At 66.2% G+C, this 114,060-nt stretch carries 97 protein-coding genes, 2 tRNA genes, 1 other RNA gene and 1 riboswitch (1 of these 101 only partly in view); of the genes, 50 read left to right on the top strand and 50 right to left on the bottom strand.

Going from position 1 to position 114,060, the window contains the following annotated elements; all coding sequences use genetic code 11:
* Positions 1-3,061, top strand: partial view of an efflux RND transporter permease subunit gene (locus NX774_RS10835; RefSeq protein WP_258822182.1) — the 3' portion only. The gene continues 143 nt to the left of window position 1, outside the view; only the last 3,061 of its 3,204 coding nucleotides appear in the window; the start codon falls outside the window, past its left edge; its stop codon occupies positions 3,059-3,061.
* A gap of 296 nt (positions 3,062-3,357) precedes the next feature.
* Here NX774_RS10835 and NX774_RS10830 read toward each other — a convergent pair whose 3' ends face one another.
* From NX774_RS10830 to NX774_RS10820, 3 genes are all read right to left on the bottom strand, one after another.
* A complete protein-coding gene (locus tag NX774_RS10830; protein ID WP_258822181.1) occupies positions 3,358-3,756 on the bottom strand; it encodes a hypothetical protein in 399 nt (132 codons plus the stop codon).
* Positions 3,757-4,034: 278 nt separating this feature from the next.
* Positions 4,035-4,997 carry an NAD(P)H-hydrate dehydratase gene (locus tag NX774_RS10825; RefSeq protein ID WP_258822180.1) on the bottom strand — a complete coding sequence of 321 codons (963 nt, stop codon included), beginning with the start codon at positions 4,995-4,997 and terminating at the stop codon, positions 4,035-4,037.
* 4 nt (positions 4,998-5,001) lie between these two features.
* Positions 5,002-5,733 (bottom strand): histidine phosphatase family protein, encoded by a 732-nt coding sequence (locus NX774_RS10820; protein ID WP_370660421.1) that lies wholly within the window; start codon positions 5,731-5,733, stop codon positions 5,002-5,004.
* Between the two features lie 317 nt (positions 5,734-6,050).
* Here NX774_RS10820 and NX774_RS10815 point away from each other — a divergent pair, with 317 nt between their 5' ends.
* Positions 6,051-7,199: a DUF3466 family protein gene (locus tag NX774_RS10815; RefSeq protein ID WP_258822178.1), complete on the top strand. Its 1,149-nt coding sequence runs from the start codon at positions 6,051-6,053 to the stop codon at positions 7,197-7,199.
* On the opposite strand, the gene NX774_RS10810 is transcribed toward NX774_RS10815, so the two are convergent.
* Entirely contained in the window at positions 7,168-8,568 is a 1,401-nt protein-coding gene (locus NX774_RS10810) for an L-cystine transporter (RefSeq protein WP_258822177.1), read from the bottom strand. The genes NX774_RS10815 and NX774_RS10810 overlap by 32 nt on opposite strands.
* Positions 8,569-8,797: 229 nt before the next feature.
* Here NX774_RS10810 and NX774_RS10805 point away from each other — a divergent pair, with 229 nt between their 5' ends.
* From NX774_RS10805 to fabG, 4 genes are all read left to right on the top strand, one after another.
* The gene (locus tag NX774_RS10805) at positions 8,798-10,417 is read left to right on the top strand and encodes a methyl-accepting chemotaxis protein (RefSeq protein WP_258822176.1); all 1,620 of its coding nucleotides are present in this window, start codon (positions 8,798-8,800) and stop codon (positions 10,415-10,417) included.
* Positions 10,418-10,616: 199 nt separating this feature from the next.
* Positions 10,617-12,341, top strand: a complete 1,725-nt coding sequence (locus tag NX774_RS10800; protein ID WP_258822175.1) for a methyl-accepting chemotaxis protein — start codon at positions 10,617-10,619, stop codon at positions 12,339-12,341.
* A 96-nt stretch (positions 12,342-12,437) separates the two neighbouring features.
* A complete protein-coding gene (locus NX774_RS10795) occupies positions 12,438-12,935 on the top strand; it encodes a hypothetical protein (protein WP_258822174.1) in 498 nt (165 codons plus the stop codon).
* Between the two features lie 186 nt (positions 12,936-13,121).
* Complete coding sequence (gene fabG, locus NX774_RS10790) at positions 13,122-13,865, top strand: 3-oxoacyl-ACP reductase FabG (RefSeq protein WP_258822173.1); 744 nt, start codon at positions 13,122-13,124, stop codon at positions 13,863-13,865.
* Positions 13,866-13,996: 131 nt separating this feature from the next.
* On the opposite strand, the gene NX774_RS10785 is transcribed toward fabG, so the two are convergent.
* The 21 genes from NX774_RS10785 to NX774_RS10685 all read right to left on the bottom strand — a co-directional run bounded on the left by NX774_RS10785 (position 13,997) and on the right by NX774_RS10685 (position 39,751).
* A complete protein-coding gene (locus NX774_RS10785) occupies positions 13,997-14,866 on the bottom strand; it encodes an alpha/beta fold hydrolase (RefSeq protein ID WP_258822172.1) in 870 nt (289 codons plus the stop codon).
* 46 nt (positions 14,867-14,912) lie between these two features.
* Complete coding sequence (gene dmpG, locus NX774_RS10780; protein ID WP_258822171.1) at positions 14,913-15,947, bottom strand: 4-hydroxy-2-oxovalerate aldolase; 1,035 nt, start codon at positions 15,945-15,947, stop codon at positions 14,913-14,915.
* A 10-nt stretch (positions 15,948-15,957) separates the two neighbouring features.
* Entirely contained in the window at positions 15,958-16,893 is a 936-nt protein-coding gene (locus tag NX774_RS10775) for an acetaldehyde dehydrogenase (acetylating) (protein WP_258822170.1), read from the bottom strand.
* A gap of 10 nt (positions 16,894-16,903) precedes the next feature.
* Positions 16,904-17,689, bottom strand: coding sequence for a 2-keto-4-pentenoate hydratase (gene mhpD / locus NX774_RS10770; protein WP_258822169.1), 786 nt, complete (start codon positions 17,687-17,689; stop codon positions 16,904-16,906).
* 21 nt (positions 17,690-17,710) lie between these two features.
* On the bottom strand, positions 17,711-18,655 hold the full coding sequence (locus tag NX774_RS10765) for a 3-carboxyethylcatechol 2,3-dioxygenase (protein ID WP_258822168.1): 945 nt from the start codon (positions 18,653-18,655) through the stop codon (positions 17,711-17,713).
* Positions 18,656-18,760: 105 nt separating this feature from the next.
* On the bottom strand, positions 18,761-20,011 hold the full coding sequence (locus NX774_RS10760) for a DUF1329 domain-containing protein (protein WP_258822167.1): 1,251 nt from the start codon (positions 20,009-20,011) through the stop codon (positions 18,761-18,763).
* Positions 20,012-20,033: 22 nt separating this feature from the next.
* Positions 20,034-21,617: a DUF1302 family protein gene (locus NX774_RS10755; protein ID WP_258822166.1), complete on the bottom strand. Its 1,584-nt coding sequence runs from the start codon at positions 21,615-21,617 to the stop codon at positions 20,034-20,036.
* Positions 21,618-21,679: 62 nt separating this feature from the next.
* Positions 21,680-24,055: an efflux RND transporter permease subunit gene (locus tag NX774_RS10750; RefSeq protein WP_258822165.1), complete on the bottom strand. Its 2,376-nt coding sequence runs from the start codon at positions 24,053-24,055 to the stop codon at positions 21,680-21,682.
* A 30-nt stretch (positions 24,056-24,085) separates the two neighbouring features.
* On the bottom strand, positions 24,086-25,135 hold the full coding sequence (locus NX774_RS10745; protein WP_258822164.1) for a WD40/YVTN/BNR-like repeat-containing protein: 1,050 nt from the start codon (positions 25,133-25,135) through the stop codon (positions 24,086-24,088).
* 238 nt (positions 25,136-25,373) lie between these two features.
* Positions 25,374-26,705 carry a M20 family metallopeptidase gene (locus NX774_RS10740; RefSeq protein ID WP_258822163.1) on the bottom strand — a complete coding sequence of 444 codons (1,332 nt, stop codon included), beginning with the start codon at positions 26,703-26,705 and terminating at the stop codon, positions 25,374-25,376.
* Positions 26,706-26,725: 20 nt separating this feature from the next.
* A complete protein-coding gene (locus NX774_RS10735; protein WP_258822162.1) occupies positions 26,726-27,739 on the bottom strand; it encodes an FAD-binding oxidoreductase in 1,014 nt (337 codons plus the stop codon).
* A 23-nt stretch (positions 27,740-27,762) separates the two neighbouring features.
* The gene (locus NX774_RS10730) at positions 27,763-29,160 is read right to left on the bottom strand and encodes an amidase (protein WP_258822161.1); all 1,398 of its coding nucleotides are present in this window, start codon (positions 29,158-29,160) and stop codon (positions 27,763-27,765) included.
* 95 nt (positions 29,161-29,255) lie between these two features.
* Positions 29,256-30,596 (bottom strand): Rieske 2Fe-2S domain-containing protein, encoded by a 1,341-nt coding sequence (locus tag NX774_RS10725; protein ID WP_258822160.1) that lies wholly within the window; start codon positions 30,594-30,596, stop codon positions 29,256-29,258.
* A 256-nt stretch (positions 30,597-30,852) separates the two neighbouring features.
* Positions 30,853-31,596: an SDR family NAD(P)-dependent oxidoreductase gene (locus NX774_RS10720; protein ID WP_258822159.1), complete on the bottom strand. Its 744-nt coding sequence runs from the start codon at positions 31,594-31,596 to the stop codon at positions 30,853-30,855.
* Between the two features lie 32 nt (positions 31,597-31,628).
* Complete coding sequence (locus NX774_RS10715) at positions 31,629-32,141, bottom strand: bacteriohemerythrin (RefSeq protein ID WP_258822158.1); 513 nt, start codon at positions 32,139-32,141, stop codon at positions 31,629-31,631.
* Positions 32,142-32,172: 31 nt separating this feature from the next.
* Positions 32,173-32,703 (bottom strand): cupin domain-containing protein, encoded by a 531-nt coding sequence (locus tag NX774_RS10710; RefSeq protein ID WP_258822157.1) that lies wholly within the window; start codon positions 32,701-32,703, stop codon positions 32,173-32,175.
* Between the two features lie 29 nt (positions 32,704-32,732).
* Complete coding sequence (locus NX774_RS10705; protein ID WP_258822156.1) at positions 32,733-33,848, bottom strand: alcohol dehydrogenase catalytic domain-containing protein; 1,116 nt, start codon at positions 33,846-33,848, stop codon at positions 32,733-32,735.
* A 279-nt stretch (positions 33,849-34,127) separates the two neighbouring features.
* Positions 34,128-35,123, bottom strand: a complete 996-nt coding sequence (locus NX774_RS10700; RefSeq protein ID WP_258822155.1) for an AraC family transcriptional regulator — start codon at positions 35,121-35,123, stop codon at positions 34,128-34,130.
* A 288-nt stretch (positions 35,124-35,411) separates the two neighbouring features.
* On the bottom strand, positions 35,412-36,572 hold the full coding sequence (locus NX774_RS10695; RefSeq protein ID WP_258822154.1) for a PepSY-associated TM helix domain-containing protein: 1,161 nt from the start codon (positions 36,570-36,572) through the stop codon (positions 35,412-35,414).
* A 10-nt stretch (positions 36,573-36,582) separates the two neighbouring features.
* Positions 36,583-38,646, bottom strand: coding sequence for a TonB-dependent receptor (locus NX774_RS10690; RefSeq protein WP_258822153.1), 2,064 nt, complete (start codon positions 38,644-38,646; stop codon positions 36,583-36,585).
* 118 nt (positions 38,647-38,764) lie between these two features.
* Entirely contained in the window at positions 38,765-39,751 is a 987-nt protein-coding gene (locus tag NX774_RS10685) for a DUF535 family protein (protein WP_258822152.1), read from the bottom strand.
* Positions 39,752-39,933: 182 nt separating this feature from the next.
* On the opposite strand from NX774_RS10685, the gene NX774_RS10680 reads away from it, so the two are divergent.
* The 6 genes from NX774_RS10680 (at position 39,934) to NX774_RS10655 (ending at position 48,132) form a co-directional block, all read left to right on the top strand.
* Entirely contained in the window at positions 39,934-40,638 is a 705-nt protein-coding gene (locus NX774_RS10680; RefSeq protein ID WP_258822151.1) for a response regulator transcription factor, read from the top strand.
* Positions 40,639-40,706: 68 nt separating this feature from the next.
* Positions 40,707-42,086, top strand: coding sequence for a sensor histidine kinase (locus tag NX774_RS10675; protein ID WP_258822150.1), 1,380 nt, complete (start codon positions 40,707-40,709; stop codon positions 42,084-42,086).
* A gap of 121 nt (positions 42,087-42,207) precedes the next feature.
* Entirely contained in the window at positions 42,208-42,573 is a 366-nt protein-coding gene (locus NX774_RS10670; RefSeq protein ID WP_258822149.1) for a hypothetical protein, read from the top strand.
* A gap of 15 nt (positions 42,574-42,588) precedes the next feature.
* Complete coding sequence (locus NX774_RS10665; RefSeq protein WP_258822148.1) at positions 42,589-43,857, top strand: TolC family protein; 1,269 nt, start codon at positions 42,589-42,591, stop codon at positions 43,855-43,857.
* A complete protein-coding gene (locus tag NX774_RS10660) occupies positions 43,854-45,005 on the top strand; it encodes an efflux RND transporter periplasmic adaptor subunit (RefSeq protein WP_258822147.1) in 1,152 nt (383 codons plus the stop codon). The genes NX774_RS10665 and NX774_RS10660 overlap by 4 nt, the downstream gene beginning before the upstream one ends.
* Positions 44,995-48,132, top strand: a complete 3,138-nt coding sequence (locus NX774_RS10655; protein WP_258822146.1) for an efflux RND transporter permease subunit — start codon at positions 44,995-44,997, stop codon at positions 48,130-48,132. Before NX774_RS10660 ends, NX774_RS10655 begins: the two co-directional genes overlap by 11 nt.
* Positions 48,133-48,358: 226 nt before the next feature.
* Here NX774_RS10655 and NX774_RS10650 read toward each other — a convergent pair.
* The 9 genes from NX774_RS10650 to NX774_RS10610 form a co-directional block, all read right to left on the bottom strand.
* A tRNA-Lys gene (locus NX774_RS10650) sits at positions 48,359-48,434 on the bottom strand.
* A 57-nt stretch (positions 48,435-48,491) separates the two neighbouring features.
* Positions 48,492-49,277 (bottom strand): tol-pal system protein YbgF, encoded by a 786-nt coding sequence (ybgF, locus tag NX774_RS10645; RefSeq protein ID WP_258822145.1) that lies wholly within the window; start codon positions 49,275-49,277, stop codon positions 48,492-48,494.
* Positions 49,278-49,375: 98 nt separating this feature from the next.
* Positions 49,376-49,900, bottom strand: a complete 525-nt coding sequence (gene pal, locus NX774_RS10640; RefSeq protein ID WP_258822144.1) for a peptidoglycan-associated lipoprotein Pal — start codon at positions 49,898-49,900, stop codon at positions 49,376-49,378.
* Between the two features lie 48 nt (positions 49,901-49,948).
* The gene (tolB, locus tag NX774_RS10635) at positions 49,949-51,223 is read right to left on the bottom strand and encodes a Tol-Pal system beta propeller repeat protein TolB (protein ID WP_258822143.1); all 1,275 of its coding nucleotides are present in this window, start codon (positions 51,221-51,223) and stop codon (positions 49,949-49,951) included.
* Between the two features lie 32 nt (positions 51,224-51,255).
* Positions 51,256-52,209 (bottom strand): cell envelope integrity protein TolA, encoded by a 954-nt coding sequence (gene tolA, locus NX774_RS10630; protein ID WP_307731185.1) that lies wholly within the window; start codon positions 52,207-52,209, stop codon positions 51,256-51,258.
* 10 nt (positions 52,210-52,219) lie between these two features.
* Positions 52,220-52,651 carry an ExbD/TolR family protein gene (locus NX774_RS10625; protein ID WP_258822142.1) on the bottom strand — a complete coding sequence of 144 codons (432 nt, stop codon included), beginning with the start codon at positions 52,649-52,651 and terminating at the stop codon, positions 52,220-52,222.
* Positions 52,652-52,669: 18 nt separating this feature from the next.
* A complete protein-coding gene (tolQ, locus tag NX774_RS10620) occupies positions 52,670-53,353 on the bottom strand; it encodes a protein TolQ (RefSeq protein WP_258822141.1) in 684 nt (227 codons plus the stop codon).
* Between the two features lie 27 nt (positions 53,354-53,380).
* Positions 53,381-53,797: a tol-pal system-associated acyl-CoA thioesterase gene (gene ybgC / locus NX774_RS10615; RefSeq protein WP_258822140.1), complete on the bottom strand. Its 417-nt coding sequence runs from the start codon at positions 53,795-53,797 to the stop codon at positions 53,381-53,383.
* 280 nt (positions 53,798-54,077) lie between these two features.
* Positions 54,078-54,827: an SDR family oxidoreductase gene (locus NX774_RS10610; protein ID WP_258822139.1), complete on the bottom strand. Its 750-nt coding sequence runs from the start codon at positions 54,825-54,827 to the stop codon at positions 54,078-54,080.
* A gap of 122 nt (positions 54,828-54,949) precedes the next feature.
* A riboswitch (ZMP/ZTP riboswitch) is annotated at positions 54,950-55,061 on the top strand.
* A 103-nt stretch (positions 55,062-55,164) separates the two neighbouring features.
* Between NX774_RS10610 and glyA the strand changes: the two genes are divergently transcribed.
* The 10 genes from glyA (at position 55,165) to NX774_RS10560 (ending at position 64,196) form a co-directional block, all read left to right on the top strand.
* A complete protein-coding gene (glyA, locus tag NX774_RS10605; RefSeq protein WP_258822138.1) occupies positions 55,165-56,412 on the top strand; it encodes a serine hydroxymethyltransferase in 1,248 nt (415 codons plus the stop codon).
* Between the two features lie 49 nt (positions 56,413-56,461).
* Positions 56,462-56,920, top strand: coding sequence for a transcriptional regulator NrdR (nrdR, locus tag NX774_RS10600; protein WP_258822137.1), 459 nt, complete (start codon positions 56,462-56,464; stop codon positions 56,918-56,920).
* 149 nt (positions 56,921-57,069) lie between these two features.
* Positions 57,070-57,609 carry a type IV pilus modification protein PilV gene (gene pilV, locus NX774_RS10595; protein WP_258822136.1) on the top strand — a complete coding sequence of 180 codons (540 nt, stop codon included), beginning with the start codon at positions 57,070-57,072 and terminating at the stop codon, positions 57,607-57,609.
* A complete protein-coding gene (locus NX774_RS10590) occupies positions 57,609-58,556 on the top strand; it encodes a PilW family protein (RefSeq protein WP_258822135.1) in 948 nt (315 codons plus the stop codon). The genes pilV and NX774_RS10590 overlap by 1 nt, the downstream gene beginning before the upstream one ends.
* Positions 58,553-59,284: a pilus assembly protein gene (locus tag NX774_RS10585; protein WP_258822134.1), complete on the top strand. Its 732-nt coding sequence runs from the start codon at positions 58,553-58,555 to the stop codon at positions 59,282-59,284. The genes NX774_RS10590 and NX774_RS10585 overlap by 4 nt, the downstream gene beginning before the upstream one ends.
* A gap of 18 nt (positions 59,285-59,302) precedes the next feature.
* Positions 59,303-59,737 (top strand): type IV pilin protein, encoded by a 435-nt coding sequence (locus NX774_RS10580; protein WP_258822133.1) that lies wholly within the window; start codon positions 59,303-59,305, stop codon positions 59,735-59,737.
* Complete coding sequence (locus NX774_RS10575; protein WP_258822132.1) at positions 59,734-60,309, top strand: GspH/FimT family pseudopilin; 576 nt, start codon at positions 59,734-59,736, stop codon at positions 60,307-60,309. The genes NX774_RS10580 and NX774_RS10575 overlap by 4 nt, the downstream gene beginning before the upstream one ends.
* A gap of 54 nt (positions 60,310-60,363) precedes the next feature.
* Complete coding sequence (gene ribD, locus NX774_RS10570) at positions 60,364-61,440, top strand: bifunctional diaminohydroxyphosphoribosylaminopyrimidine deaminase/5-amino-6-(5-phosphoribosylamino)uracil reductase RibD (RefSeq protein ID WP_307731244.1); 1,077 nt, start codon at positions 60,364-60,366, stop codon at positions 61,438-61,440.
* Positions 61,441-61,446: 6 nt separating this feature from the next.
* Positions 61,447-62,076 (top strand): riboflavin synthase, encoded by a 630-nt coding sequence (locus tag NX774_RS10565; RefSeq protein WP_258822130.1) that lies wholly within the window; start codon positions 61,447-61,449, stop codon positions 62,074-62,076.
* Positions 62,077-62,231: 155 nt separating this feature from the next.
* Positions 62,232-64,196 (top strand): S9 family peptidase, encoded by a 1,965-nt coding sequence (locus NX774_RS10560; protein WP_258822129.1) that lies wholly within the window; start codon positions 62,232-62,234, stop codon positions 64,194-64,196.
* A 255-nt stretch (positions 64,197-64,451) separates the two neighbouring features.
* On the opposite strand, the gene NX774_RS10555 is transcribed toward NX774_RS10560, so the two are convergent.
* Both NX774_RS10555 and NX774_RS10550 read right to left on the bottom strand, forming a co-directional pair.
* Positions 64,452-67,313, bottom strand: a complete 2,862-nt coding sequence (locus NX774_RS10555) for a M16 family metallopeptidase (RefSeq protein ID WP_258822128.1) — start codon at positions 67,311-67,313, stop codon at positions 64,452-64,454.
* Between the two features lie 53 nt (positions 67,314-67,366).
* Positions 67,367-70,048, bottom strand: a complete 2,682-nt coding sequence (locus NX774_RS10550) for a two-component system response regulator (RefSeq protein WP_258822127.1) — start codon at positions 70,046-70,048, stop codon at positions 67,367-67,369.
* Between the two features lie 342 nt (positions 70,049-70,390).
* Between NX774_RS10550 and ribBA the strand changes: the two genes are divergently transcribed.
* Genes ribBA through nusB form a run of 3 tightly spaced genes read left to right on the top strand, consistent with a single transcriptional unit; the run spans position 70,391 to position 72,521 of the window.
* Positions 70,391-71,506, top strand: coding sequence for a bifunctional 3,4-dihydroxy-2-butanone-4-phosphate synthase/GTP cyclohydrolase II (gene ribBA / locus NX774_RS10545; RefSeq protein ID WP_258822126.1), 1,116 nt, complete (start codon positions 70,391-70,393; stop codon positions 71,504-71,506).
* 46 nt (positions 71,507-71,552) lie between these two features.
* Positions 71,553-72,032 (top strand): 6,7-dimethyl-8-ribityllumazine synthase, encoded by a 480-nt coding sequence (gene ribH, locus NX774_RS10540; RefSeq protein WP_258822125.1) that lies wholly within the window; start codon positions 71,553-71,555, stop codon positions 72,030-72,032.
* Between the two features lie 18 nt (positions 72,033-72,050).
* Complete coding sequence (nusB, locus tag NX774_RS10535; RefSeq protein WP_258822124.1) at positions 72,051-72,521, top strand: transcription antitermination factor NusB; 471 nt, start codon at positions 72,051-72,053, stop codon at positions 72,519-72,521.
* A 79-nt stretch (positions 72,522-72,600) separates the two neighbouring features.
* Here nusB and NX774_RS10530 read toward each other — a convergent pair whose 3' ends face one another.
* The 4 genes from NX774_RS10530 to NX774_RS10515 form a co-directional block, all read right to left on the bottom strand.
* Positions 72,601-72,795: a hypothetical protein gene (locus tag NX774_RS10530; RefSeq protein WP_258822123.1), complete on the bottom strand. Its 195-nt coding sequence runs from the start codon at positions 72,793-72,795 to the stop codon at positions 72,601-72,603.
* A gap of 43 nt (positions 72,796-72,838) precedes the next feature.
* On the bottom strand, positions 72,839-73,243 hold the full coding sequence (locus tag NX774_RS10525; protein ID WP_258822122.1) for a VOC family protein: 405 nt from the start codon (positions 73,241-73,243) through the stop codon (positions 72,839-72,841).
* The gene (locus NX774_RS10520; RefSeq protein WP_258822121.1) at positions 73,243-73,746 is read right to left on the bottom strand and encodes a helix-turn-helix transcriptional regulator; all 504 of its coding nucleotides are present in this window, start codon (positions 73,744-73,746) and stop codon (positions 73,243-73,245) included. Before NX774_RS10520 ends, NX774_RS10525 begins: the two co-directional genes overlap by 1 nt.
* 102 nt (positions 73,747-73,848) lie before the next feature.
* Positions 73,849-74,733 (bottom strand): transglycosylase SLT domain-containing protein, encoded by an 885-nt coding sequence (locus NX774_RS10515; RefSeq protein ID WP_258822120.1) that lies wholly within the window; start codon positions 74,731-74,733, stop codon positions 73,849-73,851.
* 472 nt (positions 74,734-75,205) lie between these two features.
* Here NX774_RS10515 and ubiD point away from each other — a divergent pair, with 472 nt between their 5' ends.
* The 11 genes from ubiD (at position 75,206) to NX774_RS10460 (ending at position 84,967) form a co-directional block, all read left to right on the top strand.
* The gene (gene ubiD / locus NX774_RS10510; RefSeq protein ID WP_258822119.1) at positions 75,206-76,690 is read left to right on the top strand and encodes a 4-hydroxy-3-polyprenylbenzoate decarboxylase; all 1,485 of its coding nucleotides are present in this window, start codon (positions 75,206-75,208) and stop codon (positions 76,688-76,690) included.
* A 200-nt stretch (positions 76,691-76,890) separates the two neighbouring features.
* An RNA gene (gene ffs, locus NX774_RS10505) (signal recognition particle sRNA small type) lies at positions 76,891-76,989 on the top strand.
* Positions 76,990-77,103: 114 nt separating this feature from the next.
* A complete protein-coding gene (locus NX774_RS10500; protein ID WP_258822118.1) occupies positions 77,104-78,072 on the top strand; it encodes a sulfurtransferase in 969 nt (322 codons plus the stop codon).
* 9 nt (positions 78,073-78,081) lie between these two features.
* Entirely contained in the window at positions 78,082-79,200 is a 1,119-nt protein-coding gene (locus NX774_RS10495) for a YeeE/YedE family protein (RefSeq protein WP_258822117.1), read from the top strand.
* Complete coding sequence (locus tag NX774_RS10490; protein ID WP_258822116.1) at positions 79,197-79,361, top strand: hypothetical protein; 165 nt, start codon at positions 79,197-79,199, stop codon at positions 79,359-79,361. Before NX774_RS10495 ends, NX774_RS10490 begins: the two co-directional genes overlap by 4 nt.
* Positions 79,362-79,474: 113 nt before the next feature.
* Positions 79,475-81,655, top strand: a complete 2,181-nt coding sequence (locus NX774_RS10485) for a DNA polymerase III subunit gamma/tau (RefSeq protein ID WP_258822115.1) — start codon at positions 79,475-79,477, stop codon at positions 81,653-81,655.
* Between the two features lie 56 nt (positions 81,656-81,711).
* A complete protein-coding gene (locus tag NX774_RS10480) occupies positions 81,712-82,038 on the top strand; it encodes a YbaB/EbfC family nucleoid-associated protein (RefSeq protein ID WP_258822114.1) in 327 nt (108 codons plus the stop codon).
* A complete protein-coding gene (locus NX774_RS10475) occupies positions 82,038-82,331 on the top strand; it encodes a YciI family protein (protein ID WP_370660419.1) in 294 nt (97 codons plus the stop codon). The genes NX774_RS10480 and NX774_RS10475 overlap by 1 nt, the downstream gene beginning before the upstream one ends.
* A 4-nt stretch (positions 82,332-82,335) precedes the next feature.
* Positions 82,336-82,929, top strand: coding sequence for a recombination mediator RecR (gene recR, locus NX774_RS10470; RefSeq protein WP_258822113.1), 594 nt, complete (start codon positions 82,336-82,338; stop codon positions 82,927-82,929).
* A 108-nt stretch (positions 82,930-83,037) separates the two neighbouring features.
* Positions 83,038-84,180 (top strand): glycosyltransferase family 4 protein, encoded by a 1,143-nt coding sequence (locus NX774_RS10465; RefSeq protein WP_258822112.1) that lies wholly within the window; start codon positions 83,038-83,040, stop codon positions 84,178-84,180.
* Positions 84,167-84,967: a DUF2334 domain-containing protein gene (locus NX774_RS10460; protein ID WP_258822111.1), complete on the top strand. Its 801-nt coding sequence runs from the start codon at positions 84,167-84,169 to the stop codon at positions 84,965-84,967. Before NX774_RS10465 ends, NX774_RS10460 begins: the two co-directional genes overlap by 14 nt.
* Here NX774_RS10460 and NX774_RS10455 read toward each other — a convergent pair.
* Positions 84,906-85,175: a hypothetical protein gene (locus tag NX774_RS10455; RefSeq protein ID WP_258822110.1), complete on the bottom strand. Its 270-nt coding sequence runs from the start codon at positions 85,173-85,175 to the stop codon at positions 84,906-84,908. The two genes, NX774_RS10460 and NX774_RS10455, sit on opposite strands and share 62 nt — an antisense overlap.
* Before the next feature lie 201 nt (positions 85,176-85,376).
* Between NX774_RS10455 and NX774_RS10450 the strand changes: the two genes are divergently transcribed.
* On the top strand, positions 85,377-87,764 hold the full coding sequence (locus NX774_RS10450) for a penicillin acylase family protein (RefSeq protein ID WP_258822109.1): 2,388 nt from the start codon (positions 85,377-85,379) through the stop codon (positions 87,762-87,764).
* Positions 87,765-87,959: 195 nt separating this feature from the next.
* Here NX774_RS10450 and NX774_RS10445 read toward each other — a convergent pair whose 3' ends face one another.
* The 4 genes from NX774_RS10445 to NX774_RS10430 form a co-directional block, all read right to left on the bottom strand.
* Positions 87,960-90,053 (bottom strand): putative bifunctional diguanylate cyclase/phosphodiesterase, encoded by a 2,094-nt coding sequence (locus NX774_RS10445; RefSeq protein WP_258822108.1) that lies wholly within the window; start codon positions 90,051-90,053, stop codon positions 87,960-87,962.
* 1 nt (position 90,054) lies between these two features.
* The gene (locus tag NX774_RS10440) at positions 90,055-92,877 is read right to left on the bottom strand and encodes a hybrid sensor histidine kinase/response regulator (RefSeq protein ID WP_258822107.1); all 2,823 of its coding nucleotides are present in this window, start codon (positions 92,875-92,877) and stop codon (positions 90,055-90,057) included.
* Positions 92,878-93,201: 324 nt separating this feature from the next.
* Entirely contained in the window at positions 93,202-93,399 is a 198-nt protein-coding gene (locus NX774_RS10435; protein WP_258822106.1) for a YbdD/YjiX family protein, read from the bottom strand.
* Entirely contained in the window at positions 93,399-95,468 is a 2,070-nt protein-coding gene (locus tag NX774_RS10430; RefSeq protein ID WP_258822105.1) for a carbon starvation CstA family protein, read from the bottom strand. The genes NX774_RS10435 and NX774_RS10430 overlap by 1 nt, the downstream gene beginning before the upstream one ends.
* A 206-nt stretch (positions 95,469-95,674) precedes the next feature.
* Here NX774_RS10430 and NX774_RS10425 point away from each other — a divergent pair, with 206 nt between their 5' ends.
* The 7 genes from NX774_RS10425 to NX774_RS10395 all read left to right on the top strand — a co-directional run bounded on the left by NX774_RS10425 (position 95,675) and on the right by NX774_RS10395 (position 102,968).
* Complete coding sequence (locus NX774_RS10425) at positions 95,675-97,033, top strand: cache domain-containing protein (RefSeq protein WP_258822104.1); 1,359 nt, start codon at positions 95,675-95,677, stop codon at positions 97,031-97,033.
* Between the two features lie 3 nt (positions 97,034-97,036).
* A complete protein-coding gene (locus tag NX774_RS10420; RefSeq protein ID WP_258822103.1) occupies positions 97,037-97,660 on the top strand; it encodes a response regulator in 624 nt (207 codons plus the stop codon).
* A gap of 107 nt (positions 97,661-97,767) precedes the next feature.
* The gene (locus tag NX774_RS10415) at positions 97,768-98,925 is read left to right on the top strand and encodes an HDOD domain-containing protein (protein ID WP_258822102.1); all 1,158 of its coding nucleotides are present in this window, start codon (positions 97,768-97,770) and stop codon (positions 98,923-98,925) included.
* Positions 98,918-100,960, top strand: coding sequence for a putative bifunctional diguanylate cyclase/phosphodiesterase (locus tag NX774_RS10410; RefSeq protein ID WP_258822101.1), 2,043 nt, complete (start codon positions 98,918-98,920; stop codon positions 100,958-100,960). The genes NX774_RS10415 and NX774_RS10410 overlap by 8 nt, the downstream gene beginning before the upstream one ends.
* 130 nt (positions 100,961-101,090) lie before the next feature.
* Positions 101,091-101,178: transfer RNA gene (locus tag NX774_RS10405), tRNA-Ser, on the top strand.
* Positions 101,179-101,448: 270 nt separating this feature from the next.
* Complete coding sequence (locus NX774_RS10400) at positions 101,449-102,216, top strand: hypothetical protein (protein WP_258822100.1); 768 nt, start codon at positions 101,449-101,451, stop codon at positions 102,214-102,216.
* A 365-nt stretch (positions 102,217-102,581) separates the two neighbouring features.
* Positions 102,582-102,968, top strand: a complete 387-nt coding sequence (locus NX774_RS10395; RefSeq protein WP_258822099.1) for a zinc ribbon domain-containing protein — start codon at positions 102,582-102,584, stop codon at positions 102,966-102,968.
* Between the two features lie 146 nt (positions 102,969-103,114).
* Here NX774_RS10395 and sigJ read toward each other — a convergent pair whose 3' ends face one another.
* From sigJ to pdxR, 3 genes are all read right to left on the bottom strand, one after another.
* Positions 103,115-103,999, bottom strand: a complete 885-nt coding sequence (gene sigJ, locus NX774_RS10390) for an RNA polymerase sigma factor SigJ (RefSeq protein WP_258822098.1) — start codon at positions 103,997-103,999, stop codon at positions 103,115-103,117.
* 12 nt (positions 104,000-104,011) lie between these two features.
* The gene (locus NX774_RS10385) at positions 104,012-104,476 is read right to left on the bottom strand and encodes a carboxymuconolactone decarboxylase family protein (RefSeq protein WP_258822097.1); all 465 of its coding nucleotides are present in this window, start codon (positions 104,474-104,476) and stop codon (positions 104,012-104,014) included.
* A gap of 90 nt (positions 104,477-104,566) precedes the next feature.
* Positions 104,567-105,925 (bottom strand): MocR-like pyridoxine biosynthesis transcription factor PdxR, encoded by a 1,359-nt coding sequence (pdxR, locus tag NX774_RS10380; RefSeq protein ID WP_370660418.1) that lies wholly within the window; start codon positions 105,923-105,925, stop codon positions 104,567-104,569.
* Positions 105,926-106,104: 179 nt separating this feature from the next.
* On the opposite strand from pdxR, the gene NX774_RS10375 reads away from it, so the two are divergent.
* The 4 genes from NX774_RS10375 (at position 106,105) to NX774_RS10360 (ending at position 110,862) form a co-directional block, all read left to right on the top strand.
* Positions 106,105-107,178, top strand: coding sequence for a TlpA family protein disulfide reductase (locus NX774_RS10375; protein WP_258822095.1), 1,074 nt, complete (start codon positions 106,105-106,107; stop codon positions 107,176-107,178).
* Between the two features lie 37 nt (positions 107,179-107,215).
* A complete protein-coding gene (gene dsbD / locus NX774_RS10370; RefSeq protein WP_258822094.1) occupies positions 107,216-109,015 on the top strand; it encodes a protein-disulfide reductase DsbD in 1,800 nt (599 codons plus the stop codon).
* Between the two features lie 18 nt (positions 109,016-109,033).
* Complete coding sequence (locus NX774_RS10365) at positions 109,034-109,978, top strand: DMT family transporter (protein WP_258822093.1); 945 nt, start codon at positions 109,034-109,036, stop codon at positions 109,976-109,978.
* Positions 109,979-110,043: 65 nt separating this feature from the next.
* The gene (locus NX774_RS10360; RefSeq protein ID WP_258822092.1) at positions 110,044-110,862 is read left to right on the top strand and encodes a class I SAM-dependent methyltransferase; all 819 of its coding nucleotides are present in this window, start codon (positions 110,044-110,046) and stop codon (positions 110,860-110,862) included.
* 7 nt (positions 110,863-110,869) lie between these two features.
* On the opposite strand, the gene NX774_RS10355 is transcribed toward NX774_RS10360, so the two are convergent.
* On the bottom strand, positions 110,870-111,355 hold the full coding sequence (locus tag NX774_RS10355; RefSeq protein ID WP_258822740.1) for an oxidoreductase: 486 nt from the start codon (positions 111,353-111,355) through the stop codon (positions 110,870-110,872).
* A gap of 9 nt (positions 111,356-111,364) precedes the next feature.
* Complete coding sequence (locus NX774_RS10350; protein WP_258822091.1) at positions 111,365-111,697, bottom strand: CHC2 zinc finger domain-containing protein; 333 nt, start codon at positions 111,695-111,697, stop codon at positions 111,365-111,367.
* 14 nt (positions 111,698-111,711) lie between these two features.
* Here NX774_RS10350 and NX774_RS23475 point away from each other — a divergent pair, with 14 nt between their 5' ends.
* Together NX774_RS23475 and NX774_RS10345 are read left to right on the top strand one after the other, a co-directional pair.
* On the top strand, positions 111,712-111,972 hold the full coding sequence (locus tag NX774_RS23475) for a hypothetical protein (protein ID WP_370660417.1): 261 nt from the start codon (positions 111,712-111,714) through the stop codon (positions 111,970-111,972).
* A 950-nt stretch (positions 111,973-112,922) separates the two neighbouring features.
* Positions 112,923-113,474 (top strand): SEL1-like repeat protein, encoded by a 552-nt coding sequence (locus NX774_RS10345; RefSeq protein ID WP_258822090.1) that lies wholly within the window; start codon positions 112,923-112,925, stop codon positions 113,472-113,474.
* Positions 113,475-114,060: the final 586 nt, after the last annotated feature.

Raw genomic sequence — 114,060 nt, 5'->3', positions numbered from 1 at the left:
GATCCCGTACCCCGGCGCCTCGCCCGATACGGTCGAGCGCGAGGTGGTCAACCGCCTGGAAAAGTCGATGCAAAGCATCCAGGGCGTGACCGATATCAGCGTGGACGTGAACGAGAGCCAGGCCCAGTTCTGGCTTGAATTCGACTTCAAGCGCAACCTGATCGAAGCCTCGGACGACATCCGCAACGCCATTGCCTCGGTGCGCTACAAGCTGCCGGTGGACATGCGCGAGCCGATCCTGTCGCGTTTTGACATGTCGGCCATGCCGGTGATGTCGATGGCGCTGTCGTCCTCGACCCTGTCGCACGCGGAGATCTCGCGCCTGGCCGAGGACGTGCTGGCCGACAAGTTCCGCGGCATCGATGGCGTATCCACGGTGCAGGTGACCGGTTCGCTCAAGCGCGAGCTGTCGGTGCTGCTGCACGCCCAGCGCCTGCGCGAATACAACGTGTCGGTGGGCGAAGTGGTCAACGCGCTGCGCAGCCAGAACACCAACGCCCCGGTGGGCAAGGTGCGCGGCACGCTGGACGAGAAGAGCATCCGCCTGGTCGGCCGCATCGAGCGCCCGGAGGATTTCTCGCAGGTGGTGGTCAAGCGCAACGGCGACACCATCGTGCGCCTGAACCAGGTGGCCGACATCAAGGATGGCTACGCCGACATCAACAGCATGTCGATCCGTAGCGGCAAGTCGAACGTCGGCATCCACGTGTCGCGTTCGCGCGACGCCTCTACCGTGGCGATCGCGACCAAGGTGCGCGCCATGGTCGATGAGATCAAGAAAGACCTGCCGCCCGGTACCAACCTGGAAGTGGTGCGCGACGGCGGCAAGGACGCCCAGCGCAGCCTGAACAACGTGATCGAGTCGCTGGTGTTCGGCGCCGTGCTGACCGTGTTCGTGGTGTACGCCTTCCTCAACTCGTGGCGTTCGACCCTGATCACCGCGCTGTCGCTGCCAACCTCCGTGATGGCCGCGTTCATCGCCGTGTGGCTGTGCGGCTTCACGCTCAACTTCATGACCCTGCTCGGCCTGTCGCTGGCGATCGGCGTGCTGATCGACGACGCGATCGTGGTGCGCGAGAACATCGTGCGGCACATGGAAAGCGGCAAGGACCGCCGCACTGCCGCCCTCGACGGCACCGCCGAGATCGGCATGGCAGTGGCCTCGACCACGTTCTCGATCATGGCCGTGTTCATCCCGGTGGCGTTCATGCCGGGCGTGGCCGGCGAGTGGTTCCGTCCGTTCGCGCTGACCGTGGCGTGCTCGGTGGCGGTGTCGCTGTTCATCTCGTTCACGCTCGACCCGCTGCTGTCGGCCTTCTGGGGCGACCCGCCGGGCTACCACCATGCGCCCAAGACCGGCATTTCCAAGGTGCTGCAGCGCTTTAACGAGTGGTTCGACCGCCAGGCCGACCGCTACGGCAACGTGATTGCCTGGGCGCTGCACCACCGCCGCTGGATGAGCGCGATTGCCGTGGCCAGCTTCATCGGCGCGATCGCGCTGCACGCCAAGTTCGGCGGCTCGGCCTTCCTGCCGAAGATGGACGGCAGCAACCTGGCGATCGACGTGCGCACCCCGGCCTCGTCCTCGCTGGAATACGCCAAGCTGAAGATGGAAGAAGCGGCCGCGCTGGCACGCACGATTCCGGAAGTGAAGGAAACCAACAGCAATATCGCCCCCTCCGGTGGACGCATCTACGTGGACATCGGCATGCGCCAGACCCGCAAGCGTACCGGCTCGGAGATCGCGATCGAGCTGCGCCAGAAGGTCAGCCGCCTGGTGGGCGCCGAATACGTGGTGCAGGACGACCTGAACAACGGCGGCGGCAAGCCGGTCCAGATCGAGTTCACCGGCCCGGATTCGCGCAAGCTGACCGAACTGACCGGCAAATACATGGAGAAGCTGCGCCAGGTGCCGGGCGCGGTGGACGTGAGCCTGTCGCAGCAGGATCCGAAGGACGAGCTGCAGATCGAGCTGGACCGGGGCCTGGCCAACTCGATGGGGGTGTCGGTCAACGACGCGGCGCAAGCGCTGCGCGTGGCCTTCGCCGGCATCGAGGTGGGCGACTGGGTTGACCCGGGCGGCGAGACGCGCGACGTGGCGGTGCGCCTGGACCCGCTTGATCGCGTGACCACCGAGAACATCGAGCGCCTGCCGATCGCGGTGCCGGGTTCGAGCCTGATGGTGCCGCTCGACCAGATCGCGAAGATCACGATGGGCAAGGGCCCGTCCGCGATCGAGCACAAGAACGGCAAGCGCGTGATCACGGTGTCGGCCAATGTGCAAGGCCGCTCCAACGGCGAGGTGACGGCCGACGCGATGAAGCTGGCCAAGCAGATGGACTTCCCGCCGGGCTACGGCCTGTCGCTGGGCGGCGCCGGCCGCGACCAGCAGGAACTGTTCACCCAGATGGTGATCGCGCTGGTGTCGGGCATCGGCCTGATGTACCTGATCCTGGTGATGCAGTTCGGCTCGTTCACGGCGCCGCTGGCGGTGATGATGTCGCTGCCGCTGTCGCTGATCGGCGTGGTGCTGGCGCTGCTGCTGACCCACGGTACCATTAACCTGATGAGCCTGATCGGCATCATCATGCTGATGGGCCTGGTGGCGAAGAACGCGATCCTGCTGCTGGACGCGACCCGCTCACGCGAGGCCGCCGGCATCGACCGCGAGGAAGCGCTGATGGCTGCCGGCCGCTCGCGCCTGCGCCCGATCCTGATGACGACCTTCGCGCTGATTGCCGGCATGCTGCCGGTGGCGATGGCCTACGGCGAGTCCGGCCAGTTCTACCAGCCGCTCGCGATCGCGATCATCGGTGGCACGATCACCTCGACCATGCTGACGCTGCTGGTGGTGCCCACCTTCTACGACAGCATCGAGATCGCGCGCGACCGGATGTTCGCCAAGTTCCAGCGCCGTGCCGTGCGCTGGCATGTGCTGCCGGCGTTCGTGGCGACCTTCGTCGAAGCGATCCTGACGCTGACCTTCGTCCGCCTGGTGTTCCGCCTGGTGGTGCGGGGCGGGCGCAAGCTCACCGGGCGCACGGCGCCGCAGGCGGCGTAAGCCGGTGTGGCATGGCCAGCCCTGCGGGGCTGGCATGCGGTGTGCGGGGTAGGTTCCCAGGCAAGAGGAACCGATAGCGGGTTTGCGCGCCATGCGCGCTGCGGGAATACCGGTGGCGCGTTTGCCCGACGTGATCCGGCTGCGCAAACGGCAAAGCCGAGCAGCCAGCCGAGGCTGGTGCCCCAAGGCGTCGGCACAGCGGCGCTGCGTCGCGTCCGCTGCCCAACAACAAGTCCGTGCCGGCCTGCGCCGGCTCCAGAGCCCGCCCCGCGGGCTCTGGCCTTTTGCGCGGGGCCTTAGCGGCCGCCGCCAGACGAACCCGACGTGCCACCGGCCGGCGGCGTGGTCGTGGTGGTGGTGGTGGTGCTGCTGCTGGTGCCGGTTTCGCCAGTGGTGCCCGACGTGCCGCCCGTGGTGCCGCCGCTGGTGCCACCCGTGGTGCCGGTAGCGCCGGTGCCGGTGGTGCCGCCAGCAGTGCCGGTTGCGGTGCCGGTGTCGCCGGTGGTGCCGGTGCCGCCGGTGGTGCCGCCCGTGGTGCCGCTGGTGCCGGAGGTGGTGCTCGGCGTGGTCGCGGTGGTGTCGGTGGTGGTGGTGGTGCTGGTCGGCTCATTCTTCTTGCAAGCGCCCAGCACGCCCAGGCTTGCCATCAGGGCTGCGGTTACCAGGAATTTAGGTGCGTTGGTTAATGCTTTCATTGTTTATACTCCTCGTTCACGTCTATCTTGTGCCGCTGCGCCCAGGTGAGGCGCTGGACCACAGCGGCGCCAGTTCAGCCCCGCCCCAGGCCTGACCCGGCCGGGTGGTGGGACCCTCAGGGAACCGACGCAATACGCGGCCCCGTCGCAGTGCACGAATCCGACTGTCAACATTAGACTGGCGACGCTGCTGCCAGTTCGTCAAATTGCGCACTTCCTGCTTGAATCCGCCATACAGCCAGCGGAACTTGATGAAGGTCAGGAGCTGATCCTGGCCTTCATCCCCCCGGCGCGTGCCGGATGGCCGTTGCGCCGCCGGCCCTGCGGCCGGCAGCAATGTCCAGCAGCGCGGGAATCTCGTTGCACAGTTCCCGCGCCAGATAGCCGAGCGTGCCGCAGCGCGCCGCCAGCCGTTCGCCGGCGCGCGCATGCATCGCCACGCCCCAGCAGGTGGCCTGCGCCAGCGGCGCCCCGCGCGCCGCGCAGCCGCCGATGATTCCAGCCAGCACGTCGCCGGAGCCGGAGCTGGCCAGCCCGACGTTGCCGCCTTCGTGGCGCCAGCATTGCCCGCCCGGCTCGGCGATCCAGGTCACCGCGCCCTTGAGCGCGACCACCGCGTTCCAGCGCGCGGCCGCCTGCTGCGCATAGCGTGCCGGTGCGGCGCACACCTCGTCCTTGGAGGCGCCGGTCAGGTGCGCCATTTCGCCGGCGTGCGGGGTGAGCACCACCGGCTGGGCGAAGCGAAACGGCGCCGCGCCCGGTGGCGCATGCAGCAGCGTGCCCATGGCGCAGGCGTCCAGCACCAGCGCGGTGGCGCTGTCGTCCAGCCGCGGCAGCAGGGCGTGCACCAACGTGGCCGTGGCTGCCTCGTCCTGCATGCCGGGGCCGATCAGCACCGCGCTGACCCGGTCGGCCAGCGGATCGAGCCGCGCCACCGCGTCCAGCGCAAAGCCGCCGGCCTCGTTTTCGGCCAGGCCCAGCACGCGCGCCTCGGGGATCGCCAGCGCGACCAGCTGCGCCACGCTCTTGCCGGTGGCGATGGTGAGCTTGCCGGCGCCGGCGCGCAGCGCGGCGGTGGCGGCCAGGATCACCGCGCCCGGCATCTCGCGCGAGCCGCCCAGCACCAGCACGTGCCCGCGCGCTTCCTTGTCGGCGTCGCTGCCCGGCATGGGCAGCGGCCACGCGCGCAGCGCGCGGTCGTCGAGTTGGTGCACCAGCGGTGCGGCGGCCAGGTGGCTCATCGGTTCAGGCCTTGGCCGCGGTGGGCACGTCCTTGCCAACGGTGACCGGGGCGCCGGCTTGCTCGAGCGGGGCGACGAAGTTCAGCAGCTGCAGCGCCAGCTTGCCGCGCTTGCCCAGCGCCGGGTCGAAGCGGTACGCGGTGACCGAGCAGTTGGGCACGTCGCCGGCGCGGTCGGCCTCGAGGATCGCCGCTTCGTCGAGCCGCTCGATCAGGTAGCGGAAGCAGTTGACGATGACCTGGTGCGCGACGATCAGCACCCGCTCGCGGCAGTATTCGCGGGTGAGCGTGTCGAGCACGCTGCGCAGGCGCAGGATCACGTCGCACCAGCTCTCGCCGCCGGGCGGCCGGAAATAGAACTTGCCCACGTGCTGGCGTTGCTCGTACAGCTCCGGGTACTTGTGCTTGATGCCGTGCGTGGTCAGGCGGTCGAGGATGCCGAATTCCTTTTCGCGCAAGCGCTCGTCCACCTGCACCGCCAGCAGCTCGCTGCGGTCGAGCCGCTCCAGCACCGCCAGTGCCGTCTGGCGCGCACGCACGTAGGGCGAGTGCAGCACCACGTTCGGCTGGCGCGCCGCGGGCAGGGCGGCAAACCACATGGCCAGCGCCTCGGACTGGCGCACGCCCAGCGCCGACAGCGGCACGTCCACGTCGCGTTCGGCAATCTGGATGTGCAGCCCGGCCGCGGCCTCGGCCGCGTCGCGCGCGACGTTGCCTGCACTTTGTCCGTGCCGCACCAGCCAGATTTCCTGAGGCCACTTTTGCTCCATCACCCGCCCGCGACAAATATTGACACGGCGTCATCATAGACGGATTCGTCAGCCCGTTCGCGCACGATTCCTGTGGTTACGGAACAGCGTTGCTGCTGTGTTTTTTTCTTTGTTGGGGGCAAGTGCAATGTCGCAAAAACGCGGCAAAACGTGCGTCCGCGCACGGAAAGCGCGGGCCTGTGCAGAACGCCTGATCCGGCTCAGCCTGGCGCGCCGCTGCTGGCTTAGTCTGGCACTCGTGGAGCGTGCGAGGAGCGCGGGCCAACCCATCCGGAGGCAAGATCATGCGAACCAGAAAATCATTTACCATCGCCGCGTTCGTGGCGCTCACCGTGCCACTGCTGGCGCTGGCCGACCCGCGCTACACGGTCACGCCGATCGCCCCGGCGGGCAGCTGGGCCAGCGATATCAACGCCTATGGCCAGGTGGCCGGCACCATGCTCGTCCCAGGCGGCTCGCACGCGTTCCTGTTTTCGGACGGCACGCTCACCGACATCGGCACGCTCGGCGGCAGCATGAGCGAGGCGGCGCGCATGAACGACCTTGGCCAGGTGGTCGGCCGTTCCGCCACCGCCGACGCCTCGTTGGCGCCGTTCATCTACAGCGGCGGCACGATCGCGCAGGTGCAGGGACCCAACCTGCGCGATGTGGTGGGCATTAACAACGCGGGCGCGGTGACCGGCACGGCCTGGATACCCGACGCCGGCGATGGCGGCGAGTGGCACGCCTACATACTGGCGGGCGGCACGTTCACCGACCTGGGCACCGTCCCCAGCGTCGGCATCAGGTACAGCTATGGAACGGACATCAACGACGCGGGCCACGTCGTCGGTTATGGTTCCCCCGCGGACGGGGGCGGACCGCCGAACTGGCCGTCCAACCCCATCCTGTACCGCAACGGCGTCATGACCGACCTGGGCAATGACGGCTTCGCCGAAGGGGAGACCAGTTACGCCACGGCCATCAACGCCACCGACCAGGTGGTCGGCACGGTCGTCAACTTCCACCTGAGCGAGCCGTACTTCTATTATGGACAGGCGTTCCTGTACCAGGACGGCAAGCTGGCGCGGCTGGGCAGCTTCGGCCCGGACTTGTGGAGCTGGGCCGGCGACGTCAACAACCTGGGGCAGGTGGTCGGGCGCGGCGAACTGGGCGCCGGCACGCACGGCTTCCTGTACGAGCATGGCCTGTTCACCGACCTGAACACGCTGATCGACCCGGCCACCGGCTGGGTCGTCGAGGACGCGACCGGCATCAACGACCTCGGCCAGGTCGCGGGCCGCGCCTGCAAGGACGGGCAATGCTACGCGGTGCGGCTGGACCTGGTGTCGGCCGTGCCGGCGCCGCAGCAGGCGGCAACGCTGGCCGCCGGTTGTGGCCTGCTGGCGCTGGCGTCCCTGCTCAGGCGACCTGCTCGTCGCCGTCGAGGTTGACCTCGGCGTCGCTGTTAAACACCTGCAGGTCGGTCTCGCCCAGCACGCGGCTGGCAAAGGTGCCGGCCGCGATCGAGCCGCTGACGTTGATCGCGGTGCGGCCCATGTCGATCAGCGGCTCGATCGAGATCAACAGGCCCGCCAGCGCCACCGGCAGGTTCATGGCCGACAGAACGATCAGCGCGGCAAAGGTGGCGCCGCCGCCCACGCCGGCCACGCCCACCGAGCCGAAGGTCACCACCGCCAGGAGTTGCAGCAAAAAGGCCGGCGTCATCGGGTCGATGCCGACGGTGGGCGCGATCATCACCGCCAGCATCGCCGGGTAGATCCCGGCGCAGCCGTTCTGGCCCATCATCGAGCCGAACGAGGCGGCGAAGTTGGCGATGCCTTCGGGCGTGCCCAGGCGCGCGGTCTGGGTCTGCACGCTCATTGGGATCGCGCCGGCCGAGGTGCGCGAGGTGAAGGCGAAGGCCAGCACCGGGAAGATCTTGCGGAAGTAGCGGCGCGGGTTCAGGCCGACGCCGGTGACGATCAGCAGGTGCACGCACAGCATCAGCGCCAGCGCGCTGTACGAGGCCAGCACGAAGCTGATCAGGTTCAGGATGTCCTGCACGCTCGAGTTCGACACCATCTTGGCCATCAGCGCGAACACCCCGAACGGCGTCAGCCGCAGCACCAGGGTCACCATGCGCATCACGATCACGTGCGCGACGTGCACGAACTGGCTGAACGACTCGAACACTTCCGGCTTCTTGCCCGCAATGCCGGTGGCCGAGACGCCGATGAACACCGCGAACAGCACCACCGCAATGGTCGAGGTCTGGCGCGCGCCGGTCAGGTCGAGGAAGGGGTTGGCCGGAATGAACGACAGGATCATGCTCGGCAGCGAGATCTGCTGGGCGGTGGCAAGCTTGCCCTCGAGGTAATGGCCGCGCGCCACCTCGGCCGCCGACGAAGCCAGCCCGGCCGCGGTCAGGCCGAAGGTGCGCGCCATCAGGATGCCGATGGCGGCCGCGATCGCCGTGGTGACCATCAGCGCGCCGATCGTGAGCACGCTGATCTTCCCCAGCGAGCCGGCGTCGCGCAGCTTGAGGATGGCCTGGATGATCGAGACCATGATGAGCGGCATGATGATCATCTGCAGCAGGCGCACATAGCCTTCGCCGGCGATGTCCAGGTAGGCGCCCGTGTCGGCCAGCACCGCTGCGCCCGCCCCGTACACGGCCTGCATCCCGGCGCCCAGCAGCACGCCCAGGCCAAGCCCGGTAAAGACGCGCCTGGTGAAGGACACGTGGCTGGCCTGCAGCCAGTACAGCAGCACGCAGGCGGCGAGCGCGACGGCCACGTTGACGATCAGCGGAAGATTCATGGGTTCCTCGGTGGTTGGCTTGCGCTCAAGAAATTCAGTCGCAGCATTTTATAGGCAAAGCGGCAGCGTTGCAGCGCCGCGGTTACCAGGCTAAGGAATTCCTTACGGCAAGTCGCGCATTTTCCTTACATCGCTTTCCAGCTTGCCTGATTGCTTTGCTTAAACGGGGCTGACAAGATCGGCCGCGCCAATGCTGGGCAGCTCCCATGTTTACATTTCCACCTATCCCATGCTGAAAAACTTCTCGATTCGATCGCGGCTGGTCTTCCTGATCGCCTTCCTCGCCGCCGAACTGATCGTTGGTGCGGTCATCGGTATTTACAACCTGGGCTCGGCCAACGGCTCGATGACCTCCATGTATGCCAACCGGCTGGTCCCGCTGGGCCAGCTCGACCGCATCGTGCGCATGCTGACCATCAACCAGCTGAACGTGGCCAAGGCGATCTCGTCGGACGGGGTGGACGTGGACGCGCTGATGAACGAGGTGGACAGCAACATCGTCGAAATCGGGAAGGTCTGGGCCCAGTTCGCCGCCACCGAGATGACGCCCGAGGAAAAGGCGCTGGCCGACAAATTCATCGCGGCGCGCACCGCGTTCGTCAAGGAAGGGCTCAAGCCGGCGGTGGACGCCGTGCGCGCCCGCAACATCGCCGAGGCGGCCGAGCTGGTGCACAAGCGCATGCCGGCCCTGTTCGCGCCGGTGCGCCAGGACATCAACGACCTGATCCAGCTGCAGCTGGACGTGGCCAGCGCCAACCGCGCCCACTCGCAGTCCACCTACCAGCTGGTGCGCGTGGTGTGCATCAGCGGCCTGCTGCTGGGACTGGTCATGGCCGCCGTCATCGGGGTGATCCTGATCCGGGGCATCGTCAATCCGCTGAACGAAGCCGTACGCATTGCCGACAGCGTGGCGGCCGGCGACCTGACCGAGCGCATCGAGGTCACGTCGAAGGACGAAACCGGGCGCCTGATGCAGGCCCTGAAGGACATGAACGAAGGCCTGGCGACGATCGTCGGCCAGGTGCGCTCCGGCACCGACACCATCGCCACCGCCGCCGGGCAGATTGCGGCCGGCAACGTGGACCTGTCGGCGCGCACCGAACACCAGGCCAGCTCGCTGGAGGAAACCGCGTCCTCGATGGAGGAGCTGACCTCGACCGTGAAGCAGAACGCCGAAAACGCGCGCCAGGCCAACGTGCTGGCCGTGTCGGCCTCGGAGGTCGCCGGCAAGGGCGGGGCGGTGGTCGCCGAGGTGGTGCAGACGATGGGCGCGATCAACGAATCGGCGCGGCAGATCGTGGACATCATCGCCGTCATCGACGGTATTGCCTTCCAGACCAATATCCTGGCGCTGAACGCCGCCGTCGAGGCCGCCCGCGCCGGCGAGCAGGGGCGCGGCTTTGCCGTCGTCGCCGGCGAGGTGCGCAGCCTGGCCCAGCGCAGCGCCGCCGCGGCCAAGGAAATCAAGGCGCTGATCGACGATTCGGTGGACAAGATCCGCGCCGGCTCGACCCTGGTGGACCAGGCCGGCTCCACCATGGCCGACATCGTCCAGGGCGTCAGCCGCGTAACCGACATCATGGCCGAGATCAGCGCCGCCAGCCAGGAGCAGACTGCCGGCATCGAGCAGGTGAACAAGGCGATCTCGCAGATGGACCAGGCCACCCAGCAGAATGCCGCGCTGGTCGAGCAGGCCACGGCGGCGGCCCAGGCCTTGCGCGACGAGTCGGACCGGCTGGCGCGGGCGGTGGACACCTTCCGCCTGCAGGCCGCGGGCGGGCAGGGGCGCGCGCCGCTGGCCGTCGGTGCGCGCACCCCCGCCCGGGCACTGCCCGCCGCGAGCTACTGAGTTGCCTGGGTGCACAGCGTTTCCTTGCTGCGCATCAAGTTTGGCGATAAAACCGTCGCGGTGTGTGCACAGCACAACGAATTCGTGAAATTCTGTGGCCAAGTCTTCACTTTGTTTCCACGGGTCATCCGTTATTCCTATAATCGTTCGGATTGCATTGCGGTAACGGAAATTCAACCCAACAGGAAAAGAGCAGCAGATGTTCAAGAACCTCACGATCAAGACCCGGCTCATCTTCGTCATTGTTCTGCTCGGACTCGAGCTGATCGTGGGCGCCGTGGTCGGCCTGGTCAGCCTCGGCCATGCCAATGGCGACATGACCTCGATGTACAACGATCGCCTGGTGTGCCTGGGTCAGCTCGACCGCATCATCCGTGCCTTCAACCTGAACCAGCTGGCGGTGGCCAAGTCCGTCACCGCCGACGCCAAGGACGTGCCGAACCTGCTGGCTGAGATCGAGCACAACCGCGCCGTCATCGACGAGCAGTGGAAGGCCTACATGGCGACCAAGCTGACGCCGGAAGAGGCGCAGATCGCCGACCGCTTTGCCAAGGCGCGCGCGCAGTTCCTCGAGACCGCCCTGAACCCGGCCGTGGCCGCAGTGCGTGCCGGCGACATGCAGGCCGCCACCGCCCTGATCCAGGGCAAGGTGGACCAGCAGTTCCAGGCCATCCGCAAGGAAATCAATGCGCTGATCAAGTTGCAGATGGACGAGGCCGAGAAGCTCAACGAAAACTCGCGCTCGATGTATGAACTGGTGCGCGTGGTGTGCCTGACCGGCATGGCCTTTGGCCTGGTGCTGGCCGGCGTGGTCGGCGCCATGCTGATCCGCGGCATCGTCAACCCGCTGGAAGAAGCCGTGCGCATCGCCCACGCGGTGGCGGCCGGCGACCTGACCCAGGACATCGACGTCCGCTCCAAGGACGAGACCGGCCGCCTGATGCAGGCGCTCAAGGACATGAACGAAGGGCTGGTCAAGATCGTCGGCCACGTGCGCGGCGGCACCGATACCATTGCCACCGCCGCCGGCCAGATCGCCGCCGGCAACCTGGACCTGTCCTCGCGCACCGAGCAGCAGGCCAGCTCGCTGGAAGAGACCGCCTCGTCGATGGAAGAACTGACCTCGACCGTGAAGCAGAACGCCGAGAACGCGCGCCAGGCCAACGTGCTGGCGGTGTCGGCCTCGGAAGTGGCGGGCAAGGGCGGGGCCGTGGTGTCGGAGGTGGTCGAGACCATGGGCGCGATCAACGAGTCGGCCAAGAAGATCGTGGACATCATCGCCGTCATCGACGGCATCGCCTTCCAGACCAACATCCTGGCACTGAACGCGGCGGTCGAGGCGGCCCGTGCGGGCGAGCAGGGCCGCGGCTTCGCGGTGGTCGCTGGCGAGGTGCGCAACCTGGCCCAGCGCAGCGCCGCCGCGGCCAAGGAAATCAAGATGCTGATCGACGACTCGGTGGACAAGGTGCGCACCGGCTCGATGCTGGTGGACCAGGCCGGCGCCACCATGGCCGAGATCGTGCAGAGCGTCAGCCGCGTGACCGACATCATGGCCGAGATCACGGCCGCCAGCCAGGAACAGACCTCGGGCATCGAGCAGGTGAACCAGGCGATCGTCCAGATGGACCAGGCGACCTCGCAGAACGCCGCGCTGGTCGAGGAAGCGTCGGCCGCCGCCCAGTCGCTGCAGGAAGAGGCGGACCGCCTCGCGCGCGCCGTGGGCACCTTCCAGCTGCACGCGTCGCTGGCGCAGGCGCCGGCGGCAAGCAGCCGCCCGGCAGCGACCAGCACGGCGCTGGTGCCGGTGGCGCGCGCCGCCAAGCCGGCCGCAAAACCTGCCGCACAAGCTGCACAGGCCGCCCGCCCGGCGGCACGCAAGCCGGCCTCGGTCCCGGCCGGCGAGGATGACTGGGAAGAGTTCTGATCCCCGGTTTGTTTCGCGCCCGCGCTTGATCGAGCGCAGTGTCCCGCACCGTGCGGGAGCGAGCATGTAGCTTGTTCCTGCGGTCGGGGGGCACCCATGAAGGACTCTGCCACGCCCCGTGCGCATCGCCGCCCGGCCTTGCTCCGGCTGGCGTGTGCCGCACAGCTGTTCACCATCCTGCTGGCGCCTGCCTGGGCCCAGCATTCCCCGGGCCACGGGGGTAACCCCGGTGCGCACGGTGGCGCGCCCGGCTGGCATGGTGGCGGCCACGGCCCGGGTCCGGCGTGGCACGGCGACATCCGCCACTTCAACGATCATGACCGCCATGTGTGGAGCGGCGGGCACTGGTACCACGGCCCGCACTCCGGCCACGACGGCTGGTGGTGGGTGGTCGGCGGCACCTGGTACCCCTATGGCGTGCCGGTCTATCCCTATCCCAATCCCTACATTCCCCCGCTGCTGGTGCCAAGCCCGCCTCCGGGCGTGGCGGCCGTGCCCCAGTTCTGGTATTTCTGCCCGGGCACCGGCGCCTACTACCCCTACATCGCATCCTGCCCCGGCGGCTGGGTGCAGGTTCCGGCACAGGTTCGTTGAGCGCCACAGCCCGCGAACTCGGGCGCCGCATCCGGGGTCTGATGATGCAGAACGGCCGGGTTGGCGCATGCCTGCCCGGCCGGCAAATGCCGGGCGCCAGGCGTTTCCGCTGCCTTGTTCAGGGTGACAGTTGAGTGTAAGATCTCTGGATTAAATTCATCAAACGATGAAAAAGTGGAGGTTCGAATGGATTTGTCTGGAAAGGTAATCGTCGTCACTGGTGGCGCGCAAGGCATTGGCCTGGCCATCGCCCAGCGCTGCGCGGCAAGCGGCGCGCATGTGGCGATCTGGGACTTGCGCGAGGATGCGGTCACGGCCGCCATCGACACCGTGCGCAGCGATGCGCCGCAGGCGAAGGTGGCCGGGTTCACGGTCAACGTGGCCGACATGGATGCCGTGCGCGAAGCGGCCGCGGGTACCCTGGGCGCGTTCGGCCGCATCGACGGCCTGGTCAACAACGCCGGCATCGTGGCCGACGCCCAGCTCACCAAGATGAGCGAAGAGCAGTGGGACCGGGTGATCGACGTGAACCTGAAAGGCGTGTTCAACTGCACCCGCACGACGGTGGATGCGCTCATTGCGAGCGCCGGCGCGATCGTCAACATCTCGTCGATCGTGGGCCTGTCGGGCAATTTCGGGCAAACCAACTACGCTGCGGCCAAGGCCGGCGTGCTGGGCATGACCAGAACCTGGTCGCGTGAGCTGGGCCGCAAGGGCGTGCGCTGCAACGCCGTGTGCCCGGGTTTCATCAGCACCGCCATCATCAAGGACGTGCCGCAGCACGTCATGGACGAGATGGTGCAGAAGGTCCCGCAAAAACGCCTGGGCAAGCCGGGCGAAATCGCGTCGGCGGTGGTGTTCCTGCTGTCCGACGAAGCCAGCTACGTCAACGGCGCCACGCTGGAAGTGACGGGCGGCCTGACGATCTGAGGCTGGCGGTAATCGGTTTGGTAGGGTGGGCAGATTCTGCCCACGCGTTCAACCAGCTTGAGCCGATCGCGGCGTCAGTCAAAGCCGCCTGAACGCGTGGGCAGACAAGCTGCCCACCCTACGATCCTGCGTCAGTGCGCCAGGAAGTCCAGCACCATGCGGTTGAATGCGTCCGCGTGCTCCCATTGGGCCCAGTGCCCGCAGCGGCTGAAGATATGCAGCTGCGCGTTCGGGATGCCGGCGATCAGGCGCAGCCCGGTATCCATCGGCACGAAACGGTCATCGCGCCCCCAGATCACCAGCGTCTGTGCGCTGATTTCGCCCAGGCGCGCGCTGTAGTCGGTGAACTGCTTCGGATTGGCCGCAAGGCTTTTCACGAAGTTCTCCAGGTGGTCGCGGCGCGCCAGGATATTGTCCAGGCGCTGCTGCATCAGGTCGTCCGTGATCGCGCTGGCGTCGTGCACGAACACATTCATCAGCCGTTTCAGGTTCTCGATGGTCGGTTCGCGATACACGCCATTGAGCTGCTTGATGCCTTCGGTGGGCATCGGCGCGTACAGGCTGGCGCCGCTGGTGCCGCCACCCATCAGCACCAGCTTGCCGATCCGGTCCGGATGCGCGAGCGCGAACGCGACCGCGCTGTGGGCGCCCATCGAGTTACCGAGGATGTGCACGCGCCCAAGGTCCAGCGCATCGACCAGGCCCTTGAGGATGCTCGCATTCAGCTCCGAACGCGAGCCGGTGTTGACGATCGAGTCGCTCTTGCCCCAGCCCGGGCAATCCATCAGGATGACCCGGTAGCCGGCGCCGACCAGCGGCTCGATATTGCGGTGGAAGTTGGCCCAGCCGGTCGCGCCCGGGCCGGAGCCGTGCAGCATCACGACCGTCTCGGCGCCGCTGCCGACATCGTTGTAGTGGATGTTCAACTCCACGTCGCCGTGCTTGATGCGCGCGAGCTTGCTGGTCGATGCCTCGCTCAACGTGATTGCGTTTGCCGCCATCTTGGTGTTCCTTTCTGCGTTAATGCCGGCACTGGGCCGACGTGATTCATGCGCCCTGCGATGCGCGCTGCTTGAGCATGTCCAGGGCCACGTCCACGATCATGTCTTCCTGCCCGCCGACCATGCGCCGCTTGCCCAGCTCGACCAGGATGTCGAAGGCGGGCAGGCCGTACTTGGCGGCCGCCGTTTCGGAGTGGCGCAGGAAGCTCGAATACACGCCCGCGTAGCCCAACGCCAGCGTTTCGCGGTCCACGCGCACCGGGCGCTCCTGGATCGGGCGCACGATGTCTTCAGCGGCGTCGATCAGCTTCTTCACGTCGCAGCCGTGGTTCAGGCCCATGCGGTCGACCGCGGCGATGAACACCTCCAGCGGCGCATTGCCGGCGCCGGCGCCCATGCCGGTCAGGCTGGCGTCGATGCGGTCGCAGCCGTTTTCGATCGCGACGATCGAGTTGGCCACGCCCAGCGACAGGTTGTGGTGCGCGTGCATGCCGGTGTGGGTTTCGGGCTTGAGCACGTCCTTGAACGCCTTGAAGCGGTCGGCGATGTCATACATGTTCATCGCCCCGCCCGAGTCGACCACGTAGACCGTGGTGGCGCCGTAGCTTTCCATCTTCTTGGCTTCCTGCGCCAGGTTCTGCGGCGTGGTCATGTGGCTCATCATCAGGAAGCCCACCGTGTCCATGCCCAGTTCGCGCGCATATTCGATGTGCTGCCTGGAGATGTCGGCCTCGGTGCAGTGGGTGGCCACGCGCACCACGCGCGCGCCGGCGTCGTAGGCGTTCTTCAGGTCGTGGATGGTGCCGATGCCCGGCAACAGCAGGGTGGCGACCTTGGCGTGCTTGAGCACCCCGGCCACCGCTTCGATCCACTCCAGGTCGGTGTGGGCGCCAAAGCCGTAGTTGAAGCTCGAGCCCTGCAGCCCGTCGCCGTGCGCGACCTCGATGCTGTCCACCCGGGCTTCATCGAGCGCCCTGGCGATTTGCACCGCCTGCTCCAGCGAATACTGGTGGCGGATCGCGTGCATCCCGTCACGCAGGGTGACGTCGGAAATGTAGATCTTCTTGGACTTGTCAAACATGTGCTTCTCCTTACGCGACGAGGTGCCGCTCGGCCATGCGCTCGGCGGTCTTGAGGGCGGCGCTGGTCATGATGTCGAGGTTGCCGGCGTACGCAGGCAGGTAGTGGGCCGCGCCTTCCACTTCCAGGAAGACCGAGACCTTCAGGCCCGCCTGGCGGCCGACGCCCGGCAGGTTGGGGGCAAGCTCGATGCGGTCGAACTGCACTTCCTGCTTCAGGCGGTAGCCGGGAACGTATTCCTGCACGGCGGCGGCCATGTCCTGCACCGACTTGCGGATCGCGTCCTGGTCGGCATCGAGCTCGGTCATGCAGTACACGGTGTCGCGCATGATCAGCGGCGGCTCGGCGGGGTTCAGGATGATGATGGCCTTGCCCTTTTGCGCGCCGCCCACCTGCTCGATGGCCTTGGAGGTGGTCTCGGTGAATTCGTCGATGTTGGCGCGGGTGCCCGGACCGGCGCTCTTGCTGGAGATCGAAGCGATGATTTCGCCGTAATACACCTTGGCCACGCGCGAGACCGCGGCCACCATCGGGATCGTGGCCTGGCCGCCGCAGGTGACCATGTTCACGTTGCCCGCGTCCAGGTGCGCCTCGCCGTTCACCACCGGCACGCAGTACGGGCCGATCGCGGCCGGGGTCAGGTCGACCATGCGGATGCCTGGCTTGAGTGCGCGCAGCACGGCGTCGTTCTTCACCTGGGCCGAGGCCGAGGTGGCATCGAACACGATGTCGATGTCGGCAAATTGCGGCAGCCGCGTCAGGCCGTCCACGCCCTCGTGGGTCACCGCCACGCCCATGCGCGCGGCGCGCGCCAGGCCGTCGGATTTGGGGTCGATGCCCACCATCGCCCCCATCTCGATATGCCTGCCGTGACGCAGGATCTTGATCATCAGGTCGGTGCCGATGTTACCGCTGCCGATGATGGCAGCCTTGAGTTTCTTGCTCATGTATGACTCCTTATTCTGAAAACACGGCGCGCACGCTGCCCAGTCCGGCGATGTGGGCGGTGAAGGTGCCCGGCGCGGTCACGGCCACCATCGGGCCGAGCGCACCGGTCATCAAGACGTCGCCGGCGCGCAGGGGCGTGCCCATCTTGACCATCATGTCGGCCAGCCACACGGCGGCATTGAGCGGGTTGCCCAGGCAGGCCGCACCGCTGCCTTGCGAGACCAGCTCGCCGTCGTGCGACAGGGTCATGGCGGCGCCCGGCAGGTCCAGCCCGGCCAGCGGCACCGGCCGGCTGCCGAGCACGAACATGGCGCTCGAGGCGTTGTCGGCGACCGTATCGACGAAGCGGATGTCCCAGTCCTGGATGCGGCTGTCCACCACCTCGATCGCCGCCAGTGCGTAGTCGGTCGCGCCGATGATGTCGGCAAAGGTGTGCTGCGCTTGCGTCAGGTCGTGCTTGAGTACGAGCGCGATCTCGGCCTCCACCTTCGGCTGGATCAGGCGCGACAGCGGCATCGGCTGGCCGTCGCCATAGGCCATGTTGGCAAACAGCGCGCCAAAATCGGGCTGGTCGACGCCGAGCTGCTTTTGCACCGCGAGCGAGGTCAGGCCGATCTTGCGGCCGACGATGCGCTCGCCCTGCGCGCGGCGCGCCTCGACGTTCGCCTGCTGCACGGCATAGGCCAGCGCCATGTCGTCCTGCGCGATGTCGCCGCGCACCGGCGGCACCGGCTGGCGCGTGCATTCGGCGTTGCGCAGCCTGCTCGCCAGGCTGGGTATGAGTTGTCCGGACATGAGTTTCCTTCCTTGATGTGATTACGCCGCCGCGACGGGCGCGGCGTGCATGGCGCCGAAGCCCGCGATCCATTCGGGAATCGGGCGATAAAAGTCGTTGGTCGCGCGGTAGGGGCCATAGGCGGACAGGGCGCCGAACGCGGCCACCCAAGCGCGGATCTCATGCGCCGACCTTCCGCCGTCGCGCGTGATCGCGTCGTTGGTCATGCCATCGACGGCCAGCAGTTCCGAGGCCATTTTGTCCATGAACGCCAGGTCCCACTCGGGGTTCAGCGGATGCAGTCCGCTGTCGCCAGCCGTGAAGGACTTGGCCGCGGCGAGCGTGCGCGCCTGGCGCGCGGCGCGGCCTTCGGGTGTCGGGTTGCGCCCGGCGATCAGGCGCTGGGCCACTTCGTCGCTGGCGCCGGCCAAAAGCGGCACCGGCGGCTCGTGCGAAATGCCGCCCGATCCGATCACCAGCACGCGCTTGCCGGTACGCTCCAAAAAGCGGCCGATGGCTTCGCCCAGCAGGCGGGCGCGGCGCAGCGTCGCCATCGGCGGCGCCACGGAATTGATGAATACGGGGATCACCGGGAAGCGGTCGAGCCCGCCGGTGAGTACTTCGAGCGCCTGCGCGCAGCCATGGTCGACCTGCATGCGGTAGGACAGGGCGACGTCGATGTCGGCTGCCAGCACGCTTTCGGCCATGTCCCTGGCCAGCGCGCCCGGCACCGGCAGCGGCCCGGCCAGGCTCTTGTAATCGCCAATCGAATCGGCTGCCGCGCCGATGCAAAACGGCGGCATCAGGTCGTAGAAGAAGCCGTTGTAATGGTCGGGCGCAAACACCACCACCAGCTCGGGGTCGTAGGCGAGCACGCGTTCGCGCGCGGCGGCCTGCACGCGCTCGACCTCGTTCAGTACGTCCGGCGCGGGATCGAAATAGCCCTGCAGCGGGGTGTGGGACAGGCATTCAAGACGAATTGGCATATCGGTACTCGGTGAATTCTTGGTGCGTGCCGCCGCGCCGGGAACAGACCCGGCGCGCGGCAGATACAGGGCCGCCCGAACCAATCGGGCAGCCCGGGGCCGTCATCAGCGGCCGGCCGACTCCAGGCGGGTCAGCGACACGTCGCTCGGCTTGGCGTCGAAGTTGGTGCGCCAGGTCGCCACGTCGATCAGCGAGATCGTGGCGTGGTTGCGCTGGAAGTCGATCACGTCGGCCGAGACGGTGCGGATGTCGCCGGCCTTGGTGTTGACGTAGGAGTGGATGTCCATGAACTTCCAGAACTCGCCCTTGCGGTTGTACGCCTCGACGTAGTGCACGCGCGGGTACTCGGTCTCGACGTACAGCACCTTCTTGCTGTACGGGTGCTGCGCCGGGGTCGCGACCTCGAGCACGTACACTTCACGCGGCTCGTACGAGTCGTTCAGGTTCCAGTACGGCGCCGAATGATCCAGCGTCGGGTACTTCTGCGCGGGCGACGAGGCCTTCTGGTTCCACACATCGAGCTTGCTGTTGGCCGCGGCCAGCACCCAGCGCTTGGACAGCAGCTTGTAGCCCGGATACCAGCACGGGCGCGCGTTGAAGCCGTCCAGGTCGTCCTGCAGCTGGTCGGACGAGCCCACCGGGTCCATCCAGGCGCCGCCGGACAAGCGGCGGGTGCGGCGCACGGCGGGCACGTAGGCCCACACGTCCGGCACCTTGGCCGCGTCGTACATCACGGTGAAGGTGCCGATGCCCTTGACCTCGGATGGCGCCTTGAAGAACAGCAGCTGGCGCGCGCTCTCGTCGTCGCTGCCCAGGGTGGAGGCGCCTCCGGTCAGGCGTCCTTTCATGTTCATGCGGGTGAATTCGGCCACCAGTTCGGCGTGGATGCCGCTCTTGCCGTCGATGAGCACCTGGGTGAAGTTCGGCACCGAGGACACGTCGCCCAGCAGCGAGCCGATGCCCAGGTTCCAGGCGATCTTCTTGCCTGCTTCCGGGTCTTTCATGTCGATGGTGGGGAAGGGCGCGCCGGCCTTCCAGCCATCGACCTTGCACGATGCGTCGTTGATCTTGGTCTTGCCTTCGTTGGCCTTGCTGGCCTTGACCCAGTTCTGGTCGAGCGGCACCTTCTTCGAGTGCGCCAGGGTGAGCTTCCAGCCGCTGTTGCGGATGCGCCATTCCATCTTTTCGGTCAGCATGCTGCCGATGGTGTGGCCTTCGAAGGTGGCGTTCTTCACCTGGTCGAGGTTGGCGGCGGAGATCACCGTGCCTTCGGCGAGGTCGGCGGCGATGGCCGGCAGGCAGGATGCGCCGAACAGCGCGGCCACCATGCAGGAGTAGAGTGTCGTAGCTTTCATGATTGGTCCCGGGGTGCGATGGTTAGAAGAGATAGTTCAGGCTGGTGTAGACCTGGTCGCGGTTGTGCAGGTAGCCGAACAGCGTGGTGCGGTCGCTCAGGGGCACGGGGCCCTTGGCGTAGCGGCTGTCCCAGAAGCCGTCGTACTCGAGCTTCCAGCGCAGGTTCTTGTTCAGCTGGAAGGTGACGGACGGGATGTAGAAGCCGCCGCCATTGGTCACGTCCGAGCCGAGCACGAGCTGCGGGTGGATGCGGCCGTTGTCGTAGGAGAGGTCGAAGATGGTGGTGACCAGCGTGTTGTGGCGCTTGGCACGGCCGCCCCAGCCCACGCTGTAGAGCAGGTTCTCGTTGCGGTCGAAGTCCTGGATCCACTTGTCGAACACCTGCACCGAGAAGAACATCGGCTTCTCCGTGCCCAGCAGGTTCTGGGTGAACGCGAAGTTCTTGTCCATGCGCACCATCGAGGCGATCACGTTGCGCGTCTTCCAACCATCGAAGCCCGGCGCAATGTACTGGCTCATCAGCGAGGGCGTGGCGGCGGCGTAGTTGAACGGCGCGTCCTTGATGTAAGCCACTTCGGCGCTGAACACGGCGTCCGTCATGTCGGAGTAGCGGCTGGCGGTGGCGCCGAACACATTGACCATCGGATAGATGATCTCGCCGGCCGGGCCCAAGGTGGTCTTGCTGCCGATCGGCGCCGCGCCCGAGGGCATCACGCCGTCCATGAAGGTCGGCGACGCGTTCATGATCGGCATGTTGTAGAAGGTCCGCATGACCGACACCGAGTAGTTGGTGTCGCCCGCCATGCCGCTCCAGCGCACGCCGCCACTCTTGCTGTGGATGTTGGCCTTCGAGTTGTTCCAGCTGTACGGGTCGATATTGCGGAAGTCCACGCCGGCATAGGGCTGGCTCGACCAGCGGCCGCCATAGACGTCGATCTCGGTGCCGATGTCGCGCTTGCGGTCCCAGCCCGGGCGGAAGAAGGCCTCGATGCCGCCGTTCGCTTCCGGCACGTCGATGTTCGCCTTGATCGCGATGTTGCCCTTGCGCAGGTCTTCGTTGGCCGGCTCCAGGAAGCTGCGCCACACGTTGTCATAGCCTTGCGCCAGGTCGTTGGCAACGAAGAAGTCGGTCTCGCCCCAGACGATCTGCTGCTTGCCCACGCGCAGCTTGACGCGGTCGCTGGCGACGATGTCGGCGTACCACTCGCGCACGTCGACGTCGTTGTACAGGTCGGTCAGCCCCTTCTTGCGGTAGCTGTTCGCACCCATGCCCTCCAGGTGCTTCAGGAACGGCGAATTCCATTCGCGCGCGGCGCGCGCCTTGGCCACGAAGGTGAGGCCGTCGGCCGCCTTGAACTCCATGTTCAGGCGCAAGCTCGTGCGCGCCATGGACACCTTGCCCTTGTCGTTGTAGTCGGGCGTGTCCTGCCAGTTCTTGGCATTGATGGACACTTCCTCGCGCAGGTAACCGTCGAAATGGAAACGGTCGTCCCCGTTGTTGTCGCCGGCCAGCGCCAGCGGGCTGGCGGCGGCCATCACGGCGGTAGGAACGAGCGCGCGGAGCAGGCGGCCTCGGCGTGCCGGTTTGGTCTTGCGGTGCTTCATGTTGTCTCCCTTGAGGGCGTGGAAAAGAATCGGAAATCCCTGTTTTTTGTTTTGCCTGGAACTCAAGCAAGCTGTGGCTGCGCCGCCTTCGCTTCGGCTGGCTTGGCCGGGTCGCCGAAGATGAACTTCGGCCGCGTTACGTAGATCAGCGAAGGCATCACGAACAGTGCCGACATGGCCGACACCGACAGCCAGATGGCCATCAACAGTCCCATCTCTGCCTGGAAGCGCAGCGACGAGACCCACCACAGGAGCGTGCTCAGGATCAGTACGCTGGCGGTCACGATCACGCCCATGCCGGCCGAATGCAGGGCCTGGCTGATGGCGCGCTCGGGCGTACTGCCGATGGCGATTTCTTCCTTGACGCGGTCGGCGATGTAGAACGCGTAATCCACGCCCAGGCCGATGCCCAGCGCGGCCACCGGCACGGTATTGATGTTCATGCCGATGCCCTTCCACACCATGAAGGCGAAGGTCAGCATGTTGGAAATGATGACCGGCACCATGAACAGCATCCCGGCGATCGTCGAGCGGTACACGATGGTGCACAGCACCGCCAGCACCAGCAGCGCCAGCGCGATCGCTTCGATCTGGCTGGACAGGATGATCTCGTTGATGGCCGCCATGACGCCCACGGCGCCGCCGGCCAGCTGCCAGTGGCCTTCCTTGAGCGGGTTGGCCGCGATGAACTCCTTGATGCGCGCCACCGCGGTGCGGATCGTCTCGCCCTGGCGGTCGCGGAACATCAGGGTAACGGCGCCGTTGGCCGATGCCTTGTCCACGAAGCGGTCCATGTCGCCCGGCTCGGACACCGATTCGAGCATCGCCATCAGGCTGCCGTTGACGGCCGCGTTGTCCGACATTTCGAGGTAGTGCGGATTGCCCTCATGCAGGCTGGCATTGATCTGCGGGATCACGTCGGCGATCGACACCGAACCGCCGATCTCGGGCTGCACTTCCATGAAGCGCTGAAAGCGGTCCATCGACTGCAGCACTTCGTTGCTCTTGACCACGCCCGCCTTGCCGTCCTCGCCAATGACCACGAACATCCGGTCCACGCCCTCGAAGCGCGAGTTGATGGCCTTGGAATCCTGGTTGTACTTCGCGTGCGGCCACAGGATCGGCGAACCGGGATTGGCGTCGCCGATCTTCAGGTTCAGCGCGTAGATGCCGGCGCCGACCACGACCAGCAGGCTCACGCCCAGCACCGCATAGCGGGCGCGCGACAGGGTGATGCCCACCGCGAAGTCCAGCACCTTGCGCAGGACCGGCTGCAGGTTCAGCGGGTGCGCAAAGCCGCGCGGCTTGCGGATCCACGACAGCAGCACCGGGGTCAGGATCACGGCGCTCACCGTCAGGGTCGAGACCCACACCACCGACAGCACCGTGAGCTTTTGCAGCATCGGGATCGGGCTGAGCGCGACCACGGCCATGCAGGCGGCGTCCGCAATCACGCCCAGCATGCCGGGGCGGAACAGGTCGGCCAGTGCAACCCGCGCCGCAATGCGCGACAGCTCCGGTCCATCGACCTTGGCCTGCGTTTCCAGCTCGTCGTCGAAGCGGTTGACGATCTGCACCGAGTGCGACACGGCGCGCGAGGTGATGAGCATCGCCACCACGATCACCAGCGGCTCGAAATTGATGCCCAGGATCTGGCAGATGCCCAGCGCCCAGATCGCGCTCACCAGGCCGGCCAGCAAGGGCAGCAGCACGCCGCGCCAGGTGCGCAGCAGCACGAACAGCATGGCCAGCGTTACGCCCAGGGCGTAGAACACCAGGTGCAAGGTCTCGGGCAGGTAGTGGTTCACCCAGCCGAACAGGATCGGGTCACCCACCACGCGGATCTTCACCGAGCCGTCATCGACCTTGGCGATGAGCGCATTGATCTCCTTGAAGACGGTGGCGTAGTCCACTTTCTGGTCGATGAAGTCGACCGTGATCAGGGTTGCCTGCAGGTCCTTGGAAACGTAGGGGCCATACACCAGCGGGTTGCGCAGCACGGCCGCTTTCAGCTCGGCCATCTTGTCGGCCGTCTGCGGCACGTCCGGCCACATCACCGGCACGCTTTCGATGCCGCTGGTCGATGCGTGCACTTCCTTGAGCTTCTTCGATGCCAGCGAGGTGATCTGGAACTGGTTGACGGCCGAGACTTCGCGCAGGCCCAGGGTCAGGTCGCGTACCTTGCCCAGCACCGACTGCTGGAAGATGTCGCCCTTGTCCACCTCGAGCATGATGGTGACGATGTTCGAGCCGCCGAAGGTGTCCTTGAATTTCTCGTGGGTCTTCACGTACTCGTGCTTGGAGGGCAGCATGTCCTCGAACACGGTGCGGACCTGGATATGCAGGGCGAACCAGCTCAGGACCAGGGTACAGGCCAGCAGCAGGCCGACGACCAGCTTGCGTCTCTCGACGCAGAAATGCGCGATGCGTTCAATCATGGGAACAATCTCGAAAAATGGTGCGGGGATTCAGTTCGATGCCAGCGGGGTCCACTGGCGGCCGTCCCAGGTGCCCAGGTCGGCGCCGGCCAGCCAATAGCTGCGGCCGGCAGCCAGTACGCGGGTGTGCCAGGACAGCGCGTGCTCGCCCAGGACGCCTGCCTGCCATTGCAGGCCGTCGGCGCCGCTCGTGCCGCTGACCCAGCGGCCCATGGCGCCGGTGGCGAACCATTCGCTGCGCTCGGCGTTCCAAGTCACGTCGAGCAGGTGTTCGTGTGCCGGCACTTTGACGGTTGCCCAGCTGCGGCCGCCGTCGCCCGTGGTCAGCACGACGCCCTCGAGTCCAACCGCCACGCCGTTGCTTGCATCGCGAAAAGCCACCGCCATCAGCGAGCTTTGCACCGGCGGCTGTTCCTTTTCCCAGCTCTTGCCGTTGTCGCTGCTGCGCAGGATCTTGCCGAATTCGCCCACCACCACCAGCACGCCGCCGTCGAGGATGGCCACGTCGTTCCAGGCCACGTCTTCTTCTTCGCGCAGGCGCTGCCAGGTCTTGCCGTAATCCTGGGAGGACAGCAGCGCGCCCATCTCGCCCACCGCCACCGCCACGCCGTTGGCGCCGGCGCGCACCCGGTTGAGCTTGTTGGCGACCTGCGAGCGCGGGACGTTGTCCACGCGGCTCCAGTGCTTGCCGCCGTCTTCGGTGACCAGGATGACGTTGTCGTTGCCCACCGCCACAGCGTGCGCGGCGTCGAACGCGGCAATGTCCTGCAGCGACAGGCTGGCCGGGGTGGCCGGGCGGGCGATCTTGCGGTCCGGGCCGATGGCCAGGATCTTGCCGTTGGAGGCGGCGGCCAGCAGCGCGCCGTCCGCTCCGTGCGCAATGCCGTACACGCGGTCGCGCCGTTCCAGCGCCGGCGGCGTGACGCTGCTGCCCACGGCCTTGGGTTTGATGAACAGGCCGGCATAGAGCAGGCCGGCGATGATCATCCACGGCAGCGCCGACACAACGAGATTGGCCAGGCGTGCTGTTGCGCCCGTCCGGGCCGGGTTCTCCACGCGAAGACTGGAGGACTTGTTCATAAGGCGATCCACAAAGTTGACGTGCAAAAAAGGACTTCCAGAAAATCCATTGTCTCGACCCCGCTCCTGCGCGACTATCCAACCACTGCGTGCTTATCCTTTGCCTGCAACATTCATGGCCGCCGGCGTGCACGATCCGGATAAGGCGCTGCGCAAAAAAAGACGACGTGTCCGGGTCGTGCCCGCAGACGTCGTCAAACCCAGGAAAAATCTTCAGGGCGGGAGCAGGGCGCCGGCGTTACAAGCCCAGCTCGCTGCGCGGCCGTGTCAGCGTATCCACCAGCGCGTACATGATTTTTTTCGCGCAGGGAATCAGCTCGGGAATGTAGGTGGCGCCCATGCCGCCCAGGCCTTCGGCCACCGGCAGCGGCGCCCCTTGCGCCGGCCACGGCCAGCCCACGCGCGCCGTCGGCACACCCCAGCGGCGCAAGGCAGCGCCGTCGGTCTGGCCGCCCAGCCAGTCGGGCGTGCCGTGCGGCCGGCCCTCGATGTGTTCCCAGCCGCGCTTGCAGGACTGGATGATCCAGTTCTGCGGGTCGGTGGTGCCGCCGGGGACCGAGCCGTACATCTCCCAGTCCATGTCCAGCTCGGGACGGCGCGCCTTGAGCTCGGCCACGAAGGCCGCGAACTGCGCCTTCACCTCGGCCGGCGAGGTACGCGGGTTGACGCGCACGTCGAAGAACAATTCGGTCAGGAAGGACGGGAAGGCAGGGCGCTCGGGGTCGCCGCCGCGCACGCCGGCAATCCAGCCATGCGGCTTGACCACGCCCGAGGTGTTCTTCTCGGCATAGTCGATGATCCACTTTTCCAGTTCCGGGATGACGGTGGCGGTGGCGCCGACCGAGCTGCGGAAACCCGGCGTGTCGTGCGGCACGCCCGCGTAGCCCAGGGTGCCGTACACGCGCAGCTTGAACCAGGCCATGCCCGGCTCTTCGTGGTACACCCAGTTCCACGGCTTCATGATGATGGCAAAGTCGGGGTACATGCCGCGGTTGAGCAGGTGCAGCACGCCGCCGGACATGCCGGCGTGCTGGCGTGCGCCGATGTCCACCGGCATGCCGCCATCGGCCAGGCCCATCAGCAGGTCGCCGCGCAGCGGCACCTGCGCTTCGATCAGCGCGGTGGCCACTTCGGTCAGCGTGGCGATCATGCCCTTGGGGTTGCTCGCGCCCAGGCCGAACACCCAGTCCTCGACCTGCGCCGCGCGCGGCTGCATGTCGGCCTCGGTGGCCGGGCCGGTAAGCAGTTCGCGCTCCTCGGGCGTGCAATCCAGGTGCGTGTCGATCGGCGCATACAGCATTACCGAGGCGCCGCCGCCGCTGCCGCGGTACTGGGCCTTGACGTTGCCGCTGATGTCGGTCAGCGGCTGGTAGCTGGCGTCGAAGCCGACCTTGCCCAGGTGCGCGGTCATGAACTCGCTGGCCGCACGCGTGGCGCCGGTCGGGCTGTGGATGTTGGTCAGCTCGAACAGCAGCTGCTGCAGGCGCTTGGGGTCGATCCGCGCGCAGGCCGCTGCATACCATTGCTGCTGCTGGGCGGAGAGCGGGGCGGGGGTGGTAGCGGGAAGCATGGGTGGTTCCTTGTGTGCTCTTAATTGCTCGGCGTGAATTGTTCGCTGAAGATGTTGCCCGGATTGGCGCCCAGCTCGATCAGGCGACGGGTCGCGGCGTCGATCATCACTTGCGGGCCGCACAGGTAGGCCACGGTGTCGGGGTGCACGTCGCCTTCGCGCAGGGCACTGACTGGATTGCCGTGATGCATGCCTTCCTGCGGATCGCGGTCCACGCAGATGCGCGTGTCGAGCGTCGGCAGCCATTGCTTGCGCAGCGCGATCTCTTCCAGGCTGAACAGGGCGTCGGGCGTGGCGCAGCCGAAGCTGAGCAACATGGAAGGCTTGCGCCCGCCGTACTGGCGCAGGGTGTCGATCATCGACAGGATCGGCGCCAGGCCGGTGCCGCCTGCCACGAAAATGTGCGGCGCGCGCTTGTGTTCTTCGCGCAGGAAGAATGAGCCGTAGGGCCCGCGCAGCTTGAGCACCTGGTCCGGCTCGGCCACCTTGGACAGGAAGTTGGACATCGCGCCATCGGGCAGGATGCGGATCAGGAACTCCATCTTCGGCAGGTCGGTCGCCACGCTCGACGGCGAATAGCTGCGCAGCACGCCCAGGCCCGGCACTTCGATCTGCATGAACTGGCCGGGACGGAAGTCCATCCATTCGCCCTCGGCCAGCTCCACCGTCAGGCGCACCACATTGCTGGCGATCTGCTCGACCGAATCGATGAAGGCGTGGACATCGTGGGCGACGATGGCGCCGGCTTCGCTGCTGTAGGCCAGGTCGAAGCTGCAATCGGAGCCGGCTTCGCACACGCACAACAGGCGCGTGCCGGCCGCCACTTCGCTGGCCAGCAGGGTCGAGCTGGCGCCGGCGCGGGTGTGGGCGTCGCCGCAGGCCAGCGTGGCGGTGCAGGTCGAGCAGCTGCCGGACTGGCACTGGTACAGGACGGGAATCTCGGCGGCGATGGCGGCGTCAAGGATGAGCTCGCCGGACGCGACCTCAAAACTGCGGCTGACGCCATCGGCGTAGTTGAGGGTGATTTGGTGCATGTTCTTGCTCATGATGGTGATATTCAGATGCCGGGCGGATGCTGCTTGTGCCAGTCGCTGACACGCTGCACGGCCATGCCGGCGCGGCACAGGAGCGCTTCCGAGCCCTTTTTGCCGATGAATTGCGCGCCCAGGGGCAGGCCCGCCTGCGTGAAGCCGCAAGGCAGGCTCAGGCAGGGGTGGCCACTGACGTTGAACGGCGAGGTGAACTGGATCAGGCGGCGGTTCGCTTCCGGGTCCAGCGCCAGGCCGGCCAGCTGCCCGTAGGTGGGCGCCGCATACGGCTGCACCGGCGCGAGCACCAGGTCGACCTGGTCGAGCAGGGCGTCCACTTCGCCGGTGAAGCGCTGCGCGGCCAGCAAAATGCGCTGGTACTCCAGGCCGCCCAGCGCCAGGCCGCCGTCGATCAGGCGGCTCAGTGCCGGGCCGTATTCGGCGGCGCGGCTCGGGTAGGTGGCCGCGTGCGCCACGGCGGTCTGCACGCCGCAGTGCTGTTCCCAGTTGGTGCTCACCGCGCGGGTATCGGGCATGCGCACGCTGTGCAGCACGCCGCCGCCTTGTTCGATGAAGGCCATGATCTGCTGCAGGCCACGCTGGATGGCCGGATCGACGCCGTCGCTGAGCCAGCTTTCGTCCACGCCCACGCGCAGGCCGGCGAAGCTTTCTTCGATGCCCGAGAACGTGGGAGCGGGGCCCGGCAGCGAGGTCGGGTCCAGCGGATCGTGGCCGGCGATCACGGAAAGGAGCGCAAACGCGTCCCTGGCGCTGCGCGCCATCGCGCCCACATGGTCAAGGCTGGCGGCCAGCTCGAACGCGCCGTGGCGGCTGACCCGGCCCCAGGTCGGCTTGATGCCGGTCAGGTTGTTGGCCGCGCTCGGAAAACGGATCGAGCCGCCGGTGTCGGTGCCCAGCGCGCCGTAGCACAGCCCGGCCGCGGCGGCCACGCCGCTGCCGCTGGACGAAGCGCCGGCCCAGTGATCGGCGCCCCACGGATTGCTGGGGGCCGGCAGGTCGGGGTGGTGGATGGCAAACGCGCCTTCGGTCATGCGCAGCTTGCCGAGGATGACCGCGCCGGCGTCCTTCAGGCGCTGAACCACGGTCGCGTCTTCGGGCGCGAGGTAGTCGCGGTAGATGGTGGTCCCGGCCGTGGTCGGCATGTCGCGGGTCCAGAACAGGTCCTTGACGCCGATCGGCACGCCGTGCAGCGGGCCGCGCCATTGGCCGCGTGCCAGTTCCGCTTCGGCCTGGCGCGCTTGCTCGATTGCCTGCTCGGCCGCGACCCAGGCATAGCTGTTGAGCGAACCGTCGAGCGCTGCGATGCGCGCCAGTTGCGCCTGCGCGACTTCAACGGGCGAGAGTTCGCCGCTGCGCATGCGTTGCGACAGCTCGGACATCTCCAGGTAGTGCAATTGGTTTTCCATGTTCACTCCATGCCGCGCAAGAAGCCGGCCAGGGACCGGCAGCGTTGCAGGGCAGCGAAAAAGGCCGCGCGCGGCGGCGCGGCCTTGTTTGTTGCTTACTCTTCGTCCGGGATCTTCGGGACTTTGTAGCCAGGACGCAGGCCGTCGGCCGTGTCCTTGAAGCGCAGGCTGGTGGTCTTGAGCGCACCGGCCACGCCACGGCCCGGCTTGGCAATGCCGCGGTTCCAGCGCGATGCGACCTTGCGCCAGGTGATCGGCGACACGTCGGTGGCCACCAGTTGCTCGTCATCCCAGCCGGTGCCGTCGGCGTAGAAGTTCTGCATCGCTTCGCGGGCGTACAGGTCGCAGTCGTTAAAGCCGTGCAGCGCCAGCGGCTTGTACACGCGGTCGAAGCGGTACTGGAACTTCTTGCGGTCGGCGTCGCTCGGGCAGACGCGCACCAGCACTTCCCAGTACTCGTGGGTGTCGTCGGTGATCGGCACGTACCACTCGTACTGCACCACATGCTCTTCCGGCCAGTTCTCGACCATCAGCACGCCTGGCAGCACGACCGAGGTGCGGTACGGGCGGCCCTTGGTGTTCTCGATCTTCAGGCCCAGCTGCTTGTTCTCCATGACCGGCGCCCACTTCTCGGTGAACAGCCACTGCACCAGGCCCTTCGGACCCTTTTCGTCCTCGACGGTGGCGATGCAATCGTCGGCGGTCGGCAGAATGCCCAGCGGCAGCACCCAGTCCATCGCGTGGATGATGGTGTTGTCCTTGTGCACCAGGATGTGCGCGTTGTCGAAACCGTTCTCGCAAGCGATGCGCCAGTTGCCGAAGCCGGTGCGGTGCATGCCCAGGGCCACGGCGTTTTCGTCCAGCACGCTCGGCGCGGCCGGCCACAGCGGGTGCGGGAAGCGCTCGCTGTTTTCCGGGAAGCGCACCGGCAGGTCTTCCGACAGCGGCGGCACGTCGGCGTCAGGGAAATCGTCTTCGCGCACGAACACGAAGATCATGCCCGCCACTTCCTGCACCGGGTAGGTGGTGATGCCGGTGGTGCCGACCAGCTTGTCGTTCGGGTTGGCGACGATGGTCGACAGCAGGCCCGATTCCAGGTTGAAGGTGAAGCCGTGGTACCAGCAGGAGATGGTTTCCTTGTCGAAGCACATCGGCTTTTCCGACAGGCGCACGCCGCGGTGCAGGCACTGGTCCTTCAGCGCGTAGATCTTGCCGTCCACGCGGCGCAGCACGATGGGAATGCCGCAGATCTGGATGCCCTCGACGTGGTCTTCCGGCAGCTCGTTGCTGAACAGCGCCGGATACCAGTGATTGATGAAGCCCCAGGCCGCATCCTTGTACGGCTGGTATTGGCTTTGGACTTTGCTGTTGTTGGTACGCTCTTCACTGATGCCGGTCTTGACGACGCGGCGACGCACTACGGGTTGATCTGCCATGATTGCCTCCAATCTCCTACGTATGGGAAAGATGCTTCGCACGATGCAAAGCAAGCGATCTGATGGTACGTAGCGGCAATGCCGCTGGCGCTCCCGTTGGTGAACCTTCTATCCCATCAATGCACAAAAACGGTGGCGCAGTTTTTCACGCGTTCGCGCGCGGCGATCAATGACAAAAGGGCTGGCCTGTTTGCACAGGGCCAGCCCTTCGAGGAGCCTGGATACGCGGGCAGGCAACGCGGCCCGCGGCGCCACTTCAAGCGGTCATGCCGCCATCCACCGACAAGGTCGTGCCGGTCACGTAGGCCGACCTGGGCGAGAGCAGGTACACCACCGCCTCGGCCACTTCCTGCGGCTGGCCGATGCGGCGCATGGGGATCATGTCGTCGAGCAGGTGCACGTCGCCGCCGGTCGAACGCATGTAGTTCGGTGTTTCGGTCGCGCCAGGGCACACCGCGTTGATGCGGATGTTCTGGCCCGCATATTCCTTGGCCACCGCTTTTGTCAGGCCGACCACCGCATGCTTGGCCGCCACGTAATGGGCGATGCCGTTCATGCCGCGCAAGCCGAAGATCGACGCATTGTTCACGATCGCGCCGCCGCCGGCGCGCAGCATTGCCTCGACCTGGTACTTGACGCCGTAATAGACACCTTTGAAGTTGAGATCGATGACCCATTCCGATTCCTCCACCGGCGTCTGGTCGATCGGCTTGAAGTCGGCGTGGCCGCCCGCGTTGTTGAAGGCGAAGTCGAGCCGGCCGAAACGCGATTCGATATACGCGACCAGCGCTTCATTGTCTTCGCGGCGCGCGGCGTCCATTACCCGGATGTCGGCCTTGCCGCCCGCGGCGGCGATCTCGTCGCGCACCACGGCCAGCTTGTCTTCGGTGCGGCCGGCGAGCACCACGGTGGCGCCTTGCGCGGCCAGGGCAATGGCAGCCGCGCGGCCCATGCCCGAGCCGCCGCCCGTGACCAGGCCGACCTTATCTTTCATCATCATGCTGCACTCCTTTGGAATGTGGCTGTCCGCGTTCAGGCCGGGCTCGTTTCCGGCTCTGCGAACTGCGCGATATGGCGCCTGAGGATGACGGGCGCGCCGCCATGGCGCTGCTTGCTGACCCAGGTCGACAAAGCCGAATCGAGATAGGTCGCGTGCTTGGGAAACCAGTCCGCGAGCGCGGCGGCAAGGCGCCGCACGTCGCGCAGGCCAACCTGGCCGGCCTTGGCCAGCTGGTTCACCTGCAGCACCGTGTCGAGCACCTTCTGGTGTTCGTCGAGGTGGCAATCCATCGACGGATACCCGGTCCGCTCCATCAACTCGCGCTCGGTGTTGAAGTGCGCAAGCAGGTGATCCTCGACCGCTTGCAGGCAGCCGAGGGCCGTGACGGCATTGCACCCGGCCAGCGCTTTCACGACCTGCACGAATTCCTCGTGCGCGTCGTCCATCGGTCCAAGGCCGAGCAGCAGTGCGTCGCTCCACTCGAGCTTGTCGGCGGCGTTCTCGTCGAAGCCTTCCTGGCGGCCGTGGGCGTGGTGGTGGGACATGGGCGGACTCCGGGTCGAAAAGGTGAACGGGCTAGCGTGCGGCGATGAGCACGGACAGCATCACCGCCGGCGTTTCGGTCCGGTTGCGCCACGCATGGCGCGTGCCGTTCTGGATCACGATGTCGCCGGCCTTCAGGTGACGCAGCTCGCCATCGTCCAGCTCGAGCCACAGCTCGCCGGACAGGATCACGTCGTAATCGACCGTCGGGGTGCGGTGGAAGCCGGAACCGTCGGGGTCGAAGGTTTCGGCAAGGCCCGGCAGGTACTGGGCATATTCCGCGCCGGCGGCAGCGCCGTCAAAGCCGGGCGTGGCCATCACGCTGTCGGGCGGGAACTGGACCACGATCACGCGTGTGCCGTGCGGCGCCGGCATCACCGATTCGATGCCCACCACCGGGTCGCGGCCGTCGAAGGGCAGGGTGGGCTCGGCATCGGTCGTAGCCCAGGCCAGCGTGGTTTGAAAGCCCGGGACTGCGGCATAGTCGTGGGTATTGGCCACCGGGCCGTCGGACACCACCACCGATTTGCCGTTGCGCTCGCCCGTTACGATACGTCTTACCATGTTCAGACTCCTTGTTGTTGGATGCGCGCTTACTGCACGATCACGACGTTGACAAACCCGCCCTTGCGCTGCTCGGCGTCGGCCAGCGCTTCGTTGGCTTGCTCGAGCGTGTAGCGGTGATGGTCGAACACGTTCAGGTCCAGCGTGCCGGCGGCGGCCATGTAGGCCAGGTCCTGGCCTTCGCCCACCGAGAACCAGAGCGAACCCAAGACACTGATCTGCGAGCACATCAGCTCGTGCAGGTTCAGCGGCAGCGGGTCGTTCATTGCGCCCACTTCGACCAGGCGGCCGCCACGGCGCAGCGCGCCGATGCAGTCGAGCGTGACCTGGTGCGGTGCGCCAGGGCCGATCGCGTCGAGCACTGCGTCCACGCCCACGCCGCCGGTCTCGCTGCGTACCCATTCGCCCAGGTCGCCGGAGCCGTGCGAGAAGACGCGGATACGCTCAGGATCGAGCGCGCGCACGCGTTCGAGCAGGTCGGCATTGCGCGCCACGCAGAAGATCTTGACCGCGCCCATTGCCCGCGCAATCTGCACCGCGCCCAGGCCCAGGGTACCGCTGGCGCCGCTGATCAACACGGTCTTGCCGGCCGCCACACCCGCCTTGCGCAAGCCGGAATACGCGGTGCCCAGGTAGCCGAAACGGGCTGCCTGCTCGAAGGTGACCGCGGGCGGCAGCTTGACCAGGCCGTCGGCCGGGGCGGTGGCGTACTGGCCAAAGCCGCCGTACGGGTACTGCTTGTAGATATCCTTGGAGCGCGGCCCGAAGCCGAAGTAGCCCTGGAAGGTGTAAGCGACGCAGTTGGTCGGCTCGCCCATGCGGCAGGCGTGGCACGAGCCGCAGGAGCGGCCCGGGTTGATGTACACGCGGTCGCCCGGCGCGATGCCGGTGACGGCGGCGCCCACTTCGGTCACCACGCCGGCGGTATCCAGGCCGTAGATCGCTGGCAGGTCCGGCACCGTGAGGTAGGAACGCTCGCCGTAGTTGCTCATCACATTGCGCAGGTTCGGCACCACGCCGGATGCCTTGACCTGGACCAGGACGTCGGTCGGGCGCAGCAGCGTGGGCAGCGGCAGCGTATCCATCTGGAAGCGGCCGCCAGGCTCGTGGATGCGCATTGCCTTCATCGTGTTCGGGGCATTCATGTCTGTCTCCTTGGTGTGATCGTCGGTTCGCGGTCCACGGCGTGGCCGGCGAACGGCTGTGTTGAACGTCGATCCTAGGGCACAGGGAACCCGGCTCACACTCCCGTGCGCGAAGCGCTTATCCCGGCAATGCAGGAAACGCCGCGCTGGTGGGCACGATGGGGATAACGCCGGGCGCACCGCGGGGGGCGGTGCGCTTCAAGGGCGGGACAGGGAAAGGAAGTGCTGCGCGGGCGCCGGCAAATGCCCGCTGGCGGTGCGCCAGCGGGAGGCGGCGGGTCAGGAACGCTGCAGCGTCTCGGACGGGGTTTCGCCGAAACGGCGTTTGTAGTCGGTCGTGAAGTGGCCGAGATGGCTGAAGCCCCAGCGGAATGCGACGGTGGTGACCGCGCCGCTGGAAGGGGGCGTACGCAGGAGTTCTTCGTGCACCCGGCGCAGGCGCACCTCCTTCAGGAAGTGCATGGGCGAGGTATTGCGAAAGCGCCGAAAGCCGGCAAACAGCGAGCGCGTGCTGACACCGGCGTATTCCGCCAGGTCGCCCACCGAGATCGGCTCGTGGGCATGCTCCTCGATGTACTGCTCGATGCGCTTGACGAAGGATGGCGCGATTGACTGGCCCTTGTCCTCGCACAGTTCGGCACTGTAGTTGTTCGGCTGGCAACTGAGCAGCATGCCGACGAAGGTGGTCTCGAACTGGGTGCTGAGCAGGGGCGAGAGCTTGTCCGAAGTGGACAGCACGTCGCACATCCATGCCAGCATCTTGACCATGTTGCGGCCGTCCGGCGTATCCAGGTCCATGACGGCGTTGAATTCGACATCCTTTTGCAAGGTGCGGCCCAGGTGCTGCTGGCACTGGCGCCGGACCACCTCGTTATCGACCCGGATGATGATCTTGTCGCCGCCAAAGTGGTGTATGCGCGTGCGGGCATGCGAGTTGAGCACCACGCCCTGGGTGGACTCGAACAAGGCGCGCTTGCCGTCGGACTCGATGAACTCGCGCCCGCTGATGGGCACCTGGACCAGCGAAAACGACTCCATCACGTCCGGGTCGATGACGGTCTCGCCGCCATAGGTCATGCGGCCCACGCCCAGGCTGTTGACGCGCCGGTAATTGACGCGCGTGTTGAACTTTGGGTCCTTGGAGTAGATCTTGTTACTGCAGAAAATGCGCTCGCCCACCGAGCGCGCCTCCTCGATGTCGGAGGTCTGACACAGGCCGTAGTCGGACAGAACGTTGTCCGCCGGCATGAGGGAGGGGAAAACACTGTGCGCCATAGTTGTCTCTTGGGTGATCAGGCATGGATCTCAGTTTCGGGCGCGCTGAAATACCAGGTTGACCACCCTGTGGGACAGGTGCAGGCAACTTACCGGTTCCTCCGCCCGATGGCGCGCTTGATGTGAGCAGTGGACGAACCTGCTTCTTTTTGATGGTATGTCGCGCCAACGTGTGGAAAATAGTATGCCATATTCTTGATCCAGATCCGTTCTTTTTTTGCTTTGATTGTGGTAAGCCTGGCAAAAATTCGGTTTCTGTCCAATGAGCACGGGCGGCGGCCCGAGGCGTTACATCGCCGACCGGGGCGCGCGCGCTGCGCTGGTGAGGGGGCGGGCCGTACGCGCGGCCTGTGCACGCGCGCGCACCTTGTGCCGCCAGCGGATGACGCCGGTGACGAACAGGAGCAGGGGAACGAAGCCCGACAGGAACACCGCTGCGCGGCCGACAATCCCGAACGCTTCGCCGTTGTGCAGCGGATGGAACCAGTAGGACATGCGCGCACCCGTGTTGGCCGCGAGCGGGTCATGCGCGGCCAGGATCGCGCCGCTGCCCGCGTCGAGCCAGACCCGGGTTTGCGGAAAGCGGCGGCTCGGCTCGGACGGCTGGCGCATGCGCAGCGATATAGGCGTGTGCCCGGCGCCGCTGGTCTCGACCCAGCGGACTTCGGCGTCAGGAAAGCGCGCCTTGGCGGTGGCGATGGCCTGGTCCAGCGAGACGGTATCGCGTTGGTGCGCGCTCGTTATCGGCGCCGCCGGTGCCGGGCTCGCACGAAGGAGCAGCCGCGTCTGGTCGGGAAACGCCAGCGCGCTGCCGGTGAGCGCGAGCACGGCCAGCAAGGGCAGCCAGTACACGCCGCTGGAACAGTGCATGTCGTACGCCCGCCGCACGGCGCCGGGGCGCGGCACGATGCGCAGGGCGGTCCAGAACCTGGCCTTCGACGGCCACCACAACTGGATGCCCGTCACCATGACAGCGAAACAGAGGATGCCGGCCAGGCCCACCAGCACCAGGCCAGGTTTGCCCAACAACAGCGTGTAGTGCAAGTCGAACAGCCAGGTCACCACGGTGTCGCCCCAGAACCGCTTGCTGGTCACTTGCAGCGTCGCCGGGTCCAGGGTCACCAGCATTGGGGCGAAGTAGCTGCCGGCGCGCTCGGCCGGGTGGTAGTAGCGGGCCATCACCGGCGTGTCCTGGTCGAGCGGCAGCTCGATGCGCCATGGGCCGTCACGCTCCGGATAGGCCTGGCGCAGCGCCTGGTGGATCGACTCCACCGGCGGCAAGGCGGCAACCGCGTGTTCGACCCGGGTGTGCGGGTTGAGCGCGCGGTCGATGTCGAGGTAGAACACCAGGGCGCTGCCGGTCAGGCCGAGCAGGACGAACCAGAGCCCCACCACCAGGCCACTCCAGAAGTGAAGCGCAAGGACGACGCGCCGGACCGGGCTTGCCATGTGCGCCGCCTCAGAAGTGCGCGGTGACCATCAGGTTGATGCTGCGCGGGCTGCCGGGCGCATGCAGCGATTGCGTGCCGTCGTGCCACACGTACTCGTAGTAGCGGTTGGCGACGTTGCGCACCTGTACTTCCACGTCGAAATTGTCCTTCACGCACCAGGTAGCCGACAGGTTCAACAGCGCATAGCCGCCGAACTTGCCGGTCTTGTTGGTGCGCTCGAGGTAGTAGGAACTTTGCCCGTTCATCGATGCCGAGAAGCGCAGGCGGTCGCTGGCTTTGTAGTCGGCGCCGAGGTTGTAGAGCAGGTGCGGCACGTGGTCGATTTCATTGCCGAGCGTGGCGATGGAGGCGGCATCGGTGCGCACGATCTTCGAGCGCTGGAAGGCCGCGCCTACCCACGCGCCGAGTTGTTCGGTGGGCTGCGCGTTGAGTTGGATGTCCAGGCCGCGGCGGCGGGTGGCGCCGATGTTTTCGGCGTCGTTGGCCGGGTCGTTGAGCTTGCGGCGCGCCTCGTTCGACGCGGTCTGTTCCCACAGCGCCACGCGGCCTTCGATCCAGTCCAGCGGGCGGAACTTCAGCCCGGTCTCCCAGCCCTCGTTGATCGAGGGCGCCAGGTCGGCCGACTGGTTGACCTTGTACGCGGCGGTGCCCACGCCGATCTGGAAGCTGCGGCCCCAGTTGCCATAGACCGAGTACGAGGGCGCCAGTTTGTACACCGCGCTGATCTTCGGCTGGCTGATCAGGCCATAGTCGTTGACGCCATACGTCTGCCCGCCGAGCAGGTTGGTGTAGGTGCCCGCAATCTTGTCGCCGCGCCAGGCCGGGGTCACGGTCAGGGCGCTGCTGGGCTTGTACACCACCTGCACGAAGCCGCCGGTGGTGTCCAGGTCGAACTGCTGGTTGCGCGTCTGGGCCGTGCGTACCTGTTCCACCGTGTTGTAGCGCTGGCTGCTGTTGTCCTGGTGTTCGGTGTCGAGCCCGCCGACGACGGTGAACGAACCGAGCGCCGTGGCCGCAGGGCGCCAGGTGAGGGTGCCGGACGCGCCGCGGTGGCGCTCGACCACGATGCGTTCCTGCTGCGAGACGGTGGCAGAGAAGGTCACGTAGCGGCGGTCGTCCAGGTCGTTCTGGTAGGCCTGCGCGGTCCAGAACAGGTTGCCGGACCACTGGTTTTCGGCCTGGATGGCGACCTGGTTGGTGGAGCGGTGGTCGCGGTCGGTGCGGTTGTGGGCCGGCGACAGGTCCGGGTCCTGGCGCGACTGGGCATAGGTCAGGTAACCGGCCTCGTCGGCCGAAGCCTGGTGGTGGCGCACGATCAGGCCGTAGCGCGCGGTGCCTTTGTCCGGCGACCAGAACCACTTGCCCGAAAAGCCGCCTTTCTCAGCCGACGAATGGTTGCGGTAGCCGTCGGTGCTCTGGTAGTCGAAGCCGTAGTTTTGCGAAAAGCCGTTGGCGTCGAAGCCCAGTGCGCCCTGCAGGTCACGGGTGTCAAAGCTGCCGTAGCCCAGGCGCGCCGTCTTGTAGTTGTCGCCGATCTTGGTGACGATGTTGGCATTGCCGGCGATGTTGTGCATGCCGTAGCGCGGGTCGTTGGTCCCGCGCACGACCTCGACCGCGTGGATGTCCAGCAGCGGCGCCAGGTCGATGTAGGGCATGTTGCCGTCGTTGCTGTTGCTCGGGATGCCGTCGATCAGCAGCTTGACGGCATTGATCTCGCCTTCGCCGTTAAAGCCGCGCATCGAAAACTTGCCCGAGGTTGTGCCCTGGCCGAACTGGGTCAGCATCACGCCCGGAATCTGGCCAAACAATTGCCAGTTGTGCGTGACGGCCTGGTCGGCGATCTGGTCGTCGCGCAACGTGTCCACCGAGGTCAGCACGTTGCGGGTGGCCAGCGGGCCGGTTGCATGCCCGACCACGATCACGCGGCCCAGTGTCAGGGCGGGTGTGTCAATCGTCGTGGCTTCCTGCGCCGACGCCGGCAGGGCAAACGCGAGCGCCAGCGCGAGGGCGAGCGGGGTGCGCACGCAGCCGCGTGCGGGAAGGGTATGTCGTTTCTCTTGGTTCGTTCCCATGGCAATCCACCTGGTGTGTTTGTGGCATCACCTGACGTTGTGAGACGAAACAAGTGATCATGGCCAAATCATAGATTTATAATGCATCTTAAAAACATGATCCAGATCAAAAAACTGTTCAATGACTTGTGGCACTCGCGGCTGGCAATTGCTCGGCGTTCCCGACGAGCTTGCGGGGCGCCATTGCCGCTTCCCCCATCTTCCGTGGCACATGAAACGGCGCTGCCTGGGAGCGAGACAGGCGCAGCGAGGCAGCGACCTGCTGCTGGACCTGCGACATCAGGGCATGGCGCTTGCGGGCCTCGGAGCGTTTGTGCGACGGGACCGAACTGATGTCGCCGCTCGCCGGATTGATGCACGGGATCTCGAAGTTGCCGTCCTCGCGTTGCAGCGCATGCATTTCCCGCCAGGTCGTGTCGTAGTCGGCCGAGATGCGGTCACTGCGCCGCCAGTTGACGACGATGCGGTTCCGGTTACTCACCAGGATCAGCTTGCTGCAGCCCAGGCAAGTGCCCAGGTGGCGCAGGATCTCGACGATGAAGGTCTTCGGCCGGCAGCCGTGCAGTTCCCGGGTCAGCTGCCTGACCACCGCCGCGCCGTCGCTGGCGCGCAGCCCCTGCAAGCCGCCCAGCGCCAGGTGGCGTTCGTCCGGATGGACGATCAGCGTGAAGCTGGCGGTGTACACCGTGCGCCCCTGGCAGGACAAGTGCAGCGCCAGCTCGCCTTCCCGATGGGCGTTCCTGATCGCGGACAGGCTCACCTCGAGCATGGCGCCTGACTTGCCGTCGAACCGGGCCAGCGTGACCGGCGCCGCCGCGGCGCGGCGGACCAGGGGCCCGAGACCGGCCTCGCTGATTGCCGTGTAATGGTTCATCAGCACCCGGACCCGGCGTGCGCAGCTGAGATGATTCGACAGGTAGGGGCGGTAGATCTTGTGGATGATGCGTGGCAGTCCATCGGCCAGGTCGCGCAGGACCGGGTGGTCCTGGACATAGCCTTTCCAGCGCCTGGTCTGGCCGGGGAAGAGTGCAGCGCCCAGCAGCAGCTTCACCCTGTCCTTCAACGTGGCGCGCTCGCGCGCGCTGGGATGCAAGTAGGAATACATAAACAAGTGCAGTGCTCGCTTTTTGGGCGACGGGCAAGCGAAGCGGCGAAGTATAGCGGAGCAAGCCTGCTGTAAAGATTACCGTTCCGTAACCTTGGAAAGGGCCGGCCGGACGGGTATGCGCATGGTATAGTCGTGACTGCCTCAAGTCCGTTTCCCCCTGCCAGGCGCAGCTCCCTGCCATGTTCCAGTGCCTCCTCATTGAAGACGACGCCCAGACGCTCAGTTACCTGTCCAAAGGCCTCGAGCGCAACGGCTATGCCGTGACCACGTGCGAGGACGGCATCAGCGCCCAGCAGCTGCTGGAGCGCGGCGGCTGGGACGTGGTCGTCCTCGACCGCATGTTGCCCGGCGTGGTCGATGGCCTGGCCTTGCTGCGTTCGCTGCGCAGCCGCTCGGACGACACCCCGGTGCTGGTCCTGAGCGCCTTGAACAGCGTGGACGAGCGCGTGCGCGGGCTGCATGCGGGCGGCGACGACTACCTGGCCAAACCGTTCGAGCTGGCCGAGCTTGTCGCCCGGGTCGAGAACCTGGTGCGCAGGGCGGCGAGCGCGCGCCTGGCCACCCAGCTGCAGGTCGCGGACCTGCTGCTGGACCTGCGTGCCATGCGCGCCACCCGCGCGGGCCAGCCGATCCCGCTGCAGCCGCGCGAATTCCGCCTGCTCGAATACCTGATGCGCCACGAAGGCCAGATCGTGACGCGCCGCATGTTGCTGGAAGACGTATGGGACTACCATTTCGACCCGCAAACGAACGTGATCGACGTGCAGGTCAGCCGGCTGCGCGGCAAGGTTGACAAAGGGTTCGATGTGCCGCTGATCCATACCGTGCGCGGCACGGGCTATACGTTAAGGGTGCCCGCCTCCGGCGAGGCGTTCGACCTGTAGGCGCGAACGATGCCGCATATTTTTACCGGACCCAGGTCAGCCTGGCTTTCTCGCCAGTGCAGGCGCCGATGATCGGACCGCGCGTGAGCTTGCGCGGTTCGATCGCCGCGCGCCTGGCCCTCGGCTACGCCTTGCTGGTCGCGTTATCGGTCGCCACGCTCGCTGCGGTGTTGTATTTCGGGACCGTCGGCGTGCTCGAACACTCGGTGGATGCGCGAATCCGCGCGGTCGCACAGCATCTGCAATCCCGTTACCGCGACGGTGGCGAGGCCGCCCTGCAGCGCGAAATCGCTGCCCAGCTGTCCGACCGCATCGACACCGATACCGAAATCCTGCTGCTGTTGTCCCCGCAGGGGCAGCCCGTGGCCGGCAACCTGGGCGCGTGGCAGGGACCGCCGCTCAAGACAGGGGAACTGGCCTATCGTACCTTGACGCGCGACGGCGCGCGCTTTTCGGCGCGGCTGGTGACGCTTGCGCTCGATGGCGGAGCGCTGCTGGTGGTGGGGCGCGACCTGCGCGAGCTGGACGCGGTGCGCACCGTGATCGGGCGCGCGCTGCTGCTTGGCGTGGTGGTGTCGCTGCTGCTCGCGCTCGCGGGGGCATTGGTGTTCCGGCGCCAGCTCGAGCGCCGCATCGGGCAGATCCGGCGGGCCGCACGACAGGTCGGGGCGGGCGACCTGACGCGGCGCATTGCGGTGCAGGGCTCGGACGAATTTGCGCGCCTGAGCGCGGACATCAACCAGATGCTCGACCGCATCGGCGAGTTGATGGAAGGCGTGCGCCATGTGTCGAACTCGATCGCGCACGACTTGCGCACCCCGCTCGGGCGCGTGCGCGCGCGCCTGGAGACCGCGCTGCAGGAATCGCGCAGCTGCGACGAACTGTCCGCCGTTGCGCGTGCGGCGATCGAGGAGATCGACGAGGTGACCGGGGTGTTCGACAAGCTGCTGCAGATTGCGGCGGTCGAATCGGGTGTGGCGGGCGTGTCGTTCGCCACCCTGGACCTGCAATCGATCGCCGCCGATATCGTCGAACTGTACGAGCCTGCCGCCGAGGCACAAGGGGCCTGGCTCGGCATCACCCCCGGCGGGCCGTGCCAGGTCCAGGGCGACCGCCAGCTGATCGCCAGTGCGCTTTCCAGCCTGATCGACAATGCGCTCAAGTATGGCGGCACGGGCGTGCGTATCGTCGTCAGCGTGCTGTGCGAGCCCGACGCCGCGGCGCTGGTCGTGCGTGACGACGGGCCCGGCGTGCCTGCTGCCGACCTTGGGCACGTGTGCGAGCGCTTCTATCGCGTCGATCGCAGCCGTCACCTGCCGGGCAACGGCCTGGGGCTGTCGATCGTCAACGCCATCGCGCAGCAGCACGGTGGCAAGCTGGTCCTGCAGAACACCAGTCCCGGCCTGGAGGTGCGGCTGGTGCTGCCGCGTTTCTCGCCTTCCGCCTGAGACACAAATTACGATCCCGTAATCATTACTGAGCTGTAATTTTCAGCGCTGCCTGGCACCGTATCATGTCGCCCAATCGCAGGCTGCATGGATGTGCCTGCCTTGATGTTTAGGGAATGATATGCGCTTCACTCATGGCCCAGGAATCGTCCTGGCGCTTTGCCTTGCCGCTTGCGCCCAGCCCGAGGGGCCGCAGGCCGACTGGGCGCATGGGGCCAGGCGCGCACGGGTCATCGGCGCCGCCGACGCCACGCTGGTCAAGTCCGAACTGCCCGCCTGCCTGGGCGCCCTGGGGCCGGACCTGGTGGCGGGCCGGCGCTTTGTCCGGGTGCGTTTCTGGAACGGGCACCGTTCGGTCACCGATGTGGCAGAGGTGCCGGCCGGGCTGACGCTGCATGAGCGCGACGAGGTCGAGCTCTGGCCCGAGGCGTGCGCCGACGGCCGTCCCGCACGTATTTCCCGCATGCTCGCGGCGCACCGCGATTAGGATCTGGAGTTTCCCATGGTACCGATGTTTCGCGCGATGCGATTCGCGCTGCTGGCGCTTGCCGCTTGCGCCACCCAGGCGCACGCCGCCATGCCGCTGACGCTGGCCCAGGCCATGCGGCTGGCGCTCAACCGTAATCACGATGCGCGCCTGGCGGCCATTGCCGTCGATAGCGCCGAGGCCGCCCAGACCCAGGCGCGTGCCGCGCCCAATCCGAGCCTGACGCTGCAGACGACCAACATCAATCCGGCGGCAGGCGTGGGCGCCGGCGGCTTGCGCAGCAAGACCGTCGATAGCACCGTGCGGGTGGACCAGCTGGTGGAGCGCGGCGGCAAGCGCGAACTGCGCGGCGCTGCCGCGGCCCAGCTGGTGGCAGCGGCGCGCGCGGACGCCGACGACGTGAGGCGGCAGCTGCGGCGCGACGTCGGCCAGGCGTATTACGACCTGCTGGCGGCGCAGGAGCGTGTACAGGTGCTCGTCCAGCTTGCCGATTTGTCCGAGCACGCCTTGCGCGCGGCGCAGCAGCGCGAACGCGCCGGTGACCTGGCGCCGAGCGACACGCTGCGCCTGCGTATGGATGCGCTGCGCGCGCGCAATGACGCGGACAGCGCCACCGCCAGTCTTGGGCAGGCCCAGCGCGCGCTGGCGCTGCTGCTCGGGGCCGAGCCAGGCGAACTGCCCAGCGCCGTCGATGGCTGGCCGGCCCCCGTGGTGACCGACCGCGCCGGCGCCGCAATCGAGCGGCGTGCCGACGTGCGCGCTGCCCAGGCGCGGCTCGATGCGGCGCGCGCGGCCCACAAGCTGGCGCTGGCCGGGCGCACGCGCGACATCACGGTTGGCGTGCAGTTCGAGCACTATCCGGCCAGCGCAGCCAATCCCCAGGGCAGCGGCAACAGCGTTGGCATCGCCGTCCAGGTGCCGCTCTTCGTGCGCTACGGGATGGAAGGCGAGGTGCGATCGGCGCAGGCAAGCGTGGACGCGGCGGAAGAGGCGTTGCTGCGCACCCGCCAGCTGGCGCGGGCCGAGCTGGACAAGGCTGCGGCCGAGCTGCGCACCAGTGCAGCCCTGGTTGCGCGGTTCGAGCACGACATCCTGCCGGCCGCCCGCAAGGCATCGGAGGCTGGCGAATTCGCATTCAGCCACGGCGCCGCCAGTGTCATGGACGTGCTCGACGTGCGCCGGAGCTACCGGGCGGCCGAGCTGGACGCCATCGCGGCGCGCGCCGATTTCGCCAAATCGGCCGCCGCCTTCGATGCCGCAATTTCCGAGGAAAGCAAAGAATGAACATCCGATTCCGATTCATCGCCGCCGCGCTGGCGTGCGGTGCCGCCGCGCTCGCTGCCGCGGAGCTGCTCCAGGGCGCTGCGCCCGCTGCTGCCCCGGCTGTCCCGGCGCCCAAGCCTGCGTCCGACGACATCCGTATTCCCGCAGGCGATCCACGCAGCGCATCCTTGAAAATCGCACAAGTGCAGGCGCAGCCGATGCCGCTGGCCGATGCGGTGGCCGCGAAGATCGCGTACGACGAGACGCACACCAGCCGCATTGCCTCGCCGGTGCTGGGGCGCGTTGTGGCGGCCCCCGTCGAAGTGGGCGACAGCGTGCGTGCCGGCCAGGCGCTGGCGCAGCTCGACTCGCCGGACCTGGCGACGGCGCAGGCGGACCTGCGCAAGGCGCTGGCAGACCAGGAGCGCAAGGGCCTGGCGCTGGAACGCGCGCGGCAGTTGTCCGGCGCCGGCGTGCTGGCGCGGCGCGACCTCGAGAACGCCGACGCCGACTTTCGCCAGGCCGATGCCGAGACGCGGCGCGCGCGCCAGCGGGTGCGCAACCTGAACGCGGAAGGCGCGGCGGACGGCAGGTTTGCGCTGCGCGCCCCGATCGCGGGGACGGTCGCCGACAAGCAGATGAATCCCGGCCAGGAGGTGCGGCCGGACCAGGCCGCGCCGCTCGTCGTGGTGAGCGACCTGCGCCACGTGTGGGCGGTGGCCGACGTGCCGGAACGCCTTGCGGTCGGCCTGCGCCGGGGGCAGGGCGTCATGGTGGAGGCGGACGCGTGGCCAGGCCGCGTATTCCAGGCGCGGATCGAGCGCATCGGGGTCGCGGTCGATCCGGTGACGCGGCGGGTGCAGGTGCGCTGCGAGCTCGATAACGCCGACGGCGCCCTCAAGCCGGACATGTTCGTGCGCGTGGCCTTCGTGGGAGACGCGCAGGGCAAGCAAGGCGTGCGGCTGCCCAACACTGCGCTGTTCACCGAAGGGCAGTACAGCTACGTGTTTGTGGAGACCGCGCCGGGCGCGTTCCGCAAACGGCGCGTGGCCGTTGCAGTCGGGGGCGCCGAGAACAGCTATGTGGCCGACGGCCTGGCCAGCGGCGAGCGCGTGGTGGTCGAGGGCGCGCTGCTGTTGAACGCGGAGGCGGCAAGCCATGCTCGCTAAGCTGGTCGATTTTGTCCTGGCCCAGCGCGTCTTCGTGCTGTTCCTGACCGGCTGCCTGGCCGCTGCCGGCTGGCGCGCGCTCGACGAGCTGCCGATCGAGGCCTTTCCCGACGTGCAGGACGTGCAGGTCCAGGTGGTCACGCAATTGCCCGGGCAGGCGCCGGAAGAAGTGGAGCGGTCCGTCACGCTGCCGATCGAACGCGAGCTGAGCGGCGTGCCGCGCCAGACCCAGATGCGCTCGGTCAGCATCGGCGGCCTGTCGGTGATCACGCTGACGTTTGCCGACGGCACCGACGACTATTTCGCGCGCCAGCGCGTGCTCGAGCAGCTGCAGAACGTGACCCTGCCGGCGGGCGTGCAGCCGACCCTGGCGCCCTTGACCACGGCCGTGGGCGAGGTGTTCCGCTATGTGCTGGAGACGCCGCCAGGAATGGACGAGAACGCCGTGCGCGCCTTGCAGGACTGGGTGGTGCGCCCGGGGCTGCGCGTGGTGCCGGGCGTGGCCGATGTGGTCAGCTTCGGCGGAACGGTGAAGGAGTACCAGGTCAGGATCGATCCGCTGGCGCTGAACCGCTACGGCGTGACGCTTGAACAGGTACGCCAGGCCGTTGCCGGCAACAGCGCCAACGTGGGCGGCGGGCTGGTCCGGCGCGGCGACGAGGCGCTGGTGGTGCGCGGTATCGGCATGTTCGAGCGGATCGCGGACATCGGCCGGGTCATCGTGAGCGCGCACGACGGGCGCACCGTCCTGGTATCGGACGTGGCGCGCGTGGAAGTCGGTTATCGGCCGCGCTCGGGCAGCGTTGCCTTCAATGGCCAGGACCGTGTGGTCGAGGGCATCGTGCAGATGACCAAGGGCGCCAATGCCGCGCAGGTGGTGGACGGGGTGAAGCAAGCGGTGGCCGCCTTGAACGCCAAGCTGCCGGCCGGCGTGCGCATCCGCACCATCTACGACCGCAGCGAGCTCATCGGCCACACGGTGCGCACGGTGGGCGAGAACCTGCTGGTCGGCGCCGCGCTTGTGATTGCCATCCTGGTCGTGTTCCTGGGTAATTGGCGCGCCGCGCTGATCGTCGCTACCGTGATTCCGCTGTCGCTGCTGGCGGCATTCATCGTGCTGGATGCGCGCGGGATCCCGGCCAACCTGATCTCGCTGGGCGCGGTGGACTTCGGCATCATCATTGACAGCGCCGTGGTGCTGGTGGAGGCACTGCTGGTGCGCCTGCATCTGCAGACCGTCGTCGAGCCAGGCGAGGCTACACGGCGTGGCAACCAGGCGGTCAGGCAGACGGTGGTGCGGCTGGGCAAACCGATCTTGTTCGCCAAGGCGATCATCGTGGTCGCTTTCATCCCGATCTATACCTTCCAGCGTGTGGAGGGCAAGATCTTTGCGCCGGTGGCGTTCACCCTGACCTTCGCCATGCTGGGCGCGATCCTGCTGACGATGACCCTGGTCCCGACGCTGCTGGCCTGGGCCAACGCGCACCGCCCTTTGCGGGAACGGCCGAACATGTGGCTGCCGCGGCTGCAGGAACGGTATCGGCGCCTGCTGCTGTGGGCGCAGGCGAACCGTCATGTGGTGTTCGGCGCATCGGCTTGCGCGCTGGTGGTGGCGCTGGTCGCGGCCCCCATGCTCGGCAGCGAATTCCTGCCCAAGCTCGACGAGGGCAACCTGTGGCTGACGATCGAGTTGCCGGCCTCCAGTTCGCTCGAAAAGACGCAGCAGGTGGAAAAGCAGGTGCGCACGATCCTGCGCAGCTATCCGGAGATCGGCAACGTCGTCTCGCATGTGGGACGACCGGATGACGGGACCGACCCGAAAGGGCCGAACAACATGGAAATCCTGGCCGACCTGGCGCCGCGTGGCCAGTGGCGTTTCGCCAGCAAGGACGCCTTGACCGCGGATATTTCGGCGCGCATCCACGCGATACCGGGTATTCCGACCAACTTCTCGCAGGTCATCGAAGATAACGTCGAGGAGGCGCTCTCGGGCGTCAAGGGCGAGATCGCAGTCAAGGTGTTCGGCCCGGATCTTGCCGTGCTCGAGCAAAAGAGCCAGCAGATCGCGGCGATCCTGGCGGCCATTCCCGGCGCGGCCGACGTGGAGGCGGTGCGGATCGGCGGTCAGAGCGAGCTCGACATTGTTGTGGACCGTGAGCGCATCGCGCGCCTGGGCGTCAACATTGCTGACGTCAACGCCGCGATCCAGGCTGCGCTTGGCGGGATCGCCGCCAACCAGTTCTACGAGGACGACCGGCGCTTTGACGTCACCTTGCGGCTGGACGAGAAGGACCGCGACTCGCTGGCTGGCATCGGCGCGGTGCAGGTCAGCCTGCCGGGCGGGACGGCCACCGTGCCGCTGTCCGACATCGCACGCATCGCGGTACGGCAAGGCGCCGCCCGCATCAGCCGCCAGGCCGGCGTGCGCATTGCGTCGGTGAAGGCGAACCTGGTCGGGCGCGACCAGGGGAGCTTCGTGGCCGAGGCCCAGCGGCTGGTGGCGCAGCAGGTGCACCTGCCGCCTGGTTACCAGCTTACCTGGGGTGGGCAGTTCGAGAACCAGCAGCGTGCGGTCAAGCGCTTGCGCGTGATTGTCCCGGTCACGGCATTGCTGATCTTTAGCCTGCTGTTCGCGGCGTTCCGTTCGGTGCGCCATGCGCTGCTGGTGCTGACCATCGTGCCGTTTGCGCTCATCGGGGGTGTGGCTGGGCTTGCGCTGGCCGGACTGCATTTCTCCATTTCCGCGGCGGTCGGTTTCATCGCCGTGGCCGGCATCGCGGTCCAGAACGGTGTGATCATGGTGGAGGAGTTTGCCAGGGAAGGGCGCAGCAAGGCCCCGCTTGCCGAGGTCGCGGTGGCCGCCGCGGTGTCGCGCCTGCGCCCGATCCTGATGACGGCGCTGATGGCCGGCCTGGGCTTGCTTCCAGCGGCGCTATCGCACGGGATCGGGTCGGAGACCCAGCGGCCGTTCGCGGTGGTGATCGTGGGCGGTATTGTGTCGGCGACCTTCTTCACGCTCCTGCTGCTGCCACTGGCCTTTCCCTACTTCGTACGCAGGGCAAAGGAGGACGAGGCATGCGGCGACGGGCGTGGCGAGCAGGCGCTGCCTGCGGCCCGTCCCGAATGATGTCTGGTTTGCTGTTCCCGGTTCGCTGGCCCAACATTAACCAAGTGTAATCCTTGGATCTGCGGCAATGGCTTACGATGGGGGTGTTCTCCCTAGTGAGCCATGGCCGTTCGGGGGAATCCTCTGGGTGGTCTTTGCCGATGTGCGATACATCGGCATTTTTTTTGTGGGCACAAAAAAAGGCGTCACGATCACTCGTAACGCCTTTTTCTGATACTGCAAATTCTGGTAGGCCGTGCTGGGCTCGAACCAGCGACCAACGGATTAAAAGTCCGCTGCTCTACCAACTGAGCTAACGACCCGAAAGAAGCAAGATTATATGGGCTGAGCGCAAACGTGTCAAACGTTCACGCATCCCATCATTTCTTCTTGGCGGTCTTGGTCACGGCCGGTTTGAGCGAGGCAAGGCGGTCCTTGGCGGTCTGCGCGGCCGAGGTGTCCGGGTATTGCTTGACCAGCTGGGTCAGCGCCTTGCGCGCCGCCTTGTCGTCGCCCAGCTCGGTGTAGTTGCTGGCGATATTGAGCATCGCGTCGGCGGCCTTCGGGCTGGTGCTGTAGTTGTTCACCACGGCTTCCTGCGCGGCGATCGCGTTCTTGTAGTCGCGCTGCGCGTAGTAGGCGTTGCCCAGCCAGTACTGCGCGTTGGCGGCGTACGCCGATTGCGGGTAGCGCTTGACGAAGTCGGTGAGGGCAGCGGTGGCGCCCTTGTAGTCGCCCGACTTGAACAGCTCCATCGCCGTGTCGTACGACTGCTTTTCGGTCGGCAGGACTTCGGCGGTGCGGCCATCGATGGTGGCCTGCTGCGGCTCGAGCTTCTTGATGCGCGCGTCGAGGTCGACGTAGTAATCTTTTTGGCTCTTCTGCACGTTGGCCAGCTGGTTGCCCAGCGTTTCGACCTGGTCGCGCAGGCGCGCGATTTCCTGCATGGTTTGCTCGTGCTGGTTGAGCATGTCCAGGGCGGTCGATTTGTCCGACTTGGTGTCGATGCGCGCGTTCAGGTCGCGGGCCATGGCATCGATCTTGGCGCGCAGGTCGAGGATCGCCTTGCGTGCTTCATCATCTTCGAGCAGGCCGGCAGAGGCGTGCAGCGGCAGCCAGGCAGCCAGCATCAGGACTGCAAGGCGGGACTTGGACAACTTGATCATGATTGACTCTTTCTAATCCTGTGACATGCAAATAATGACGGGGCGGTCGCAGTCTGCACTGCGCGCCGCCCCGTGTCAATCAGCCGAGTCCGACAGGATTATTGATACACGATGTCGGCGCGACGGTTTTCTGCCCAGGCAGCCTCGTCGTGGCCTTGTGCCTTCGGCTTCTCTTTGCCCAGCGACACGGCTTCCATCTGGCCGTCGGACACGCCCAGCGCGCCCATGGCTTTGCGCACGGCTTCGGCACGCTTCTGGCCCAGGGCCAGGTTGTACTCGGTGCCGCCGCGCTCGTCGGTGTTACCTTGGATCAGGACCTTGCGCTGCTTGTTCTTGGTCAGGTAGGCCGAGTGGTTCTCGACGACCGGCTTGCCGTCGTCACGCACGACGAACTTGTCGAAGTCGAAGTACACGCTGCGGTTCGCGAGCACGCCTTTCGGATCGTTCAGCGGGTCCACCACGTCCGGGGTGACCGGCTTGACTTCGCGGTTGTCCTGCTGGGCCACCGGCTGCTGTGCCGGGCTCTTGTCGACCACCGGGGTTTCGTTCAGTTTGGTCGAGCTGCAGGCGGACAGCAGGGCGGCCGCGCTCACGATGAAGGCTACACTCTTGATGTTGCGCATGTTTTTTCTCCTGGTTGTAAAAAAGGACTTCAAATCATTACTGCATCATTACTGCATGAAAGGACCCCAGGTGGGCTCCTTGATGTTTCCCGCTTGGGTGGTCAAACTCTGCTTCACCCGTCCATCGACCGAGACCACGGCAAGCGAGCGCTGCCCGCCGCTATGGGTCGCATACATGATGTACTTGCCGTTAGGCGAAAAACTCGGTTCCGAGGCGTCGTCCGCCAGACGCAGTTCCTGGCCCGAGGCCAGGTCCATTGCGTAGAGCGAGAAGGCGCCGTTGCGCTGCGAGATGAACGCCAGGGTTTTCCCGTCTGGCGAAATACGCGGGCTGATGTTGTAAGGACCGTTGAAGGTGACGCGCGAGGCATTGCCGCCGGATGCGCTCATCTTGTAGATCTGCGGGCCGCCGCTGCGGTCGCTCATGAAGTAGATGGTCTGGCCATCGGCCGAGAAGCGGGCTTCGCTGTCGATCGCCGGGTTGTCGGTCACGCGGTGCAGCCCGCTGCCATCGGCATTGACCGTGTAGATTTCGGTGTTGCCGTCCTTGGACAGCGAGATCGCCAGCTTGCTGCCGTCCGGCGACCAGGCCGGCGACGAGTTGTTGCCCTTCTGGTTCGAGATCAGGCGGCGCTGCCCGGTGATCAGGTCTTGCATGTAGATGATCGGCTTCTTCTTCTCGTACGAGACGTAGGCGACCTTGGTGCCGTCCGGCGACCACGACGGCGAGATGATCGGTTCCGGCGACATGAAGGCCACCTGCACGCCGGCGCCGTCCGAGTCGGCCACTTCCAGGCGGTAGCGGAATTTGTCGCGCGGGTTCTCTCCCACGTACGAGATGCGGGTGGCAAAGATGCCGCGCACGCCGGTCAGCTTTTCATACACGTCGTCGGCGATGCGGTGCGCCTGCAGGCGGGTGCTGCGCGGCTGCACGGCGTCCGACAGCGACGAGATCTGGCCGGCCTTGATGGTGTCGAGCAGCTTGTAGCGCACCGCCAGGCGGCCGTCCGCCAGCTTTTGCACGCTGCCCACCACCACCGCGTCGGCGCCGCTGGCTTTCCAGGCGGAGTAGTCGATGCTGGCGGTTTCAGAGATGGCCTGGCGCGCGTCGATGACCTTGAACACGCCGCTGCGCTCCAGGTCCGCGCGGATCACGGCCGACACCTGTTCCGGCGCCACCGATTCGTCGGCGAACGCGGCCACCGCGACCGGGATCTGGTTGTTGGACACGCCGGCGATCTCGACGTGCAGCTGCGCCTGGGCCGTGCCCATCAGCAGCGTCGCGGAAAACAGCAGGTAGTGTAGTTTTTTCATGAGCCTCATCAATCAATGGTTGTGGTTCGACCTGGTGCCGTTCAGTCCTTCATTTGGAAGGAGATTTCCAGTGAACGCTCTACCGTACCATCTTTCTTTTTAGGCAGTGGTGACGATTTGGAAATACCGCGCTCCACGGCGTCGTCGAATTCCGGCATCCCACTGCTCTTTACCTTTCTCACCGAGATGATCTCGCCCGTCGGCAGCTGCTCGACCTTGAACGTGACCGTCGGGTTGCCCGGCACGTCGGTGCTGCCGGCGTAGCTCGTCATGCTCTTGATCTTCGCCCTGAGCGCGGCCTCGTAGCCGGCGTCGCGCCGCGGCGCGGTCGATTTCGCCGCCGTGCCGCTGGTGCCCGCGCCGGCCTGGGCCATCATGCGTTGCAGGTCCTGCTGGCGCTGCTTCTCGAGCGCCGCCTTCTTCTGCGCTTCCGCCTTGGCCTTGGCCGCCTTCTCGGCTTTCTCGGCTTCCTTCTTCTTCAGTTCTTCGGCCTTCTTCTCGGCTTCCTTCTTGGCCGCCTCTTCCTTGGCTTTCTTGTCGGCTTCCTTCTTCGCCTCTTCCTTCGCCTTCTTGTCGGCTTCTTTCTTCGCCTCTTCCTTGGCCTTCAGCTCTTCGCGCTTCTTCTCTTCGGCGAGCTCTTTCTTGCGCAGCTCTTCCTTGCGCTTCTTCTCCTGCTCCAGCCGGATGTCCGGCGCGGGCGCGGGCGGCGCCGGCTGCTCGACCACCTTGGGGGCGGGAGCAGGTTCCGGCTGCGGCTGCGGCTCCGGTTCCGGCGCCTCGGCGGGCGGCGGGGGCGGGGGCGCTGCCGTCTGCACCTTCATGTCCCATACCTCGGCCTCGACTGCGGCCGGCTTGTTGTTCTGCCAGCTGATGCCCACCCACAAAAAGGTGAGCAGGAACGCGTGCACGGCCACCGCCAGCACGACCGCCGACCAGCGGCGCGGTTCCGGCGGCACCCGGTAGGGGCCGCTGCTCGCTTGCTTCATCGCTGACATGGCTTGCCAATCACTTCGTCGCCAGCCCCACCCGGTTGATGCCCATCTTCTTGGCTTCGGAAATGAGCTGGATGACGTCGTCGTACTTGCTGTCCTTGTCGCCCGCGATCAGCACCGGGTAATCGGGATGTTCCTCGTGCATGCTGCGCAGGCGGTCGATCACCGCGCTGCGGGTGGGCATGCGCGCCTGCGCGCTCGAATTCTTGCCTTGCACGCCGATCGTGATCTCGGCGTTCGGCTGGATCTGGATCTGGATGTAGTCGTCCGGCGGCAGCGCCGATTTCTCGGCGGCCGGCAGGTTGATCACGCTCGGGTTGTTGGCCGGCGGCGTGACCATGAAAATGATGAGCAGCACCAGCATCACGTCGATGTACGGCACGACGTTGATTTCGGACTTGAACTTTCTGCGGCGTCCGCTGCGCAGGCTGCTGGAAAAGGCCATCGTCATTCTCCGCTCGGCTTAGCGCGACTGGCGCTGCAGGATGTTGGAGAACTCTTCGACGAAGCTCTCGAAGCGGATCGCGAGGCGGTCGATGTCGTGGGTGAAGCGGTTGTAGGCCACCACCGCGGGAATCGCGGCGAACAGGCCGATCGCGGTGGCGATCAGCGCCTCGGCAATGCCCGGCGCCACTGCCGCCAGCGTTGCCTGCTGCACGTTGGCCAGGCCGCGGAACGCGTTCATGATGCCCCACACGGTACCCAGCAGGCCAATGTAGGGCGAGACCGAGCCGACCGAGGCCAGGAAGTTCAGGTGCGTGTCCAGGCCGTCCAGTTCGCGCTGGAAGGCGGCGCGCATGGCGCGGCGGGCGCCGTCGAGCACCGCGCCCATGTCGAGCGCGTCGCGCGATGCCTGCTTGCCCTTGATGAATTCGCCCATGCCGGCTTCGAAGATGCGGGCCAGGGCGCCGCTCTGGTCGCGCTGGCTGCTGGCCATCTGGTGCAGGGTGTGCAGGTTGCCGCCGGCCCAGAAGCTGCGCTCGAACTGCTCGGTCTGGCGGCGCGCCGCGCGGATTGCGAACAGCTTGCGGAAGATGTAGCTCCAGCTCGTCAGCGAAAGTGCGAACAGCAAGGCCATGATGATCTGCACGATCAGGTGCGCATTGCTGATCAGGGCGACGAAGGAAAGATCTTGCACAGCGTTCATCGGGATGTATTCGGTCAAATGTAATTGTCAGACGGCATGCATTTTAGCAGCGACTTCGTCTGGAAGGGAGCGGGGGCGCATGGTAGCCGCATCGACGCAGCCAACTTTCACGTGCGCGGAGGTCAACAGCTGTTCGCCGCGCCAGGCCTGCTGGAAGAACTGGACCGTGGCCCGGCCGAGCTTGTGGATGGTGGTGGCGATACGGATTTCATCGTCCAGCCGCGCGGGCGCGGTGTAATCGATGCTGGCGTGCTTGACGACGAAGGCGACGCCTTCCCGCGCGAGCAGTTCTTGCTGGCCAATACCGGCAGCGCGCAGCCACTCGGTGCGCGCGCGTTCGAAAAACTTCAGGTAGTTCGCGTAAAACACGATGCCGCCGGCGTCCGTATCTTCGTAATACACACGGACTGTCCAGTCAAAAACTGAAGGCATTTCATTTGCCATAAGTGTAAGTGGGCAACATTTTACGCCATTTTGTGCAACTTATCGTGCGCTGGCGTACATATTGCCGCTCAATGGCCCGAGATGGCCTGTCGCGGGCTATCAAAACGGCAATAGTAGAAAGCAGATACTGCCGTTAAGCCAATGACTGTAACACTTTCTAACGACTGCTGCCGTGGCTGTTACAAAACCAAAACAATTCCGCCGACGCGGAATTGTTTTGCCCCCGCGCAGGCGGGGGCCCATGCTGAGCATCCGGAGCCCGGCGCCGGGAAGCCGAACCTTACCCCTGGCGCTTGATGTTGAACGGCGCGAAACCCTGGCAGGTCGGCATCATCTCGATGCTGTTGATGTTGACGTGCGGCGGCAGCGTGGCGACCCAGTAGGCGGCCTCGGCGATGTCCTGCGCCGTCAGCGGCGTGGTGCCTTCGTACACCTTGGCCGCCAGCGCGTCGTCGCCCTTGAAGCGCACGTTCGAGAATTCGGTGCCGCCGCACAGGCCCGGCGCCAGGTTGGTGGCGCGCACGCCGGTGCCGACCAGGTCGGCGCGCAGGTTCAGCGTGAACTGGTCCACGAACGCCTTGGTCGCGCCATACACGTTGCCGCCCGGGTAGGGGTAGGCGCCTGCCACCGAGCCCAGGTTGATGATGAGCCCGCTGCCGCGCTCGACCATGGCCGGCAGGACAGCGCGGGTCATCGTCACCAGGCCCTTGCAGTTGGTGTCGATCATCGTGTCCCAGTCCTCCAGCGGCACCTGGTGCGCGGGCAGGGTGTTCAGGGCCAGGCCGGCGTTGTTGATGAGCACGTCGATCTGGCGCCACGATTGCGGCAACATCGACAGTGCCTCGTCGATCGATTCCTTGTCCGACACATCCATCTCGAGCGGCAGGGCGTTGTCGCCCAGTTCGGCGGCCAGGGCCTTGAGCCGGTCCATGCGACGCGCGGCCAGCACGACCTGGTGCCCGTTCCGGACGAAGGTGCGCGCCATCTCGGCGCCAAAGCCGGCCGAGGCGCCGGTGATGAAAACGATCATGGTCAAATCCTTAAGAACGCGAAAGCTGCAAGATTGTAGCCCAAACAGCCAGCCGGGGCGGTGGGCGGCCATCCGGTTTCCTTGCCCTAACTGGGCACTTAACTTACAATCCAGACTCCATTACCGTCTCACGTAACTGGCGAAAAAACCGCGCAGGATCATTGGCCGCGCGGCGGAAGGTGGACACCACCGGGGAACGTGAGACGACGTCAGCCGTTCGCCTGGGCAGCCACACCGGTGCTTTTACAGCATCGCGGGCTGCCTTGTTTCATTCCCGGCTCCCGCATCCTGGCGAAACCGCCGGTGCCTGGTTTCACATCGATTGGAGTATTTTTTCATGTTTGCAAAAGATCACACGCTCGCCAAAGTCGACCCGGAACTGTGGGACGCCATCCAGAAGGAAAACCAGCGCCAGCAAGACCACATCGAACTGATCGCGTCCGAGAACTACACCTCGCCGGCCGTGATGCAGGCCCAGGGCTCGCAGCTGACCAATAAATACGCCGAAGGCTATCCTGGCAAGCGCTACTACGGCGGCTGCGAATACGTGGACATCGCCGAGCAACTGGCGATCGACCGCGTCAAGGAGCTGTTTGGCGCCGAGGCCGCCAACGTGCAGCCGAATTCGGGCTCGCAGGCCAACCAGGGCGTGTTCTTCGCCATGCTCAAGCCGGGCGACACCATCATGGGCATGTCGCTGGCCGAAGGCGGCCACCTGACCCACGGCATGGCGCTGAACATGTCGGGCAAATGGTTCAACGTGGTCTCGTACGGCCTGACCGCGCAGGAAGACATCGACTACGAGCAGATGGAACGCCTGGCCCGCGAGCACAAGCCCAAGCTGATCATCGCCGGCGCGTCGGCATTCGCGCTGCGCATCGACTTCGAGCGTTTCGCCCGCGTGGCCAAGGAAGTCGGCGCCTACTTCATGGTGGACATGGCCCACTACGCCGGCTTGATCGCCGCCGGCGAGTACCCGAACCCGGTGCCGCACGCCGACTTCGTGACCTCGACCACCCACAAATCGCTGCGCGGCCCGCGCGGCGGCATCATCCTGATGAAGGCCGAGCACGAGAAGGCCATCAACTCGGCGATCTTCCCGGGCATCCAGGGTGGCCCGCTGATGCATGTGATCGCTGGTAAAGCGGTCGCGTTCAAGGAAGCGCTGTCGCCGGAGTTCAAGGAGTACCAGAAGCAGGTGGTGAAGAACGCCAAGGCGCTGGCCGATACGCTGACCGCACGCGGCCTGCGCATCGTGTCGGGCCGCACCGAGTCGCACGTGATGCTGGTGGACCTGCGCTCCAAGGGCCTGACCGGCAAGGAAGCCGAGGCGATCCTGGGCCAGGCGCACATGACCTGCAATAAGAACGGCATCCCGAACGACCCGCAGAAGCCGTTCGTCACCTCGGGCATCCGCCTGGGCAGCCCGGCGTTCACCACCCGCGGCTTCAAGGAAGAAGATGCGGTCCAGGTCGGCAACCTGATCGCCGACGTGCTCGACAACCCGCACGACGCGGCCACCATCGAGCGCGTGAAGGCGGAAGTGAAGAAGCTGACCGACAAGTACCCGGTGTACGCTTCCTAACCCTTTGGGCCGCGCTGCCTGCGCGGCCCGCTTTGCATCATCCGGCGCCATGAAATGTCCTTTCTGCCAGCATGACGACACCCAGGTCCTCGATACGCGGATATCGGAGGAGGGCGATTCCATTCGGCGCCGGCGCCGCTGCACGCATTGCGACAAGCGCTTTACCACCTATGAGCGGGTCGAGCTGTCGATGCCGATCATCGTCAAGAAAAACGGTACCCGTTCGGAGTTCGAATCGTCCAAGCTGCGCGGTAGCCTGATGCTGGCGCTGCGCAAGCGGCCGGTGTCGGCCGCGGCGATCGATACGGCCATCGCGTCGATCGAAGAGAAGCTCCTCAACAGCGGGCAGCGCGAAGTCGATTCCGGCTACGTGGGTGAGCTGGTCATGCAGGAGCTCAAGCGGCTCGACAAGATCGCGTACATCCGCTTTGCGTCGGTGTACAAGAATTTCGAAGACCTGGCCGAGTTCCAGGAAGCGATTGCCGAAGTCGGGCACCCGCGCAAGTAGGGTGGGCGGGTCTCCCGCCCACGCGTTCAAACAGTGCCGGCGTTAGCTGAACGCTGGCTATTACCCGTACGCTTGAGCCAACTCATCCCCGCCTGAACCGCGGCTGCTACCTTCTCAGCTCACGTTTTTGACGTCTGCGGAGGTGCCCGGTGCGCGCTTGGTCGGCTGGTGGATTCACGCTTGTGGAAGTGCTGGTGGCGCTGTTCATGCTGTCGGTCGGGATCATCGGCGCGGCCGCCACGCAGTCGAAGGCACGCGCCGCGGCTCACCAGCAGGCACTGAACGCGGCCGCGGTGCAACTGGCGTCGTCGCTCGCCGAACGCATGCGCGCCAACCCCGTCGCCATGGCAGCGCCGGACGGCGCCAACCCTTATCTCCAGCTCGACTACGACAGCGCCGCCGGCCCGCCGCCAGCCCCGGTTTCGTGCTACGGCGACGACGCCTGCGCGCCCGCGGCGCTGGCGGCATTCGATGTGTACGAAGCCAGCCGCCTGCTCCACGACGGCTTCCCCCAGGGGCGCGTGCGCGTGTGCCGGGACGCGGCGCCGTGGGACGCCGCGGCCGACCGGCTGTCGTGGGATTGTGCCGCAGGCCCGGGGGCACCCATCGTCATCAAGATCGGCTGGCGCGGGACCGAGGGCGACGGGCAGTCACCCGCGTTTGCGCTGACTGCTGGCGGGAGCCTGTGATGGCGCGCCGGCGTTGGTTCACCCAACAGGGCTTGACCCTCGTCGAACTGCTGGTGGCAACCGCGGTTGGGCTGCTGGTGCTGCTGGCCGCGCAGGTGCTGTTCGCATCGGCCAATGCAGCCTACGTCGCGCAGGGCCAGGACGCCGAAGCGCAGCAGGGCGGCAGGTACGCACTCGACACGATAGGCCGGGCACTGCGCCAGTCCGCGTGGCGCGACCTGGAGCAAGCTGACCCTGGCAAGGCTTTCGATCCAGCCGCACCCGCACATGTGGCCGGACTGGACGCGCATTCGATCAGCAAAGGCGGTGACGGGATTGCCAACCCGCTGCCGTCGTCGGTGAACGGCAGCGACGTGCTGGCGGTGCGTTTTTCCGGTGCCGGTCCGGCGCCCAGTGGCGACGGCACCATGCTCAGTTGTGCCGGATTCCCGGCGCACGAGCATGCCGAAGGCTGGAGCATCTTCTACGTGGCGCGCGGTGGCGATGGCACCGGCGAGTTGCGCTGCAAGTACCGCGCCACTGGCGGCTGGGGCGCCGATGCGATCGTCACCGGCGTGGACAGCTTCCAGGTGCTGTATGGGCTGGACACCGACGATCCGGCCGACGGGGTGCCGAACCGCTACGTGAACGCCAGCGCAATCGAGGAACTCGACGCGGCGCTGGTCCTGGCAGGCAGCACGGCCGCCGAACGCGAACAGGACCTGAACCGGAAGACCCACTGGAAGCGCGTGGCCAGTGTGCAGTACGCGCTGCTGCTGCGGGGAGCGGAGGCGCGCAGCCTGGGGCGAAGCCGCACCTACGACCTGTTCGGGCCGGCGTACGGCGACCGGTTCGGCACCAGCGATGCGGGCACCCGGCTGAGCGAGGTTGCGCTGGCGGGTGTGGGGGCGCCGCGCCAGCGCAGGATATTCATGGCCACCGTGGCGCTGCGCGGAGGCCGGCGATGAACCGGGCCCACCTGCGCGGCCAAACGCGTGGCGCGGTTCTCCTGACCGCGCTGGTACTGATGCTGGTGGTGCTCATGCTTGCCATTGCGGCCGCACGCGCCGCTGCCGGCGATGAAAAGACGGCACGCCAGCAGCGCGACCGCGAGATCGCGTTCGCCGCAGCCGAGGCGGCGCTGCTTGACGCGGAGCTGGACATCGCCAGCACTGCGGGCACTTATCCCGGCCGGGCGTCGCTGTTCAATGTGGGCCCGAGCGGCATCGGCAAGGGATGCGGGCGCGGAACCGACGACCTCGGGCTTTGCTTGGCGGAGCCGGGAGCGGCCGCGCCAGCCTGGCAGGAAGTGGACCTGGCCGGCGACGAGGCGGTCACGGTCGCTTACGGCACGTTCACGGGAGCGCGCATGGCGACAGGCGAGGGTCCGCTACCGGCCCGGGCGCCGCGCTACCTCGTCGAGTTCCTGTCCCCGGTCCATCCTCCTCCGGGCAGCGGAAACTTCTTCCGCATTACCGCGATCGGTTTTGGGGCCAGCGAGCAAACGCGGGTCGTTTTGCAGGCGTTCTACCGCAAGCCAGCGGGTGCGCCGGGCGGAGCCAGCGCTCATGCCAGGGATGATGGGCATGGGCGGCCCGGGGCGGGCGGGGAGCCCGAGGCCGAGCTGCCTGCCGGGCGGATCGGATGGCGCGAGGTCGCCAACTGGACGGACCTGCACGAGGCTGCCGTCAAATAACAGGAACGGAGCAAACCGATGAGAGGATTTACCCTGGTCGAGGTGATGATCGTGCTCGTGATTCTTGCCGTGCTGGGTGCGATGGCTTACCCGACTTACGCCGGGTACATCCGCAAGACGCGGCGGATCGAAGCGCAGCTCGTGCTGGTCGAGGCCATGCAGCAGGAAGAGCATCACTTCACCCTGCACCGTCGCTACAAGGCGTTCTCGGCACTGGATGGCAGTGGGGGCCCGTTCCGATGGTGGTCCGGCAGCACGGCGGCGGCGAGTGCCTACGAGATCGACGCCTATCCCTGCCCGAACAGCACGCTCGCTGCCTGCATCGTGCTGCGGGCGCGCCCCGGCACAGACCGGGTGGACGGCCGCTTTCGCGACCCGGAGTGCGAAACGCTTACGCTCGACAGCGCAGGCAGGCAAACCTCGAGCGGCACGCTGGACAGGTGCTGGCCATGAAAAGCAGGCGGCACGTCGACGCTGCGGGGGCGCGTGGCTTTTCGCTGCTAGAGCTGCTGGCCGTGCTGGCCATGGCCGTGATCGTGTTTGCGGTCGGCGCCCCCAGCCTGGCCGCGCTGGTGCGTGCCCAGCAGATCCGCCTTGCCGCCGGCGAGCTGTTCGATGCGATCGGCATGACCCGGGCGCAGGCGATGGCGCGCAACGAACGGGTGGAGATGCTCGCCAATGGCCAGCCGGGCAACGACTGGTCGCTTGGCTGGACCGTGTTCGTGGACCGGGACGGTGACCATGTGCCCGGTGCCGGCGACGAGATACTTGCCGTGCACGGCCCGTTGCCGCGGCCGATCGCGACAGCCTTCACGTTCACGGCCGCTGCACCGCCGTATTACATCGCCTACAATGGCGCCGGACGCAGCTGCAGCGACACCAACAGCGCTGCCGCACGCATGGGGACGGTGTCGCTGTTCGACGGCCCGCTCGTGCGGCGTATTAAAATCAACATGCTTGGCCGGGTGCGCTTGTGCGATCCGTCGCGCGACAGCGATTGCGACGGGCCAGACGTGCCGCCATAGCGCTTTCCACCACACTTGAAGAAAACCGTGCAGATACTGAATGACACCGACGGCATGGCCCTGGCCCTCGAATGGGCGGCCAAGGGCATGTTCATCACCACGCCGAACCCGCGCATCGGCTGTGTGATCGTGCGCGACGGCGTGGTGATCGGCGCGGGGCACACCCAGCCGGCCGGGCAGGCGCACGCCGAAATCCAGGCATTGCGCGACGCCGCGGCGCGCGGCAACGATGTGCGCGGCGCTACCGCCTATGTCACGCTGGAGCCGTGCAGCCACCACGGCCGCACGCCGCCGTGTTCAGGCGCGCTGGTGCAGGCAGGGCTGGGCCGCGTGGTGGCAGCGATGGTCGATCCCAACCCGCTGGTCGCGGGGCGCGGGCTGGAACAACTGAAGGCGGCCGGCATCGCCGTCGAGTCGGGTGTGCTGGCCGAGCAGGCGTACGAGCTCAATATCGGCTTTTTCACCCGCATGCGCCACGGCCGCCCGTGGGTGCGCCTGAAGACCGCGGCGAGCCTGGACGGCGCCACGGCGCTGGCCAGCGGCGAAAGCCAGTGGATCACCGGCCCCGAGGCACGGGCGGACGGACACGCCTGGCGCGCGCGCGCCTGCGCGATCCTGACCGGCATTGGCACCGTCAAGGCGGACGACCCGCAGTTGACGGTGCGCGGCATCGACACGCCGCGGCAGCCGCGCCGCGTCATCGTCGACAGCAAGCTTGAAATTGCGCTGGACGCGCGCATCCTGCAGGGCGAGCCATGCTGGATCGTGGCGGCGCAGCCGAACGGCGACAAGGAAGCGGCACTGCGCGCGGCCGGGCACGACGTGGTCAATCTGCCCAACGCGTCCGGCAAGGTGGACCTGCCCGCGCTGATGCTGGAACTGGGCCGGCGCGAGATCAACGAGCTGCACGTCGAAGCCGGCGCCAAGCTCAATGCATCGCTGGTGCGCGTAGGCTGCGTGGACGAACTGCTGGTGTACCTCGCTCCCAGCCTGATCGGGCCGGGGCAGCCGATGTTCGCGCTGCCGCCTTTGGCACGCCTGGCCGACAAGCGCGCGCTGCGCTTTCACGAACTCAAACAGGTCGGCGCCGATGTGCGCATCCTGGCAAGAACCATCAAACCGGAGGAATGAAGCTGTATGTTTACTGGAATCGTCGCTGCCGTGGGCACCATCACCAAGATCACGCCGCTTGCCGGCGGGCTCGAAGCCGGGGTGCATCTTGAGATCGACGCCGGCGGGCTGCCGCTGGCCGACGTTGCGCTCGGCGACTCGATCGCCATCAACGGCGCCTGCATGACCGTGGTCGACAAGAGCGCCAATGGCTTTGCCGTGGACGTCTCGCGCGAAAGCCTGAACCGCACGGTGGGGCTGGACGCACCCGGCGAAGTCAATCTCGAAAAGGCGCTGACGCTGGCCGAACGCCTGGGCGGTCACCTGGTGTCGGGCCACGTCGATGGCCTGGGCAAGGTCCACAGCTTCGAGCCGGTCGGCGAAAGCCGCGAGCTCGTGATCGACGCGCCGCAGGAACTGGCCAGGTTCCTGGCGTACAAGGGCTCGGTGGTCGTCAACGGCGTGTCGCTGACCGTCAACCGGGTCGAGGACGTGGAGGAGGGCGGAGCCAAGGTGTGCCGCTTCTCGATCAACCTGATCCCGCACACCATCGAAGTGACCACGCTCAAGCACCTGCGCGCCGGCGCCAAGGTGAACCTCGAAATCGACCTGATCGCGCGCTACGTCGAGCGCATGCTGTCCGCCTCGCGCGCCTGATCTTCCGGCCGTCTGCCCCATTCCCGCGCCGCCTTGGCGCGGGAGTCCTGTCAATACCCGTGCGCAGTGCATTTCGCGTAGACTTCCCCATGCATATTTTGTAGCGGACGGGAAAAGTCCGTAAAGACAGACTTCCTTCAAGAACAGGACGAGAGATGAGAGAGACGAAAGGGATGGCGCACGGCGTGCTGCTGGCCGCGCTGCTGGCTGGCGCGGGCGCGGCGCATGCCGCCGGCGCAGCGATGCACAGCTACGCATCGCTGGCGATGAACGCGGACGGCACACGGATCGCCGTGGTCGAAGGCGGATCGGAAGAGGGCAACGGCAAACGCAATCAGCCGTTCATCGTGATCCGCGACGCCGCCACCGGCAAGGTGGTCGGGCGCTACGACGACACCACCGCCTGCCCCGGCTGCAAGATCGATTTCCCGTCCTGGTCGCCGGACCAGAAGTCGCTGGCCTTCATCGGCACCGACGCCAAGGCCGGCACCGCCACCGTGTTCGTCGCGCGCGACGGCAAGCTCACCGCGCTCACCACGATCAAGGGCGTGGCCAGCACGGCGCGCTGGTCGCCGGACGGCAAGCAGGTCGCGCTGCTGGCCACGGTCGGCGCGAAAAAGCTGACCGGCGCTGTCGAGGCAGGCGTGCCGCAGGTCGGTGAGCTCGGCCTGTCGCAGGACGAGGATGAGCAGCGCGTGGCGCTGGTGCCGGCTACCGGCGGCCAGATCAAACTGGTCTCTCCGGCCGACACCTTCGTCTATGAATACGACTGGACCCCGGACGGCAAAGGCTTTGTGGTCACCAGCGCCAAGGGCAATGGCGACGCCAACTGGTGGGTTGCGACCCTCGGCCACGTCGATGCGGCCAGCGGCAAGCTGCGCATCATCGCCGCTCCCAAAATGCAGATGAACATGCCGCACGTCTCGCCGGATGGCAGCACGGTCGCCTTCATCGGCGGGCTGATGAGCGACTTCGGCTCGGTCGGCGGCGACGTGTACACCGTCGCGCTGGCGGGCGGCGAACCGGTTGACGTGACGCCGGGCTACGCAGGCTCGTTCAACGGCATCGCCTGGCGCGGCAAGACCGTGCTGGCGTCGGTACTGGCGGGCAGCGATTCGGCCGTGGTGGCGATCGACCCGGCCAAGCGCAGCGCGCGCACGCTGTGGTCAGGTCCGGTTTCGTCGTCCGCCTCGCGTGACGGCCACTTCGTCTTCAGCGCCGACGGCGCGGTGGCTGCAGCGGTGCAGGAGGATTACGAGCACGCGCAGCACATCGTCGCCGGCCGCCTGCCGCAGCTGGCCACGATCACGCACGACAATGACGACTTTGCGCCGCAGGTGAGGGCGCAGAGCGTGAGCTGGACCAACGAAGGCTACAACGTGCAGGGCTGGCTGGTCGGCCCGCGCCAGGTGGAAGCCGGCAAGAAGTATCCGATGATCGTGCAGGTGCACGGCGGCCCGGCTGCCGCGGTTACCCCGCGCTTCATCACTGAAGGCGGCCGCAGCAACCTGGTGCGCGACCTGGCCCAGCGTGGCTACTTCGTCTTCATGCCCAACCCGCGCGGCAGCTACGGGCAGGGCACCAAGTTCAGCGGCGCCAACAAGCGCGACTTCGGCGGCGGCGACTGGCGCGACATCCTTGCCGGCGTCGATGCGGCGATCAAGGCTGCGCCGATCGACGGCGAGCGCCTGGGCCTGATGGGCCACTCGTACGGCGGCTTCATGACGATGTGGGGCGTGACCCACAGCCACCGCTTCAAGGCGGCTGTGGCCGGCGCCGGCATCGCCAACTGGATCAGCTACTACGGCCAGAACGGCATCAACACCTGGATGATCCCGTTCTTCGGCGCCTCGGCGTATGACGATCCGGCGGTGTACCGCGCCGCCTCGCCGATCGAGTCGATCAAGAACGCGACCACGCCGACCCTGATCTACGTGGGCGAGCGCGACGTCGAGTGCCCGGCGGCGCAGTCGATCGAATTCTGGAACGGCATGCGCGCGATGAACGTGCCGACCAAGCTGGTGATCTACGAGGGCGAGGGCCACGCGATCCGCAAGCCGGAGCACCAGAAGGACCAGCGCGAGCGTACGCTGGCGTGGTTTGACCACTACCTGAAGTAATCGCTACAACGAACCCGTCGTCCCGGCGAAGGCCGGGACCCATGCCGAGTCACCTCGCTGGCTGCGCTGTCGTAGTTGCACATGCGAGCGGTCTATGGATCCCGGCCTTCGCCGGGATGACGTTCGTGGGTTGGTGGCCAAGACGTTGCGTTGCCAGATAGCTCAGCCAACCGTAGGGTGGGCACTTGTGCCCACGCGGTTCGCCGCGCGCCGCGTATGCCCGCGTGGGCACGAGTGCCCACCCTACGAACTTGATCAATTCACCTTGGCCGCCGGCGTGGCCGCCGCCACTTTGCTCACATCCTTCTCCGGATACAGCACCACCTGCACATAGTTCTTCGTGTTGAAGTAGCGCTGCGCCGCCGCCTTCACGTCCGCCACGCTCAGGGTCGCGACGCGGTTTTCCAGTGCCAGCACCTCATGCGGGTCGGTCCCTTCGGTCAGCGAGGTCTGCAACATCGCCAGCCAGAAGCTGTTCTCTCGCAGCGACTTGCGGTAGCCCTGCGTCCAGTTCAGCTTCACCTTCTCCAGATCGGCCGGGTCAGGGCCGTCGCGCTTGATCTTCTCGATTTCGGCAAAGGTCGCAGCCAGCACCTTGTCCACGTTCTGCGGTCCCGTCGGCAGGGTCGCGGTGATCGAGTAGTGGCCGTAGGGGATCGGCGTCATCGAGCCCTGCATGCCGCCGCCGTAGATCAGGCCAAGCTGCTGGCGCAGCACGTCGAACACGCGCAGGTTCATCACCTCCATCAGCGCCGCCAGGCGCAGTTCCTCGCCGGCGGAAAAATCGGCCGGGCCGGTGAAGTGGAGCGAGACCGTGCTGCGGTCTTCCGCGCCGCTGTGCACCTCGCGCTTGATCACGCCGCTGACCGGGCGCAGGCCATGGTCGCGCCACGCGACCGGCAGGTCCGGCGTGGGCAGGCTGGCCAGGTAGGTGGCCACCAGCGGCTTGATCTGCTCGAGGTCGAAGCTGCCGACCAGGAAGAAGGTCATGTCCTTGGCGCTCGAAAAGCGCTGGCGGTAGATTGCGATGCTGCGGTCCAGGCTGATCTGCGCGTACTCCTCGGGACGCAGCGCACGCGGCGCGCGCGGGTGGTCGCCATACAGGGTCGCCTGCACCGTGTCGCCGAACAGGGCCGATGGCTGGCCCATCCGGTTGCGCGCCAACTCGACCTGCTTGCCGATGAAGGATTTGTACAGCTGCTCGTCGCGGCGCACGCCGTCAAAGCGCAGCCACACCATCTGCAGCAGGGTGTCGATGTCGGATGCGCCGGCCGCGCCGGCCAGGTTGTCGGTGTAGGTGCCCAGGCTGGTGCGTAGCGTCGCGGCCTTGCCGGCCAGGACCTTGTTCACGTCCAGCGGCGCCAGGTCCTTGATGCCCATGCTTTCGACGATCGCGTTGGCAAAGCGCGCGTTGAGCACGTCCTTGTCGTCGAACAGCCCCTGGCCGCCGAAACGCGTTGCGCTCATCAGGACCTGGTCGTTGTTGAAGTCGGTCGGCTTGAGCACGACCTTCACCCCGTTCGACAGCAGCAGGGTGGTCAGGCCCAGCACCTTGTCCTGGCTTTCGGCCACGATGCTGCCGGGCTGCGGCGGCTTGTCCATCAGCCTTGCCGCGACCTCCTTTTCGTCGTGGGCCTTGACCTGCACCTTCTCGGCCGCGGCCACCGCGGCCAGCAGCTCCTGCCCCAGCGGCGCCTTTTCGCCGGCCCGCTCCACTCCCGTGTAGATCACCAGCTTGGCCGAGTTGGCGGGGATGGTGCGGCGCGCGTAGGCATTGACGTCGGCGAGCGTGATGCCGGGGATAAGCTCGTGCATCATCTTGTACTCGGCCTCGATGCCGGGCAGCGACTCGCCCTCGAGGAAGTTGCGCGTGTATTCGGCCACGTAGGTCGCCGAATCGGTCTTGTCGCGCTCCAGGTAGGCCTGGTCGAAGTTGCGCAGCAGGTTTTTCTTCACCCGTTCCAGCTCGCCTTTGGCGAAACCGTATTTGCGGGCGCGCTCGTTTTCCTGCACCAGCGCGTCGATGGCGGGCGTGGCGCCGCGCGGGCCGAGCGCGGCGCGCACGATGTACGATTCGTAGCGCGGGGTGAGCTTGGAGACGCCGCTGCCGCCCGCCATGAACGGGGGCTCCGGCAGCTGCGACAGTTCGCGCAGGCGCTGGCCCAGCATGCCCTCGAACAGGCTGCGCACCAGCGTTTCGCGGTAGCCGCGCCAGGTTTCGCGGTCGCGCACCGGCTGCACCGGGTAGCGGATCAGCAGCGAGTTGCCGCCGGCTTCCTTGTCGGTGACCACCAGCGCCTCGGTCGCCTGCCGCTGCGGAACGGTCGCGTACTGGCGCGGCCGCTCCTTGGGCGGGTTGGCCAGGCCGGCGAAATGCGCCTTGACCAGGCGCTCGGCTTCCAGCGGCTCGATGTCGCCGACCACCACCACCGCCATCAGGTTGGGGCGGTACCAGTCGCGGTAAAAGCGGCGCAGCGCGTCCGGCTTGAAGGTGCGCAGCGTCTCTTCCTTGCCGATCGGGAGCCGCTCGGCGTAGCGCGAGCCGTTGAAGATGCGGGGCATCGTCACTTTGCCGATGCGGTCGCCCGCGCCCTTGTGCAGGCGCAGCTCTTCCAGGATGATGCCGCGCTCCTTGTCGATGTCCGCCTCGTCGAAGGTCAGGCCATGGGCCCAGTCCTCCAGCACCTGGAAGCCCTTGTCCACGTTCTCCTTGCGGTCGGTGGGAATGGGCAGCATGTACACCGTCTCGTCGAACGAGGTGTAGGCATTCAGGTCGGCGCCGTTCTTGACCCCGATCGATTCGAGGTAGGAGAACAGCTGGTTGCGCTTGAAGTGCGTGGTGCCGTTGAAGGCCATGTGCTCGGTGAAGTGGGCCAGGCCCTGCTGGTCGTCATCCTCCAGCACCGAGCCGGCCTTGACCACGAGGCGCAGCTCGAGCTTGTGCTCGGGCCGCGCGTTGCGCATGATGTAGTAGGTCAGGCCGTTGGCGAGCTTGCCCACCTTGACCTGGGGGCCGACCGGGATCGGCGCGTCGGGGTCCGGGGCAGCGCCCACGCCAAGCGCCACGGCGCAGAGCAGGGTGGCCAGGCAGGCGCGGGGAATGAAGTTGTTGGTCATCGGGCGATTCTTCGGTATCGGTCTGGATACCGATTCTACCCCCGGCTCAGCAGTCAGCCCGCACCGTTGTGCGGCAGCTTGGCCTGTCTCAGTAGCTGCGCCATCTGTTCGGGCGGCACCGGGCGGCTGTACAGGTAGCCCTGCAGCGCGTGGCAGCCGATCGCGCGCAGGTAATCGCGCTGCGCGCCGGTCTCGACCCCTTCGGCCACCACCGCCAGCGACAGGCCGCGCGCCAGTGCCACCGTGGCCTGCGCGATCGCGGCGCTGCGCGCGCAGCCGGTGATGTCGCGCACGAACGACTGGTCGATCTTCAGCTTGTCCAGCGAGAAGCGCGACAGGTAGCCGAGCGACGAGTAGCCGGTGCCGAAGTCGTCCAGCGCCACCGTCACGCCGATGGCGCGCAGCTCGGCCAGCTGTGCCTCGGCCGCGCCGCTGTCGCCCATCATCACGGTCTCGGTCAGCTCCACTTCGAGCCAGGAGGGCGCAAGGCCGGTCTCGGCCAGCGCCGCTCGCACCACGGACGGCAGCTTGCCCGAGCGGACCTGGTGGGCCGACACGTTGACCGCAACCCGCACCGGCGCCAGCCCGGCGTCCTGCCAGGCCTTGTTCTGGCGGCAGGCTTCGCGGATCACCCAGTTCCCGACCGGGACGATCAGGCCGGTCTCTTCGGCCAGCGGGATGAAGTCGCACGGTGGCACCAGGCCGAGCTCGGGACTGTGCCAGCGCAGCAGCGCCTCCATGCCGACGATGTGGCCCTGTTCGCTGGAGACCACCGGCTGGTAGTGCAGCGCCAGTTCGCCGCGTTCGAGCGCACAGCGCAGGCGCGATTCGAGCGCCAGCAGCTGCAGTGCCTGCGCGTTCATGTCGCGCTGGAAGAAGCGGAAATCGTTGCTGCCCGAGGCCTTCATGTTGGTGAGCGCCGCGTCCGCGGCCTTGAGCAGGTCGCCCGCGGTTTCGCCGTCGCGAGGGTACATGCCGATGCCGATGCTGGCGGTGAGCACCACGTCGTGGTTGTCCACCCGGATCGGCCGCGCGATCGTGTCCAGCAGCTTGCGCGCGCACGTTATCGCATCCTCGGTGCCGGCGCAGCGCGCCAGCATCAGCACGAAATCGTCGCTGCCCAGGCGCGCCGCGATGTTGTCCTCGCCGGCCAGCGCGGCGGTGCGGCGGCCCACTTCGCGCAGCGCCACGTCGCCGGCGGCCTGGCCCAGGCTGTCGTTGATGCGCTGCAGGCGGTCGAGGTTGAACATCATCAGCGCCAGCTGCCCGCCGTCGCGGCGCGCGCTGGCCAGCGCCGGTTCCATGCGCTCGAACAGCAGCGCGCGGTTGGCCAGGCCGGTCAGCGTGTCGTGGTTGGCCAGGTAGTCGACCTGGTGGTGCGCCGCCTTCAGCGCCGACAGGTCGGAGGATACGGAGACGTAGGCGTTGATGCTGCCGGAGGCGCCGCGCACGGCGCTGATGCTGATCAGCTCGGGGTAGATCTCGCCGTTCTTGCGGCGGTTCCAGATCTCGCCGCGCCATTGGCCCTGTTCTGACAGCGCCTGCCACATCTCGCGGTAGAACTCGTGGTCGTGCCGGCCGGAGCGCAAGAGGCGCGGGTTGTGGCCGAGGACTTCGGCCTCGCTGTAGCCGGTGATGCGCTCGAAGGCCGGATTGGCGGCGACGATGCTGGCGTCGGCGGTGGTCATCATGATGCTCTCGGCCGTGCTGTCGAATACCTGGCGCGCCAGCACCAGCCGGTGTTCGCTCTCGCGCAGCGCGGCGTCGGCGCGCTCGCGCGCGTCCGCCTCGCGCTGGAGTTGCAAAACCTGGCCCTGCACCAGCTGGTACAGGTTCAGGTTGTCATAGGCCACCGCCAGGTGCGCGGCGACCATCACCGCAATGATCTCGTCTTCTTCGCAAAAGGGGGCGGCCCCGGCGCGGCGGGTGGCATACACCCAGCCGTGGCGGCGGCGCGCGTCGTGCACCGGCAGGCCGAGGAAGGGGCCGCGGTGCACGCGCCCTGGCGGCAGCACGGCCACGCCGCCCGGTTCACGCAACGGGGTGTCGGCGTGTGCCAGTGCGCCGGGCAAGCGGCCGGGGTCGGCCGCAACGTCCTGCAGCAGCTCGGCCGCAATGCCGTGCGCATGCAGGTGGCGCACCTGCGTGCCGTCCGCGTCCAGCAGGCACAGGGCCAGTTCGTCGGCGTCCAGCAGCGTGGCCAGCGCATCGACGAAGGTCTCTGCCAGCGTCTCTGCCCGCCGTTCGCGTGCCATGCGCAGGCACAAGGCCTCCAGCGCGGCCAGGCGCTGCTCGAGCGGATGCTGCGGCTGGACCGGATCGTGGCGGGCCGGCGGCGCGGCCAGCGCTGGCTCGCTCGCGGCGTCGCCCAGCCCCAGCTCGGCGTCAATCGCGTCGAAGATCGCCTGCGGCTCGGCCGGCTTGGACAGCACGGTCGTCACCCCGCAGCTGCTGGCAATCTGCGCCGTTTCCTCTTCGGTGTACACGGCGGAGTAGAAGATGACCCGGGTGCCGGCGACCAGCGGGTCGGCGCGCAGGCGCTGCACGAAGGCGTGGCCGTCCATGCCGGGCATCAGGATGTCGGTGATGACCAGGTCGGGACGCTGCGCCCGCACGCAGGCCAGCGCCTGGGCGCCGTCGGCCGCCTGCAGGGTGCGGTGGCCGGCAAAGCCCAGCAGGGCCACAAGGTACTCGCGATTGCCGGGGCGGTCGTCGACCACGAGGACGGTGGCCATCAGCCTTTCCTTTCGTCGGGCGCTGCCGGCCCCACGATGGCGATACGTGGTGAGCGCATCTTGCCTCCTTCTTGCGCCGCCGGCAGCGTGGCGGGCGCGTGTCCAGTTCAATCATAGCTTGCAGGCAGCCTGGGCTCTCCCGCATTGTCGAATGTTACATCGAAACGATTAACAGTTGACGGTCGAATGGGCGTATTGATGTTGTGGAATGACAACGTGACAGGGATGGCCGGGACCGGCGCGGCAATGTGCCGGCTGCGACCGCCCAATGGCCGGGCCGGGAGGCGGCAAATCCTTTAAAATAGCGTATTTCGCCAGTTGGGCTTTGATCAGGAATCCAGTATGTCTATCTCCACCACCCAGGAAATCGTTGCCGAATTGCGCGCAGGCCGCATGGTCATTCTCGTCGATGAAGAAGACCGCGAAAACGAGGGCGACCTGGTGCTGGCGGCCGACTTCGTCACCCCCGAGGCGATCAATTTCATGATCCGCCACGCGCGCGGCCTGGTGTGCCTGACCCTGACCGAAGAGCGCTGCGAACAGCTCGCCCTGCCGATGATGACGGCCAAGAACGGCACCTCGTTCGGCACCAATTTCACGGTCTCGATCGAGGCGGCCGAGGGCGTCACCACCGGCATCTCGGCGGCCGACCGCGCGCGCACCGTGCAGGCCGCAGTGGCCAAGAACGCCCGCCCCGACGACGTGGTCCAGCCGGGCCACATCTTCCCGCTCAAGGCCCAGAAGGGCGGCGTGCTGATGCGCGCCGGGCACACCGAGGCCGGCTGCGACCTGACCGAGATGGCCGGCCTGACCCCGGCATCGGTGATCTGCGAGATCATCAAGGAAGACGGCACCATGGCGCGCCTGCCGGACCTGATCGAGTTCGCCAAAGAGCACAACCTGAAGATCGGCACCATCGCCGACCTGATCCACTACCGCAGCCAGCACGAGTGCCTGGTCGAGCGCCTGGCCGAGCGCACGCTGTCCACCGCCTACGGCGACTTCCGCCTGGTGGCGTTCCGCGACACGCCGAGCGGCGCGGCGCACCTGGCGCTGGTGCACGGCGAGGTGTCGGGCGAGCGCGAGTCGCTGGTGCGGGTGCACCAGCCGGTGTCGATCCTGGATGTGCTGGAAACCCGCGCCACCACCCACTCGTGGAACCTGTCGGCGGCGATGCAGGCGGTGCAGGCCGCCGAGAGCGGCGTGCTGGTGCTGCTCAACTGCGGCGAAACGGCCGAGCAGCTGTTCGCCCAGTTCACCACGCTCGACTCGAAGGGCGTGCGCCCGGTCGGCCGCGCCGCGACGATGGACCTGCGCACCTACGGCATCGGCGCCCAGATCCTGCGCGACCTGGGCGTGCGCAAGATGAAGCTGCTGGCCAACCCGCGCAAGATGCCGTCGATGACCGGCTTCGACCTCGAGGTGACCGGCTACCTGCCGCTGCCGAACGCGGCGTGAAACGATTAACGCATACTATTTATATTTTAAAAAGAAGAGGGCAGCCATGACGGTAGGAACTTATGAAAGCAATTTTGACGGCGCGGGCCTGCGCATCGGTATCGTGCAGGCGCGTTTCAATGCCGACGTCGGGCATGGCCTGCTGTCCTCGTGCCTGGCCGAACTCAAGCGCCTGGGCGTGGCGGACGAAGACATCCTGCACGTGACCGTGCCGGGCGCGCTCGAAATCCCGCTGGCGCTGCAGCAGATGGCCCAGACCCAGCAGTTCGACGCGCTGATCGCGCTGGGCGCCGTGATCCGCGGCGAGACCTACCACTTCGAGCTGGTGTCCAACGAGTCGGGCGCGGGCATCACCCGCATCGGCCTGGACTACGGCATGCCGATCGCCAACGCGGTGCTGACCACCGAGAACGACGAGCAGGCCGAGGCGCGCATGGCGGAGAAGGGCACCGACGCGGCCAAGGTCGCGGTCGAGATGGCCAACCTCCTGATCGCGCTCGAAGAGCTGCAGGTCGAGGAAGACTGATTTAGAGGTTCAGAGAAGATGACTGAGAAAAGCATTCACGCCAACCCCAACAAGAACCGCACGCCGCGCCACCGCGCGCGCGAGTTCGCGTTGCAGGGGCTGTACCAATGGCTGCTCAATAACGAGCCGGCGTCCACCGTGGTCAACAATATCCGCAGCGCGCACGGCTTCGACAAGGCCGACGGCGAGTACTTCACCGAACTGCTGAACGGCGCAATCGCCCAGTCGGTGGAGCTGCGCGAAGTGCTGGCGCCCACCCTGGACCGCCCGCTGGCCGAGCTGTCGCCGATCGAGCACGCCGTGCTGCTGCTGGGCGCATGGGAGCTGAAGAACAAGATCGAGATCCCGTACCGGGTCGTGATCAACGAGGCGGTCGAGCTGACCAAGTCGTTCGGCGGGTCGGAAGGGCACAAGTACGTCAACGGCGTGCTGGACCGCCTGGCCGGCAAGCTGCGCCCGGACGAGGTGGCGGCGGACGGACGTCGCTGATTCGACGCCCTCTATATAAGAAGACCGCCCCGGTTCGCCGCGGCGGTCTTTTTTTATCGCTGCTTGTAGTGGAGCCGGCTCAACCCGCCTTGCTGAAATATGGCAGGAAGAACATATACAGCCCGCTGAACACAAGCAGCGCCAACGGCACAAGCGGGGCATAGGTGACCGCTGCCGGTGGCGGCCCAAATGCCATGCAGGCAAAGTTCACCAGAATGGTGAGCGTGAGCAGCATGCCCAGCCAGCGGTGGGTTTGACGAATCCAGCTTCGCACGATGCAGTACCTCCTGAACGAGTATCGAGGGCGGATGCCAGGTTCAACGTGCCTGGACGAGTTTCCAGCCATTGCCCGAGGGGTCGCGAAAGCTGGCATCGACCGATCCGTAGCGTTCGACCGGCGCTTGCGTGAATTCGACGCCGCGTTCGCGCATCAATTCATAAGCAGCCCGGCAATCTTCGACCATGAGCACCAGCGGCGGCATGGCGCCCTTGGCGACAGCCTCGTTCAGGGCTTGCGCGGTCCTGTCATCGACCATCGGCGCTTGCGGCCGGAACAGGCCCAGCTGGAAGCCGGGCTGCTCGGGGTGCTGGACGGTCAGCCAGCGATAATCCCCGTTCCGCGCATCCGTGTGCACGCGAAAACCGAGTCGTTCGACATAGAACTGGAGCGCCTCGTCCTGGTCATGGACGTAGATGCCGGCAACCTGGATACCATTTTTCATTATGTTCCTCCATTTGATGGGTCCAGCGTATCGCCTTTCGTTCGCCGGCGCTTCTCCGAAACTGCCATTGTGAGATGAGGCCGATGGGCCGCGCTGACGAAGCAATGGGGAACCTGCCCGAGGTCGCCGGGAGCCTGCCGCATTTGCCGCCTGAGTGCGCCCGGACTTTCGCCGGTCACGTCGCGGAAAGTCCGGCCAAACGTGCCCAGGCTGTTCCAGCCGGTCTGCAAGGCGATGTCGATGATGGGCAGGTCGGTGTCGCGTAACAGCGCTTTCGCGCGCTCGACCCGCCGCGCCAGCAGATAGCGGTGCGGCGGCAGGCCGAACGCGTCGCGGAACGCGCGCGCGAAGTATGCTTCGGACACGCCGCTCACGCCCGCCAGCCGCGACACCGGCCAGTCTTCGTGCGACGCCGCGTCCATGCGGTCCTTCGCGCGCAGCAGGCGGCGCAACAGCCTCAAGTCCCGGTCGCCGGACTTCTTGTTGTCAGTGGAAGAGCGCATGGTGCAAATATTGCACGAATGAGGGCGCCAGCGGGCAAGTCCAATTGAAAAAGGGCCGGGTCCTGACCGAACCCAGCCCTTGGCTGCCCTGGCGCGCCGTGATTACAGCCCGGCCAGCGTCTCCTGCGCCGCCGGTTGCTCGACCGGCGTGGCTGGCTGCTTGCGCGGCGCTGCCTTCTCGGCCACCGCGGTCGGCTGCGCCGGGAAGCTGATCGGCACGTTCTTGCCGGTGGCGACCTGCTTGAGGCGCTTGTACTCGGCCAGCACCTTGTTGCCGTAGCCCGAATCGCTGTCGGCCGCACCCGCGCCCACGTAGGTCTTGAGCGCCGCTTCCACCGAACCGGTGCGGTTCACGTAGTCCTTGAGGATCTGCGCGCCGACACGGATGTTGGCCACCGGGTTGAGCGCCGCCTGGGCGCCGCCCACTTCCTCGAACTTGTCGTTGTGGACCTTGGCCATCACCTGCATCAGGCCTTTGGCGCCCATCGGGCTTTCAGCGAACGGGTTCAGGCCCGATTCGATTGCCATCACCGCCAGCACCAGCAGCGGATCGATCTTGATCTCGTGCGCGGTCTGGTAGGTGGTCGCGACCAGCATGTTGGCCGCATCGCCTGCCACGCGGTAGCGGCGCGACAGCCAGCTGGTGACGAATTGCTGCTGCTTGCTGTGTACTGCCGGCTTTTCGTCGGCAGCTGGCGCCTCGACCGCCTCGTTGTGGTGCGGATCGACCATGGCGGCCAGCGGGTGCACCGGTGCCTGGACGACGGCCGGTTGCGGGTAAAGCAGTTCGGACACGCGCTTGGCGAGGTCCGGACGGGTGTACAGCACGGCCAACACGGCCACTGCGGAAAGACCGAAAACGGTCAGCGTATGTTGTGCGGTGGTCAGCAGACCGCGTGCGGCCTTGAACACCGAACCAACGGTGATCGGCTGGCTGGCCGCGTTTTGGAAGAGCCTTGCGCCCTGTCCGATGAAACGATTGATCATCGTATTCCCCTTTGTCGCGGCAAAAAGCTTCCTGGCGTGGCGCCTTGGGCGCTACGTTGGTCACTTTGCCGTGCATCAGAAAATCGTTGTTCGCCGCTGCTGCGGTCGAAAACGCCGTTATTGCGTAGCTATCAGCTGGGGCCTGCCCGGCGGGTGCGCTCCAGTGTGCCAAACAACATAGTGGGGGGAGTGAGGCAGACGCCTCGGGAAAAACACTCCTTAAAATGTCATGTGGGGCCCCCACCCCGTGAATGCTTGAGACGGGCTAAAATCGCGGGTGCACCGCTACCTGCCTCATCAAGTTGGGCAGATTGTATGAGCTCGCATATATCGCGTCAACCCTAGCACGCAAGCGCTTTATTACTTTTAAGTCTTACTTTCTTCGCTGCAACGCAGCAAACTGCTGAGAAATCAATCACTTGGCGTAGCTATTTGATCAACCCGATACATACCAAAAAAAAACGAAAATTTGATGAAGTACGCCGATCTGCGGGATTTCATTTCCCAACTGCAACAAAACGGAGAATTAAAGCGGGTTCAGGTGCCGGTCTCGCCCAAACTCGAGATGACCGAGGTCTGCGATCGCACCCTGCGCGCGGGCGGGCCGGCCCTGCTGTTCGAGCAGCCGGCCGGCTATGCCATGCCGGTGCTGGCCAACCTGTTCGGCACGCCGCGCCGGGTGGCGCTGGGCATGGGTGCGGACGATGTGGGCGAGCTGCGCAAGATCGGCCATGTGCTGGCGCGCCTGAAGGAGCCGGAGCCGCCGCGCGGTTTCAAAGACGTGATGGACATGGGCTCGCTGGTGAAAGCGGTGTGGGACATGTCGCCCAAGGAGGTGCGCGCGCCGGCCTGCCAGGAGATCGTGTGGGAAGGGCAGGACGTGGACCTTGGCCGCCTGCCGATCCAGCATTGCTGGCCGGGCGACGTGGCGCCGCTGATTACATGGGGGCTGGTCATCACCAAGGGGCCGAACAAGAAGCGCCAGAACCTGGGCATCTACCGCCAGCAGGTGCTGGGACCGAACAAGGTGATCATGCGCTGGCTCGCGCACCGCGGCGGCGCGCTCGACTTCCGCGAGCACTGCATCGCCAACCCGGGCAAACCGTATCCGGTGGCGGTGGCGCTGGGCGCCGACCCGGCCACGATCCTGGGCGCGGTGACGCCGGTGCCGGACACGCTGTCCGAATACCAGTTCGCGGGCCTGCTGCGCGGCCAGCGCACGGTGCTGGCCAAGGCCATCGGCAGCGAGCTGCGCGTGCCCGCGTCCGCCGAGATCGTGCTGGAAGGGCATATCTACCCGGACGCCGGCCACCCGAGCGGCTTCGAGCACGCGCTCGAGGGACCGTACGGCGACCACACCGGCTATTACAACGAGCAGGACTGGTTCCCGGTCTTCACGATCGACCGCATCACGATGCGGCGCGACCCGATCTACCACTCTACTTATACAGGCAAGCCGCCCGACGAGCCGGCGGTGCTGGGCGTGGCGCTGAACGAGGTGTTCATCCCGCTGCTGCAAAAGCAGTTCCCCGAGATCACCGACTTCTATTTGCCGCCGGAAGGCTGCAGCTACCGCATGGCGGTGGTGCAGATGAAGAAGCAGTACGCCGGCCACGCCAAGCGCGTGATGTTCGGGGTGTGGAGCTTCCTGCGCCAGTTCATGTATACCAAGTTCATCGTGGTGGTGGACGAGGACGTGAACGTGCGCGACTGGAAAGAGGTGATTTGGGCCATCACCACCCGCGTCGATCCGACCCGCGACACGGTCATGGTGGACAACACGCCGATCGACTACCTCGACTTTGCCTCGCCGGTGAGCGGGCTGGGCTCGAAGATGGGCATCGATGCCACCAACAAGTGGCCTGGCGAGACCAACCGCGAGTGGGGCACGCCGATCGTGATGGCGCCCGAGGTGAAGCAGCGGGTGGACGAGATCTGGCAGCAGCTGGGTATTTGAGCCAATACTCGGCTGCGCCAGCGGTCCATGGGTCCCCGCCTGCGCGGGGACGACGGGGCATGATGTCAGCGCATCAGATCGTCGTCCCCGCGCAGGCGGGGACCCATGCTGAGCTGGCTAAAGAGGCGGAGCTCACCTGACCCTGGCACCGGGAAGGCCCGATTTCCCATAACCGGCGTCGCTCGGTTATAATTGCACCTGGCGGGCCCCTGCGCATTGCGGCATGGTTTACCTGGTCAGGTCGGGAACGAAGCAGCCAAAGCCGTTCACCGCAAGTGCCGCAGATCAGGCTCGCCTCTTTCCCCTTCCTTCCGTTTTCGACCGTCCTCAGCGAGCGGTTGCAAATTGCAGTATCATCGTTTCGTCCCGTAGTTCACATTTGCCCCTGACCGGGCACCACTTCGACGTTTCCGATGCTAAATAACTCACGCCTGCTGCCGGCGGTGCTGGCGGCCACCATTGCCATTTCCGTTCCCATCGCAGCGTTCGCGGCGCCTGCCGCGCCGGCCGCCAACAACCCGGTCGTCAAGCCCGCCGAGCTCAAACCGCTGCTCGAGCAAGCCGACGTGCGGGTGCTCGACATCCGCGCACCGAAGGACTATGCCGCCGGCCACATTCCCGGCGCCGTCAACACGCCCTATGCCGCCTACCGCGGCCCGGCGGACAACGCCGGCGCACTGCCGGCCGAGACCAAGCTGACCGAACTGCTGCGCCAGGCCGGCATTACCGCCGACACGCGCGTGATCGTGGCCCATGCCGGCAATGACCACACCGACTTTGGCGCCGCCGCCCGCGTCTACTGGACCCTGAAAGTGGGCGGACTGACCCGCCTGTCGGTCCTCGACGGCGGCACGCTCGGCTGGAAGGCCGCCGGCGGGGCGCTCGACACCGCGGCGCCCAAGGTCGCCCCGACCGCGTTCACCTATCACTACAACAAGGCGATGATCGCCGAAACGCAGGAGCTGGCCGCCGAGGTCCAGGCAGGCAAGGCGCCCGTTCTGGTGGACGCCCGCCCGGCCGCCTTCTTCAAGGGCGAGCAGCGGGTTGACGCTGCGGCCCGCTACGGCACCTTGCCAGGCGCACGCTCGCTCGATAACGCGACCTTCTTCAATGCCGACGACAAGACGCTCAAGAGCGCCGACGAGCTGCAGCAGGCCGTGCGCCAGGCAGGCCTTGCGGACAAGGACGCCGTCTCGTTCTGCAATACCGGTCACTGGGCCGCCACTGACTGGTTCGTGCTGTCCGAGATCGCAGGCAACAAGCGCGTGAAGCTGTACCCGCAGTCGGTGGTGGAGTGGAGCAAGACCAAACTGCCGATGCAAAACGAACCGTCGCGCATGACCGCCCTGATGCAGGACGCCAAGCGTTCGCTCAAGAAGTAAGGGCGGGGCATGCGTTACCTGAAACGCGCCGGCTGGGTGGCCGGCGCCCTGGCGCTGGCCGTGGCCGTCACGCTGGCGGCCGGACTGCGGCAAGGCCTGCTGGCCCTGATCGGGATCGGCTTTGGCGCGGTGCTGCAGGGCGCCCGCTTCGGTTTTACGACCGGCTGGCGCAACTATATTGAGAAGCGCGACCCGCAAGGACTGTGGGCGCAGATGCTGGTGATCTCGCTGGCCGCCGCCCTCACGCTGCCGCTCCTGGCAGCGCACCCTGGCGAACTGGTGGGCGCGGTGGCGCCGATTTCGTTCAGCCTGGTGCTGGGCGCCTTCCTGTTTGGCGCCGCCATGCAGGTGGCCGATGGCTGCGGCTCCGGCACGCTCTACAAGGCCGGCAGCGGCGCGCCGGTGTCGTTTGCGGTGCTGCCCACCTTCGTGATCGGCAGCTTCGTGGGCGCATCGCACCAGCCGGCGTGGCTGGCGCTGGGCGGCTTGGCGCCGGTGGACATGCTGCAGTTCGGCTGGCCGGCCGCGCTGGCGATCACCGTGGCCGGTTGCGCGGCGGTGGCGTGGGGCGCGTGGGCGGGCGGGCACAAGCACCGCGCCGCGCACAAGCTGCTGGCTGCCGAAACGCGCTGGGCCAGGCGCTGGTGGCTGGGCGCCTTGCTGCTGGCGATCCTGTACGCCTTGCACCTGGTGGTGGCAGGGCAGCCGTGGGGCGTGGTCTACGGCCTCGGTTTGTGGGGCGCGAAGGCGGCCCAGGCAGTGGGCTGGAGCGCGGCCGGCGACGCCTTCTGGGGCGTGGCGCCGCACGCGGACCGGCTGGCCGCACCGATCCTGGCCGACGTCACCTCGGTGACCAACGTCGGCCTGATCTACGGCGCTCTGGCCGCATCGCGCTGGAACGGGCCGCCGGACGTGCGGGTGCCAAGCGCCAGGCGGATCGCCGTGGCGATGGTGGCCGGCCTGGTGATGGGCTACAGCTCGCGCATGGCGTTCGGCTGCAATGTCGGCGCCTTCCTGGACGGGATTACCTCCGCCAGCCTGCATGGCTGGGTGTGGTTCGCGCTGGCCTTCGCCGGGTCGCTCGTCGGTGTGCGGATTCGCAAGCAGGTGATGGGAGCGCCGGCATGAGCAAACGGACATTTGGCATCATCACCATCCTGTTCTGGCTGGCGTTCGGCTTGCTGGTTGCGCTGGATTTTTCGCGCAGCCAGACCACGCAGGCCGAGCCGCCGCTGATCGCGCTCGGTAGCGGGCAGGCGGCCAGCGGCGGGCACTGCTCGGGGCGCTGACGGGCGGGGGCCGTCTCCGGCCCTCGCATCCAATTCACTGGCCCGCGCGACTGCGCGAGCGCCGGCCCCGGCCGATTGTGGGCGGCAACGCACAACTGCTGTAAAATCGCGCCATGTCCTATCAAGTCCTCGCCCGCAAATACCGTCCCCGGAACTTCGACACGCTGGTCGGTCAGGAGCACGTGGTGCGCGCGCTCACGCACGCCCTTGCGACCGGGCGTTTGCACCATGCCTACCTGTTCACGGGTACGCGCGGCGTCGGCAAGACGACGCTCTCGCGCATCCTGGCCAAGTCGCTCAACTGCACCGGCCCGGACGGCCAGGGCGGCATCACTGCCGAACCCTGCGGCCAGTGCGAGGCCTGCCGTGCGATCGACGCCGGCCGCTTCGTGGACTACATCGAGATGGACGCGGCGTCCAACCGCGGCGTGGACGAGATGGCCCAGCTGCTCGAACAGGCGGTGTACGCCCCCAGCAACGCGCGCTTCAAGGTCTATATGATCGACGAGGTGCACATGCTGACCAATCACGCGTTCAACGCGATGCTCAAGACGCTGGAAGAGCCGCCCGAGCACGTGAAGTTCATCCTCGCGACCACCGACCCGCAAAAGATCCCGGTCACGGTGCTGTCGCGCTGCCTGCAGTTCAACCTGAAGCAGATGCCGCCGGGGCACATCGTCGGTCACCTCGAGAACATCCTCGGGCAGGAAGGCGTCACGTACGAGCAGCCGGCGCTGCGCCTGCTGGCGCAAGGCGCGCACGGTTCGATGCGCGATGCGCTGTCGCTGACCGACCAGGCGATCGCCTACGCCGCCGGCCAGGTCACGCTGGACGCGGTGCAGGGCATGCTGGGCGCGCTGGACCAGTCCTACCTGGTGCGCCTGCTCGACGCCCTGGCCAAACAGGACGGCGCCGACCTGATGGCGGTGGCCGACGAAATGGCCAGCCGCAGCCTGTCGTACAACGGCGCGCTGCAGGACCTGGCCACGCTGCTGCATCGCGTTGCGCTGGCGCAGACCGTGCCATCCGCCGTGCCGGAAGACCTGCCGGAACTGGCCGACATCCAGCGCCTGGCCGGCCAGTTCGACCCGCAGGAAGTGCAGCTGTATTACCAGATTGCGGTGCACGGCCGTAACGAGATTGGCCTGGCGCCCGACGAATACGCGGGCTTTACGATGACGCTGCTGCGCATGCTGGCGTTCCGCCCGGGGCAGGGCGGCGCCGATGCGGTGGCCGCACCGGCGCAGTCCGCGCCGGCGCGTCCGCAGGCACCCGCGCGCGCCGCGGCAGCAGCGGTGGCCAGCCACGCCACCGTGCCGACCCGCCCGCCTGCCACGCCGGTCCAGGCAGCGCCAGCGCCTGCGGCGCCGCCGCCTGCAAGCCAGCCGCATGCAGCACCGAGCTCCGCACAGCCCATGAGCCCGGCGCGGGCCGCCATCAACGCGGCGCTCGAAGCGGCGCGCGCTGCCTCGCGTAACGTCATCGGCGGCAAGCGCTCGGCGTCGCCGCCGCCTGCGCCCGACAACGGCGCGCCGTCGGCGCCGGCCGCCCAGGCTGCGCCAGCCGCACCGGCGCCACAGCCGCCGGCACCGCAGATGCGCGCCGCGCCGCCGCAGCCGCAGCAAGTGCCACAGAATCCGCAGATGCGCGCGGCCGGCCAGCCGGCCGGCTCGCCGCCGTGGGACCAGGGACAGCCGGCCGCCCTCATGCGCGGCCAGGCGCAGGCAATGGAATACGAGGACGGCGACACGCTCACCGAAGAACCGCCGTCGTGGGTGACCGAATTTTCGGACGACCGCGCGGTGGCCTCGGAAGCCGCGCCGGTGGCGCCGCCGCCCGCGCCAAGCCGCGCGCCGGCCGCGCCGCCGTACGCTTACGTGGTCACGCCGGTCCCGGCGATCGCGTGGGACGGCAACTGGCCGGCGCTGGCCGCAAGCCTGCCGCTGCGCGGGGTGGCGCAGCAGCTGGCGCTGCAGACCGAACTGGTCGAGTGCGTGGCCGATAGCGCATCCGCGACCTTCCGCCTGCGCGTGCCGGTCGATACGCTGCGCGCCAGCGGCAACAGCGAGAAGCTGTGCGCCGCGCTGCAGGAGCGCTTTCCGCAGGTGCGCGTGAACGTGGACACCCAGATCGCGCCGGTGTGGTACACCGCCAGCGCCGAGGCCAAGGCCGAGCGCGAACGCCGCCAGCGCGAGGCCGAGGCGGCCGTCGATGCCGACCCGTTCGTGCAGGCGATGGCGCGCCAGTTCAACGCCTTCGTGGTGCCCGGTTCGGTGCGCCCCAAGGCCGCCTGAACACTGAATTTATCCAGTCAATTTTTGTCTATACCAGACTTTTGGAGAACACAGCCATGATGAAAAACCAGCTCGCTGGGCTGATGAAGCAAGCCCAGGCCATGCAGGACAACATGAAAAAAGCGCAGGAGCAGCTGGCGCTCATCGAGGTCGAGGGCCAGTCCGGCGCCGGCCTGGTCAAGGTCACCATGACCTGCAAGAACGACGTCAAGCGCGTGCAGATCGACCCGTCGCTGCTGGCGGACGACAAGGACATGCTGGAAGACCTGGTGGCCGCCGCGTTCAACGACGCCGTGCGCAAGGCGGAAGCCACTGCCGCCGAAAAGATGGGCAGCCTCACCGCCGGCCTGCCGCTGCCGCCGGGCTTCAAGATGCCGTTCTGATGATGTTTGTCATTTCCCTCACCTATATCGTGCCGCTCGAGCAGATCGACGGCCACCTGGCGGCGCACCGCGACTTCCTGGAAGAGCAATATGCCAAGGGTAACTTCCTCATGTCCGGCCGCAAGGTGCCGCGCGAGGGCGGCGTGATCATCGCGCAGGGCGACAGCCGCGCCGAGGTCGAGGAACTGATCCGCCAGGATCCGTTTCACAAGGCCGGCGTGGCGCGCTACGACATTACCGAATTCGCGCCGACCATGACGGCCGAGGTGCTGGCGGCGTATCGCGTCAAGTAAGGCCATGTCTTCCAAATCGCTCGACTTCCTGACCGAGGCGCTCAAGCGCCTGCCCGGCGTGGGCCCGAAGTCGGCGCAGCGCATGGCCTTCCACCTGCTGCAGCATGACCGCGAGGGCGCGGCCATGCTGTCGCGCGCGCTGTACCAGGCGGTGGACCAGGTGCATCACTGCGCGCTGTGCAACACCTTTACCGAAGCCGAGGTGTGCGACCTGTGCCAGGACGAGGCGCGCGACCGCTCGCTGCTGTGCGTGGTCGAAACGCCGGCCGACCAGGTGATGATCGAACAGACCCTGACCTACAAGGGCCTGTACTTCGTGCTGATGGGGCGCCTGTCGCCGCTGGACGGCATCGGCCCCAAGGACCTGCACCTGGACAAGCTGGTGGGCCGTTCGACCGACGGCGAGGTCAGGGAAGTGGTGCTTGCCACCAACTTCACCAACGAGGGCGAAGCCACCGCCCATTACATCAGTGAAATGCTGAAGGCGCGCGGCCTGGCGGTGAGCCGCCTCGCGCGCGGCGTCCCCGTCGGGGGCGAACTCGAATACGTGGACGCGGGCACCATAGCGCGCGCCATGCTGGACCGTCGCAGCGCATAATAAACAGAACGGCAACCCGCCGGTGAGACGCGGGAGCCTGTTTGAGTGTGCGCAAGCTAGGCCCGCGGTCGACTGCTATCGTGGGCGAACTTTGAGCGGACCCCCAGCATGCATCTCGTCGACATCACCATGTTCTACGCGCCGGAAGGCGGCGGCGTGAGTACCTACCTGAACGCCAAGGCGCGCTGGCTGGCAAGGCACAGCCGCGTTCGGCACACCATCCTCAGCCCCAATGTGCAAAGCCGCGGCCGTGGCCGCGCGCCGGCGCTGGTGCGCATTCCGGCGGTGTCGGTGCCCGGCATCCACGGCTACCGCATGCCGCTGTCGGTGGCGGGCCCGGCGCGCCAGCTGCAAACGGCCCGTGCCGACCTGGTGGAGGCCGGTGACGCCGGCCACTGCGCCTGGGCCGCGCTGCGCATGCAGCAGCAGCACGGCGTGCCGGCCGTGGCGTTCTACCATTCCGACCTGCCGCGCCTGGTGCAGCACCGGCTGGGCCGGGTGTCGGCGGCCGCGGTGCGGCGCTATCTCGCACACCTGTACCGGCGGTTCGACCTGGTGCTTGCGCCCAGCAGGCTCATGGTCCAGCAGCTGGCCGACATGGGTGTGCCCGACGCGCTGCACCAGCCGCTGGGCATCGACAGCGGCGTGTTCCGGCCCGACCGGCGGGTGGACACGCTGCGCGAGCACCTGCACCTGGCCCCCAACGCGCGCCTGCTGGTGTACGCCGGCCGCTTCACGCCCGAAAAAAAGCTGCATGTGCTGATCGACGCGGTGCGCAAGCTCGGGCGCCCCTACCACCTGGTGCTGATCGGCGGCGGCACCGAGCTGCCGCGCTACCCGCAAATCACCTACGTGCCGTTCAAGCGTGACCAGCGCCAATTGGCGCGCCTCTTGGCCAGCTGCGACGTGCTGGTGCATCCGGGCGACTGCGAAACCTTCGGCCTGATCGTGCTCGAGGCCATGGCCTGCGGCCTGCCGGTGGTGGGCACCTCGGGCGGCGGCGTGGCCGAGCTGGTGGACGCCGAGACCGGCATCCTGGCCGAGCCCAACAACGTGGACAGCCTGGCCGCGGCCATCGAGGCCATCTACCAGCGCGACCTGGCGCAGCTGGGCATCAACGCGCGCCGCAAGGCGCAGGACCATTACGACTGGGACCGGGTGATGCCGCAGCTGATGCAGCGCTACGGCAGCCTGGTGGCCAGCGCGGAGCGGGCGGCACTGGAGGTGGAGCGCATCTGTGTCACCGACTGAGCCACAATTGCTGTGCGTGTCGATCCACGACGTCGCGCCGGCCACCTGGGCCGGCTGCGAGCGGCTGGCCCGCGCGATCCGTGAAGTGGCCGATATTCCCCTGACCTGGCTGGTGGTGCCGCGCTACCACGAGCGCGACGAGGTGTCCGAATCCATGCAGGCCGGGCTGGCCGGCTACCTGGCGCAGGGGCACGAGCTTGCGCTGCACGGCTACACCCACCTGGACAGCGTGCCGGTGGCCGGCGGCGCGCGCAGCCGCTTTTTGCGTGGCGTGTATACCACGCGCGAAGGCGAGTTTTCCGCGTTGTCCTACGACGAGTCGCGGCGCCGCATCCGCCTTGGGCTCGACTGGTTTGCCGCGCGCGGCTGGCCGGTGTACGGCTTCGTGCCACCGGCCTGGCTGCTGGGGCCGGAAGCCTGGCGCGCGCTGCGCGAGGCGCCGTTCGAGTACACCACCACTTTCAGCCGCCTGCACCTGCTGCGGCAGGGCAGGTCGGTGCTGTCCCCGTCGCTGGTGTACGCAGCGCGCAATCGCGCGGGGCGATTCCTGTCGCCGCTGGCAGCCGACGCCGGCGCGGCGCTGCTGGCGCGTGCACCGCTGGTCCGCCTGTCGCTGCATCCGCCGGACGCGCGCCATCCGCGCCTGCTGCGCCACGCCCAGCAACTGGTGGAGCGCCTGCTGGCCACCCACGCCGCCGTCACCAAGGCCGGCTGCGCACGCGCGCTCAGTACGGTCCCCAGTAGCCGTGGTGCCAGTATCCCGGGCCGGAGTAGTACGGGTAGCTGAGGTAGTTGCGCAGGTCTTCCTTCGCACTCAGGTTGAGGATGCAGGCGCGCCACTGGTCGGTGTTGACCGTGTAGCCGAGCCGCTGGCAGGCCGGGCCGTAGATCACCACCATCTCGTCCGCCTGAGCCTGCATCTGGGCGGCCCGCTCCTGCGGGGTGGTGCAGGCTGCCAGCAGCAGGGCCGCCAGCGCCAAGGGCAGGGTGCGCATCGTCGCCTCCTTTCACGGATGGCCCGTGCTCGTCGATGTCTCTTCCCAGACTACTGAACGAGCGTGCGACAAGTTTGATTTTGCTCAATCAGGAACATGACCAGCGTGCTTGACTGCCCCAAGGTCCTACACCATGAACCAGCTTCCTCCGGCATGGTTTTTCTGGCAAGATCGGCGGACAACAACAGGGGAGGAGACACGATGCGCCGAACACGCTGGACCGCTTGGACCTTGCGCTCGCTTGCCGGCTTGCTGCTGCTGGTACTGCTGGCCGCACTGGCCGCCTGGCTCTACCTGCGGGGCAGCCTGGCGCAGCTGGACGGCGAACGCGTGGACGCAGGGCTGCACGCGCCGGTCACGGTGGCGCGCGACGAGCGCGGCGTGCCGGAGATCGCCGGCGCCGACCGCCTCGACCTGGCCTATGCGACGGGGTTCGTGCATGCGCAGGAGCGCTTCTTCCAGATGGACCTGCTGCGCCGCTCGGCCGCGGGCGAACTGGCCGAGCTGTTCGGCCCCAAGGCGCTGCCGCGCGACCGCGCCAGCCGGCTGCACCGCTTCCGCGCCCGCGCCGGGCAAGTGCTGGACCGGCTGGGGCCGGATGACCGCGCCTTCATCGACCGTTACGTGGCCGGCGTGAACGACGGACTATCGGCGCTCTCCGCGCGGCCGTTCGAATACGCGCTCACGGGCACCGCGCCGCGCCCGTGGACGGCGGCCGATTCGGTGCTGGTGGTGTGGGCCATGTTCCTCGACCTGCAAGGCAGCCAGCAGCCGCACGAGCTGGCGCGTGGCTGGCTGCGCGAGCACACCGACGCCGCGCAGCTTGGCTTCCTGCTGCCGGAATCGACCCAGTGGGACGCGCCGCATGACGCGGCCCAGGTCGCACCGCCCGGCATGCCGATCCCGTCCAGGGCGCCTGCCTGGTGGGGCAACGGCGGCCAGGCGCGCATGCTGGCGCTGAACGAGGGCCTGGACGCGGTGGGCAGCAACAACTACGCGATCGCAGGCAGCCGCAGCGTGAATGGCGCGGCGATCGTGTCGGACGACATGCACCTGGGCCTGCAGCTGCCGAACATCTGGTACCGCCTGGCGCTGCGCTATCCGGACGAGCAAGGCGCGCAGCGCCGCATCGTCGGCGTCACGCTGCCGGGCGCGCCGCCGATCATGATCGTGGCCAGCAACGGCCACGTGGCCTGGGCCTTCACCAACAGCTATGGCGACTATCTCGACTTCGTTGCGCTCGGCGCCGACACCGCGCACCCCGGCCAGGTGCGCGTGCCGGCAGGCTGGGAGACGCCGGCGCGCCATGTCGAGCGCATCCTCGTCAAGGGCCAGCCCGCGGTAGAGATGGAGGTGCGCGAGACATCGCTGGGGCCGGTGGTCAAAGCCGACGGCAAGGCGTATGCGCTGCACTGGATCGCGCACGATCCGGCGGCGATCAACCTGAATCACCGCAAGCTGGAAGCGGCGGCTTCGGTGGACGAAGCGCTGGCGATCGCGAACACGGACGGCATCCCGGCGCAGAATTTTGTCGCCGGCGACGACCGCGGCAACATCGGCTGGACCATCGCCGGCATCCTGCCGCGGCGCGAGACCCCAGCGACGGTCGCGACTTTCCCGCTCGACGGCCAGACCACCTGGCAAGGCCTGCTGCCGCCAGCCGACTACCCGCGCGTGGTCAATCCCGCCGACGGCCAGCTCAGCACCGCCAACAGCCGCCAGCTGATGGGCGAGGGCGGGCAGAAGATCGGCGACGGCGGCTTTGACCTCGGCGCCCGCAACCGCCAGCTGCGCGAAGACCTGCTGGCGCTGGGTCCCAAGGTCGACGTGCAGGCCGCGTTTGGCGCCGCCCTCGATGACCGGGCCTTGTTTGTCGCCCCCTGGCGCGAGCGGGCGCTGCGCGCGCTCGATGCGCAGGCGCTGCAGGGCCACCCGCAGCGCGCGGAATTCCGGCGCCTGCTCGATACCGGCTGGGATGGGCACGCGAGCGTCAGTTCCGTCGGCTACCGGCTCGCACGCAGCACGATGTGGGCGATGGCCGAGCTCCTGTTCGGCCAGGCGGACCGGCAGATGAAGCAGCTCGACCCGAAGGCAAGCGTGACGATGGCGACCACGCGCTGGCCGGTGGTGCTCGAGCGGCTGCTCAACGAGCGCCCTGCGTCGTGGCTGCCGCGGGGCTACAGCGACTGGCACGCGTTCGAGCTGGCGGGGATCGACCGCGTGATCGCGCAGCTGACTGCCGATGGCAAGAGCTTGTCCGCGGCGAGCTGGGGCGCACGCAACACGGTTGCGATCGCGCACCCGATCAGCATGGCCGCGCCGTTCCTCAAGCCCTGGCTGGCCGCGCCGCCGGACCAGCTGCCGGGCGACTCGAACATGCCGCGCGTGGCCGCGCCCACCTTTGGACAGTCGGAGCGCATGACGGTCTCGCCGGGGCACGAGGAGCAGGGGATTTTCAACATGCCGGGCGGGCAGAGCGGGCACCCGCTGTCGCCGTTCTTCCTGGCCGGGCACGAGGACTGGGTGAGGGCCAAGCCGCAGCCGCTGCTGCCGGGGCCGGCGAAGTACACGCTGACATTCAAACCATAGCCACGTCGTCCCCCGCGAAGGCGGGGGCCCATGGACAACGAGCGCAGTCGGTATGCCCAGCACCACCGGGCCGCTGGCTCAGCATGGATTCCGGCCTTCGCCGGAATGACGGTCTCATGGGTGGTGACGGGAGAGGCGCTGCGACGACGGGCTTACGGGTGGTGGGGGGAGAGGCTCTGCGGCGATTCTGTTGCGTCACCCGGCCGCCTGCGCCACCCCCACCAGCTTTTGCGCGATCGAATCGCCCGGCACCGGATGGCCCAGGTGGTAGCCCTGCACCAGGTCGCAGCCGTACTGCTGCAGCAGCACGAGCTGCTCGCCAGTCTCCACGCCTTCGGCCACCACCACCATCTTGAGCCCGTGCGCCATCGCGATGATCGCGCGCGTGATGGCCGCGTTCTCCGAATCCTGCGGCAGGCCGCAGATGAAGCTGCGGTCGATCTTGAGGGCACGCACGTCGAAGCGCTTGAGGTAGTTCATCGACGAGTACCCGGTGCCGAAGTCGTCGATCGACAAATACACGCCGATGCGCCGCAGCTGCTCCAGCGTGGTGAGCGTGGCCTTGGCGTCGTCCATCAGCGTGCCCTCGGTGAGCTCGAGTTCGAGGAAGCGCGGGTCCAGCCCCGTCTCGTGCAGCGCCGACAGCACCATCTGCGACAGGTTCTCGTCCTTGAACTGCTTGGCCGACAGGTTGACCGCCATGCGCACGCTGCGCCGCGTCTGGCGCTGCCAGTTGCGCGCCTGCGAACACGCCGTGCGCAGCACCCATTCGCCGATCGGCACGATCAGGCCCGTCTCCTCGGCCAGCGGGATGAACTCGGTGGGCGAGATCACGCCGCGCTCCGGATGGCGCCAGCGCACCAGCGCCTCCACGCCCACGATCTCGGTCGAGTGCACGTCGAACTGCGGCTGGTACAGCACGTAAAGCTCGTCGTTGCCCAGCGCCTTGCGCAGGCCCACTTCGAGCTTCACGTGGCTCATGATCTGCATGGTCAGCGAAGAGCTGTACAGCTTGGCGTTGTTCTTGCCGCAGTTCTTCGCGTGGTACATCGCCGTGTCGGCGTACTTGAGCAGCGAGTTGCAGTCGTCGCCGTCCTCGGGGAACAGCGAGATGCCGATGCTGGCGGTGACGAAGATCTCGTTGCCCTCGATGAGGAAGGGGCGGCGCATCGCCTCCTTGACCCGGTGCGCCACGTTCAGCGCGTGCTCGACCCGCTCCAGGTCCGGGATCAGGATCGTGAACTCGTCGCCGCCCAGGCGCGCCAGGTTGGTGGCCTGGTCGCCGCGCGACACCATGTCGCTCGGGCGCGTGGTCTCGCGCAGCCGTTCCGAGACCAGCTGCAGCAGGTGGTCGCCCACATTGTGGCCGAGCGTGTCGTTGATGCGCTTGAACGCGTCCAGGTCCATGAACAGCACCGCGAACTTCTTGTTGCCCATCTTGGAGCGGTGCAGCTCGCGTTCGAGCGTTTCGAGGAAGGCCTGGCGGTTGGGGATGCCGGTCAGGCTGTCGCAGTAGGCCAGGCGCCGGATCTGCTCCTCGGTGCGCTTGCGTTCGCTGATGTCGCGCACCAGGCCCAGCACCTCGGTGGGTCCGGTTGCCACCAACCGCGCCTCGAAATGCTGGGCGCTGCCGCCGCGCAGCAGCTCGTACTCGACCGAGCGGATCTGCTGGGTCGCCAGCACGTTCTCCATCTGCTCCAGCAGGCGCTCGGCGATCTCCCTGGGCAGCACCTCGGTGATGTGGCGGCCCACGCAGTCGCTGTCGGACAAGCCCGCGCCGGCGTCGTGGCCGCGCTCGTAGTCGAGGTACACCCCGTCGCGGTTCAAGCGGAAGAAGGTGTCGGGAATCGCCGCCAGCACCGCGCGGTTCTGGGCGTCGGCGATGCGCAGGCGCGCGATGGCGTCGCTGGCGCGCAGCACGTACAGCACGCGGTGGCCAAGGATCGGCCAGTTGATCGGCTTGGACACGAAATCGGTGGCGCCGGCTTCGTAGGCGTTGGTGACGGCCTCGATGTCGTCGCCGCCGGTGACCATGATGATCGGGACCGTGGCGCCGGCGGCATCGTCGCGAATCGCCTTGCAGGCGGCGAAGCCGTCCATGTTGGGCATGTCCACGTCCATTAAGATCAGGTCGGGCCGCAGCTCGCGCATGAGGGCGACAGCCCGGGCGCCGTCCTCGGCCTCGACGCCGTCCAGCCCAACCTGGCCGAGCATCTGCAGCATCAACAGGCGCATCACCGGATCGTCGTCCGCGACCAGCACGACGCCGCGTTTGGTGGTGGAAGCCATGCTAGGTCTCCTTCTCTACCATGAGGGCTGCGAGCGAGCTGCGCACGACCTGGAATTCCTGCTCCATGTCCGTCAGGATGCCGTCGGCGCCCTCGGTGGTGTCGGCGCGGCCCAGGTATTCCAGGTCCTTGCACAGCTGCGCCAGCTTTTGTGCGCCGACATTGGCGCTGGCCGACTTGAGGCTGTGCGCGACCTTGCGCACGCTGGCCGGGTCGTGCACGTCGATCGCGCGGCGCAGCGTGCGCAGGTGCTGCGGCGCGTCGTCCACGTAGGCGGCGATCACCTTCTGCACCAGCGCGTCGCCGCCGTCCTTGGACAGCGCGCGGATGTTGTCGAGCGCGGCGCGGTTGATCACGTCGCGGTGGATCACCTCGACCGATTCCGGCGGCAGGGTGGGCGGCTCGTCGTCGTGGTGGCGCGTGGCCACCAACGGCAGCGCGATCCAGCGCCCGATCACGGCGGCCAGCTGCTGCTGGGTGAACGGCTTGGACAGGTAGTCGTCCATGCCGGCCGCCAGGCACGCCTCGCGGTCGCCCTGCAGCGCGTTGGCGGTGATCGCGATGACCGGCAGCACATGGCCGCGCCCGGACTCGCGCTCGTCGCGCCGGATCGCGCTGGTGGCGGCAAAGCCGTCCATCACCGGCATCTGGCAATCCATCAGCACGGCGTCGTAGTCGCCGCGGCGCACCATGGCCAGCGCTTCCTCGCCGTTGCGCGCGTATTCGGCCGACAGGCCCAGGCTTTCGAGCATCGCCATCGCCACTTCGACGTTGACCGGGTTGTCCTCGGCCAGCAGCACGCGCCGAACGCGGGTGCGCGCGATCGGGCGCGGCAGGTCGGGCGGGGGCACGAACTGCGGCGCCGGCGCGGGGGCGCCGCGCGGCCGCGTGGCCAGGCACGCAAACAGGTCGGCCGCGCGCGCCGGTTTGATGAGCTGGTAAGCCACGCCGGCCTCGCGCCGCTGCACCGGGTCGGCCGCCAGCCGCTCGGGGCTGATGACGAGCAGGCGCGTGGCGCGCGTGGCCGGGTTGGCCTTGATGGTGGCGGCGAGCATCAGGCCGCTGCCGTGGGTGAGCTCCATGTCGATGACGGCCGCATCGTAGGGCCGGCCATCGGCGGCGGCTGCGGCCAGGCGCGACAGCGCTTCGTCGGCCGAGGCGGCGCCGTCGCTGGCGACATGCCAGGCGGCCAGGTGATCCTGCAGCCCCACGCGGCTGCTGTGCTGTTCGTCGACGATCAAGACGCGGATTCCTTCGATGGTGTGCTGGTGGTCGCCCGGTGCGTCGGGGTCGACGCGGCGCTTATCGAAAGGTACCGTGAACCAGAACACCGAACCTTGAGTTCGGGCATTCTCGACGCCGATCGCGCCCCCCATCAACTCAACCAGTTGTTTTGAGATCGCCAGCCCCAGCCCGGTGCCGCCGTACTTGCGCGTGGTCGAGTCGTCGGCCTGCGAGAACGCTTCGAAGATGCGGCTCCTGGCCTCGCGCGAGATGCCGATGCCGGTGTCGTGCACCTCGAAGCGCAGCGTGACGGCCTGGTTGTCTTCGCTGGCCACGCGCACACGCGCGAGGATGCGGCCGTGCTCGGTGAACTTGATCGCATTGCCCAGCAGGTTGGCCATCACCTGGCGCAGGCGGTTCGGGTCGCCGCAGATCGCAACAGGGATGTCGTTGGCGATGTCGAAGTCCAGCGCCAGGTTCTTGGCCTGCGACTGCGGGGTGTACACCGTGTGGATGTCCTCGAGCAGATCCCACAGGTTGAAGTTGATGTACTCGATCGTCAGCTTGCCGGCCTCGATCTTGGAAAAATCGAGGATGTCGTTGATGATCACCAGCAGGTGCTCGCCCGAGCGCTTGACCAGCTTGGTGTAGTTGCGCTGGCTCTCCGAGAGCTCGGTCGACAGCAGCATTTCGGTCATGCCGAGCACACCGTTCATCGGGGTGCGGATCTCGTGGCTCATGGTGGCCAGGAACGCGCTTTTGGCGCGGCTTGCCGCCTCGGCGGCGTTCTTGGCCTTTTCCAGCTGTTCGGTGCGCACGCTGACCTGGCGCTCGAGCTCTTCGCGGTGGTGGGCCAGCGCCGCGCCGCGGCTTTCGATCTGGGCCAGCATGTCGTTGAAGCTGTCGATCAGCGTGCCCAGCTCGTCGCTGCGCTGGTGCGCGATGCGCAGCGTGTAGTTCTGGCTGGCCGAGACCTTTTGCGCGGCCGCGATCAGCTTGGCCACCGGGTCGGCGATGCTGCGCTTGAAGCGGGTCGCCAGCACCAGCGACACCGCCAGCGAGCCGCCCATGGCGGCGGCGAACACGCCCAGGCTCTTGACGATGTCGAGCCACATGGTGGTCAGGTCGGCCTCGATCATCACCACGCCGACCTGCACGTCCTTGTTCATCACGGGGCGGTACAGGCGCATGCGCGGCGACCAGAAATGGCTGGCGCCATCGTTGGCATCGTCCAGCGCGGCGCCGTCGATGCCCGGCAGCGGCGCATCGATCACGGCGTCGCCCTGGTGGCCGGGCGCCCAGTAGCGCGCGAACAGCTTGCCCTTGGCGTCGTACAGGACCGCGCCGGCGATTTCTTCCTTGGCTTTGAGCGCGGCCAGCGTGTTCTGGGCCAGGTTGCGGTCGTTGAAGAGCAGGGCGTCCACGCTGTTGGTGCCCACCACGCCGGCGAACGAAGAGAGCTGCATGCCCTCATCCTCGCGGTGGTTCAGCATCGAGGTGACGGCGAAGGCGACGAACACGAACAGCAGCGCGGTCCCGGTGGACAGCAGCGAGATGAGCGTCAGTTTGTGGTTGATACTCGATCGTTCAAAGTTCAGCATGGCCTGGGCGCCCCCGCGATCCCTGCACCTGTGGCTGGCCGCGACAGCGGTGACACGGCCTCCTTGCGCGAATGCAAATTCCCGCAGGAAAAAATATACGATTTACTTTTGGGAATGGTTTTGCGATTTCGCAAAACTGGGGAGCATGGGCGCACCGGCCTTGTGGTGGCCAGTGGAAATGGACGTTTCAGGGGGCTGAAACGACGTAGGGTGGGCAGGTCTTCCTGCCCACGCGTCCAGGCAGTGCAAGCACCACTTGAACGCGTGGGCGTTCGTTCAGCCGGGCACTGCCCGGCTTCACCCCGCCCACCCTACAGAGCAAGATCAGCAGCAGCTGGGCCGCTTGCCGGACCCGTAGCGGGCCTCCTGGCGCTCGCGGAAGAACTCCTCGTAGCTCATCACTGGCTCGCCCGGATGGGTTTTCTCCATGTGGGCCAGGTAGGTGTCGTATTCCGGCAGGCCTACCATCAGGCGCATGCTTTGCCCAAGGTAGCGGCCTGCCTGCGCGATCTTGCCTAACATCACTGCACCTGAGCGGTTGCGGGCGCCGTCACGAACGGCGTCTCCTTGGCGGTCGGCTTGCCGGCGGCGCGCGCCTGCAAGATGGTGCGCACGCCGTACACCAGCACCGCCACCACCACGAACATGAACAGGCCGCACAGCGCCGCGTCCACGTAGTCGTTGAACACGACCTGGCGCATCTGCGTGATCGACTTGGCCGGCGCCAGCACCTTGCCTTCGTCGATCGCCGCCTGGAACTTGGCGGCGTGCGCCATGAAGCCGACCTTGACGTTGGCGTCGAAAATCTTCTGCCAGCCGGCGGTCAGGGTACAGATCAGGAGCCAGATGGTCGGCAGGACCGTGACCCAGGCGTAGGCGCCGCGCTTCATCTTGAACAGCACTGCGGTTGCCAGCACCAGCGCAATACCTGCCAGCATCTGGTTGGCGATGCCGAACAGCGGCCACAGGGTGTTGATGCCGCCCAGCGGATCGACCACGCCCTGGTACAGGAAGTAGCCCCAGGCCGCCACGCACAGGGCGGTGGCGATCAGGTTGGCCGGCAGCGAGTCGGTGCGTTTCATGGCCGGGATGAAGGCGCCCATCAGGTCCTGCAGCATGAAGCGGCCGGCGCGGGTGCCTGCGTCCACCGCGGTCAGGATGAACAGGGCCTCGAACAGGATCGCGAAGTGGTACCAGAACGCCATCATTGCCTTGCCGCCGACCACGTTGGCCAGGATGTTGGCCATGCCGACCGCCAGGGTCGGGGCGCCGCCGGCGCGCGAGATGATGCTGTTTTCGCCGACGTCCTTGGCCACCTGGGCCAGGGTCTCGGGCGTGACCACGAAGCCCCAGCCGGACACGGCCGCGGCAGCGCTTTGCACGGTGGTGCCGATCGCGGCGGCCGGGCTGTTCATGGCAAAGTAGATGCCCGGGTCGATGGTCGAGGCAGCCACCAGTGCCATGATCGCGACGAACGACTCCATCAGCATGCCGCCGTAGCCGATGAAGCGGGCGTGCTCTTCATTTTCGATCATCTTCGGCGTGGTGCCCGACGAGATCAGCGCGTGGAAGCCCGACACCGCACCGCAGGCGATGGTGATGAACAGGAACGGGAACAGGTTGCCCGCCCACACCGGGCCGCTGCCGTCGATGAACTTGGTCAGGGCCGGCATGTGCATCATCGGCGCGACCAGCACGATGCCGATCGCCAGGCCGACGATGGTGCCAACCTTGAGGAAGGTGGACAGGTAGTCGCGCGGAGCCAGCAGCAGCCACACCGGAATCACCGAGGCGACGAAGCCGTAGCCGATCAGCATCCAGGTGATCTGGGTGCCGGTGAAGGTGAACATCGGCGCCAGGGTGGCCGACTCGTGCACGTACTGGCCGCCCAGGATCGAGCCCATCAGCAGCACGAAGCCGATCAGCGACACCTCGCCGATGCGGCCCACGCGGATGAAGCGCGAGTAGATGCCCATGAACAGCGCGATCGGGATCGTCGCCATCACGGTGAAGGTGCCCCACGGCGAACCGGTGAGCGCCTTGACCACGATCAGCGCGAGCACGGCCAGGATGATCACCATGATCATGAAGGTGCCGATGAGCGCAATCACGCCCGGCACCTCGCCCATTTCGGACTTGATCAGGTCGCCCAGCGAGCGGCCGTCGCGGCGCATCGACAGGAACAGGACCATGAAGTCCTGCACCGCGCCGGCAAACACCACGCCGGCCAGGATCCACATCATGCCCGGCAGGTAGCCCATCTGGGCGGCCAGCACCGGGCCGACCAGCGGGCCGGCGCCGGCGATGGCGGCGAAGTGGTGGCCGAACAACACGTAGCGGTTGGTCGGCACATAGTCCAGGCCGTCGTTGAATTTATAAGCGGGGGTTTGCCGGGTCGGGTCCAGGGCCGCGACCTTCTTGGCAATGAACAGGCTGTAGTAGCGGTAGGCGATCAGGTACACGCAGACGGCGGCCGCAACCACCCACACTGCGTTGATCGATTCACCGCGCTTGAGCGCGACGTAAGCGAGTGACAATGCACCCACGAGCGAAAGCGCAGCCCATCCGAGCTGGCTTGTAAGGCGTTTCATTTGGACTCCTCCAAGGGTTTATAGCTTTTTCTGCCTTAGACCGAGGCATGGCGCCTACAATTCCGGGCAGTCTGATGGTGAGTATCTTGCATCGATTTTTCGTCATCAAGCGCATGATTACGCAGGAGCCTGCGTAGGACTACGTAGGCGGCAGGTCCGGAACGGACGTAAAATTGCCCGATGCAATCGTATTTATTCCGGCTGCCATGAAGCTCAGGCAGAAAGTCATCTTCCTCGCCATTGCGCCGCTGATCGTGGCGCTGTGCGCGATCGCGTTGTTCGTGCGCCAGCAGGCCAGCACGCTGGCCCAGCAGCAACGCGCGACCATCCAGCAAGCCTACCTCGCCAGCAAGCAGGCCGAGCTGCAGCACTACGTCGAGCTGGCTGAACACTCGATCGCGCACCTGGTCGACTCCGGCAAGACCGACGCGGCCACGCAGGCCGAGGCGATGCGTATCCTGTCCAAGCTCAGCTACGGCGACGACGGCTATTTCTTCGTCTACGACATGCGCGGCAACAGCCTGATGCACCCGCGCCAGCCCGAGCTGGTGGGCCGCAACCTGTGGGAGCTGCGCGATGCGCAGGGCACGCCGACCATCCAGCGCCTGATCGCGCGCGCGAAAGCGGGCGGGGGACTGGAACGCTACAACTGGGCCAAGCCCTCCAGCGGGCAGCAGGCGCCCAAGCTCGGCTACGTGATCCCGATCCGGGCCTGGGGCTGGATGATGGGCACCGGTATCTACCTGGACGACGTGGATGCCGCGCTGGCCAAGGTGGATGCCCAGCAGTCCGCAAATATCGCCGCCACCATGTGGTGGATTGCGGGACTGGCGATCCTGTCGGCGGCGGTGGTCGCCATCTGCGGGCTGGCACTCAACATCAGCGAACTGCGCGTGGCCGACGCCAAGCTCAAGGCGCTGGCGCAGCGCGTGGTCGAGTCGCAGGAGCACGAGCGCGCGCGCCTGTCGCGCGACCTGCACGACGGGATCAGCCAGTGGCTGGTGTCGATCAAGCTGCAGATCGAGGCCGGCATCGTGCGCCTGACCGGCACCGGCGCGGCCGAGCAGGCCGCGCGCGAACGCTTCGAGCGCACCGCCGAGGAGCTGAACAACGTGCTGGGCGAAGTGCGCCGCATTTCGCACGACCTGCGCCCGGCGTTGCTGGACGACCTGGGGCTGGCCGCGGCGCTGGAGCACCTGGCGCACGAGTTCTCCGAACACAGCGGCACGCCGGTGGCTTTCACCACCAGCGGCGCGACCGAAGAGCTGCCGGGCGTGGTCGGCACGGTGCTGTTTCGCATTGCACAGGAGGCGCTGACCAACATCGAGCGCCATGCCGGAGCGAGCCACGTGGAGATGTCGCTGCGGCGCGACGGCCGGCGCCTGGCGCTGTCGGTGCGCGACGACGGCAGCGGCTTCGACCCCGAGGGCGTGGCAGTGCACCCGCAGCGCGGCATTGGGCTGCGCAACATGATGGAGCGGATGGACGCCATCGGCGGTGAACTGGACATTGAATCATCGATGCAGGGCACGCGCGTGCGCGCCAGCGTCGAACTGACGGAGTAGGACATGACACCCATCCGGATCCTGCTGGTGGACGACCATCCGCTCGTGCGCGACGGCCTGCGCGCGCGGCTCGAAGCGGTGCCGCATTTCGCCGTGGTGGCCGAGGCAGGCAGTGCAGCCGAAGCGCTGGAGCGTGCCGGTGGCGCGGACCTGGTGCTGATGGACGTGAACATGCGCGGCGGCAGCGGCATCGAGGCCACCGCGCAGCTGACCCGGCGCTATCCGGGCATTGCGGTGCTGATCCTGTCGATGCACGACAAGCTCGAATACGTGACCCAGGCCATGCATGCCGGCGCGCGCGGCTATGTGCTCAAGGATGCGCCCGGCAAGGACATCGTGCTCGCCATCGAGTCCGTGATGGCGGGCGGCATTTACTACAGCCCGGTGCTGGCGCGCCAGCTGGCGCGGCCGGTGCAGCAGGACAACCAGCTCACGCTGCGCGAGCAGCAGGTGCTGCAGCACATCGCCACCGGCCAGTCCAACAAGCAGATCGCGCGCGACCTGGCGCTGTCGGTGCGCACGGTCGAGACGCACCGCCTGAACATCAAGCGCAAGCTCGGCATCGAAGGCCAGGCCGAGCTCATCAAATTCGCGGTGCAGCATGCGCAGTTCGGGCCGGACAGTTAGGGAACATGCATGCCCGTCCGGTACAATGCATGCATACGCTCAACATTCTGTTGCGCTAACGTTGCTCGTCAACTAATATCACTTAACGATCCACTAAGAACTTCCCGATGGTTGCATTGAGTGCCGCCCGGTTCCCGTTGGTAGAGCTTGATTTCGTTGCCAACGCGCAGAACGAGTGGGTTGCATTGATCGTGCGGCCGCAGCCTGGCTCCAATGACGAGTCGCTGTTGGCCCTGTTCGGCGCCCCGGACCTGCTGGCGGCAATCGCGCCGCTCGACTGCATCGTTCCGCTCGATTCGACAGCGGTGCTGACTTCTTCACTCTGCGAATTGCTGCCGCCGGACCGCGTCATGTTCACGTTGCCGGCCAGCGTGCTGGCCAACGCCGACGAAGCCGCACGCGCCGCCAGCCTTGCCGATGCCGGCTACCGCTTGCTGGTGGACGGCGTTGCCGCCGGCGGGAAAATGCCATCGCGGCCGCGCGGCGTGGCGCACGACTGCACCGACGGCGGGCCCGCGCCAGCCGCCGCGCTGTTTGGCCCGCACCTGGCCTACAACGTGCACAGCGTCGAGCGTTTTGCCGAGTGCGAGAGCGCTGGCTTTGACTGGTTCAGCGGCGACTATCCGCTGTTCACCCGCCAGCCCGAGGATGGCCACGACGGCACCTCGCGCCGCCGCCTGCTCGCCTTGCTCGCGCTGCTGTCGCGCGATGCGGACACGCGCGAGATCGAGCACATGCTCAAGCAGGACCCGGCGCTGTCGTTCCACCTGCTCAAACTGGTCAACTCCGCGGCCTTCAAGGTCAGCACCGAGATCACCAGCTTTGCGCAGGCGATCACGGTGTTGGGCCGTCGCCAGCTGCAGCGCTGGCTGCAACTGCTGCTGTACGCGCGCCAGCGCGCCGACGGCCCGCCCAACCTGCTGCTGCCGCTGGCCGCGCTGCGTGGCGCCCAGCTCGAGGAACTGTGCCGCCTTGGCGGCGGCGAGCGCGACGAACAGGACCTGGCCTTCATGTGCGGCGCGTTCTCGCTGCTGGACCGGTTGTTCGATACGCCGATGGGCGACATCGTCGGCAGCCTGCGCCTGCCGCAGCACGTGTTGGACGGCCTGCTGCGGCGCGAAGGCCCGCTGGGCGAGCGCCTGCGCCTCGTCGAGGGCAAGCCCGACCAGGCCCAGTTAGCGCAAGCAGGAATCGACATCGACACCTGGTGGCGCAGCCAGCTGCATGGCTGGCACTGGGCGATACAGGTGATGCGCCATGTCTGACGGAGCGAACGACCGCATCGACTTCGCCGGCGCCAACGCGGCCGTCTGCGACGCCGTGCTGCGCCTGCGTGGCGACGCGCTGACCGAGGAGCTCTCGCGCGTCGCGCGCGTGCTGCTGGGGCGCCGCCACGCCGTGTTCGTGCACCGCGGCGAAGACGCGCCACAGCTGCTGGGGCCTGCCGAGGGGGTGCTGCGCCAGCCGGTGCAGGCCGACGCCGCCAACTTCGGCTACTACGAGATCGGCGGCGGCGCGTTCACCGAAACGGACCGCCGCGACCTGGCGGGCCTGGCCAAGCTCACCGCCACGCTGCTGCAAGTGCAATCGATGGCGCAGCGCGCGACGCGCGCCTACGCGCAGGTGGAGGGCCAGCTGGCGCACCAGTCGCAGATCCTCGACCAGCTCCAGGAATCGGTGCTGACCACCGACCTGCTGGGCTACATCACCAGCTGGAACAAGGGTGCCGAGCGCATGTTCGGCTATACCGCGCTCGAAGCGATCGGCACCCACATCCTGTTCCTGTACGCGGACGAGGAGGGCACCGAACCCGACAACTTCGCCGAACATGGTGGCCGCTTCATGGAAGTGCGGCGCAAGAAAAAATCGGGCGAAGTGTTCTGGGCCAGCCTGTCGCTGTCGCCACTGTGCGACCTGGAGGACAAGCCGATCGGCCTGATCGCCTACCTCTCGGACATCACCGAGCGCAAGCTGGCCGAAGAACGCTTGAACCACCTGGCCTACTACGACGACCTCACCGGGCTGCCCAACCGCACCCTGTTCGCGCGGCTGGTGGACCAGGCGCTCATGGTCGCCCAGCGCAACGTGGGCACCGGCTGCATCCTGTTGATTGACCTGAACCGCTTCAAGCTGATCAACGGCACGCTGGGGCGTGGCGTCGGCGATGAGCTGCTGCGCCAGGTGGCAAAGCGCTTCCGCGACGCGCTGCGCGAGGAAGACGTGGTGGCGCACCTGTCCGGCGACGAGTTTGCGGTGGGCCTGTTCGACATCCGCCAGCACTTCGAGGCCACGACGGTCGCGCAGAAGTTGCAGGCCGCGCTGGCCGAGCCGTTCGCCATCGAAGGGCAGAAGCTGCAGGTTGGGGCGAGCGTGGGCATCAGCGTGTACCCGACCGATGGCGAGGACGCCGAGACCCTGCTGCGCATGGCCGACATCGCCATGGAGCGGGCCAAGCAGGACAACGAGAGCCCGGACCGCAACGTGGCGTTCTACTGCAACGACATGAACCAGGGGATGCAGGAGCGCATGCGCATCGAATCGGGCCTGCGCCACGCGCTGGGCCACGGCGAGCTGACGCTGTACTACCAGCCCAAGTTCGAGATCGGCAGCGGGCACGTGGTGGGCGCGGAGGCGCTGGTGCGCTGGGTGCACCCGGAACGTGGCGTGGTGCCGCCGGCCGAATTCATCCCGCTTGCAGAAGCGACGGGCCTGATCGTGCAAGTGGGCGAGTGGGTGCTGGAGCAGGCGTGCGCGCAGGCGGCGGTGTGGAATCGCGCCGGCCTGCCGCCGCTGCGGCTGGCGGTGAACGTGTCAGCGCGCGAGTTCACGCCATCGCTGCCGGGCAGGGTGGCCGACACGCTCAAGCGCTACCGGCTCGACCCTTCGTGGCTGGAGCTGGAGATCACCGAGAGCACGCTGATGCACGACATCGAGCGCGTCATCGGCATCATGGACCGCATTAACAAGCTGGGCGTGGCGCTGTCGCTGGACGACTTTGGCACGGGCTATTCGAGCCTGTCGTACCTGAAGCGCTTCCCGATCAACACGCTCAAGATCGACCGCTCGTTCACCACCGGGATACCGGCCGACGCGAGCGATTGCGCGATCGCCGGGACCATCATCAGCATCGGCCGCCAGCTGCGCCACCGGGTGATCGCGGAGGGCGTGGAGACGCTGGAACAGCTGGAGTTCCTGCGCAAGTCCGGCTGCGACGAGGTGCAGGGCTACCTGTACGCCAAGCCGCTGCCGGCCTACGAATTCGAGCAGAGCCTGCGCGAGAACTGGCTGCTCACTGCCTAGGCCTTCCCGCCGGCTTCGCTCAGCTGACGCTGCCGGTAGGGCGATGGTTTATGTATAATGCCGGTTCCCCAAGGAAGCGTGGCCGAGTGGTTGAAGGCAGCAGTCTTGAAAACCTCCGTAGGATGAAATTGGAAGCTTGGCAGAGTGGTCGATTGCACCGGTCTTGAAAACCGGCAACCCGCAAGGGTTCCAGGGTTCGAATCCCTGAGCTTCCGCCAATAAAAACAAGCACTTAGCGAGACTCATGTGATCGCGCAGTAGCTTGAAGATGGCGACAAAGAGCCTCGCTGGTCGGGGCTTTCTTGTGGGTGGACAATTTGCAATTCGTAAGCACACCATAAGCAGTCAACGTTTAGGCAGGTAGCATGGCCAGCATTGGTTGTAGTGGGCTGGAGCAGGCGTAGGAGTGTTTCTGTGAAGCAGAGCCAGCGCGTTCCGAAAGGAGACGTTTGAGGCAGCAAAGAGCAAATTTAGCTGAAGGGTTTCACATGGCCGGTAATCTCGACAGCGCGAAGAGCATGCTCGAACGAGCACAGGTTCATAGCACTACGTTCAAGGATGCCGTTATGGCGTTCCTTGATAGCGATCCTTTTGTTCAAGTAAACGAACTTGACCCCGAATCCAATGAGTGGGTCACGAAACTCAAGCTTGTTAAAGCTGCACCCAACGACCTGAACCATATCGCAGCCGATGCGCTCGTCAATATGCGCTCCGCTCTCGATCAAGCTGGCTATGCTGTTGCAACCGCTGCTGGCGGCAAGGGTCGGGATACCTATTTTCCTTTCGGCGACAACGAAGCCGAGGTACGCAGCCGGGATCGCAGCGGATCAAAAGAGATACCCAAACAAATTTTCGATTTAATGGTTTCGTTCAAGCCTTATCGAGGCGGTGACGACTTCCTTTGGGCCATGAACAAGTTGTGCAATGGCAACAAGCATCGGTTATTGAACGCAATGGCGTCGATGTCTAACAGCTATCGACTCAGTTTCGTCGGAAACAAGGGGACTGGCTCGTATCAGCTCAGAATTCCGCGCTGGGACTACACAAAGAATGAACTTGAATTGAGCCGTATATCCCCTGGAAAGACCGACGATTACCAAATCAAAATGGACGTTCGGACTCTTGTAGCTTTCTGCGAACCGGAGATAGTTGTCGGGCACCCAGCGGAAGGCGTCCTCAATTTGCTTGCCGACAAGGTAGGGACGATTATCTCTGCCGTTGATGCTGAAGCAATTCGTATCGGACTTTTCAAGTAGCTGTGAATATCTGAAAGCTCCATGCATGCTGGGTTCAGCGGCCGGATGCGCCGCCTAGCGTTACGCTGTGCTTATGCAATGCGGATGCTGCCTGCCTAACCACAAGCCCAGCAAGCCCTTAGCGGGCATGCCCGAATAACTGTGTGTTTGCTGTTCCTTCCCAGCAGGCATACACGCCGCTACAGGCCGCGCGCGGTGCTGCCCGTACCCTGCGGCGGCAGTGTGGTGATCGTCGCCCCAGCCGCCCGCTACGCTTCATTCGCTGAGGCTTTGCTTATGGATATTAATAGTTTCTCGCTGGAATTTTGATACTATCGAGGCATTGTTTAAACCTCGCCCAAAGTGGCTATGAACGAGGAAGAATTATGCCCCTACAAGCGTGTCACGAATGCGGCGCTCAGATTAGTAGTGAAGCTAAAACCTGCCCACAATGTGGAGTCGCCCCTAAAAATAAGACAAACACGATATCTGCGGTGCTTGGTGGCGTGATGGCCGTTGGCATTATCTGGTTCTATTTTGGCGGTGGACTAGAGCAGCAGGCAGCCAGAGATCTGGCCAAAATCGAAATGCAAGTTGCCAACGACGCAGTCAAACAATATGACATTGCGAAGACATCTGGCTCTGCAATGGATAGGTGCGTGCAGGCTGGTATGGTATCTGCCGCATTTCTGCAGGCCAAAGACGATGCCAACTACAAGGTGTGGAAGCAGACCGAAAGCGACGACTGCGCAGCGGCCGGTGTCCCTAGATAGTGGTCTGGTCTGAGGTTTGTATTGGTAGCACATGATTCGTTGCAGCGGTTCGAGCTCTGAAGAGGTCGCGCATATTCTGCAAGTCGCCGTCGACTGAAGCCAATTATCCGACTCGACTGTTATCGAGGCTGGCCGGGCGGCCATAATCAGGCAACCGGCACGCGGGCCAGTTTGTCTGGGTTGCGCACCACAAACACCGTCGCGATTCGCCCGTCCTCAATGTGGAACGATTGGGTGGACTCGATCATGTCGTTGACGTACCGCAGCAACCCAGGCTCGCCGTTGATCCGCGCCATCCGGTAGCGCACCTGTCCCGGATACGCATGCTCCGCCGCCCAATACAGCCCGGCGATGCGCCCGGCGCCTCGCAAGATGCGGTGGAACGATGGCACCTTGCCCCCGCCATCGCTCACCAGCCTCACTTCAGGCGACAGCAAGGCCTTCATCGCTTCGCGGTCGGCGTTGCGGGCCGCCTGCATGAAGGCAGCCAGCAGCGCCCGATGGGCTTGCGGGGTCGGCCGGAAGCGAGGGCTTTCCTCGACAACTTTCTTCTGGGCGCGGTGCACCAGTTGACGGCTGTTGGCTTCGCTGGTTTGCAGCAAGGCCGCGATGTCGCTGTAGTCCTGGTCGAACGCCTGGCGCAGCAGGAACGCCGCGCGCTCCTCCGCGCCCAGGCGCTCAAGTGCCCACAGCAGCGCGAGCGAGACATCGCTGGCCAGTTCGGCCGCCGTCTCGGGCGTGTTCTCGTCCAACTCGACGAGCGGCTCGGGCAGCCACGTTCCGATGTAGCTCTCGCGCTCGGCCTTGCGTTCACGCAGGCGGTCAAGCGCCAGGCGCGTGGTCACGGTGACCAGCCAGGCTTCCGCCGATCTCAGGCGGGCGCGATCGGCCGCTTGCCAGCGCAGCCATGCGTCCTGGACCACATCCTCTGCATCGGCGCGCGTGCCAAGCATGCGGTAGGCGGCCGAGAACAGCCGGGCGCGTAGCCTGGCGAAGATCACTTCTGCGGCCATATCGTCTTGCTGGTGCATGGCGCCCGGCCTTTACATGCCTGGCAGCGGCACCACCGGAATCGGGTTGCGCAAACTGAGGTTGAACATATTCCAGCCCTTGATCACCGCAACAGCATATCCGAGCTCGACCACTTCGGTCTCGGAAAAGTGTTCGCGGACCAGCGCGAATTCCTCGTCGGTGGCGTCGGTGTGCGGCTGGCCGTTGACGATCTCTGCCCAGCGCAGCGCGGCGCGTTCGCGGTCCGTGAAGAAGGGCGCCTCGCGCCAGACGGCGACCGCGTTCAGGTGGCGCGGATCCATGTCCATGCCCATCAGGTGGCGCCAGTGCATGTCCACGCACATGCCGCAACCGTTGATCTGGGAGAGGCGCAGCAGCACGAGTTCGACCAGCCGTTCACCAAGCGAACTGTTCCTGACCGAATGGGACAGGTTCAGCATGGCCTGCAGGTTGGCGGGAGCGTGATTGAGGATATTGATACGGGCTGTCTTCGACATGGTCATCCTTTCTGTGTTCGGGTGCGGCGCGAAATGCGCCGCCCTCAAATCACTAGACGTGGGAGGCCGCTGATTTGTGACAGCCGACAGTCAGTTGTCCAGCTGCACCTGCATGCCAGCCAGGACCTCGGCCAGGCGCTTGCAGTGTTCGGCGATACGCTCCTCCGGCAGATTCGTCACGCCCAGCAGCAAGCCGTTGCCGTGCGCTTGTGGCTGTGAATGCCACCAGGACAGGGCGGATGGCATCATGCCCAGCTGGCGAGCCTTTGCGACCACGTCGATGTCCCGCACCCCGTCTGGTAATGGCACCAGGGCGGCCAGTCCTGCCTCGACGCATGGAAGGGACAGCTCGCGCAGGCACTGCATGAGGATGCGCCTGCGCTCGGCATACAGCCGCTTCATGCGGCGCAGATGGCGTAGGTAGTGCCCGCCACGCATGAACTCCGCCACCGCCAGTTGAACGGAGGGCGCGGGCGCCGGTGTAGATGTGCTGATCACGCTCGCTACCTTGTCCACCAGCGGACGGGGAACCATGAGGAAAGCGACGCGCAGGCTCGGATTGATCGTCTTGCTGAACGTTCCGATGTGGAGAACCCTGCCATTGCGGTCCAGCGAGGCCAGCCCGGGCGTGGCGCGGCCTTGGAGCTGCAGTTCGCCGAGGTAGTCGTCCTCGATCACCCACGCCTGCGCGGTCGCGGCCCAATCCAGCAGCGCGTGCCGCCGGCGCAAAGACAGCGTCATACCCAACGGGGCATGCTGCCCGGGGGTGACAACCGCGAACGATGCTTGCGGCGCCGCCGCCACGCCGGCCGCCACGTTCAACCCCTCGGCGTCAACCGGCACTGGAATTGGGGTGATACCGGCCATGGCCAGTATCTCGCGCGCCACCGTAAAACCCGGTTCCTCCACCCAGGCACTTTCACCCGTCGCGCCAAGCGCGCGTAGCGCCGCCGCGAGCGCACTGCCGAACCCGTTGGTAATGAAAATCTGCGAGGCCGTGCATTCGATGCCGCGAGCAATGCTGAGATAAGCGGCAATTTCGGTGCGTAGCTCGCGTTCCCCGAATGGGTCCGGGTATCCGACAGGGGCTGCGGCCGCCGCCCGGGCGGCTCTTCCCATGATGCGTGACCAGGTCTTGAACGGGAACGCATCGTGCGCCGGTACGCCAACCTGGAAGATGGCCGGCCTGCCCGGTGGTGCCGACGCGGGAGCGGCTCCTTCGGCGCCCGTATGTGTCGCGGCCGGACGCGCATGCTCGGCAACGCGTGTTCCGGCAGCACCGGCGGTCACGATCAGTTGCTGGTCGCGCAGGTTTTCGTAGGCCATCCGTACGGTCCCGCGCGCAACGCCCAACTGGACCGCCAGGTCGTGCCAGGACGGCAGCCGCGTTCCGGGGCCCAACCGGCCTTCGCGGATCGCCCGCTCGATTGCCGAGCTGATCTGGTCCACGAGCGATTCCCGGCAGGTCCGATCGATTTCTACAGGAAAGCTCCCCGACCGAAGGGCGCTTTCAGGATTTTTGTGCAAGGTCATCCCTCGAATGGTACAGAACTTTTGGTCGTTCTTGCATCTATTTGTCGGCCTATGTGGCGGGTACGATGGGACCGTCTCCATCCATAGACCAAGTCATGCAAAGCAAACATATCATCAAGCCGCTTGCGGCAATCCTTGTGTTGGCGGCGTCTTATCCGCTCTGCGCAGCCGCCCAAGTGCAAGCCGGGCTGCCCGCCACCGCGACCGCCGACCCCTCGGGCGACGGCAACAGCCGCGCCGCCATCGCCGGCCAGTCCCTGATTGGACAGCCGGCGCCGAACGCGTCCCTGACGACACTCGACGGAAAGCATATCGAGCTCGCTTCGTTTTACGGGAAAAAGCCGGTCTACCTCAAATTCTGGGCAACCTGGTGCGTTCCATGCCGTGAGCAGATGCCGGGTTTCGAAAAAATCTACGAGAAGTACAAGGACCGTATCGAGGTGATTGCAGTGAATACGGGCTTTAGCGAGACCGTGGCCGATGTCGCCGCCTACCGCACGAAGCACGGGCTGCACATGCCGATCGTCATCGACGACGGCAGCCTTGGCCGCAAGCTGAACCTGCGCGTTACGCCGCAACACGTCCTGATCGGCACCGATGGGCGCATCGAATATGTGGGACATCTGGCCGACCGGCAGCTGGACGCGGCATTGGAGAAGGTGGTCACGGAAAAGGCTGCGCATGGCGCCGTTGCATTGGCACCGCAATTAGCCGTGCCGGCGACGTTAAAGGTCGGCGACGAGGTGAAGGGACTCACGCTCGAGACCATCGACGGCAAGCCGTTGTCCTTCAAGCCTGGAGAATCCCGGGCGCTGTATTTCTTCTCGCCCTGGTGCGAAACCTATCTGGCTGACAGTCGCCCGGCCGTCGCACAGGCCTGCAAGCGGGTCCGCATCGAAGCAGAAAAGCTTGCCGGGGAGCGGGGCGTTCAGTGGCTGGCCATCTCGGCCCCGCTCTGGACAAGCGCCAAAGAACTGGCCGGGTATGCGCAAGCGCACAAGACCACCATTCCCATGGTACTCGACCGCAATGGCGAGGTGTTCGGCGCGTTCGGGGTTCGACAGTTTCCCACGGTGGTCCTTGTCGATGCCAACAATCGGGTGAGGCGAGTGCTTGGGCCGAACGACCGTGGTTTGGCCGAGGCAGTCAGGCAATTGAAGGCGCATTGAGAGCGCCGCGTCATTCGCCCTATTCATGAAAGATCCCATGAGCTCAATTATTTTCAAACTGATGCGTGCCCTGCGCACAGTCACTGACGTGCACATTGTGCTGCTCGTGCTGGCGGTGCTCGCCGGTTCCGGCGGCCAGGCGCGCGCCGAAGCGCCTTTCCTGGAGCCGGAGGCAGCGTTCCAGTTCAGCGCCCGGATGGCCGATGCAAGCACGGTGGCGGTCAACTTCCGTATCGCAGAAGGCTATTACATGTATCGCGAGCGGTTCCACTTTGCCGCCAGTGGCGCTAGCTTGGGCGAGCCGGTCTTTCCGCGCGGGGTCACCAAGTTCGACCATGTCTTTAACAAGAATGTCGAGACCTATCGCAAGCAGGTGACCATCCTGGTTCCGGTGCATGGCGCTGGACCATTCACCCTGAAGGTGGATTCGCAGGGCTGCTCGGATGGCGGTTTGTGCTATTTGCCCCAGCAAGCCACCGCGTCGCTGATTGCCACCGCTGCGCCAGTCGCGCCGCAAGGCGGGACGGGCGCCATCGAGCAAGCGCTGCAGGGCAAAAAGTTGCTGGCGATTGTGCCCCTGTTCGTCCTGCTCGGTCTTGGATTGGCGTTCACACCGTGCGTGCTGCCGATGGTGCCGATCCTGTCCTCGATCGTGGTGGGCGACGCTGCCCAGGCCAGCCGCAAGCGTGGCTTGCTGCTGTCGGCCACCTACTCGCTTGGCATGGCACTCGTCTACACCGCCATGGGCGTGGCAGCCGGCCTGGCCGGGGAGGGACTTGCCGGGGCGCTGCAGAACAAGTGGGTACTGGGCGGTTTCGGCCTTGTGATGGCGGGATTGGCGCTGTCGATGTTCGGCGTGTACCAGTTGCAACTGCCGGCCGCGCTCCAGTCAATGCTGGCAGGCGCGGCCAATCGACAGTCCTCCGGCAAACTGGTCGGCGTATTCACGATGGGGGCACTGTCCGCGCTCATCGTCGGGCCGTGCGTGGCGGCGCCGCTGGCTGGCGCCCTGGTCTACATCAGCCGAACCCGCGATGTGCTGGTCGGTGGCGCAGCCCTGTTTTCGCTGGCCATGGGAATGAGCGTGCCGCTGTTGCTGGTTGGCGCTTCGGCCGGGGCCCTGCTGCCTCGCGCAGGCGCCTGGATGGAAGGCGTGAAGAAGTTCTTCGGGGTCGTGTTGCTCGCAACCGGTTGGTGGCTGGCGTCTCCGCTGCTGCCGGTGCCGGTACAGATGCTTGGCTGGGCCACCATCGCGTTGGGTTATGCGGCGTCTCTGCTGACAACCCAGCGCAATCTCCTTGCGCGGGGCCTTGCGTTGTCATTGGTCTTGGCGGGCGCTGTGCAGCTCTTTGGTGCGGCAACCGGCGCACCCGACGCGATGTCGCCGCTCGCCCTGAAACACAACGACCGGATGGCGCTGCAGTTCAAACGTATCAAGTCAGTGGAAGAACTTGATGCGGCCCTGGCTGGCAGCCGCGGAACCCCAGTCCTGCTGGACTTCTACGCCGATTGGTGCGTCGCATGCAAGGAGATGGAACGGCGCACTTTCAGCGATCGGCAAGTGCAGGACAGGCTGCGTTCCGCGGTCTTGCTGCAAGCGGACGTGACTGCCTCCGACGCTGTCGACCGCGCGCTGCTTAAGCGCTTCGGCCTGTTCGGGCCTCCCGGCATCATCCTGTTCGACCGCGGCGGCCGCGAGATCGCAGAAGACCGCGTGATCGGCTTTCAGGACGCACAAACCTTCCTGCGGTCGCTGGACAAATTCAGGCCGTCCGCAAGGGCAGACACGCTTGCGGCCGAAAGCACGGGCGAGCCGGCCGGTAGCCGGTTGAACTGATGATCGAGGAGACCAACAATGAACAACCGTGATATTGCCCGCCTGCTGACGCTGGCATCGTTATGGGGCGCGTCCTACCTTTTCATGCGCATCGGGGCCGATGAATTTGGCGCCATCACCATGGCAGGTTCCCGGGCGGCATTAGCGGCGCTGCTCTTGCTTCCCTTGCTGTTTGCACGGCGGGACGCAAGTGTTGGCGCGCTGCGCAGGCACTGGAAGCAGATCGTGGTCGTTGGAATCACCAATTCCGCCTTGCCTTACGTACTGTTCGCATTTGCGGCGCTGAGCATCAATGCCAGCCTGTCCGCCATTTTCAATGCGGCCACCCCGTTATATGCGGCCGTCATCGGCTTGGTGTGGCTGGGTGAACCCATCGGCAAGCAGCGTGCCGTCGGCCTGGCATTCGGCTTTGCCGGGGTATTGTGGCTGGTGCTCGACAGCGCCAGTTTCAAGACCGGCGCCACGTTCGCCGCAAGCGGCTGGGCCGTCGTTGCGTGTGTGGCAGCCACCATGCTCTACGCGTTCTCCGCACACTACAGCAAGCAGCAACTGGCCGGCGTGCCGCCGCTTGCCGTGGCCGCCGGCAGCCAGCTGGTCTCTGCCTTGGTGCTTGCCGTACCCGCCCTGATGTACCGGCCTGCGGTAATGCCTTCGCTGCGCGCATGGATGGCCCTGGCGGCCCTTGCTGCAGGTTGTACGGCGCTCGCTTACGTGCTGTTTTTCCGCCTGATCGCAAACGTCGGCGCGTCGCGCACGATGGCCGTGCCCTTCCTGGTACCGGCGTTCGGGGTGCTCTGGGGCGTGCTGTTCTTGCGCGAGGCGGTCAGCTTGCATCTGGCGGCGGGGAGTTGCCTGATCGTGCTCGGAACGGCTTTGACCGTGGGTGTGCTCAGGGTTGACCGGGTCTCCCAACTGCTTGGAAGCCTTCAGCCCGCGGGTGCCAAAACAGCGAAGCGAAGATAGGTTGCAGTTGATGTGGCGGGCACCGTGTGTCCAACGCTCGTGCTATCTTTTCACGGCGCCCGCAAATGGAGGTGTCGGTGAAAGCTTGCGTTGTCGATCCAAGCCATGACGTAGCCCAGCGCGTGTTTCGCAAGCGCGGGACCGACATCGCCCTGTGCCGGGATTGCGGCTGTATCATGGCCGACATCGCGTTCAACCATGAGCAGTACGAGTCCGGCAATTACTACACGCTGGCGCGCAAGACGCTCGCGGCCATCGATGAGGAATGGGGTTTCAGGTGGCGCTATGTGCTGAACCGGATTACCCGGAGCAGCAAGGTCTCGTCGCTGCTAGACGTTGGGGCCGGCAACGGATATTTCGTATCGCTCGCCACGAGGGAGTTCGGTTTGCAAGCAACCGGGCTCGAAATATCGGCTGAAGAAATCAGGTTCGCCAAGGATGTCATCGGCGTGCAACTGCTTGGCGAGGACGTCTCGGAGCACCGGTTCAACTACGACGTCGTCACCTGCTTCAACGTGCTGGAGCATGTGGCCGATCCACAGCGCTTCCTGTCCGCGGTGACGGACCGGCTCAAGCCAGGAGGACTGCTCGTATTAACCACGCCAAATCCGCGCTGCGTCCATGCCAGGGTAAGGGGGCTGGAGCGGTGGAACATGGTCGATCCACCGCATCACATCAACCTGTTCACGCGCAACGCCCTGCAGCAGATGCTGGCCGACCGAAAACTGCAGGTGCTCAGGCACGAGACCTTGAGCACCTACATCAACTTCGTTCGCCGGTTCGATACTCCGGGCCTCGTGCTCAGGCGGACGTTCTTCCACTTGCTCCGTAGCGCCAACCTGGGCGCCGACCACTTTTTCATGTGCCGGCGCCCGGTTGGTTGAGGCACCGTCAGGCAGCGTTCCCGAGTGCCGGATAGTCGATGTAGCCTACCGGCCCCGGCGTGTAGAACGTTTTCGGATTGGGCACATTGAGCGGCGCGTTTTTCTTCAGGCGCTGCACCAGGTCCGGGTTGGCGATAAAGAGCCGTCCGAAAGCGACCGCATCGGCATGGCCGGATTCCACCGCCTGGATTGCCATTGCACGGTCATAGCCGTTGTTGGCGATGTAGGCGCCCTTGAAGGTCTTGCGCGCCCACGCGAAATCGAATCCCGGCACATCGCGCGCGCCGCCGGTAGCGCCTTCGACGAAGTGGATGAAGGCGATGCCGCGCTTGTTCAGCTCTTCAACCAGGTAACCGAAAACGGCTTGCGGATTGCTGTCCGAGATGTCGTTCGATGGCGTCACCGGCGACAGGCGGATGCCGACGCGGCCGGCGCCAATCTCGGTGATGCAGGCGTCAACCACTTCCAGCGCAAAGCGCGCGCGGTGTTCCAGGTGCCGTTTTCAGTTGCCGGTGGCTAGCGGTGCGCTCGGCGCCGGTGTCGTGCCAAGTCCCAGCTCGCTGCGCAGCCGCTCGACGGCAGCGCGGAACGACAGCTTGTCGAACTTCATCAGCCAGTCCACCGGCCAGCCAGCCGCGGCACAGCCGAAGCAGTGAAACAGATTTGTCGATGGCGTCACGATCAGGCTGGCCGTGGCTTCCTCGTGAAACGGGCAGGGGCAGGCGTAGTCCTTGCCCTGCTTAACCAATTCCAAGCCGGCTGCCTCCAGCAGCCGCAGCAGCGACACTTCGCTTTTCAGCCGTTCCAGTTCCCGCTCGAGATGCGCGCCTGTCAAAAAAAATCCTTGGCGTGTCGCAGCAGACGGTGCAAGCCTACGAGGTTGGGCGGCGTCGCATCCAGATCTCAGCGCTGCCGTTGGTGGCACGCACCTTGGGGGGCAGCAGGAAGAGCTGTTCGGCGTTGTACGCAAATCGGAACGCAGCAAGCGCGGGCCGCTGTCGCAGCTCGAGCGCAGCCGGAGCGCATCGCCGAACTGCCCAAGCAAAAGCAACGCTTCGTGGTGGAGATGCTGGAAGCGGTGCTGGCCCAGGCTGGGCATTGATCCCTTAGCCGCTAAGAGAGCGGCCTTTTACAATCGAATCAGCAAGGCCCCTTATCCCTCGGCGCACCCTGCTGGGGGTTACCGGGCCTTTTTCTATTATTCAAATATAAGAGAAGGAGCGCCGCGACCGCAACGCCCCTTTCCCTTTCAACTCAAAGGCTTACGTGCCTTTGCACAACATCGGCGCTGTAGTACAGCGAGCCCCAGCAACGATGCGGGATTCGGGCACATTTGTAATGCGCGTAGGGTGTGTAAAGACATAAGGCTGCGTTACGCAAACCCGCAGGGCCCGGCGCAGACTGTACAAATAGCGCGAGACCTTCATTCCTTGGCTTCCGCGAGGAGATTCGGCTGTTGGGGGCTTTAGCTTGAGTAGGTCGGCACAGCAGCCGACTTTGGCTCATAGCAATGGCGAAAGGATCGCCGGAAGGTGCGCACCGATGTCCAGTCATCGTATTTGCATGAAAAAGAAGAAAATTTAATCAAGAGTTACCTTTGGTGAGAATGTAAAGATTGAATTACTGCAAACTCCTCGCTTTGTCTTAACGCGCTTCTGCGTTTTCCAAAAATATAGACAAAGGGTTGTCGAGAATGCACAAACAAGGAAGACAGGCGCGCACGAACGCGTTTTTCCAACAACTGCTCCGTTATATCCTGTGTTGCTTGATGCTTTTGTTGGGCATATCTGCTGCGCAGACTGCTTCCGCCCAAGCCACGTTCAGTAATCTGTCCGCGACGCCCTTAACTGGCACCGTGGATTCAGCTGGGCATCTGACCGTAATGTTTTCCGGCACCACCGTGCTACGCCGGATGACGCTGCATTACGGGTAGGGATTACCGGCTCCGACTCCCGTCTTTAGCGTAAACGAGCGTGACACATTCACCGGGTCGCCGTACAACCGCACAGTCGGCATGGGACTATTTGCTTTCAAAACACACAAAATACTGGGAGGTGAACGTGAAGAATCTGTTCTATATTTTTCTGTTTCTCTTCGTTGTCGGACCACTTGCAGGTCATTCTGAGGAACTAAAGTGTAAGAAGGGGAGTCAGGTTATGACAAATGACTACACACGTGCGCTGAGCCTGATTCGAGGTGGTGAGCGCTTGACTGAGGAGCAGGAAAAGGATGTCGTACATTCGCTTGAAATCGCAGTTGCGAGTCAATGCCAACAGGCCGCTTTAGTTTTGGCTGATTTCAAAATCAATCAAGCCGCAGCTCTTCCGAAGGGAACCTCACAGCGTACTGTGGATGACTTCGACGACGAAATTCACGCCTTGCTGTTGGAGGCGGATAAGATCGGCGAAGGTTGTTTTCAGCTTGGAAGTTTCTATTTGACAAGCGGAAGCAAATACTTCGCACCTAAAAAAGGTCTACGTATCTTGGAAGCGGCGGCGCACGCTGGTGACGAGCAGGCCATTGAGTTCCTTGCGAATATTTATCAAAACGGGATAGCGGGTGTTAAGCCTGACAGCTCAAAGGCCCATTATTGGAAGGCAAAGCTAAAGTAACTCGGCAAACAATCAAGTTTGGCATAAAGGGGGAGGAGCCGCGGACAGCTTCGTCGAGCAACACCGTAAAGACATGGAGGCTGGCAACGGCGACATTTATAAGCTACTTGAGCCTTATGCGGTTGCGGTGACCGGTGCGATGGTCGTGGGACCTGGCAGCGGCTTCTTAGCTACTACCTCTCTTGGACGAGCATTCTTAGCGCGCGGTGGAATGCCGGGTCCGCCTTCGCAGTGTATTGCCACTCGCCGCGACGGCCTATTGGTATGTGCGCGGCCGGCTTGTGGGTCCGCATTCATTGGTGTTTCTTTTTGGAGAAGAATAGGGTGACTGTCCTTCTATACGAGGACGCCGGGTTTGTGGGGCTCGATGTGGAGCCGGCGGGTAGCGACCGGGAAAAGGCTGTGTTGCGCCTGTTGCGACGTCAGATGATAGTCACAACCCCGCACAGAATTGCGTACTGGTCTGCATCCGACAATCGGTTTCCTGAGGAGGTAATTGCTTCCTGCGCGCCCGATGCAATTCTGACGAAGCTGTCGCGCGCTTGCTGGGAATAGCATGATGCTGGTGGAGAAAGTAATAAGGCCG

The organism is Massilia agilis (assembly GCF_024756255.1).
GTDB lineage: Bacteria > Pseudomonadota > Gammaproteobacteria > Burkholderiales > Burkholderiaceae_D > Telluria > Telluria agilis.
Note: the sequence above shows the minus strand (reverse complement) of the source record. Positions and strands in the feature narration are given on the sequence as shown.

Excerpts from the sequence above, each read along its gene's own strand:
- NX774_RS10830 (WP_258822181.1), bottom strand. The coding sequence starts at position 3,756 with ATGAAAGCATTAACCAACGCACCTAAATTCCTGGTAACCGCAGCCCTG.
- NX774_RS10825 (WP_258822180.1), bottom strand. The coding sequence starts at position 4,997 with ATGAGCCACCTGGCCGCCGCACCGCTGGTGCACCAACTCGACGACCGC.
- NX774_RS10815 (WP_258822178.1), top strand. The coding sequence starts at position 6,051 with ATGCGAACCAGAAAATCATTTACCATCGCCGCGTTCGTGGCGCTCACC.
- NX774_RS10810 (WP_258822177.1), bottom strand. The coding sequence starts at position 8,568 with ATGAATCTTCCGCTGATCGTCAACGTGGCCGTCGCGCTCGCCGCCTGC.
- NX774_RS10805 (WP_258822176.1), top strand. The coding sequence starts at position 8,798 with ATGCTGAAAAACTTCTCGATTCGATCGCGGCTGGTCTTCCTGATCGCC.
- NX774_RS10800 (WP_258822175.1), top strand. The coding sequence starts at position 10,617 with ATGTTCAAGAACCTCACGATCAAGACCCGGCTCATCTTCGTCATTGTT.
- NX774_RS10795 (WP_258822174.1), top strand. The coding sequence starts at position 12,438 with ATGAAGGACTCTGCCACGCCCCGTGCGCATCGCCGCCCGGCCTTGCTC.
- fabG (WP_258822173.1), top strand. The coding sequence starts at position 13,122 with ATGGATTTGTCTGGAAAGGTAATCGTCGTCACTGGTGGCGCGCAAGGC.
- NX774_RS10785 (WP_258822172.1), bottom strand. The coding sequence starts at position 14,866 with ATGGCGGCAAACGCAATCACGTTGAGCGAGGCATCGACCAGCAAGCTC.
- dmpG (WP_258822171.1), bottom strand. The coding sequence starts at position 15,947 with ATGTTTGACAAGTCCAAGAAGATCTACATTTCCGACGTCACCCTGCGT.
- NX774_RS10775 (WP_258822170.1), bottom strand. The coding sequence starts at position 16,893 with ATGAGCAAGAAACTCAAGGCTGCCATCATCGGCAGCGGTAACATCGGC.
- mhpD (WP_258822169.1), bottom strand. The coding sequence starts at position 17,689 with ATGTCCGGACAACTCATACCCAGCCTGGCGAGCAGGCTGCGCAACGCC.
- NX774_RS10765 (WP_258822168.1), bottom strand. The coding sequence starts at position 18,655 with ATGCCAATTCGTCTTGAATGCCTGTCCCACACCCCGCTGCAGGGCTAT.
- NX774_RS10760 (WP_258822167.1), bottom strand. The coding sequence starts at position 20,011 with ATGAAAGCTACGACACTCTACTCCTGCATGGTGGCCGCGCTGTTCGGC.
- NX774_RS10755 (WP_258822166.1), bottom strand. The coding sequence starts at position 21,617 with ATGAAGCACCGCAAGACCAAACCGGCACGCCGAGGCCGCCTGCTCCGC.
- NX774_RS10750 (WP_258822165.1), bottom strand. The coding sequence starts at position 24,055 with ATGATTGAACGCATCGCGCATTTCTGCGTCGAGAGACGCAAGCTGGTC.
- NX774_RS10745 (WP_258822164.1), bottom strand. The coding sequence starts at position 25,135 with ATGAACAAGTCCTCCAGTCTTCGCGTGGAGAACCCGGCCCGGACGGGC.
- NX774_RS10740 (WP_258822163.1), bottom strand. The coding sequence starts at position 26,705 with ATGCTTCCCGCTACCACCCCCGCCCCGCTCTCCGCCCAGCAGCAGCAA.
- NX774_RS10735 (WP_258822162.1), bottom strand. The coding sequence starts at position 27,739 with ATGCACCAAATCACCCTCAACTACGCCGATGGCGTCAGCCGCAGTTTT.
- NX774_RS10730 (WP_258822161.1), bottom strand. The coding sequence starts at position 29,160 with ATGGAAAACCAATTGCACTACCTGGAGATGTCCGAGCTGTCGCAACGC.
- NX774_RS10725 (WP_258822160.1), bottom strand. The coding sequence starts at position 30,596 with ATGGCAGATCAACCCGTAGTGCGTCGCCGCGTCGTCAAGACCGGCATC.
- NX774_RS10720 (WP_258822159.1), bottom strand. The coding sequence starts at position 31,596 with ATGATGATGAAAGATAAGGTCGGCCTGGTCACGGGCGGCGGCTCGGGC.
- NX774_RS10715 (WP_258822158.1), bottom strand. The coding sequence starts at position 32,141 with ATGTCCCACCACCACGCCCACGGCCGCCAGGAAGGCTTCGACGAGAAC.
- NX774_RS10710 (WP_258822157.1), bottom strand. The coding sequence starts at position 32,703 with ATGGTAAGACGTATCGTAACGGGCGAGCGCAACGGCAAATCGGTGGTG.
- NX774_RS10705 (WP_258822156.1), bottom strand. The coding sequence starts at position 33,848 with ATGAATGCCCCGAACACGATGAAGGCAATGCGCATCCACGAGCCTGGC.
- NX774_RS10700 (WP_258822155.1), bottom strand. The coding sequence starts at position 35,123 with ATGGCGCACAGTGTTTTCCCCTCCCTCATGCCGGCGGACAACGTTCTG.
- NX774_RS10695 (WP_258822154.1), bottom strand. The coding sequence starts at position 36,572 with ATGGCAAGCCCGGTCCGGCGCGTCGTCCTTGCGCTTCACTTCTGGAGT.
- NX774_RS10690 (WP_258822153.1), bottom strand. The coding sequence starts at position 38,646 with ATGGGAACGAACCAAGAGAAACGACATACCCTTCCCGCACGCGGCTGC.
- NX774_RS10685 (WP_258822152.1), bottom strand. The coding sequence starts at position 39,751 with ATGTATTCCTACTTGCATCCCAGCGCGCGCGAGCGCGCCACGTTGAAG.
- NX774_RS10680 (WP_258822151.1), top strand. The coding sequence starts at position 39,934 with ATGTTCCAGTGCCTCCTCATTGAAGACGACGCCCAGACGCTCAGTTAC.
- NX774_RS10675 (WP_258822150.1), top strand. The coding sequence starts at position 40,707 with ATGATCGGACCGCGCGTGAGCTTGCGCGGTTCGATCGCCGCGCGCCTG.
- NX774_RS10670 (WP_258822149.1), top strand. The coding sequence starts at position 42,208 with ATGCGCTTCACTCATGGCCCAGGAATCGTCCTGGCGCTTTGCCTTGCC.
- NX774_RS10665 (WP_258822148.1), top strand. The coding sequence starts at position 42,589 with ATGGTACCGATGTTTCGCGCGATGCGATTCGCGCTGCTGGCGCTTGCC.
- NX774_RS10660 (WP_258822147.1), top strand. The coding sequence starts at position 43,854 with ATGAACATCCGATTCCGATTCATCGCCGCCGCGCTGGCGTGCGGTGCC.
- NX774_RS10655 (WP_258822146.1), top strand. The coding sequence starts at position 44,995 with ATGCTCGCTAAGCTGGTCGATTTTGTCCTGGCCCAGCGCGTCTTCGTG.
- ybgF (WP_258822145.1), bottom strand. The coding sequence starts at position 49,277 with ATGATCAAGTTGTCCAAGTCCCGCCTTGCAGTCCTGATGCTGGCTGCC.
- pal (WP_258822144.1), bottom strand. The coding sequence starts at position 49,900 with ATGCGCAACATCAAGAGTGTAGCCTTCATCGTGAGCGCGGCCGCCCTG.
- tolB (WP_258822143.1), bottom strand. The coding sequence starts at position 51,223 with ATGAGGCTCATGAAAAAACTACACTACCTGCTGTTTTCCGCGACGCTG.
- tolA (WP_307731185.1), bottom strand. The coding sequence starts at position 52,209 with ATGTCAGCGATGAAGCAAGCGAGCAGCGGCCCCTACCGGGTGCCGCCG.
- NX774_RS10625 (WP_258822142.1), bottom strand. The coding sequence starts at position 52,651 with ATGGCCTTTTCCAGCAGCCTGCGCAGCGGACGCCGCAGAAAGTTCAAG.
- tolQ (WP_258822141.1), bottom strand. The coding sequence starts at position 53,353 with ATGAACGCTGTGCAAGATCTTTCCTTCGTCGCCCTGATCAGCAATGCG.
- ybgC (WP_258822140.1), bottom strand. The coding sequence starts at position 53,797 with ATGGCAAATGAAATGCCTTCAGTTTTTGACTGGACAGTCCGTGTGTAT.
- NX774_RS10610 (WP_258822139.1), bottom strand. The coding sequence starts at position 54,827 with ATGATCGTTTTCATCACCGGCGCCTCGGCCGGCTTTGGCGCCGAGATG.
- glyA (WP_258822138.1), top strand. The coding sequence starts at position 55,165 with ATGTTTGCAAAAGATCACACGCTCGCCAAAGTCGACCCGGAACTGTGG.
- nrdR (WP_258822137.1), top strand. The coding sequence starts at position 56,462 with ATGAAATGTCCTTTCTGCCAGCATGACGACACCCAGGTCCTCGATACG.
- NX774_RS10590 (WP_258822135.1), top strand. The coding sequence starts at position 57,609 with ATGGCGCGCCGGCGTTGGTTCACCCAACAGGGCTTGACCCTCGTCGAA.
- NX774_RS10585 (WP_258822134.1), top strand. The coding sequence starts at position 58,553 with ATGAACCGGGCCCACCTGCGCGGCCAAACGCGTGGCGCGGTTCTCCTG.
- NX774_RS10580 (WP_258822133.1), top strand. The coding sequence starts at position 59,303 with ATGAGAGGATTTACCCTGGTCGAGGTGATGATCGTGCTCGTGATTCTT.
- NX774_RS10575 (WP_258822132.1), top strand. The coding sequence starts at position 59,734 with ATGAAAAGCAGGCGGCACGTCGACGCTGCGGGGGCGCGTGGCTTTTCG.
- ribD (WP_307731244.1), top strand. The coding sequence starts at position 60,364 with ATGGCCCTGGCCCTCGAATGGGCGGCCAAGGGCATGTTCATCACCACG.
- NX774_RS10565 (WP_258822130.1), top strand. The coding sequence starts at position 61,447 with ATGTTTACTGGAATCGTCGCTGCCGTGGGCACCATCACCAAGATCACG.
- NX774_RS10560 (WP_258822129.1), top strand. The coding sequence starts at position 62,232 with ATGAGAGAGACGAAAGGGATGGCGCACGGCGTGCTGCTGGCCGCGCTG.
- NX774_RS10555 (WP_258822128.1), bottom strand. The coding sequence starts at position 67,313 with ATGACCAACAACTTCATTCCCCGCGCCTGCCTGGCCACCCTGCTCTGC.
- NX774_RS10550 (WP_258822127.1), bottom strand. The coding sequence starts at position 70,048 with ATGGCCACCGTCCTCGTGGTCGACGACCGCCCCGGCAATCGCGAGTAC.
- ribBA (WP_258822126.1), top strand. The coding sequence starts at position 70,391 with ATGTCTATCTCCACCACCCAGGAAATCGTTGCCGAATTGCGCGCAGGC.
- ribH (WP_258822125.1), top strand. The coding sequence starts at position 71,553 with ATGACGGTAGGAACTTATGAAAGCAATTTTGACGGCGCGGGCCTGCGC.
- nusB (WP_258822124.1), top strand. The coding sequence starts at position 72,051 with ATGACTGAGAAAAGCATTCACGCCAACCCCAACAAGAACCGCACGCCG.
- NX774_RS10525 (WP_258822122.1), bottom strand. The coding sequence starts at position 73,243 with ATGAAAAATGGTATCCAGGTTGCCGGCATCTACGTCCATGACCAGGAC.
- NX774_RS10520 (WP_258822121.1), bottom strand. The coding sequence starts at position 73,746 with ATGCGCTCTTCCACTGACAACAAGAAGTCCGGCGACCGGGACTTGAGG.
- NX774_RS10515 (WP_258822120.1), bottom strand. The coding sequence starts at position 74,733 with ATGATCAATCGTTTCATCGGACAGGGCGCAAGGCTCTTCCAAAACGCG.
- ubiD (WP_258822119.1), top strand. The coding sequence starts at position 75,206 with ATGAAGTACGCCGATCTGCGGGATTTCATTTCCCAACTGCAACAAAAC.
- NX774_RS10500 (WP_258822118.1), top strand. The coding sequence starts at position 77,104 with ATGCTAAATAACTCACGCCTGCTGCCGGCGGTGCTGGCGGCCACCATT.
- NX774_RS10495 (WP_258822117.1), top strand. The coding sequence starts at position 78,082 with ATGCGTTACCTGAAACGCGCCGGCTGGGTGGCCGGCGCCCTGGCGCTG.
- NX774_RS10490 (WP_258822116.1), top strand. The coding sequence starts at position 79,197 with ATGAGCAAACGGACATTTGGCATCATCACCATCCTGTTCTGGCTGGCG.
- NX774_RS10485 (WP_258822115.1), top strand. The coding sequence starts at position 79,475 with ATGTCCTATCAAGTCCTCGCCCGCAAATACCGTCCCCGGAACTTCGAC.
- NX774_RS10480 (WP_258822114.1), top strand. The coding sequence starts at position 81,712 with ATGATGAAAAACCAGCTCGCTGGGCTGATGAAGCAAGCCCAGGCCATG.
- NX774_RS10475 (WP_370660419.1), top strand. The coding sequence starts at position 82,038 with ATGATGTTTGTCATTTCCCTCACCTATATCGTGCCGCTCGAGCAGATC.
- recR (WP_258822113.1), top strand. The coding sequence starts at position 82,336 with ATGTCTTCCAAATCGCTCGACTTCCTGACCGAGGCGCTCAAGCGCCTG.
- NX774_RS10465 (WP_258822112.1), top strand. The coding sequence starts at position 83,038 with ATGCATCTCGTCGACATCACCATGTTCTACGCGCCGGAAGGCGGCGGC.
- NX774_RS10455 (WP_258822110.1), bottom strand. The coding sequence starts at position 85,175 with ATGCGCACCCTGCCCTTGGCGCTGGCGGCCCTGCTGCTGGCAGCCTGC.
- NX774_RS10450 (WP_258822109.1), top strand. The coding sequence starts at position 85,377 with ATGCGCCGAACACGCTGGACCGCTTGGACCTTGCGCTCGCTTGCCGGC.
- NX774_RS10445 (WP_258822108.1), bottom strand. The coding sequence starts at position 90,053 with ATGGCTTCCACCACCAAACGCGGCGTCGTGCTGGTCGCGGACGACGAT.
- NX774_RS10440 (WP_258822107.1), bottom strand. The coding sequence starts at position 92,877 with ATGCTGAACTTTGAACGATCGAGTATCAACCACAAACTGACGCTCATC.
- NX774_RS10435 (WP_258822106.1), bottom strand. The coding sequence starts at position 93,399 with ATGTTAGGCAAGATCGCGCAGGCAGGCCGCTACCTTGGGCAAAGCATG.
- NX774_RS10430 (WP_258822105.1), bottom strand. The coding sequence starts at position 95,468 with ATGAAACGCCTTACAAGCCAGCTCGGATGGGCTGCGCTTTCGCTCGTG.
- NX774_RS10425 (WP_258822104.1), top strand. The coding sequence starts at position 95,675 with ATGAAGCTCAGGCAGAAAGTCATCTTCCTCGCCATTGCGCCGCTGATC.
- NX774_RS10420 (WP_258822103.1), top strand. The coding sequence starts at position 97,037 with ATGACACCCATCCGGATCCTGCTGGTGGACGACCATCCGCTCGTGCGC.
- NX774_RS10415 (WP_258822102.1), top strand. The coding sequence starts at position 97,768 with ATGGTTGCATTGAGTGCCGCCCGGTTCCCGTTGGTAGAGCTTGATTTC.
- NX774_RS10410 (WP_258822101.1), top strand. The coding sequence starts at position 98,918 with ATGTCTGACGGAGCGAACGACCGCATCGACTTCGCCGGCGCCAACGCG.
- NX774_RS10400 (WP_258822100.1), top strand. The coding sequence starts at position 101,449 with ATGGCCGGTAATCTCGACAGCGCGAAGAGCATGCTCGAACGAGCACAG.
- NX774_RS10395 (WP_258822099.1), top strand. The coding sequence starts at position 102,582 with ATGCCCCTACAAGCGTGTCACGAATGCGGCGCTCAGATTAGTAGTGAA.
- sigJ (WP_258822098.1), bottom strand. The coding sequence starts at position 103,999 with ATGCACCAGCAAGACGATATGGCCGCAGAAGTGATCTTCGCCAGGCTA.
- NX774_RS10385 (WP_258822097.1), bottom strand. The coding sequence starts at position 104,476 with ATGTCGAAGACAGCCCGTATCAATATCCTCAATCACGCTCCCGCCAAC.
- NX774_RS10375 (WP_258822095.1), top strand. The coding sequence starts at position 106,105 with ATGCAAAGCAAACATATCATCAAGCCGCTTGCGGCAATCCTTGTGTTG.
- dsbD (WP_258822094.1), top strand. The coding sequence starts at position 107,216 with ATGAGCTCAATTATTTTCAAACTGATGCGTGCCCTGCGCACAGTCACT.
- NX774_RS10365 (WP_258822093.1), top strand. The coding sequence starts at position 109,034 with ATGAACAACCGTGATATTGCCCGCCTGCTGACGCTGGCATCGTTATGG.
- NX774_RS10360 (WP_258822092.1), top strand. The coding sequence starts at position 110,044 with ATGGAGGTGTCGGTGAAAGCTTGCGTTGTCGATCCAAGCCATGACGTA.